The organism is Amycolatopsis sp. NPDC050768 (assembly GCF_040654155.1).
GTDB lineage: Bacteria > Actinomycetota > Actinomycetes > Mycobacteriales > Pseudonocardiaceae > Amycolatopsis.
The window spans coordinates 422229-510254 of record NZ_JBFAHL010000007.1 but is presented as its reverse complement, the minus strand read 5'-3'; the positions used below and the strand labels follow the sequence as shown (position 1 = coordinate 510254).

Genomic DNA, 88026 nt, shown 5'->3' with positions numbered 1-88026 from the left:
TTCGACGCGCGCTCGGTGCTCAGCCTCGCCGAAGACGCCTTCGAGGTCGGCCGCCACCTCGTCGGCGACCACGTGTCCGTGCTGCAGCAGGGCCGTTCCCTTAACCAGGTGCGGCCGGGCCAGGGCGCCGTGGTCCGCGTAGGCGCCGAACTCGTCGCCGCCTACCGCGCCGAAACAGGCGACCTGCACACCGTCGAAGCCCACTGCACGCACCTCGGCTGCCTGGTGACCTTCAACGACGCGGAACACACCTGGGACTGCCCGTGCCACGGCTCCCGCTTCGCGCCCGACGGCGCGGTCGTCCAGGGCCCCGCCGTCCGGCCGTTGCGCCGGCATCCGCGCTGAACCATCAGCACGCCCTTGGCCTGTTCGACGGCCCCTCCGATCGACTGGTACCGACGCATCGGTATCGCGCGCCACGGGCAACCACCCCGAAGCGTGATTTCGGGGGCCCCACCCGGGGTATCTGGCGGGAATGACGCGGCTGCGACGCAGCGTCCTCACCGCCCCGGGCATCCGGCGGGTGCGACGCGGGCACGGGTTCTCCTACCTCGATCCCGCCGGCGACCGGCTCGCCGAAGACGAGGCGCTGGAGCGGATCGAGGACCTGGTCATCCCGCCGGTGTGGCGTGACGCGTGGATCGCGCCGCAGCCGAACGGCCACATCCAGGCCGTCGGCACGGACGCCGCCGGTCGGCGGCAGTACCTGTACCACCCGCAGTGGCGCCGCGACCGCGACGAGGAGAAGCACGACCGGGTGCTGGCCATGGCGAAGCGGCTGCCCGGATGGCGGACCCAGGTCGAGGACGACCTGGCCGAACGCGGACTCACCGAACGCCGCGTGCTCGGCGCCGCGCTGCGGATGCTCGACCGGGGCATCTTCCACACCGGCGGCGAGGAGTACGCCCAGGAGAACGGCAGCCACGGCGTGGCCACCCTGCTGCGTGAGCACGCCTGTGTGCGCGAGGGTGCCTGCGTGTTCGAGTACCCGGCCAAAGGCGGCGCCGCGGTGATCCGCCAGGTCTCCGAAGCGCTCGGCAACACCCCGGCCGTGTGCCGGGTGTCCTATGTGGACCCCCGAGTGGTCGAAGCCTACCGCTGGTCACGGACGATCAGCCGAGCCCTTGAGCCGCGCCGCGAAAGCCGAGAGCGAGAACCCGCGCAGGGCGCTGCCCGCGCGGGCGACGCCGTTCACCGTCAGCGGCGGCGGAACGCCAGGATCGCGATTCCGTCGCGCAGCGCGCCGCCGCCACGGCCGGGCTGCCTGCGGTGCTCCGCCTGCTCGCCGAGCGGACCGTGCCGGCCGGCGGGCATGAAGCCGCCGCGGCGGGGTAACCAGCGGCCATGACGATGCTGTCCTCCCCCGTCCTGCCCGCCGCCCGGGGCCCGCTTTCCGCCACGGTCGCCGCGGCGCTGTCCGCTCCGCCGACTGGGCGGCCGTTGGTGCTCGACGCTCTCGCGGGCGCCCAGCCGTTCGGCAACGACCTGCAACTCGCGCTGCACCTCTGCTACGAACAGCACTACCAGGGAACGCCGGCGTCGACGAGACGTGGGAGTGGGATCCGGACCTGCTCCGGGCCCGCGCGGCACTGGAGCACCAGTTCCTGACCGGCCTCCAGGGCGCGGTACCCGGTGGCCACGACGTCGGCGCCGAGTTCGAGGCCCTGCTCGTCGAGCCGATCGACAGCTCCGGCGTTTCCCACTTCCTTCGCGACGAAGGAAAGTGGTGGCACGTGCGGGAGGTCTTCGCCCACCGCTCGATCTACCACCTCAAGGAAGGCGACCCCCACGCGTGGGTCATTCCGAGACTGTGCGGCCGGGCCAAGGCCGCACTCGTGGCAGTCGAGTTCGACGAGTTCGGCGGCGGCCGGGCGGAATCCGCCCATTCGCGCTTGTTCGCCGACCTCTTGCGCGGCGCCGAGCTGCCGGACGGCTACCTCGCTCTGCTGGAGCACGTGCCCGCACCGATGATCGCGATCGTCAACATGATGTCGCTGTTCGGTCTGCACCGGTCGCTGCGGGGCGCGCTCGTCGGTCATTTCGCCGCCACTGAGGTGACCACGGGACCGTCAGCGCACCGGATGGTGCAAGCGCTGACCCGCCTGGGTGCCGCCGAGGCGTGCAAGCTCTTCTACACCGAGCACATCGAGGCCGACGCCGTCCACGAGCAGGTGATGCGCCACGTCGTCGTCGGCGACCTGCTCACCCGGGATCCCGGGATCCCGGGCTCGCGGCCGACGTCGTGTTCGGCGTCCGGGCGACCAACCTCCTCGAAGCACGCCTCAGTGAGCACCTCCTGGCGTGCTGGCGCGCCGGGCGGTCCTCACTGCGTCAACCGTTGTCCCGAGTCCTCACCCGCTTGCGGTGGCTCGTGTCGCACAGCGGGAACCGCTTGCTGCGCCGGCACGTGCACACCGCGACGACGAAGTGGTCCGAGCGCACGACGTCCCCGTCCGGCGTCCCGGGAGCGTTGAAAAACCGATGGCCGCACCGAACAGCCGATTTCAGTGCCACAGCGGCAACGGGTAGTAACGCTCCTCAGCGGGGTCAGTCCGCCGAGCCCGTCTTACCGCGCCGCGACGATTGCTGCATCTATCGATCACCTGCAGGTGAAACATGCTTTCGACAAAAGATACCCATCAGTAAGAAGGCGAAATCACTGGAACCGCTTTCGTGATTTTTTCTCCCCATACCGCACGACGAAGAAATGTGTTTTCCATTTTCTCGCGTTTTCACGCAGAACCTTGCGGGTAGCCGAATCAAACGAAGTCACATTCCTGTTCGCCTTGGTTTCGGGGGCGGCGCGCGGGTTGTGCGGGACGAACTCGCTATCGCAAGAGTCAGGAGGAGCGGCCATGAAGGCAGGAACACGGATGGCGGTCGGAGTCGCGGCCGGTTATCTACTGGGGCGGACGAAGAAGGGGCGCCTCGCGTTGATGATCGCGGCCGCAGGGGCCACCGGCAAGGCCGGGGTGTCGCCGACGAAGCTCGTCCAAGGTGGTCTCAAGCAGCTGGGCTCGTCCGCGGAAATCGGCCAGCTGACGTCGCTGGCGCGTGACGAGTTGCTCTCCGCGGCGAAGGCCGCGGCGGTGACGGCCGCCAGCGGGAAGATCGAATCACTGAGCGAACGCCTCTCGGACGGCGGCGCGCTCACCCGCGGCAAGAAGTCCAAGGCCGACGACGAGCACGACGCCACGCCGGAAGACGAAGACGAAGCTGAAGTCGAGGACGAGGACGAAGACGAAGACCAGGAAGAGCCGGAGCCCGAGAAGCCCCAGCGCCGCCGTGCGGCGGCCCGCCGCTCGAGCGATGGCGACGAACGGCAGACACAGCGGCGTTCATCGAGCCGGCGGTCCACGCCGTCCGATGACGGCGACAAGAGTTCTGGCAGTACACGCACCGCCACCAAGCGCTCGCCCGTCCGCCGGGCGAGGAGGTGAACGCAGTGGTCACCAAAACGTTGAAGAAAACCACCGACAAGGCCACCAGCACAGCCGGCAAAGCGACCGGCACGGTCGCCGGCGCCGCGTCGAACGCGACCGGTGGCAACACGAGTGAGCTGACCGATGCCCTGCGCGGGCTGGGTCAAGCGGCCATGACCCGGGCGACGGGTTCCATCACGAAGCGGATCTCTTCGACGGCCGGGCGCCTGACCGACTTCGCCGAAGGCGGCGGCGGTGGCCTTCTCGAAGCGGCGACCGGTGGCAAGGGCAGCATCAAGGGCAAGGCGATGATGGGCGCCGCCAAGGGCGGCCTGTCCGGTATCGCGCAGAAGGTGAAGGACGCGTTCAGCGGCGGGGGCGGCCGTGGCAGCGGAAAGGGCAACAAGATCAAGCTCACCAACATCGTCGAGGAGATCGACATCGGTGCGCCGATCGACCTCGTGTACGACCAGTGGACCCGGTTCACCGACTTCCCGGCGTTCATGAAGAAGGTCAACAACGTCGAGCAGGTCAGCGAAGAGAAGACCGAGTGGAAGGCGCAGGTCCTCTGGTCGCACCGCACCTGGGAGGCGACCATCCTGGAGCAGGTGCCGTTCGAGCGGATCGTGTGGCGCTCCAAGGGCGCGAAGGGTCACGTTGACGGAGCGGTGACGTTCCACGAGCTCACGCCGGATCTCACCAAGGTCGTGCTGGTGCTCGCGTACCACCCGCAGGGGCTGTTCGAACGCACCGGCAACATCTGGCGGGCGCAGGGCCGCCGGGCGCGGCTGGAGCTCAAGCATTTCCGCCGCCACGTGATGACGGAAGACCTGCTGCACCCCGACGACATCGAGGGGTGGCACGGCGAGATCCACGACGGGCAGGTCGTCGAGCAGCAGGACGAGGGCGCCGACCGCGACGAGGCCGAGGACACCGGGCCCGAGCAGGACGAGGAGTCCGCCGACACCGGTTCCGAAGAGGACGAGGCCGCCGAGTCCGAGGAGGAGCCCGAAGAGGAAGAAGAGTCCGAAGAGGAGCCGGAGGAAGAGGAGCCGGAAGAGACCGAAGACACCGACGAAACCGAAGAGGCCGAAGAGACCGACGAGGCGGCCGAAGAAGAGCGGCCTCGTCGCGGCCGCGCTCGCGCCGGTGCCGGCGCCGGCAGAAGCCGAGGGAGCAGGCGATGACAACAGCAGTACAGCCCTCCGGTGGGGGCGGCGGCCTTGACCGGCCGTCCTCCAGCAGCCTCGCCGACGTGATCGACACGATCCTGGACAAGGGCCTCGTGATCGACGCGTACGTACGGGTGTCCTTGGTGGGCATCGAGCTGCTGACCATCGACGCCCGGATCGTGGTGGCCAGCGTCGACACCTACCTGCGGTTCGCGGAAGCGGTGAATCGGCTCGACATCTCGGGCACCGAGCAGAAGGGCCTGCCCGACCTCCTGGAGGACGTGACCTCCGGCGGCGCCAAGGCCAAGACGCGCGGTGCGCTCGAGGCAGCAGGCGACAAGCTGCGCGACATCCTCGGCGAAGACGAAGACGAGGAAGAACCCGTGAGCCGCGGCAGGAAGGGACGGTGAGGCGAGTGACCGCCGAAACCGGCACCGAGACGGAGACCGGAACCGAGACGGCGATCTACGTCTACGGCATCCTGCCCGCCGACGTCGAGATCGACGGCGACGCGCGTGGAGTGGGCGATCCGCCTTCCGCCGTGACCACAGTGCACAGTGGACCGATCGCCGCGCTGGTCAGCGAAATCCCCCAGGACACGCCGCTGGGCCGGCCGGAGGACCTTTCGGCGCACGCCGGGCTGCTGGACGCGGCGGCAGCCGAGGTCCCGGTGCTGCCGCTGCGCTTCGGCGCCGTGGTCGCGGACGAGCGAGCGGTGGTCGACGAGCTGCTCGACGCGAACCGCGATGACTTCACAGCAGCGCTGGAGGAGCTGGAGGGCAAAGCGGAGTACCTCGTCCGGGCGCGCTACGACGAGGGGGCCATCCTGCGGGAGATCCTGTCCGAGAACGACGGCATGGCGCAGCTCGCGGACGCGATCCGGGGCAAGCCACAGGATGCCACCCGCAACGAGCGCATGGCCCTGGGCGAGCAGATCACCCAGGCGATCGAGGCGAAGCGTGCGGTCGACACGCAACGGGTCGCCGACGCGCTGGCCGATTCGGTCGTGGAGCTCGCGCCGCGACAGCCGACTCACGATGAGGAGGCGGTGCACCTCGCGGTGCTGGCCGAGACCGACCGGCAGGGCGATCTGGAAGCCGTCATCGGCGAGCTGGCGAAGGACTGGGAAGGCCGCGTCGAGGTCCGCCTGCTCGGTCCGCTCGCTGCGTACGACTTCGTCGTCACGCGGATGCCGGAGTGACGCGGTGGGTCTGTTGTCAGGAATCGTCGGTCTGCCGCTGGCACCGGTCCGCGGGGTCCTCGCCCTGGGCGAGCTGATCCGGCGGCGGGTCGACGAAGAGCTGCACGACCCAGCGTCGGTCCGGCGCGAGCTGGAGGCCGTGGAGCAGGCGCGGGCCGCCGGCGAGATCTCGGCCGAAGAAGAAGCCGAAGCGCAGCAACAGGCATTGAGCCGGCTGACGGGCTCCCGGCCGAGCCGGCCCGTGCACCGAAGCGACGAGAGGAAAAGGTGAGGGCCGATGGCCACCGCAAAAAGTGAAGACCGGTCCCCGCCGACCCGGCGTCGATCGGGGCGCGACGGCATGGTCGCCTCGACAGCGGCCGCTTCGGCGGTGCGTCAGCTGGACGAGCTGATCACGAACGAACCCGTGGGCGTCACGTCGGTCGAGCCGCTCGAAGACGGCTGGGTCGTCGAGGTCGAAGTGATCGAAGAGCACCGCATCCCGTCGTCGGCCGACATCCTGGCGCTGTACGAGATCGAGCTGGACACCGAAGGCGACCTGCTCGCATTCCGCCGCACGCGGCGGTACGCGCGCGGCAAGTCCGGCACCGGCAATGAGGGGAGCTGAGATGGTATCGGGGCAACCGGTCAGCAGGTCCCAGGGCTCGCTCGGTGCTACCGGAAGCCAGCCCGCGAACCTCGGCGACATCCTCGAACGGGTGCTGGACAAGGGACTGGTCATCGCCGGGGACATCCAGGTCAACCTGCTCGACATCGAACTGCTGACGATCAAGCTGCGGCTGGTGATCGCTTCGCTCGAGACCGCCCGGGAGGTGGGCATCAACTGGTGGGAGAGCGATCCGTGGCTGACCGGTGACAACGGAAAGCTGCAAGACGAGAACCGGCAGCTTCGGGCGCGCGTCGCCGAGTTGGAGGCGGCGCCGGAATACATCGAGGCCGGCGGGGAAGACGATGAACGAGAGTGACGAGACGGGCGTGTGGCTGTACGCCGTGACGCCTGAAGTCGGGGCCGCCGCACTCGGCGGCCTGACCGGCGTCTCCGCCGAACGCCCGCGGGTCGTCACGGCGGGCAGGCTGGCCGCGGTGGTGGGCGATGTCCCGTTGGGCTCGTTCGGCGCGGAAGCCTTGCGTCGCAACCTGGAGGACCTCGACTGGCTGGCCGCGGTGGCGCGAGCGCACGACTCCGTGGTCGCGGCGCTCGTCGAGCAGGGGCCGGTGGCGCCCGTCCGCCTCGCGACGGTGTACCACGACGACGACTCCGTCCGGATCGCCGTCGAGGAGCGCTGCACCGATTTCGAGCGGACGCTCGAGCACGTCTCGGGCCGGGTCGAGTGGGGGGTGAAGGCATTCCTGCAGTCCGAACCGGAGCCCGCCGCGGCCGTGCCGGACGGCGAAGGCCCCGGATTTGCCTACCTGGCGCGGCGGCGCAGCGCGCTGGCGTCACAGGAAGAACGTCAGCAGCGGGCCGCGGACCAGGTGAGCCGACTCCACGCCGCGCTCTGCGAACTCGCGGCCGACGCCTGCACCCACCCCCCGCAGAGCCGGGCGCTGACCGACCAGGACGGGCCGATGATGCTCAACGGCGCGTACCTCGTCGACGACGCGGAAGCCGGGCGATTCGCCGAGGCGGTGGACTGGCGTGGCCGGGACAGCACCATGCTCACCGTGGAGCTGACCGGGCCATGGCCGCCGTATTCGTTCTCTACACCGGAGGAACCATGACTGTGCCGGTACGCGCCGGAAACCGCAACGTCGCCCTCATCGACCTGCTCGACCGCGTACTCGCGGGCGGTGTCGTGGTGAGCGGCGAAATCACCCTGTCCATCGCCGACGTCGATCTCGTGCACGTTTCCCTGCGGACCCTGATCACGTCGATCACAGCATTGCAGCAGCCCCATGGGTGACGACGAGCGGAAGAACCGGATCGACGCCGATCCCGAGACGGCGGAACGCAGCCTCGTCAGCCTGGTGCTGACGGTGGTGGAACTATTGCGCCAGCTCATGGAACGCCAGGCGCTGCGCCGCGTCGACCACGGCGATCTGGACGACGACAAGGTCGAGGAGATCGGCCAGACGCTGATGTACCTCGATCTGCGCATGGAAGAATTGTGCGATCACTTCGGGCTGGAGCGGCGGGAACTGAACATCGATCTCGGACCGCTGGGATCGCTGCTTTCCGAAGAATAGGGTTTCCCTCCTTTCGAGATCGAATGACCGGGTAACGACGCATTCCGTCTGGTGCTAACAGCGTGTTTGACCGGCCGCCGACCGGGTACGCAGCGGAAATACAACCTGCCCGGGTTGTCGCCGCTCGAAACGCCAGAGCCGAAACGGCAACAGCAGACTCGGGACCTACCCATCAACGTAACCGAATTTTGTCCACGAGAGGACGAGATCGATGAATACCGGCTTCAACATCCTGCAAAGTCTGCAGAGCGCATTCACGACGTTCGTGAACTACCTGCCCCAGCTGATCGGCGCGCTTCTCGTGCTACTGATCGGCTTCATCATCGCCAAACTGCTGGACAAGGCCATCACCAAGGGCCTGCAGAAGGCGAAGGTCGACGACCGGCTGAAGTCCGGTGGCGGCGCGAACTACGTGGAGAAACTCTCCCCGCGGGGCAGCCCGTCCAAGCTCGTCGGTCTGGTCGTGTTCTGGGTGATCATGCTGTTCGTGATCTCCTCGGCCATCGGGACGCTGGGGATTCCGGCGTTGACCGCGTTCATGAACCAGGTGCTGAGCTACCTGCCCAACGTCATCGCCGCGCTGCTGATCTTCATCGTCGCGGCCGCGGTCGCCGGCGCGGTCGGCGGGCTGCTGCACCGCACCATGGGCGACACCCCGACCGGGAAGATCGCCCGCACCCTCGCCCCGGCGATGATCATGGGGATCGCCGTTTTCATGATCCTGACTCAGCTGGGGATCTCCCCGGTGATCGTCACGATCACCTACGCCGCGCTGGTCGGCGCGGCGGCACTGGCCGCGGCACTGGCATTCGGCATCGGCGGCCGGGACGCCGCCGCGCACCTGGTCAATTCCGGGTACGAGAAGGCCAGGGATGAGAACGACCAGATCAAGTCCGAACCGGCGATCGGCAAACAGCGCGCCGCCCAGGACGCCGCCGACACCAAGCACAAAGCCGAGCAGCAGGCGGGTGCACCGCCTGTCCAGGCCCAGCCCAGGGCCACCACCGAGGGCGCTCACCGATCCTGACCCGAGCGACGAGGAATCGGCGCGGGCGCCGGAGAAGAGGAGCTGGTCTGATGAAGCCCGAACAGCGAGCCAAGTGGGCGAACGTCTGGGCTGACGACGGCGGCTTGCACCTGGTGCCCATCGAAGACGTGGTGTGGCACGACTTCTGCGACGACTGTCTCTGCGGGCCGAAGAGCGAACTGCACCACGCCAAGGCAGACGGTTCGGATATCTGGTACGTCATCCACCAAGCGATGGACGAGAGGCCATGATGGACGGCTGCGAAGACGACGCCACCGCCTCCGCCGCACCGCGCGGCCCGTTTCCCGGGCCAGCGGCGGGAGCGCGAACAAGTCGATTCCGCGGTGAGGGTTGGAGCCCGACCGTGGGGGTAGGCCCCTGTCATGACCGATAACTCACCATCAGCGATCAGGTACACCAGGACCCGGACTGCGACGGAGTCCCCGCCGCACCGGCTGATGTCCGCCCTCGAAGACGTCCAAGCGCTGGACGCACCCGCGGCCGCGGTGGCGAGGCCGGTGGACGAGTTCTTCAGCGGCCAGGCCGGCGAAGAGCTACGAGGCCGCCGGCTCGGCCATCCACTGCACCCAGTCGCGGTTACTCTCCCGATCGGCGCGTGGGCGTGCTCGTCGCTGCTCGACTTGGTGCCGGGCAACGACGAAGCTGCCCGTCGCCTCGTGGGCATCGGCTTGCTGGCGGCTCCGGCGGCCGCGGTTCTCGGTGCGGCCGATTACCACGTACTCGACGAGCGACAGCGCCGGGTCGGGTTCTGCCATCTCGTGCTCAACCTCGTCGCAACCGTGGTCTTCGCCGCCTCCTACCGCCGGCGTCGCCGCGGTGCGGCTGGGGGCAAGTTGCTCGGTGTACTCGGCCTGCTCGTCCTCGGTGTCGGTGGCGCGCTCGGCGGCCACCTCTCCTACGCCCAGGGCGCGGGGGTCTTCCGCTGGCAGCGCGCACAGAGTCAGACGGGCACGGCTCCGGTCACGGTGAATTCGAGGCGTCTGGCCACCGACACGGCCTGGTCGCCGAAGCGCTCGTAGAACCGAGCCAGCAGGGCAGCGTTGGCCGCCGCGGCGGCGCCGCCTGCCCAGTCCTGGCTCGTGATCAGGCCGAGCACTTGAGCATGCAGGTCGTCCACCGCCTGGTCGGCGTTGTCCAGCTCGGTGAACATGCCCGCGAACGGCGCCGCCATCATGTCCGCGAGCCGGTCGGCCATGCCCGCGGTGAGGTCGCCGAGGCGACGAAACTTCTCTTCCAGCTCGGCGGAGTCGAGGTGGTCCGGGTGCTGAAAGCGCGCGGTGCCGGCGATGTGCGCGGCGAGGTCACCCATGCGCTCGAGTTTGTCGGCGCAGTACACCGCGGCGAGCACGAGTCGCAGCTCGTGGGCGACCGGGGCCTGCAACGCCAACAGCGCCTCAGCGTGCTCTTCGCACTCGGCGCGCTGCAGATCCAGCTCGACGTCGCTGCCGAGCACCTGCTCGGCCAGCTCCAAGTTCGCGGTGAGCAACGCCGCCGTGGCCTGTCGCATCGCCTCCGAGCAGGCGACGCACATCGCCGTCATCTCGGCGCCGAGCCGAGCCAGCTCGTGATGAAATGCTTGTCGCATGGCCATCGAACCCAACCTCTCGCGCGCCTCCCGCCACCGCGTCAGCAAGCCCAGCCGGGCCCTGATCGACTCGTGACGCTGCGCCGCCGCCGGACCTCTGCAGTCGACGCCGGAGCAAACGAGTACCCGGAATGCAGCCGGATAAACGGTCGTGTGCCCCAGGCAGCGGCGCTACGGACCGCCGTGGCCCTTGTCGACCTCGGCGAACCGGCGCGGTGCGGCGCTCGCCCGGCTCGACGCCGCGACCACCGCACTGAGGTCCCTGCCGGAGATCAGGGCGACGTCGGCGTCCGCCGGATCGACCAGCTCCGGCGCGGCGAACACGACCGGGTTGCCCTGCGGCGGCCGCGGCACGATCGCCGGCCCCTTGACCGAGTACGTCTCGCCCTCGAAGTCGATGTAGTGCAAGCGATCGCGGTCCAGGTAGCGGCTCGTGGCCACGTCGCGGACCACCGCGTCGTCCTCCCACGAGTCCCACAGCGCGCGCACCACCCGCAGGCCGTCGGCGGCCTCGCGCAGCGCGGTATCCCCCGTCACCGCGGGGCGGCTCCAGGCGAGCGCGGCCGCCGGGTTCTCGGTGCTGCCCACGACCCAGCCCGCCCGGCCGTGGCCGATGTGGTCCAGCGCGGCGAGGGCGGACGACACGTGGAACGGTTCGGTGTAGGTCGTCGACACGACCGGCACGAGCCCCAGCTCACTCGTCACCTCGGCCAGGAACGCGGCGCGCTCCAGCGACCCGATACGGCCCGCCGGCGCCGGCGCGGGGCCGGGCAAAAGTGAAGGCGGCACAAAAGCCCGGGGGGTCCAGGATCCGGGAAGGAACCCCGCGTGACCGTGAGGGAACCGGGCACGGAATCCCGACGTCTCAGAACGGACGAGTGTTACATTACCGACACGGGATGTCACTCGGCTCGTCGGTGACTTCCGCTTGGCGAGCGGGACTGTGCGGAAGGAAGCTCTGTGGGGTTCGAGGTCGATGTCGAGAACATCAGCAACGCCGCGGCCAAGCTCGGCCAAGGGACGCCGCCGTCGCTGTCCGCGCCGGGGGCGCCGAACGTGGGTGGAACGGATCGGGCCGGTGGCTTCGCGGGCGACTACGAGGTCTGGCTGCTGACCCGGCAGGAAGATCTGGACGCGGCACAGCAGCAGGTCGACAGTCTGGTCGAAACGATCGGCAACGCCGCGAAGAGTTACGACAGCAGCGACGACGAAGCACGCGGCGTGTTCCTGAAAGCGCTGGACAGCGGTTTCGCACGGATCGACCGGTGACGGCGGTGTTCGACAAGATCCGTGAGCTCGCCGGCAAAGTGGAGAAAGGCAGCACGACCGAACTGGATGATCGGGCCCGGGCGTGCAGAGCCACCAAGGAATCGGTCGAGGACGCCAAATCGCTGGTGGAAAGCGTCCGTACGCAGTTGAGCGAGAGCTGGCACGGCGGGGCCGGGGAGTCGGCCCTTTCCTCGCTGGATGCCTTCAAGAAGAACCGCGAGGACCAGGCCGAGGACCTCGAAGAGTCGGCGAAATCGTTCGAAGTCGTGCGCGACGCGCTGGCGAAGGCGCAGTCCGACGCCAGGAGCAAACGCGAGGACGCCGAGAAATTGCAGGCGAAACTCGACAACGTGTGGAAGGACCTCTCGCACGGCAAGGGCAACATCGTGTTCGCCTGGGCCCAGGACAAGATCATCAAGGCCGAGGCCCTCGTGTTGCTCGCCGACCTGCAGCGGGTGGTCACGACCTACGACGCGGTCCTGCTCGCCGAGGGTTTGAAGCTGCGCAACAAAACGGGCCAGATCTGGGAGCTCGCCGGCTCCGAGAAGCGGAACCCGGCCGAGATCGCCGCGCTCATCCTGCGCGAGATCCCTGGCCTCGCCGCGCTCGTCGCGAAAAACCCGAAGCTCGATCTCGCCCTGCTCAAAGGTGATTGGGACACGATCATGCGCGACCCCGAGGTCGCGCAGAAGATCTATGACTACTTCGGCTTCAAGTACGTCGAGGGCGGCGATTTCTACACCACCGGCGAGCACTCGGTGCAGAGCTACCTCGGCTGGCACGACATCTACGACAAGATGGAGAAGCTCATCGGCGCGGACCTCGACCGCACCAGCGCCCAAGGCGACAACATGGAGTTCACCGACCCCAAAACCGGGAAGCAGTACCGGCTGGAACTGTGGAAGGGCAGCTACGGGTTCGGCGGCGCGTTCGGCGGCGAAGTCGGGTTCTACGCCCGCGACGCCCAGTCCCAGGACCCGTCCGGCTACTACTCGGCCGCGCAGGGAGACGACCAGATCAAGGTGACCCAGCAGATCTACGACAAGGAAAGCGGCAAGGTCTACTTCACCAACGACGGCCAGGGCGCCGACGGCAGCGACAAACGGCACTTCTGGAACCTGGCGATCCGCTCCGAGCCGGGCGTGCACCCCGACCAGCTGGGCCAGCGAGCCACGATCGAGGTTCGCGACACGGACATGCGCGACCGGATCTACAACGAGATGACGCGGTACGCCGCCGCGCACCCCGAAGAGAACCTCACCGTCACGAAGGTGTCCGACCACCCGCCCGTGCTCAGCTACGACTGGAAAAAGTGACCGGCGGGGTCACAACGAGGTCAGCGGCCTGAACTCCCAAGGCTCGTCGTCGTCCTCGCGGCCCCCGCGGCTCCCACGACCTTCGCGGCTCGGCCGTGCCGGAACCTCGCGGTCGGCGAGACCGGCGAACACCTCTGCGACGTCGATCATCCCGGCGACCTCGTCGGCGACGCCCTGTCCGTGCCGTTCGTCGATCTCTTCCAGCCCTTCGCGCAGCACGGCGACCGCGGCGTTCCTGGCTCGGGCGCGCAACGTGCGGGCCAGCTCTTCCGACGTCTCGCCGGCACGTCTCGACTCAGTCATGGGCACACACTATCCGGCCAGGGCGGGCGAAAAGGCGCATTTCGCGCGGCGGCCCATGCGACCCCGCGGCCGAACGATCAGAACACCAGAACCGGCTTGACGGTCTTCCCGGACGCGGCGTCGGCGGCAGCCTGGTTGATCTCCTCGAAGCGGTAGCGGCGCTGGATGCGTTCCAGCGGCAGCGCGCCGCGACGGTAGGCGTCCACGAGGATCGGGACGAACGTTTCCGGCTCGCTGTCGCCGAGGGTCACGCCGCGGATCGTGCGCCTCGGCGACAGCCTCGGGACGTCGAAGCTGCCGCGGCTGCCGGTGCGAGGCGCGCCCTGGAGAGCTGAGCGCCCGCGACGAGGAGTCGCGCACCGGCTCGCGCACAGCCGGAGCACCGCGGCTGTCAGGCGAGCCCGGCCGCTCCGTCGATCAGTGTCCTGGCGAGGGCTTCGGCGTCTTCGAACGGGCGGGGGTCGTTGAGCGAGGTCGCCAGGGCGCGAGCGCCCTCGAACAGCACGGCGAGGCGCCGCCCCAGGGTTTCCGGGTCGGGGGCGCCCGCCTCGGCGGCCGTGGCGATCAGGCGCGCGGCCAGTTCCCGCTTGTGGCGCTCGACCACCGCTGCGGCTTCCGGCATCGTGCCGGCCGCTTCGACGGCGGTGTTGTGCAAGGGGCAGCCGCGGACGACCGTGGCCGAAGCCGGGCCGGCCGGGCGTTCGGCGAACAGCGCCAGGAGACGCTCGCGGGCGCTGAGGTCGGTGCGCCCCAGGGCGGTCTCGGCGAGGAAGTCGTCGTCGGACTCGATCGACTGCACGTAGGCGCTGACCAGGGCCTCTTTGCTCGGGAAGTGCTGGTAGAGCGTCCGGGTCGACACGTGCGCCACGTCGGTCAGCTTCGCGATGCCCGTGGCGTGGATGCCGTCGCTCGTGAACAGCTCGGTCGCCGCGCGCAGGATGCGCTCGCGCGCCCCGCGGCCGCCCTTGGGGGCGTTGACCGTCGCCTCGATTGATGCCATGCCGCAAGTATAGCGATCGTTGTACTTCTTCGGCGAAGCCTGCTACGGTCAAGTACAACGATCGCTTTACTTCACTCTCCCGAAGAGGAGCCCGCAACCCATGTCCACACAGAAAATCGCCTCGGTTTCCCACGAGGTCGTCCGGTGGTCGATCGACACAGGAACATCCTTTGAGGACTTCAGGGATCGCTACGAAGCAGCCGTACCGGTGCTGGACCTCGATCGGATGGCGCGACACCGCGCCGAGCACGCGAGCTGGGACACCGTGCTCGCGGCGGCGACAGAGAACGCGCCGCATGGCTTCATGCGGTTCTGGAGCACCGACGTCGGAGGGCTCATGCAGCTCGCGGGCAATGCGGGATCCTGCGCTGCCTACCTGATGGGAAACCACACCATCGCGGAACGCATGTACCGGCACGACCCCGCGGTGATGCTCCACGCCCCGCTGCGAACGACGATCCATCAGGATCGGCAAGGGGTCACGCGGTTCTCCCTCGACCAGCCCAGCACCCTGTTCGCGAGCTTCGGGGTCCCGGAGATCGCGGCCGTCGGACGGGAACTGGACCGCAAGGTCGTCGATCTCCTCCGAGTGTTGGACGTTCCCGTTCTCCCGCAGATGTGACAAATGTCCACTCAGGACCATTTTGGTAGAGAGGTATTCATGCAGGACAAGGATATTTCCGTCGACAGCGTGCCGACGGCCGAGGAGACCGAGCTGGCCGGACTCGGAGTGGCGGCAGCGGCCGCCGCTATCCGGCAGGGCGACATCACGTCCGAGTCGTACTCGGCCGCGCTTCTGCGGCACGCTCGGAAGTACTCGGACCTCAATTCGTTCATCACCGTGGATGAATCCGCCTTGCTGACCGCGGCCGCGGAGGCGGACAAGGCCCGCGCCGCGGGTTCCAGCGCGCCGCTGCTCGGCGTCCCGCTCGGAGTGAAAGACAGCTACCTGACGCGTGGTCTCCCCACGACACTCGGGCTGGAAAGCCTGGGAAGTTTCACACCGGCCGAAGACGCCGATGTCGTGGGCGCGATCAAGGATGCCGGTGGCATCGTGTTCGGCAAGAACAACCTCGTCGAGATGTCCTTCGGGCTGACCGGGCACAACAGGCGCTACGGCCAGGTGAAGAACCCCTACGGCCACTACCGTGTTTCCGGCGGATCTTCGAGCGGCTCGGCAGCAGCCGTCGCGGCCCGGATCGTGCCCGCCGCGTTCGGGGGCGACACGGTCGGTTCGATCAGGGTGCCGGCGTCGCTGTGCGGTGTGGTGGGCTTCAAGCCGACCACGGGCCGATGGCCGCGCGGCGGGGTCGCCCCGATTTCGCACACGCTCGACACGCCGGGCGTCTTCGCCCGCACCGTCGAGGACTGCGCGCTGATCGACCGAATCGTCACCGGGGAGGCAGGCGCTCCCTCGTCCGATCGCGCCGATCTGAAAGGGGTGAGATTCGCTTACGCACCCAGCCACTACCTGCGGTTGATCGATCCGGAGACCGAAGCACAGTTCACGAGCGCACTGCACCGCCTGCGCGACGCCGGTGCCGAAGTCCGTGAAATCGACCTCGGCGACGACTTCTCCGCCCTGGCAGACCGGCTGACGTGGAACCTCTTCTTCCGCGAGGCGCACCAAGCCGTCTCCGAATTCCTACTGCGCAACAACTTCCCGGTCTCCTTCGAGGACGTCTTCACCGAGCTCAAGCCCGGCCTCAAAGAAGTGTGGAGTCACCTGGTCTTGCCGAGCGGCCAAGGATTCCTCCCTGAGGACGCCTACGAAACCACGCTTTCCGTCGACCGCCCGGAACTCCGGCGCCGGTTCGGCGAGGTGTTCACCCGGAGCGGGTTCGACGCCCTGATCTTTCCCACGACGCCCTGCCCCGCACCGCTGATCGACGATCGGCCGCGGTTCACGATCGCCGGTGAGGAGGTGGACGAGCTGGTTCTCGCGAGGAACACCGTCCCCACGAGCGGGGCGGGCTTGCCGGGCATCAGCATCCCCCTCGGGCTGACCGGAAACGGCCTGCCGCTGGGCATCGAGATCGACGGCGCCCACGGTCGTGACCGCGAGCTGCTAGACCTGGCCCGTCGGGCACAGGCCGTTTTCGGCACTGTGCCTGCACCCGCCTGAAGACGTCAGGAACAGCGCCACGCTACTCGGTGAAGAGATCACCGCTGAGGTACTTGAGTCCGGTGTCGACCGCGATGGTCACCACGCTGTGCCCGGGCCCGAGCTCCCGGGCGAGCGTGATCGCGCCCGAGACGTTCACCGCGGACGAAGTGCCGGCGAAAAGCCCTTCACACCTTGCCAGCCGCAACGCCAGACCGCGCGCCTCGTCTTCGTCGACGGCCCTCGCCTCATCGAAGACCGCCGAGGTGAGCAACGGCGGAATAATGCCCGTACCGATCCCTTCGACCCGGTGCGGACCACCGCGTCCCGCCGTGAGCATGGGCGAGCTCGCCGGTTCGAGGGCGACAAACCGCGTCGGAAGGTGATCAGCGCGAAACGCGGCATTGACCCCGGCCAGCATGCCGCCGGTCCCGACGCCGGCGCAGAAGGCGTCGACGGTCACGCCCCCGGCTCGTGCCTGCTCGAGGATTTCACGGCCCATCCGCTCGTAGCCCGCCAGAGCGTGCGTGTTGCGGAACTGATCCGTCCAGAAGGCGCCCTCTCGGGCGACGATGCGGTCAACCTCTTCACGCATCCGGTCGAACAGCGAAGGCGTGATCCGCCCACCCTCGCTCGGGACCACGGTCAGGTCGGCGCCGAACGCTCTCATGGTGCTCAGCTTCTCCGGCGCGAAGGCATCCGAAGTCACAATGGACAGCGGATACCCTTTGACAGCACAAATGAACGCCAGGGAAGAGCCCGTGCTGCCGCCGGTGTACTCCACAACACGCCGGCCGCGCTGAAGCACACCGGCGCGCTCGGCTCCTTCGATCATGGCCAGCGCCATCCGGTCCTTGTAACTTCCCGTGGGATTCCCACCTTCGAGCTTCACCAGAACCTGCGCCGCCTCGCCGGGCACGACGTGGCTCAGCCGCACCAGAGGGGTTCCTCCGATGGCGTCGAGCACTGACGAAGCGATCCCTGCTCGCATCATCGAACCCCTCTCCCGCCGTGCTCGCGCGCAGCGCGGGCTCTGCCCCTCCGATTGAACGCAGATCGTGGCGATCACCGAAACACGGCTCGGCCCTGAAGTCCACCACCGCCTCTTCACCCACCCACCGTCGCGCCCGGTGTGGGTGCAGACCAGGCCGACGCCGGCCTGCGCGGCCACGACGGCCAAGTCCGGGTCGTAGCCGCCCCAGGTGTCGTTGATCAGGTCCGCGCCGGCGGCGCAGGCTTCGCGCGCCAGGTGTCCACGCTGATGACGACGTCGGGGTGCTCGGCGCGCACGTTCGCGACGAAGTCGACGATCCGGCGGATCTCCTCGGCGGCGGTGACCCCTTCGCCGGGCGCCGCCTTCACCCCGCCGATGTCGACGATCTCGGCGCCCTCGGCCACGACCTGGCGCACGCGGTCGTACGCGGCCTGCTCGTTCCAGGTGGCGCCCTTGTCGTAGAAGGAGTCCGGGGTGCGGTTGACGATCGCCATGGTGAGGAACTCCTCGCCCGTGAACTCGTGCCGTCCCAGCCGGATCCCCGGCGCGCGGTCAGTGAGCGGTGGCGCGGACATCGGAACCCAGAGCGTGGACGAACCCGTCCGGCACCACGACGTCCTCGCGGCTGAGGTCGTGGACCGAGCGGTGGCCGAGGGCGAGCAGGGTGGAGTCGATGCCGTTGCGCAGGACGTCGAGCACGTTCTCGACGCCGGCCTGGCCGTTCGCGGCGAGGCCCCAGAGGTAGGCGCGGCCGATGAGCACGGCGCGGGCGCCGAGGGCGAGGGCCTTGACGACGTCGCTGCCGCGGCGGATGCCGCCGTCGAGCAGGACTTCCACGTCGGAGCCGACGGCGTCGGCGATCGCGGGCAGGGCGCGGATGGTGGCGGGGGTGCCGTCGAGGTTGTTGCCGCCGTGGTTGGACACGGAGATGGCGCTGACGCCGGCGTCGACGGCGCGGCGGGCCTCGTCGACGCGGATGACGCCCTTGAGCAGGAACGGGCCGTCCCACTGCTCGCGCAGCCAGCGCACGTCGTCCCACGTCGGCGGGGTGGTCTGCATCCACTGCCCGTACGCGCCGAAGAAGGTGGGCGCGGTGCCGCCGGGCGGGGTCATGTTGGGCACGGACAGGTCGGGCAGCCGGCGGGTGCGGGCGTAGCTGTAGAGCCAGCGCGGGTGCCGCAGGCTTTCCGGCGCGAACCGGAGCAGCTCGCGCGGAGTGAGCTTGTCCGGGATGTGGGGGCTGCCCCAGTCGCGGCTGTGGGAGAACGACCAGTCGAGGGTGAGGATGATGCCGACGGCTCCGGCCGTGCGGGCGCGGTCGAGCCGTTGGAGGATGTCGTCGCGCGTGCCCGTCCAGTAGACCTGGAAGTAGGTGTTCGGGTTGGCGGCGACGACCTCCTCGATCGGCTTGCTGCCGAACGACGACAGGCCCATCGACGTGCCGCGCGCGGCGGCGGCGCGGGCGACCGCGACCTCGCCGTCGGGGTGGACCGCCTGCACGCCGGTGGGCGAGATCACCACGGGCAGGGCGACGTCGCGGCCGAGCACTGTCGTGGCGAGCTCGCGCTGCGCGGAGTGCCCGGCGGTGCGCGGGGCGAAGCGCAGTTCGTCGAACGCGCCGAGGTTGTCGGCGAGGGTGAGGCCTTTTTCGGACCCGGCGAGGAGTGCCGAGTAGACGGAGCCGGGCAGGCGTTTTTTGGCCCTGCGCTGGGCTTCGGCGACGGATTCGAACCAGGTGCTGCTCATCGGTTTTCCTTGCGGTCGATGCGGAGAGGACGCCACGCGACGCGGGGACGCAGGGGCGCGGCCGTGCGGTGGGTGAGGCAGCCGGCCCAGACGCCGGCGCCGTAGGCGAGGTCGTCGGCGACCGCGGCGGCGCTGTAGCGCACCGGGTCGAGGTCGGGGCGGCGGGTGAGCCAGCTCGCGAGGGGCGGGCCGAGGAGCAGGGACGCGGCGGCCAGGCGGTGGCGACCGCCGGCGAGCAGCACGGCGACCAGGGCCGGCGCGGCGTACTGCGTGGTGTAGCGGCCGGCGCCGAGCCAGGTCTGGTGGACGGCGGTGGCCATCGCGCGGGTGACGCCGTCGGTGGGAATGTCGCCCTGCTGAAGGGTTTTGCGCATGCTCAGCACCGCCCCGGCGAATCCGGCGGCGGCGGCGAGTGGCTTCCTGGTGAGGAGGCCGGCGACCGTGAGTGTCGGCCAGGGGTGCAGGACGAGCGGTGCCATCGCGTCGGGATGCCGTTGGGTCAGCGGCGCGGCGGACGTGCCGTAGCGGAAGCGGCGCGACAGCAGTCCGCGCCAGGTGGTGGGTTCTTCGTGATCGACGAGGACGGACGGGTCGTAGCGCACGCGCAGGCCGGCGGCGTGCAGGCGCCAGACCAGGTCGACGTCCTCACCGACCCGCATCGCCGGGTCGAACACCGCCCCGCCCTGGGCCACCGCCTCGAGGGCGGAGCGGCGGGCCACGAGTGCGGCGGTCGGGACGTAGGACACCCGGGTCCCCGGCGCGACGCGCGCCTGCTGGTCGCCGAGGTCGAGGCTGCCGGCGGCGCGGGTGTAGCGGCCGGCCGTGGTGTCGGGCGCGAGAGGGCGGATCCGCGGCGCCACCGCGGCGAGCAGCGGGTCGGCGAAGTGGGCGGCGAGCCGGTCTGTCCATTCGGGACGGGGGACGCAGTCGCTGTCGAGAAAGGCGATGAGCTCGGTGGTGACGTGGTCGAGCGCGGTGTTGCGCGCGGCGGCGGGACCGCCGTTGGTGTCGCGGCGCACCAGCTTCGCGCCGTGCGCGGCCGCCACGGCCGCGATCGCGGCCGGGTCGGCGGAGGCGTCGTCGACGACCAGGACGGGGTGGGCTCCGTCGAGCCCGGCCAGGCACCGAGCGAGCTCGTCCGCGCGGTCGTGCACCGGGACGACAATGGTGAGGTCCGGCGGGTTCCGCGGAGGTGGCGGCACGGGGTGCGCGAGGCCGGCGTCGGTGAACCGGCGCGCCAGTGCACCGGTCGCCGGTGAGTCGACCGGGCCGTTTTCGAGGGTGCGCCAAGCTTTCTGCCCGGCGGCCGTCAGGCGCAGCACGCGGGCCGGGGAGCCGCCGAACCACAGGGCGCCGGTGAGCTGCTTGGTGCCGGGATCGAGGACGACACGGAAGCCGTGTGGCAAAGGCTCGGTCACAGGGCCAGCCCTCCGTCCACAGGTACGACCGAGCCCGTCATCCCGCTGCTGTCCGGACCGGCGAGGAACGCCAGCACCGCGGCGACTTCGTCCGGGTCCAGCAGCCGGTCCATCGGCTGCTGAGTGGCGAACGCGGCGGCCGCGGGCAGGTCGTAGAGCCGGGCGCTTTCGGCCAGGATCGGCGTGTCGGTGGAACCCGGGCTGACGGCGTTGGCGGTTACCCCGGTGTTGCCCAGTTCCACGCCGAGCGCGCGGACGAGCCCGGCGACACCGGCTTTGGCGGCGCAATACGCCGCGAGCATGGGCAGCCCCCGCGTCGCCGCGGCGGAGGCCACGGCCAGGAACCGGCCCGAGCGTGGCGCCGGGCGGCGCAGCAACGCCGGGATCGCGGCGCGCGCGAGGTTCACGACGCCCCGGAGGTCGATGTCGAGCACAGCGTCTTCCTGCTCCTCAGGAACTTCCCACAGCGGAACGCCACCGGCGATCACGCCCGCCGCCGCGATGACCGCGTCGAGGCCGCCCCAGCGTTCTTCGGCTTCGGAGACGGCGGAGGCCAGCGCGGCTCGGTCGCGAACGTCGGCGACGCGCGCCACGACGTTCGGGTGTTCGGCCACAGTGGACAGTTCAGCGAGAGTGCCCATCCTGTAGGGCAAAGCCGGATCGTCGGCGGCGAGGTCGACGGCCAGAACGGCCCAGCCGTCCGAAGCCAGCCGCCGGGTGGTCGCCGCGCCGATGCCGCGCGCGGCGCCGGTGACGAGGGCGACGCGGGGGCTCACGAGGCCACCACCGGAAGCCAGGCCGCGACGTGCGCGAGGAGCTGAGCGGTCAACGTATCCAGCAGCACGTGGCCTTCGGCCGCCGTGGCTCCGGTCGGGTCGCCGAGGACGCCGGTGTCCGTGATGGCCCGCACGCCTCCGGATCGCAGCAGCGGCAGCACTTCACTCAACGGACGCCGGTCCCCCGCGACGGCCCGCTCCATGCGCACCGCGGCCGGCCGCAAGACGAGCTGCAGAGCGGTCTCCGGAGCACCGGCGTGAGGCTCGCCGCTCCAGCGGGGCTGGAAGACGGAGACGTCGCGGGATTCCGACCTCAGCGTGGCGACGGCGCGGGCGACCGGTTCCGCGTTGCCGCCGTGCGCGGACACGAACAGGACCCGGCCGAACGTCTCCGTGGCCGACCGGCCCAGTTCGACCAGGAGCAGCTCGGTCGCGGCCTGCCCGATGGACAGCGTGCCGGCGAAACCGGCGTGTTCGCCGCTGGACCCGTACGCGACCGCGGGCGCGATCAGGACCTCGGGCCGCGCCGCCGCGAGCGCCTCGCACAGCGCGAGGGCGATGTCGGTATCGGTGGACAGCGGCAGGTGGGGACCGTGCTGCTCGGTCGCGCCGATCGGCACCGCGAGGACGGCGCCCGCCGCGGCGCGCCGCGCGACCTCCGGGAACGGCAAGTCGGACAGCTGCATCTCAGTGCCCGAACCCGGCCAGCGGGCTCTCGTCGCAGGCGCGCTCCGGCGGGCGCCGCAGGCCGATGGTGACCGGCACCGGGCCGGTGCGGCGCCGGGAGGGGGCGCCGCGGTGCGAGTGGTCCAGCGACGGCTTCGGCGCGCTGCCCGGCGCGACCCCGGCCAGCGCCAGTTCCCCCTGTCCCCGCACGCATTCCGGGTCGGGGCCGTCGAGCGGCAGGCCGGTGAAGAACTTCGCCGCCATGCAGCCGCCGCGGCAGGAGTCGTACGCGGAGCACGACGTGCACGCACCCCCGGTCTGGGGACTGCGGAGCTCGGCGAACAACTCCGAATCCCGCCACACGGGGGCGAACCCGCCGTCGGAGCGGATGTTGCCGGCGAGGAACGTGTCGTGGATGGCGAATGGGCAGGCGTAGACGTCGCCGACCGGGTCGACCAGGCACACCACACGCCCGGCGCCGCACAGGTTCAGCCCCGGCAGGCCGCCGTCGCCGTAGCCGGCGAGATGGAAGAACGAGTCGCCGGTGAGCACGTTGTCGCCGTTGGCGACGAGCCAGTCGTAGAGCTCGCGCTGCTGGGCGGCCGTCGGGTGCAGCTCGTCCCAGACGTCCGCGCCACGGCCCGAAGGACGCAGCCGGGTCAGGCGCAGCTGGGCACCGTGGCGATCGGCGATGGCCTTGAACGCATCCAGCTGCCCGGCGTTCTGCCGGGTGACCACAACGGACACCTTGAAGTCTGCGAAACCCGCGTCCCGCAAGCGTTCCATGGCCCGCACCGCGGTGCGGTACGAACCCGGGCCGCGCACGGCGTCGTTCACTTCCTCGGTGGCACCGTCGAGGGAGATCTGCACGTCGACGTAGTCGCTCGTGGCGAGCTTGCGCGCCACCTCGTCGGTGATCTTGATGCCGTTGGTGGAGAACTTCACGCCCACGTGGTGCTCGGTCGCGTAGTCGACGAGCTCCCAGAAGTCCGGGCGCACCGTCGGCTCACCGCCGCCGATGTTCACGTAGAAGACCTGCATCCGCTCGAACTCGTCGATCAGCGCCTTGCACTCGGCCGTACTCAGCTCGCGCGGATCCCGCCGCCCGGACGAGGACAGGCAGTGCACGCACGACAGGTTGCACGCGTAGGTCAGCTCCCACGTCAGGCAGATCGGCGCGTCGAGCCCGTACTGGAACTCCTCGACCAGCGACATCACACACTCCTCGGGCGGATCATCCGCGAAGCGGCCAGCGTGGCCAGCGCACCGCGATAACGGGGCAGCTCGGCCGGGGCCACGCCGGCTTCCGCGCAGGCCGCGCGGGCGGTCGCCTGCTCCGGCAGGGCTCGCACCACGGCCAGCAGCGTCGGGTTCTTCAGGAAGGACAGGCGGCGCGTGCCGAAGTGGTACAGCAGCGCGCCGAACCGCTCGGGCCGGACGGACACCTGGGCGTCGAGCTCCCAGGCGCCATCCAGCTCGAACGGCGCGGGGTCAGTAGACACCGCACATTCCGTCGATCGAGACCTCTTCGACCAGCAGGTCTTCGGCCACGTCCGTGGCCTCGACCTCGGCGGTGGTGTCGTCCATCAGGACCTCCTTCGATTTTCGTCACCTCGCGACGAATATCAGGGAGAGTAACGTCACCGCGTGACGAAAGACAAGACTCCCGACGAACGGTCACCCGATGAGCACTGACGCCCCCGCCCCTCGCGCCTCCCGCCGCGGCCGGCCGCCGGGCACGAGCGCCCGCGAGCTCGAGGTCATCGCCCTCAGGCTGTTCACCGAGCAGGGTTTCCACGAGACCACGGTCGAGGAGATCGCGTCCGCGGCCGGCGTCACCAAGCGCACGTTCTTCCGCTACTACGACACCAAAGCCGACGTGCTGTGGAACGAGTTCGACCACGAGGTGGCCACGATCCGGTCGCTGCTCGCCGCGGTGCCCGAAGACCTGACCGTCATGGAGGCCGTGCTCCGCGCCGTGCTCGAGGCCAACCACTACAGCGCCGAGGACGTGCCGGAGCTGCGCAAGCGCATGAGCCTGATCAGCACCATCCCCGACCTCGCCGCCAGCGCCACCATTCACTACGACGCCTGGGAACGCGCCGTCGCCGATTTCGTCGCCCGGCGCATCGGCCAGCCCACGGACTCCCTCTACCCGCTCACGGTCGGCCGTTCGGTGCTCGCCACCTGCCGCGCCGCCTACGAGCGCTGGTCCGCGCGCGCCGACGCCGACCTCACGGTGTACCTGGAGGCCGCGCTGAAAGCCCTGGCCGCCGGGTTCGCCGACCCCGTGCTGACCACCGAGCCCGATCCGCCGGCCGAGCGCGTGTGAGGCGTGCCGAATCCGGCCCGGCACCAGCGGAAACACCCCTATACTCAGCGCCTGTGATCGACGTCCGACCACCGGCGCCGGAACGAGCTCGGGCGTTCCTGGACGACCGGAGACCCCCGACACCCTGCCTCGTGATCGATCTCGACGCGGTGCGGGAAAGCCATGACCGGCTTCGCGAGGCGCTGCCCGACGCGCGGATGTACTACGCGGTGAAGGCGAACCCGGCGCCGGAGATCGTGCGGTTGCTCGTCCGGGCCGGCGCGGGCTTCGACGTCGCCGGCCGCGAGGAGATCGAGCTCTGCCTCGCCCAGGGCGCACGCCCCGAGCTGATCTCGTACGGCAACACCGTGAAGAAGGCCCGGGACATCGCGTTCGCGTTCCGGGCCGGGGTTCGCCGGTTCACGTTCGACAGCGCCGAGGACCTCGCCAACCTCGCCGAGCACGCGCCCGGGTCGACGGTGTCGTGCCGCGTCCTCGTGGACAGCTCCGGCTCGCAGACCCCGTTCGGGCAGAAGTTCGGCTGCGCCCCGGAGATGGCGGTGGACCTCCTCACGCGGGCCGCCGCCCTGGGGCTGGACCCGGAAGGCGTCGCGTTCCACGTCGGCTCGCAGCACCTCGACCCGCGGGCCTGGGAGGCCGGGGTCGCCACCGCCGCGAGGGTGACACGCGAGGTGGCGGCGCGCGGTGTTGCGTTGCGCGGCTTGAACATCGGCGGCGGGCTGCCGGGCCGGTACACGACCACGCCCCCGCCGCTCGCCGAGTACGCGGCGGCCATCCGGGCGTCGATCGCGCGGCACTTCCCCGTCGCGCCGGACCTCGCGTTCGAGCCCGGCCGGGCGGTGGTGGCCGACGCCGGGCTGATCCGCAGCGAGGTCGTGCTGGTGTCGCGCAAGTCCGTGACCGACGAAAAACGCTGGGTGTACCTGGACATCGGCCGGTACGGCGGGCTGGCCGAGACCGAGAACGAGGCCATCGCCTATCGCCTGGAGACCGCGCTCGACGGAACTCCCGACGGCCCGGTCGTCGTCGCCGGCCCCACGTGCGACGGCGACGACGTGCTCTACCTTCGCACTCCGTACCGCCTGCCGCTCGGGTTGACGGCCGGTGACCACGTGGACATCCTGAGCACAGGCGCCTACACGCAGAGCTACTCGTCGGTGTCGTTCAACGGGTTCCCGCCGTTGAAAACGTACTTCGTCGGCGGAGAACCCGAGGAGATCGGCGAGTTCGCCGGCCGGCACGTGCTCGCCGAGTTCTCGGGTGTGGCGGCCGAACTGCTCGACGACGTCGAATTCCTGTGCGACAGCTTGGCACGCGCGTTGCGCAAGGCCGGCGCGACCGTGCGGGAGGTGACGTCCACGCGGTTCGACCCGCAGGGGGTGACCGTGGTCGCGTTGCTGTCGGAATCGCACGCGTCGATCCACTCCTATCCCGAACGCGGGTCGGTGTTCGTCGACGTGTTCACGTGCGGGCGCCGCGCGGACCCCGAACTGGCTGTGCAGCTGTTGCAGGACATGCTCGGCGCGACGGCGGCCAGGACCAGCACCATCCACAGAGGACAGGACGCACGGTGAACATCACGGAATCGGTCGGCGCGGGCCTGACGCGGGCCTGGCAGGTCTCGGACGTGCTCGTCGACACCCGCACCGACTACCAGCACCTGGTGATCGGCAAGACCGCCCAGGGCATCTCGTTGTTCTGCGACGACGAGCGGCAGAGCACCGAGCTGAGCCAGCTCGTCTACCACGAGGCCCTGCTCGTGCCCGCGCTGCTGCTGGCCGCCCAGGTGAACCGGGTGCTGGTCGTCGGGTCGAGCGAAGGTGTGGTGTGCCGGCTCGCGGTGCAGGCGGGCGCGTCGGTCGTCGACCACGTGGACATCGACGCTCAGGCGGTGCGGCTGTGCGCGCAACACCTGCCCTACGGCTATTCGGCCGCCGAGCTGGCCGCCGCCGAGCGTGGCGACGGCGCGATCCGCGTGCACTACGCCGACGGCTGGGAATTCATCCGCGCCTCCACCGAGAAGTACGACATCGTGGTGGTCGACCTGCCCGACGAGCAGGACGGCACCGACGCGCAGCACAACCGCTTGTACGGCACGGATTTCCTGCGGCTGTGCCGGAACCTGCTCACCCCCGGCGGGGTGGTGGCATACCAGGCTGGCTGCCCGACGCTCTGGCGCAACTCGACGCTCGTGAAGTGCTGGCACCGGTTCACGGAGACGTTCCCCTCGCCGGTGTACTTCGGCTCGGACGAGCACGAGTGGGCGTTCCTCTTCGGCACCGAGCTCGACGCGCCGGTGGACACCATGGTGCGGCGCTGGGCGACCCTGCCGTACCGCCCGGAGACGATCGACGAGCCGACCCTGCGCGGATCCACGGTGCCGCCGCTCAGTCTCCGCCGCTGATCGGCTGGTGCTCCCTCGCGCGCGCCGTTGACGCTGGCCACGAAGTTCATGCGTGTTGACGGCTCGGTCAGACCCCCCGAAGAGCAGCCCCCCGTCCTGGTCGAGGCACGCGACGGCGTCCAGATCATCACCATCAACCAGCCCTCGCCCGCAACGACGCAGCCACTCGGGGAATCGCCGCCGCGGCCGGTTCGTGCGCCGCGAGAGTAGTAGCGACGAGTACTCACACCGGTAGGGTCACAACCTCAGGAAGTGCGGCCCGCGCCCTCCGTCATGGTGCGCCGCAAGCGTTCCCGCTCGCGCTCGTCCGCCACGTCGGTCCGAGGTGGGCGAGGGAGATGGCGGCGGCCCGCGGCCAGCACGAACCGGGGCCGGTGCAAGGTCGACAGGTCTTCGGTCGGGTCACCGGCCACCGCGATGAGGTCCGCGCTCAGCCCGGGAGCCAAGCGGCCGGTGACGGTGGACAGCCCGCAGACCGACGCGGCGACATCGGTGGCGCTCGCCAGGACGCCGCGGGGCGACATACCGGTTTCGGCCAGCAGGTCGAGGCCGTCGGCGTAGCGGTCGAAGTGGACGAGGGGGATGCCGGCGTCCGTGCCGGCCACGATGGTCGCGCCGAGGGCCACCAGCCGGCGGAGGTTGTCGAGCACGGTGTCGCGTTCGTCCCAGGGGCAGAAGTACTCCGCGGCGGTGCAGGCGGAGTTCATGGTGGGGCTCACGGCGATGCCGCCGGCGACGATGCGGGCCGCGATGGCCGGGTCGAAGCGGGTGCCGGTGCGGGTGACCCAGCCGCAGTGTTCGATGCAGTCGACGCCGGCCGTGACCGCGCGGTCGATGCCTTCCACGCCCAGGGCGTGGGTGGTCACCGGGAGGCCGAGTGCGTGGGCCTCGGTCACCAGCGCGGTGAGCTCCGCGGTGGTGTAGCGCGCTTCCGACGGGTGGCTGCCGGGGGTCATGAACCCGCCGGTGGTCATGACCTTGATCAGGTCGACCCCGTCCTGGGCGTGGCGTCGCACCCGCATGCGCAGCTGGGCGACGCCGTCCGCGGCGCCGCCCATGGACTCGGCGTGGCCGCCGGTCACGGTGATCGGCGCGTTCGCGGCGAGGATCCGGGGCGCCGCCTCGGGCAGGGTCGGCAGGAGGTCGCGGATCTCGGTGCCGAGGGTGCCGGGTGCGCCGAGGTCGCGGGCGGTGGTGACGCCGGCGTCCAGCAGCCGCCGGGCGTTGGCGATCATGCGGTGGCGCAGGGCGTCCTCGTCGTCCGGCCCGGCGAGGGTGACGGCGCCCGCGGCGGGGTCGAGGGACAGGTGTACGTGGCAGTCGATCAGGCCCGGCATCAGCGTCGTGTCGCCGAGATCGGTGGCGTCGTCGGCGCGCGGAGCCGAAGCACGTGGCCCGGCGTAGGTGATCAGCCCGTCCTCGACGCACACCGCGGCGTCCTCGATCAGGGGCGCCGCCGAGTCGGTCAGCAGCCGGGCGGCCGTGTAGATCCCGGTCATGCCGACCGCCGGTACTCCGCCAGCGCCGCGCAGAACTTCTCGACGTCTTCGCTGCTGTTGTAGTAGTGGAACGCGGCCCGCAGGATCGACCCGCGCGGCGACGTGACGATCCGCCGCTCGGCGAAGAACCGGCCCAGCGCGTCGGGATCGGCGTCGACCAAGGCGACCTGCGGCCCAGGGCGGGCGTCGGGCATCGGGAGGCTCAGCACCTCGCCGGCCTCGGTCAGCCGCGCGGTGGCCTCCTCGACGAGGCTCGCCACGTGCCGCCAGCGCGCCACCGGGTCCACCTCGGCCAGCACCTGGAGTCCGGCCTGCGCCGCGTACACCGCGGGAATGCCCGGGGTGCCGGACTCGAAGCGGCGCGCCGCGGCCGGTCCGTCGAGCGCCACCGGATCGAAGCCGAACGGGTCGGTCCGGCCGAACCAGCCGGTCATCGTCGGCCGCTGCTCGTCCTCGACGCCGGCCCGGGCGTACAGCGCGGCGACGCCGGGCAGCCCGAGCAGGTACTTCAGCGTGCCGGTCACCAAGTAGTCGCAGTCGATCTCGGCCACGTCGACCGGCACGACGCCCGTCGCCTGGTACGCGTCGACCAGCACTCGGGCACCGACTTCGCGGGCCAGCTTGGCGATCTCGTTGACCGGCTGCAGCGAACCGTTGGTGTAGAGCGCCAACGGGATCGACACCAGCCGCGTCCGCTCGTCGATCTGCGCGCGGTAAGCCTCGACCACGCCGCGCTCGCGCATCGACGCGTCGTCGACCCAGCGCATCTGCCCTTCGCCCGGGCGGCACGCGTGCAGCACCTGGCCGACGCTGGGGAACTCGGCGGCCATCGACACGACGACGTCTTCCTCGGCGAAGCGCAGCGCCCCGACAGCCTGGTACGCGGCGTGCGAAGCCGAAGGCACCAAAGCGATCTCGTCCGCGCTCGCGCCGAGGAACGCCGCGATCGACGTCCGCAGACGCTCCACTTCGGACATCCACGGTCCCCACGGCGCTCCCTGGTCGCGCAGCAGGTACGCGAACTCGGCCAGCGCGGCGGTCACCCTGGTGGCGATGGCGCCCTGGCTGCACGACGCGAGGTGCGTCGTGTCGACGAGACTGGGGAACTGCTCTCGGAACCGCTGCGGGTCCACGAGTCACCTCCGTGCGCAACTTGTGGTCTTGGTCAGTCACAGTGAACATGCGAAAGCCTGGCTGCGCAATACCCGGGATTGCCGGTTGACGGAGCAGGGGCCATCACCCACACTGATGCGAATTCATCACAGCTGAACACCTCGCCGTGTCCCCTCAGGAGCGCCCATGTCCGAACCCAAGGCCCCGGCCCGCCGCCGGCGGCACTGGTTACTGCTGCTGGTCCCGTTCGTCTGGTGCATCGCCGCCATCCCGCTGGCCAACCGGGTCCATTACCTGTTCGGCTCGATCCCCTTCCTGCTGGTGTGGATGACCCTCGGCGTGCTCGCCGGGTCCGCCGCCATCGGCGCCGTCTACGTCATCGATCGCCGCAACGGCGATCTGGATCGGTTCTAGGAGCACGCGATGGCCCTGATCCTGGCGTTGGTGATCGCGGTCGGCTCGATCGCGTGGGGCACGGTCGCCGCGGCCCGCGGCCGGAAGATGAACCTGCAGGAGTGGTCGGTCGGGAGCCGGCGCTTCGGCACCTGGCTGTTCTGGTTCCTGATGGTCGGCGAGACGTTCACGACCTTCGCGCTGCTGGGCGCGTCCCAAAGCGTGTTCAGCAACGGCGCACCCGGCTACTACGTGCTGGGCACCATGGTGCTCACCGCGGCCGTGGGCTACTGGGTGGTGCCGCGGATCTGGCGCGCGGGCAAGCAGCACGGTCTGGTCACCATGGGCGACTACTTCACGACCCGGTTCTCCGCGCCCTGGTTCGGCGGCCTGATCGCGGTGTTCGGCATCATCTCGCTGCTGCTCTACGCGCAGGTCCAGCTGACCGGCCTCAGCCTCATCCTGGGCAGCCTGTTCGGCGACAGCCTGCCGTCACTGGCCTACGTCGTCGCCGGCGGCGTGCTCGTGGCGGCGTTCGTGCTCGTCGGCGGGATGCGCAGCGCGGCGTTCACCGCGGTGGTCAAGGACGTGCTGCTCATCGCGGTGCTGCTGGTGATCGCGGTCGGCGCGGCGAGCGCGGCCGGGGCGAGCGGGCCGATCGGGGTGTTCGACGCCCTCAAGGACACCCAGCCGCACGCGGCCACGTTGCCCGGCATCAAGGGCACCGCGGCGACGAACACGTGGTGGTGGATGAGCTTCCTGCTGATCACGCCGCTCGGTTCGTTCGCACTGCCGCACATGTTCCAGGTGTCCTACACCGCCAAGGACGTGGCGACGATCCGGCGCAACCAGATGATCCAGCCGCTGTACTCGCTGTTCTACGTGCTGATCGTGTTGATCGCGCTGGCCGCGGTGCTGGCCCTGCCGAACCTGCCCGACAAGCAGGCCAACGCGTCGCTGCTGATCTTCGTCCACGACAACTTCCCGAGCTGGGTGATCGGGCTGCTCGGCGGCGCGGGCATCCTCGTCGCCCTCGTGCCGACCGCGGTGCTCGTGCTCACCGCCAGCAGCCTGTTCACTCGCAACGTGGTGGGCGGCATGTCGAAGAAGCTGGCCGGCTCGCTCACGATCTCCCGGGCCGGCGTGGTGGTGTTCACCGCGATCGTGGTGCTGCTCGTGGCGCAGAGCAGCTCGAAACTGCTCAGCATCATGACCAACGTGTACAGCGCCGTCGGGCAGCTGGCGCCCGCGCTGTTCCTCTCGATGCTGTGGCGGCGGGTCACCGCGGTCGGGCTGGCGGCCGGGGCGGTGTGCGGCGGGCTGATCGTCGGCGTGCCGCAGCTGAGTGCGCTTTTCGCGCACACGGTGCCGCCGGGCACCGTCATCGGCCTGCCCGCCCTGGTGGTCAACCTCGTCGTCACGGTGCTGGTGAGCCTGGTGACGCGACCACCGGCCGCGGCGGCGATCGACGCCGGGACCGGGGACAGCGCTCCTGCCGAGGACCGGGAGCCCGTCGGTGAGGCCGCGCTGCACTGATGAACGCTCCGGGCACCTTCCGGTCCCGGGCGTGCGCGCCCGGGACCGGACACACCGCGGCTCGACTGGCCGGCAGACGATAATGGCCGGATGACCATGACTCGGATCCGTGAGTTCCGCACCCTCCGGGGCTTGACCGTCCGCGAGCTGGCGGACCGGGCCTCGGTGTCCACCGGGCTGATCAGCCAGGTCGAACGCGGCGTCACCGACCCGAGCCTGGAGACGATGCGGCGGATCGCCGAGGTCCTCGAGGTGCCGCTGTTCAGCCTCTTCCAGGACGGCGAGCACGACACCGTCGCCGTCATCCGGCGCGAGAACCGGTACCGCATCTCGTCACCGCACCACGCGATCACCTACACCCGCGTCTCCCCCGGCGGCGCGAAGCTCGAGGTGCTCGAAGGCCAGCTGGAGCCGGGCTCGGTGTCGGCGGACACGCTGCGCTCCCACCCCTCGGAAGAGTGCGTCGTGGTGCTCACCGGCCGCCTCACGGTCGAGGTCGGCGACCAGGTGCACGTGCTGAAGACGGGCGACAGCTGCCACTTCGACTCGAACATCCCCCACCGCTTCCGCAACGACGGTCGGACGAGCGCGCGGTTCATGGTGAGCGTGACTCCGCCGAGCTACTGACGAGGGGCTCGCACGTGGAGATCGAACCGCTCGACCCGGCGGCGGCCGGCAGCTCGGTTCTCGAGGGCGTCCACGAGGTGGTCTCGGCCGCCGATCGGCTGGACAAGCCGGGCGCACCGCCGGTGACGTTCGACGCGGCCATCGGCCGGCTCGAGAATCCTCAGCCGAACCTGGGCCGCGCCCTGCGCTGGGTGGCACGCCGGGACGGGCGCGTCGCCGGACTCGCCGCCCTGTACTTTCCGGACGCCGAAAACAGCCATCTCGGCCTCCTGGAGCTGACCGTCCACCCCGAGGCCCGTCGCCGCCGCATCGGCACCGCCGTCCTCAGCGCGATCACGCCGGAACTGCGCGGACGCACGGTCCTGGAGTGCTGGAACGTCACCAAGGGCGGCGCCGGCGTCGCCTTCGGCACGGCGCTCGGCTTCGAGGTGGTCGACGAGACGGTGTTCCAGACGCTGTCGCTCGTCGGCGCCGATCGCTGCGCGTGGGAAGTCTCCCCGGCAGCCGGATATCGCTTGCACACCTGGCACGGCAGCGCGCCGGAGGAGCTGGTGACCTCCTACGCCGACGCGCGGCGCGCGATCGCGGACAGCCCGTTCGGCCGCTCGGCGTACCGGTTTCCGAGGTGGACCGCCGACCGCGTGCGCGAGTCCGAGGCCGACCGCCGCCGGCGCGGGATCGACCACCGGGTGGTCGCGGTGGTACACCGGGGTTCCGGGCGGGTCGTGGGCTTCACGGAACTGCAGCTGTACCCGCATCGCCGCGACCTCGGCTACCAAGGCGACACCGCCGTGCTGGCCGCGCACCGCGGGCGCGGACTCGGTTTCTGCGCGAAGGCGGCCATGCTGCGCCTGCTGCTCGCCGAGCGCCCCGACGTCGAACAGGTCGTCACGTCGACGGCGGCGGCGAACCCGTACATGGTCAACGTGAACGTGGCGCTCGGCTACCGGACCACGCGGGAAACGGTGATCCTCGCCCAGGACACCGAGAAGCTCGCGCGCCGTCGAGCTCAGAGATCGGTGGCCCGCGGATGGTGGGGTTCGTAGATCCCCACTTGACTGCCACCGGGGAGCCGGAAACCGCTCAATCGCCCCCACCGCTCTTCTTCGACCGGCGCGCACGTGACGCCGGCGGCAGCCAGATCGGCCAGCGTCGCATCCAGGTCGTCGCACATGAAGTACAGCTCGTGGGACGGCGGGCCGTCGCCGGGGTGGACGGCGAGTTCGGCCGGCGGGAGTTTGAAGATCAGCCAGCCGCCGCCGGCGTCGACGTGAGGGAAGGCGAGAACCTCGCGGAAGAAGGCGCGGTCCGCTTCGGCGTCGTGGCTGGAGACGATCACGTGGGCTCCGCTGATGGGCATGCGGTCACTGTCGCACACCCAGACGCCGGAAGCTGGACTCCGCAAACGATCAGTCCCGCCGGAAGCCCGCGATCATCTCGTCGTGGTCGAGCACGTCGTCGCCGTAGAGGTCCTGAAGCCAGTTCGTCTGGTAGATCGTGTCGAGGTAGCGCTCGCCGAGGTCCGGCGCGATGGCGACGGCGGTGAGGCCTTGCCCCTCGTGCTCGGGGAGCCAACGCATGGCGCCGCTTACGACGGTGCCGGTGGAGCCGCCGAAGAGGAACCCCCTGCGGGCCAGCCGGTGGCAGCTGCGGATGGTGTCGGCCTCCTCGACGGCGATCACCTCGTCCACATAGGACTCATCGAGCAGCGCCGGCCGGACACTCGTGCCGAGGCCGGGGATCATCCGGCGGCCCGGCGCGCCGCCGAAGGTCACCGAGCCGGCGCTGTCCACCGCGACGATGTGGACCGGTCGGGGCCATTCCCGGAAGAAGCGGGCGCAGCCCATGAGCGTGCCCGTGGTGCCCGCGCCGACGAACAGCACGTCGAGTTTCGGGAACTGGCGGGCGATCTCCGGCGCGGTGGTCCGGTAGTGCGCCTTCCAGTTTTCCGGGTTGGCGTACTGGTTGAGCCAGACGTAACGCTCGTCGGAGGCGCACAGCTCACGCACCAGCGCGAGCCGCGCACCCAGGAAACCGCCGTCGGCGGCGGGCTCCGCGATGATGTGCACGCGGCTGCCCAGCGCCTCCATCAGACGCCGGCTGGCCAGGTTGCAGCGCGAGTCGGTGACGCAGAGGAACCGGTAGCCCTTGCTGGCGGCGACCATGCTGAGCGCCACGCCGAGATTGCCCGACGACGACTCGACCAGGATCGAGTCCCGCGTCAGCAGTCCCTGCCACTCGGCGGCCTCCACCATCTCGGTCGCGGCCTTGAGCTTGATCGACCCGGCGAAGTTGAAACCCTCGCACTTGAGGAAGAGAGAATGCCCGAAGATCGACTCGAGATCGACGTACAGCTCTTCCTCGTTGAAGTCCGTGGGATCGGATATCACGGTCACGATGACCCCCTCCCTGGTTTGTCGTCAGCCGTAGCGGCGCAGTTCGTGGAAGAAGTCCGGGATGACGGTCAGCTCGCCGGCCCGGGTCACTTCGTCGTAGACGTACTTGCCCACCGCGAGGTCGAGGACCCCGAGCCCGAACGGCGAGAACACCACCGGCCGGTCGGCCGGCACGGAGACCCGTCCGGCCAGGACGTCGTCCAATGTGCCGTCGAGGAACTCGCGCCCGCCCGTGAGCTGCTCGGCCAGATGCGGCGACGTGCCGGCCTTCAGGCAGTGCTCGACGTCGTCGACGAAGTTCGCCGTGCTCAGCAGGAGCTCCGGCGCGAGATCGCGCAGAGAAACGTGCAGCACCACCGGATTGTGGTCGAACCACGACCGCTCGGACACGTGCGGCCGGCCCGCGACGGTGGCGAACACGATCAGGTCACTCGAGGAGATCAGCGACTCCGCCGACTCGTGGACCGTGATCCGCCCGCCGGTTCCCGATCGCTCGAGGTACCCGCGGAACCCCGCGCCGCTCTCGGCCGACAGGTCGTGCACGCCGATTTCGTCGAACTCCCAGCCGGTGCCGGCCAGGAAAGTGTGGACGTAGCGGGCGATGAGCCCCGTCCCGACGAACCCGACCCGCGTCGGCCGCGCCCGGCCCCGGCTGAGCGCCGCCGCGGCGCACGCCGCCAGAGCGGCGGTCCGCGTGGCGCTGATGATGGAGCTTTCCAGGCACGCGAACGGGTATCCGGTGTCGTGGTCGTTGAGGATCAGAACCGCCGACGCCCGCGGAATGCCGGACTCGATGTTCTCGGGGAAGCTCGAGATCCACTTCAGACCGTCCACTCGCACCTGTCCGCCGATCGAGGCCGGCAGCGCGATGATCCGGGACGCCGGGCGGTCGGGGAACCGCAGGAAGTACGACGGCGGGTTCACCGTGTCGCCCGCGCTGTGCAGCCGGTAGGTGGCCTCCACCAGTTCGACGATCTCCTGCTCGCGCCCCGCGAGCGTGCGCCGCACCTGGCCGCCGCCGATCACGGCGAACGGGGGCACCGCGTTCGGCCCGCCGGTTTCGGCGCGGGCCGGGGTGGGTCGGATCGCGGTCATCTCGCACCCGCTTCGGTACTCGGCGAGAGGTCGGCCCGCCGCACCGGATCGGCCAGCCCGACGAGCACCTCGCGGGACCCCTCGAAGGGCTCCCGGCTGTGCGCGGTCCGGATGTTGTCCACCAGCATCAGGTCCCCGGCCTGCCACGGCTCGCGCGCGGTGTTGGCCTCGTAGACGCGGTTGAGCAGCGCCACCACGTCCTCCCCGATCGGGTCACCGCCCCCGAAGCAGGTGTTGAACGGCAGCGCGTCGGCCCCGTACACGTCGATCAGGTACTCGCGAATCTCGGGATCCATGGTCCACTCGTTGAGGAACGCGACCTGGTTGAACCAGCAGCGCCGGCCGGTGACCGGGTGGTGCACCACCGCGCTGCGCCGCTGCCGGGTGCGCAACCCGCCGTCGGGCTGCCACTCGAACTCGATCGCGTTTGTCCGGCAGTAGTTCTCGATCTCCGCCCGGTCGTCGGTGCCGAACGACTCGGCGACCGTCGCGCCGATCTCGTCGTTGTAGCTGCGGGTGAGCAGCCAGCCCTCCTGCTCGAACCGGCGGACGAGGTCCGCGGGCAGCGCGTCGAGCACGGTCGGCGAGTCCGACACAGCCGTGGCGCCGCCTTCGGTGGGCGCGCCGAGGCAGGCGAACAGCAGCAGACCGGGAACCTCGAGCCGGTAGCTCAGCTCGTGGTGCATGCACATCGGCTGGTTCTGCGGCCACGCCGACGACGAGTACACCCCGGCCGAGTAGACCTCGCGCGACGCGAAGGCCTCGCGGTCTTTCATCAGTTCGGTGGCCAGGCGCTCGAACACGGCGGCGACGTCGGCGGCGTCGCTCAGCCCGAGGCCGCGGACGAGCACGGACCCGTGCTCGTCGACGGCGGCGCGCAGCGTGTCGCGGTGTTCGCTCGCCCAGCCCGGCGCACCGGTGCCCGGCTCGGCCGGCAGCAGCGGAACCCCGCCCGGGCTCAGCTGCACTTCGGCGAGCGACGCCGACGTTGAGGAAACCATGACTTGTCCTTTCGGCTCGAATTCACGTGACGAGCACCGGTTCGGCGGCCCGCAGCACGATCCGCGCGGTCTCGGCCGGGTTGGTGCGCGGGAAGTAGTGGCCGCCGCCGGCGATCGCACGCACCTCGACGTGCTCGGCCAGCAGCCGCCATTCGCCGTGGCGGTCGCGGAAGTCCACGGTGATCGGGTCGTCGTCCGCGGCGACGACGGTGACGGGCGTGGTCAGCTTCTCGGCCGGCGGGTTCGCCAGAGCGGAGGCGAGGTAGCTGTGCGCGGACACGCAGTCGTGCCGGAACGCCGCGCCGACCTGCTCGGCCCGCTGCGCGTCGAGCTCGCCGAGCGCGGGGTCGCCGCTGTCCGCGGCCAGCTCCGCGGCGATCGCGGAGTTGCTCAGCCGGCCCAGCTCGGTGATCGAGGCGCGCCGTTCGTCGGCGTCGCCCAGCAGCTGCGCGCCCAGGAACACCCGCCGCACGTCCACCCCGCGCCCGGCGAGCCGCCGGGCCGTCTCGAAGGCGAACGCGGCACCGGAGGAATGGCCCCACAACAGCACGCCCTTCGGCGCGAGGTGATCGATTTCCGCGACGACCTGGTCGACCACCCGCGCCATCGGCGCGAACGCCTCGCGATCGGCGGCCAGGTCGTGCCCGGGCAGCTCCACGGCGTACATCGCGAGCCCGCTCCCCTGCAGCTCCGAAGCCAGCGGCCGGAAGTTCACCGAGTTGCCCCCGGCGTGCGGGAAGCAGACGAGCACGGCGTCCGGTTCTCCGACCGGCTCGGTGAGCGGCTGCAGCAGCTCGACGGCCTCGGCGCGGGGCTGGTCGGTGAGCAGCGCGGCCTGGTCGGCGAGCACCGGGTGCCGGGTGATCTCGGCGAGCGACACCGCGCGATCCAGGGCGACGGCCAGCTTCACCGCCGAGAGCGACGTGCCGCCCCGGTCGAAGAAGTGGTCGCGCCGGCCGATCTTCTCCGGCGCGAGGCCGAGCACGCCGGCCCACGCGGCCGCCAGCCGCTGCTCGGCGGGTGTCGCCGGAGCGTCGTGGTCTTCTTCGGCGCCTTCGAGCTCCGTCGCCAGCGCGGTCAGCACCAACTTGTCGATCTTGCCGTTGGCGGTCAAGGGAAGCTGCTCCCGCCAATGGAACGCCGACGGGACCATGTAACCGGGCAGCGAGCCGCTCAACCGCGCGTGCAACGTCTCGCCGGGCAGCGCCTCGGCGGCCGAGTAGAACGCCACCAGGTGCTTGCCCTGGCCGTCCCGCTCGGCGACCACCACGGCGCCGTCGCCGACGCCGGGCACACGCAGCAGCGTGTTCTCGACCTCGCCGATCTCGATCCGGAAGCCGGAGATCTTCACCTGGCTGTCGCGGCGGCCCAGGAATTCCAGCCGGCCCCCGGGCATCCAGCGCCCGCGGTCCCCGCTGCGGTACAGGCGTTCGCCCGCCCGGTGCGGATCGGGCAGGAACGCCGCGAGGGTCCGCGCGAGGTCGTTCACGTACCCGCGCCCCACGCACACACCGGAGAACACGATCTCGCCTGGCGCGCCCAGCGGCACCGGCTGCAGGTGCTCGTCGACGACGTAGACGTGCACGTTGTTCACGGGCCGCCCGAGCGGGACCCGGCCGGCGTCCGGTGGCCGGTCCATGACCTCGTGGTTGGTGTCGTCGGAGGTCTCGGTGAGGCCGTAGGCGTTGACCAGCTTGACGTCCGGGTACGCCGCGAACCAGCGCTGCACCAGCTCCTTCTTCACTGCCTCGCCGGTCACCGACACGCACCGCAGGTCCGGCAGCGGGCGCGGATGACTCTCCACAAAGGACAGCACGGCTTCCAGGTAGGACGGCACGACCTGCGCCACCGCGACCCGGTCCCGCGCGAGCCGGTCGACGAACCGCTCGGCGTCGAGGATCACCTCCTGCTCGACGATCAACGTCCGCCCGCCGACGAGCAACGGCGCCAGCAGCTGCCACAACGAGATGTCGAAGCACTGGGGCGCGGTCTGCGCCACGACCTGTCCCTCGGCGATCCCCAGGTCGTCGATCTTGGCGTGCAGGTGGTTCAGCATCCCCGCGTGCTCGCACATCGCGCCCTTGGGCTCACCGGTGGAGCCGGAGGTGAAGTAGATGTAGGCGAGCTGGCGCGGCGTCACGTCGATCCCGAGATCGGTCGAGGACCGGTCCTCCGCGCAGGCCGCCTCGATGTGCAGCCGCACCGCGCCGGGCAGCAACTCCAGCGCGTGGTCGAGCGTCTCGCTGCTGCCGCGTTCGGTCAGCACCAGTTCGCAGCCGGCCCGCCGCAGCGTCTTCGCGATCCGCTCGGGCGGGAAGTGCGGTTCGACCGGCAGGTACACGCCACCGGCCTTGAACACGGCGAGCACAGCGGTGAGCCAGCCGAGGTTCCGCTCGGTCACCACCGCCACCACGCTCTCCCGGCGCAGGCCGCGGGCGAGCAGCGCCCGCGCGAGCCGGTTGGCCCGCTCGTTGAGCTCGCGGTAAGTCCACGCGTGCTCGCCGTGCACGGCCGCGATCGCGTCCGGGTGCCGCCGCACCCGTTGCTCGAACAGCTCGTGCGCGCGCAGGTCGGGCAAAGGCCGACTCGGTCCGGCGAGCCCGTCGAGCTGGAACCGCAGCTCGTCGGGTGCGAGCAGGCTCTGCGGCGCGTGCTCGGTGTCCGGGGCCGCTACCAGCCGCGCGAGCGCGGCGACGTGGTAGCCGGCGATCCGGGCCGCGGCGGCCGCGTCGAGCACGTCGGCGCGGTAACGCACGTCCAGACGCCTGCGGCGGTTCGCGAACCCGACGCGCAGCACCGTCGTCCCGGTGAGCTCACCGTCGCCGGCGGGGTCGAACACGGTCTCCGTGACCGGGCCGGGCACACCCAGGTCGCGCCGCAGCTCGTCCACCGGGAAATGCCGGTGCGCCAACAACTGCGACTCGGCCCGGTACGTCTCGGTCACCAGTTCCCGCCAGGTTTCCGGCTCCGTCGTCAGGCGGCACGGCACCGGCGCGCCGGCCGGCGTCGCATAGCCGGTCACGACCTCGCGTTCACCGGTCAGCGCGGCGAGCACCCTGGCGTGCGCGGCGAGCAGCACCGCGCTGCCCGGGATCCCCAGCTCCCGCGCCAGCCGGCGCACTCCCGCCGCCACCGGGGCGGGCAGCCGCACGGTCGTCGTCCCCACTCCCGCCCCCGAACCCGAGGTCCAGCGCGGCACGGTCGTGGCCCCTCCGGCCACGAGCACGTCGCGCCAGAACCGGAAGTCCGCTCTCGGTAGCTCTCCCATGTGTTCCCCTCCGCTCACCGTGGCCACGGGCTCGGCCGCCACGTTCCGTCGGCGATGATCGCCTTTCCGTTGTGTCCGTTGTGTCCGTCCGAGGCGCGGCGCCGCGGGCTGGGCCGCCGTTTTCCGTCGGTGACGCTGAAGTGCTCGATCGACTTGCCGTTGTGCCCTTCCCGTCGCCGGTGCCGGCCGGCCGCGACCCGACTGTCGGCTTCACGGCCGGGCCGGATCTCCCGGGCCGGGTTGCCCTCCCACCGGGTGTGCGGCGGTACGTCCTCGCCCTTCATCAGGAAGGAGTCGGCCGCGAGCACCGAACCCTCGCCCATCGTCACTCCGTAGTGGACCCACGCACCGACCCCGACGGTGCTGCGCGCGCCGACGACGATGCGGTCGGACTTGAAGGCACCGTCCTCCTGGGAATGGCATTGCACGTGCGAGCCGATGTTGAGGGTGACCTCGTCGCCGAACGTCACGAGGGTCTTCTCCGGCATCGCCGCGCCGTCGTCGAACACGCGCTTCCCGACCTTGACCCCGAGCATCCGCCAGGCCAGGTTCTTGAACGGGGTGCCATTGAGGGCCTGGACGTGCACTGTGGACGCCGCCGCCTTCCAGAACCGCTCGTGGCGCCAGAATCGGCGGTCGTAGATCGAGCAGTACAGCGGCCGCAACGGGTGGATCACGATGGACGCGCGTTCCACCAGTGTGAAGTACACGGAGCTGAACAGCAGCGCGGCGACCGAGGCCAGCGCCACCGCCGAAACCCCAAAGCGCGGGTAGAGCTCCGCCGAGGCCCAGCCGAGCAGCATGACCGCGAAGAAGTAGAACCAGCGCACCAGCAGGAACATCACGACGGTGCCGGCGTTGTGCCGGTTCTTCGCGGCGAGCCGGCGGCGGAACTCATCGCCGGTCCGCAGGTGGTCGAACTGGTGGTCGCGGGCCACCGTGCGGGGGATCTCGAAGCTCGGCGAGCCCAGCAGCCCCACGTTCTCGCGGACAGGGCCGTCAACGGGCACGAGGACCTTGGTCGCGAGCAGGCAGTTCTCCCCCGTCCGCCCCTGGGCGGGGTAGACGATCACGTTGCCGAGGAAGTTGTGCGCGCCGATGGCCGCCCGGGACACCTTGAAGGACGTGCTCGAATAGTCGGCGTTCACGATCGAAAGCCCGTCCGCCACCATCGTGCCGCTGCCGACGGAGCTCTGGAACGGCGTCTCGTGCTTGATCGCCGTGCCGAAGTTCGAACCGGTCTGCTCGACGTCGGGCATCCGGTAGCCGAGGTAGCGCAGGTAGTGCACGATCGCGGAGCTGTCGCCGAACACGGTCATGAAGAACTTGAGGTTGGTGATCAGCCGGATCGCCCGCAGGATCGAGTAGCGCAAGGTGTAAAGGCGGTAGACCTTGTCCGGTTTGAGCGCGAGGCTGAGCACGCGTGGGACGACGGCGATGAAGAGCAGCCCGAGCAGCGAGACGCCGAAGAAGATCACGGACGTGACCGCCAGCGCCTTGCCGTAGAACGCCCAGCTCCCGAAGGCGACCACGGGGGTCCCGAGCACCGTGTTGAGCCGCGGGACCTTGTCGATGAGCACGTCCACACCGCCGACCGCCAACGGGAGGTACACGAACAGCGTGGTCAGCAGCTGCGAGACACCGTAGGAAAACCGGCGCACCCGGCCGCACCGCGCGGGCCCGACCCCGCGGTAGTCCGCCTCCGCGCGCAGCGCCGGCGACCCGTGCCAGCGCTCACCGGCCGGCACCGCCTGCCCGGGGTGCAGCGACGACACGTGCCCCAGCTGGGAGCCGTCGTCCATCGACGTGCCGATGTCGAGCACCGACAGCTCACCCACGAACACGTCCTTGCCCAGCGTCACCGAACCGGTCTGGAGCACGCCGGATTCGGCCCGGTACCCGGTGAAGAACGAGTCCTTCCGGATCACCGAGCCCGCGCCGATCGTGAGCAGGTCGGTGCACACGGGCACGTTGCGCGAGAAGATCGCGACTCCCCGGCCGATCTTCGCGCCCAGTGCCTTCAGATACAGCACGTACAGCGGCGAGCCCAGGAACAGCAGTGCCACCGGATTCCGCTGCACCAGCGTCTTGACAAGCCAGAACCGGAAGTAGGCAAGCGACCACACACGAATCCGCTGCGGCTTCCACCGGCCGATGAGCACCCACTTCGCCACGACCGGCAGCAGGCACAGCCCGATCAGGCTCGCACCGCCGAACAGCACGAGCCGCACGTAGACCTCCAGCAGGTTCGCCGAGGCGTAGACCCACGAAGCACCGCGTACCACCAGGAGCGCGGCGAGATAGGAATAACCCAGGAAAGTCACGAACTGGAGCAGTCCGCAGAGGACGTACGCCACCGCGCCGGCGCGGGGGAGGTCAGCAACCTTTACCGGGTTCTGTTGTGTGCCCTGTTCCCGGGCCTGTGCTTCGGCCGCCGGCTCCGCCTCAGCGGGTTCGTCGACGGTGAGCGCGGTCGCGAGACTCCGCGCGGTCGGGTTGGCGTAGACGTCCTTCATCGACGCCGACGGCACGTCCGCCCGCTTGCGGAGCCGCGCGCAGAAATGCGCCATCACCAGCGAGTTCACGCCCAGGTCGTCGAAGAAGTGGCTCTCGGCCGACACCTGGTCGACCTTCGCCACGTCCGCGAGCACCTCGGCGTAGACGCGCTCCGTACGGTCGGGGGTGATGGCGTGCCTGCCACTACCCCGTCGAGATTCTGCCCGGTCCCCCGTCAGGAATTCGTCAGATTCCCCCAGGCTCCGGGCTTGGGTCTTCCCACCTGTATTCTCCCACCTCCACGTCCCCGACCGGCCGGACGTACCGGCATCGTCTCGAGGCCGTTCGCCACCCACTGTAATCCCCCTCCGCGTGCCGTCGACCCCAAAACGGTCCTTACGGGCACATTACGTCCCCGGGGCCGGAGTTCTCCCGAGAAAGTCTTCCGAGTTAGCGGAAAATTTCAGCGGCAACCGGGTCGGCCGGGCGATCTGGCGTGCGCTCTCCTTGATCCACCAGGGGGTTCGCACACGGTGCCGAGTTCGTCGCGTCGGGTTCAAGATCAGGACTGACCCGGCTGATCGGCCTTTCCGACCGGGCCGTTACAGCGATTCGAGATTTGTTTTTCAAGCAGTGACGCCGATTTGATCATTCACCGTCGTGAATTTGATCTTCACTGTCCGTAACCGGCCAGTCTGAGCGAGGAACAAACGGGGGATGAAATACTCCAACCCGCCTGAATCGCACTATTCGCGGTGTTGCACGAATGTGATCCCGGGGGCCGCCCGGGCATCCGGGTAACGCGTTGTGTCCGCCGTGGACACTGTCCTACGGGGTCAGCAGCACCACACGTCCGTGCACCTCGCCGCGTTCGAGGCGGCAATGGGTTTCCGCGGCGTCCGCGAGGGTGCGGTGCTCCACCCGGCGCGGACGCAAGCCGCCCGCGGCGAAGCGGGGGTTCAGGGCCGCGGCGGCCTCGGCGAGGTCGGCGGCCGTCGCGTTCGAGATGGCGAAGCCGAGGACCGAGCGGTCGTGCATGTACAGCTCACCGGCCGGCAGCACGGGGCGGCTGCGGGCGCCGGCCAGCAGCACAATGCGGCCCCGCCAGGCCAGCAGGCGCACCGCCGCCTCCAGGTCGTTGCGGCCGGAGGTGTCGACGAACAGGTCGACCGGCCCGGCGGACGCCAGCCTGTCGGACAACCGCTCGTCGCGGTAGTCGAACACCTCTGCGGCGCCCAGGTCACGGCAGCGGCCGAGGTCGGCAGCCGACGCGGTCGCGAAGACCCGGGCGCCCGCCGCGGCCGCCAGTTCGATCAGCGCGCCGCCGACGTTCCCGCCGCCGCCGGCGACCAGAACCGTCTCGCCGGGCAGCACGCGGCCGAAGGTGACCAGAGCCAGGTACGCGGTGGCGGCCGGATGCGCCATCGCGACGACGTCGAGCGGGTCGGCGCCCTCGGGCACGCGGTAGAGCCGGTCGGCGGGCACCACCGCGCGTTCGGCGGCCGCGCCCTGGCGCCCCGCGTGGCCGAGGCTGTTGCACCACACCCACTCACTGGCCCGGAATCCCCGGGCGTCCGCCGCGACGCGCCCGACGAGGTCCCGGCCGAGCACCAGCGGCAGCGGGACTTCCGTCACGTACAGCCCGGAGCGGACAAAGGTGTCGACCGGGTTCACCGACACCGCAACGACATCCACCGCGACATCACCCGGGCCGGCCACGGGCTCGGGCAGCTCGCCGAAGCGGATCTCCGCCACGCCACCGAGCCGTTCGACGTAGGCCGCACGCACTTTTTCTCCTCCTGAAGGGATTGGTACCGACGCGGGTCAAGACCGGGTCTCGAGCTCCACCGGCCCGGCGAAGTGGAACGCCGTGATGTCCAGCCGGTGGCGGAGGTAGAACCGGTGCGCGTGGGGGTTGGCGACGCCGGAGTCGAGCTCCAGCCGGACGCAGCCGCCGCGCCGGCCCAGCGTCTTCAGCTCGCCCATCAACCGGGCGCCGACCCCCCGCGAACGCGCGGCCTCGTCGGTGACCAGGTCGTCGACGAACAGGACGCGGCCCCGGCTGGTGACGAGCGTGCGGTACCCGGCCGCGGCCAGTGGCTGCCCGGCCGGCGAGTACGCGATCAGGTACCGCAGCCCCTGGTCGTGTCCTTCGGTCACGAGCTCTTCGAACAGTTCGCCGGACAACGCGGGCCGCAGCCGCAGCAGCAGTGGCAGCAGGTCCTTCCTCACCCGCGGATCGTCGGCCGGTCCCAGCTCCCGGAAAACCAGCTCGGCTTCGCCCATCGACGTGCAGCTCCTCGTTCTTCCAGCCCACCCGGCCCCCGGGTGGGGACGTCGCCGCGTCCGCGGGGCCCGGCCCGGCGCGGACGCGGCGACAAGCCGTCGAACCCGATCAGTCCCGGCCCGCGAGCTCGAGCTTGCGCGCCAGCAGAGCCGGGTTGGTGAACATGACCTCGTGCGAACCTTCGAGCGTCACCAGCCGGAACGTGCCGAGCCGGCGGGCGTTGGCCAGGTAGCCGTGCTCGGGGTCGCCTGGCGGAAGAGCCGAGTCCTCGCCGCACAGGACATAGCTGCGGGGAACGTCGGTCGACGCGTAGAACTTCGTGAGGTCCAGCTTCTCCACCGTCGGACCGAGCGGTTCCGGGGTGAGCATCTCGTAGGTCTCCCGAGCCCGGGCCAGGTCGGCGTCGCCGATGAACGCGTCGCGCCAGACCTCGAACGGCAGCATCACCGTGTTGTCGCTCGACTGCGCGGCCAGGATCGGGAACAGCTCCTGGTAGGCGGGCGGAGCGTTGTCCAGCACGCTCGTCCCGTTCGCGGGGACGAAGGCGTTCAGGAACACCAGCCGCCGCACCCGGTCGGGTACGCGCTCGACGACGCGGGCGATGACGCTCCCGCCCCAGCTGTGTCCCACGAGGACGAAGCCGGCGAGGTCGTGCCGGTCGACGTAGTCCGTGATCGAGGCCACGCAGTCGTCGTGGGTCACCTCCCGCGACGCTCCGGCGCCGTGGCCGGCGACAGTCGGGCTGTGCACCTCGTGCCCGAGCTCCTCCAGGCGCTCGGCCACCTCGGCCCACGACGATCCGTCGTGCCACGAACCGTGCACGAGAACAAAAACTGACACTCCGGCTCCTTCAGGGGAATGGGCGGCTACACGCCGGCTTCGGACGTGGCCTCGGCGAGGCCGTAGTTGCGCAGCCAGCCCTTGCGGACGTCGGCCTCCGGCACGTGGTCCACCGTGTACGCGGGCGACAGGAGCTCAGCCGCCTCGCTGACCGCGATCTTCACGGCGTGGTTGGTCGGCTGGCTGTCGCTGTGCTTCGACACCAGCCACGCGCGGATCCACTCGAAATCCGGATGTCCCGCGTCGAGGATCTCGGCGGTGCCCCGGAAGCGGAAACCCTTGCGGGCGATGAAATCCACCACGTTGACCTCGATCGCCGGCTGGTGGCGCAGGTTCTCCACGGTCTGCGGCGAAGCGATGTCCATGAAGATCAGGTGTTCGGGGTCGAGCACGCGCACCGAGCCCTTGGGCGAGACGTTGGGAGTCCCGTCAGGACGGACGGTCGCGACGAACATCAGTTTCGCGGCTTCGATGACGTCGGTCATTTCTTGGCTGATCGTGGGCACGGAAAACACCTCATTACGTATCTCTGGAGCCTGCCCGACACTTAACCGCGTGCCAGTGCGGCGGAGCTTGAAATTCTTCTGAGCAGAACCAGCAGGGGATCCCGGCGCCGATTTCCTGTCCGGTCGGCGCCGAGTTCGTCGGCTGCCTCCCGCCACGCTAGCCGGATTCCGGCGCCGGCACCTGGTCCACTTCCCCACCGGCTCCGTGGACCGGTTTGGCGCGCAACCGTTCTGCACACAAGAATTCCCGGTCACGACCGAGCGTCGCGAGGTTAGTGTCCTCGGTCAACACGACCTGGACCTGGTCGATCCAGGATGTGAACTCTCCAGGTGACCCGAAAGCCGACCGACAAGCCCAGCGAACGAAACCGGGAGATCGCAGTGACCGAGCGCATGAACTACTCCGCCGTCGCTCCGGAGGCGTACAAGTCGATGCTCGCCATGCAGAAGTACCTGGCGACGTCGTCGATCGACCACACCCTGCACGAACTCGTGAAGATCCGGGTGGCGCAGATCAACGGCTGCGCCTACTGCGTCGACGTCCACACGCGCGACGCCCGTAAACACGGCGAAGAGGAAAGCCGGATCTACGCACTTTCCGTCTGGCGCGAATCGCCGGAGTTCACCGACGAGGAACGCGCCGCGCTCGAACTCGCCGAAGCCATGACGCTCATCGCCGGCCGCGGTGTTCCCGCCGAGACCTGGGGGCTGGCGGGCAAGTTCTTCGACGAGCGGCAACTGGCCGACGTCGTGCTCGCCGTCATCACGATCAACGCGTTCACCCGGCTGGCCATCACCACCGGCATGGTCCCCGGCCGGTCCACGCCGGTCGTGTCGAAGTAGCCGGCCCCTCCGACTCCCCGAAGGAACCATGATGTCCACCTCCGCCGCCGGGCGAACCACCCTCCCCGGCACGAAAGCCAAAACGAGCGGGCAGCGAGCAGCACGCGCCGCCTTCTACGGCCTCCTCGTCGACTACTGGGAGATCATGCTCCCGGTGATCGCGCTGGGGCCGGCCATCGAGTACTTCCTCCCGTCCACGCTGCCACCCCAGACGAAGTCGACGCTCACGTTCCTCACGTTCGCCGCGGCGTTCCTGGGCCGGCCGATCGGCAGCGTGATCTTCGGCCACCTCGCCGACACCCTCGGCCGGCGCCGCACGACGGTCGTGTGTTCGGTCGGCATGGGGTTCGCGGTCCTGCTGGTGGCGTTCCTGCCGGGCTACGAATCCGTCGGCATGTGGGGTCTCGCCGGCGTCCTGCTGCTGCGGCTGCTCGGCGGGATCTTCATGGGTGGGCAGTACACCGGGGCCAACCCGCTGGCCATGGAGTCCGCGGAGAAGTCCCGGCGCGGGGTCGTGGGCGGGTTCATCGCGTCGGCCTGGCCGGTCTCCTACGTCGCGGTGTCGCTGCTGACGGCGGTGCTCGTGGTGGTGTTCCCGAGCGGCTCGGCGACGTCGGCGTACGCCACCTGGGGCTGGCGGATCCCGTTCCTGATCGGCGCGGTGATGGCGTTCGTCCTGTTCGCCTACGCGCGCAAGACCGCCGAGTCGCAGGCGTGGGCCGCCAACAAGGCCAAGGAGGAGCAGGCGGCGAAGACCCGGTCGCCGCTGCGGGAGCTGTTCCGCGGGGACAACCTGCGCAGCCTCGGGCAGGTTTTCCTGCTCATGACGGGGATCTGGTTCGCCATCCAGATGCTCACCGTCGCGCCGTCCGGCCTCCTGATCTCCTACCTGCACCTGCCCAGCCAGACCGTGATCTGGGGCATCCTGGCCGCCAACGTGGTGCTCTTCCCCTGCTACCTGCTCCTCGGCGCGTGGGGACAGCGGTTCGGCCGCCGCAGGACCTTGATCGTCTGCGGCGTCCTGACGGGAACCGTGTCCGTGGGCTGTGTGATCGGCATGCTGCGCACGCTGGGCACCGGCGGGCCGTTCTGGCTGGCGATGGTTTTTTTCACCATCGCCCTGTGCATCAGCGTCGCGCCGAACGCCGTGCTGATCCCGTACCTGTGCGAGCGGTTCCACGTCGGCGTGCGCGCCTCGGGCTACGGCATCGGGTTCACGCTCGCCGTGATCGTCCCCGGGCTGTACTCGTTCATGCTCATCGGGCTCGGAAAGGTCATCCGCTACGAGTACGGCGTGGTGGTCCTGCTGGCCATCGGCGCCGTGTGCACGGTGGCCGGCGCGGTGCTCGGTCCCGAGACCAAGGACGTCGACCTCGACACCCCGGCCGCGTGACGGCCTGACGCCGCCGGGCCGCCGACCACCCCGGTCGGCGGCCCGGCTGCGTGCTCAGGCCTCGGCGAGCTCTCGCGCGATGTCCTCGGCAGTGGCGGTGAGGTGGGCGACCCACTCGCGAAGACGGTCGCGCCGGTACCGGGCGGTGGGCATGGCGATCGAGATCGCCGCCGGGATCGAGCCCGGTGAACCGGCAATCGGGCAGCCGACGGCCGTCAGCCCGACCTCGGTGAGCTGGTCGTTGAGCGCGAAGCCCTGGCGCCGCACCTTCTTGAGGTCCCGCACCAGCGTTTCGACGTCGACGTCCGTCCCGGCGTACCGGGCGCGCACGTCGTCGGAGTCGAGCGCCGCCAGCACCACCCGCCCACCCGACGCGAGGTGAGCGGGGAGCATGCGCCCGGCCCGGTCCCCGACGCGCAGCACCTGGTCGCTCTCGGCCGTCGCCACGAACCGCGCCTGGTCGCCGACCACGACGATCAGGTTGCTGCTCTCCCGGGTCCGCTCGGTCAGGTTCTGCAGGTGCGGCAACGCGATCTGGCGGAGGTGGTCGACGGGTTCGATCACCGTCGGGCGCCGCAGCACCGAACCCGCGACGTAACGCCTATCCTCGTCCTGCTCGGCGAAGTCCCGGTAGACGAGCATGGCCAGCAGCCGGTGCGCGGTCGAACGGGCGACGCCGAGCCGTTCGGCCGCCTCGGTCAGCCGCAGGGGACCCTCCTGCTGAAGGATCGTCGCGAGGTGCAGCGCGTGGTCGACGGAATCGATCCCATAGGTCGGCTTGTTCTTCACATCAGAACTATAAGCACCGCACAGCAGAACTTGTCTAGCGTTGCCCGCATGACAGCGAAGGCGGAACACCGACCGGCCTCCCCGGTGACCCTGCGCGCCACCGCGGGACCAGGGCAGCCGGAACCCACCCCCGAGCTCCACGAGCTCTACCGCGGCTTCGAGCAGGAACTGCTGATCCCGCTGTGGGCGGAGATCGGCGACCTGATGCCGGCGAGCCCCCGGCCGCTCGCGCAGGCGCACCTGTGGCGCTGGGCGAACCTGCTCGGGCTGGCGGAGCGCTCGGGCGAGCTCGTGCCGGTCGGGCGCGGCGGCGAGCGCCGGGCGATCGCGCTGGCCAACCCCGGCCTGGGCGGGGCGCCGTACGCGACCCCGACGCTGTGGGCGGCGATCCAGTACCTCAAGCCCCGCGAAGACGCTCCGGTCCACCGCCACAGCCAGCACGCGTTCCGGTTCGTCCTGGAGGGCGAGGGCGTGTGGACGGTCGTCGACGGCGACCCGGTCGCGATGCGGCGCGGCGACTTCCTGCTCACGCCCGGCTGGCACTTCCACGGCCACCACAACCAGTCCGACGTCCCCATGGCGTGGCTCGACGGCCTCGACATCCCGTTCGCCCACCACACCGGATCGGCCTTCTTCGAGTTCGGCCCCGATCAGGTCGAGGACCGCTCCACTCCGGACCGCTCACGCGCCGAGCGGCTGTGGGCCCACCCCGGCCTGCGACCGGTGTCCCAGAACGGGCCGCGGGTGAGCTCCCCGATCGCCGCCTACCGGTGGGAGCACACCGACGCCGCGCTGCGCGACCAGCTCGACCTCGAGGCCGAGGGCCACCCCGGGGTGCTCGAGCCGGGCCACGCGGCCGTCCGCTTCACCAACCCGACGACCGGCGGCGACGTCCTGCCCACGATCCGCGCCGAGGTGCACCGCCTGCGCGCGGGCACCACCACCGCCGCGCGGCGCGAGGTCGGCTCCGCGGTGTGGCAGGTGTTCGAGGGCGAAGGCACCGTCGAGGTCGGTGCGCGCAGCTGGCGTGTCGGGCGCGGTGACCTGGTCGCGGCGCCGTCCTGGCAACCGCTGACGATCACCGCCGGAACCCGGCTCGACCTGTTCCGCTTCGCCGACACCCCGATCTTCGAACGGCTGCACGCCGACCGCGTCGAGGTGGAAGGAGCCCCGGCGTGAAGCTGACGACCCTGCGCACCCCGGCCGGCACCCGCGCCGCCCGCGTCGATTCCGGCGTGGCGATCGAGATCGACTCGCCCGACGTCGGCACCCTGCTCGCCGACCCCGCCTGGCGGGAGCGCGCGGCGGCGGCCGACGGACCGCGCCACGAGCTCTCCTCGGCCGACCTCGCGCCCGTGGTGCCGCGGCCCGGAAAGATCCTGTGCGTCGGGCTGAACTACCGCGGCCACATCCTCGAGATGGGCCGCGAGCTGCCTGAACACCCCACGCTGTTCGCCAAGTTCGCCGAGGCGCTGGTCGGTCCGGCCGACTCCGTCTCGCTCGACGAGGCCTCGGCGGCCGTGGACTGGGAGGCGGAGCTCGCGGTCGTGGTCGGCGCCCCCGTCCGGCGGGCCGGCGTCGCGGAAGCCGAAGCGGCGATCGCCGGTTTCGCCGTGCTCAACGACGTCACGATGCGGGACTGGCAGTACCGGACCGTGGAGTGGTTGCAGGGCAAGACCTTCGAGGCCACCACCCCGTTCGGCCCGTACCTCGTCACCCCGGACGAGCTGCCCGGCGGCGCCCGTCCCGCGCTCGATCTGCGGTGCACCGTCGACGGCGAGCTCGTGCAGGCCGCGAACACCGCGGACCTGGTGTTCGATCCCGTCGCGCTGGTCGCCTACGTCTCGACGATCCTCACGTTGCGCCCCGGCGACGTCATCGCGACCGGCACGCCCGGTGGCGTCGGGCACGCGCGCGACCCGAAGCGCTACCTGACCGACGGCTCCGTGCTCGTCACCGAGATCGAAGGCCTTGGCACGCAACGGAACACCGCGCGCCTCGGCACGTCGGGGCCGGCATGACCCCCGCACCGGATCCCCGGACCTGGGCCGACGCCGGCACCGGGCTTCTGCTCGCCGGGCTCGACACGTTGAGCGACGCCGAGCTGGACGAGCCGTGCGCGCTCCCCGATTGGACCCGTCGCCACCTGCTCGCCCACGTGGCGTCCAACGCGGAAGCGCTCGGGCGGCTGCTGAGCTGGGCGCGCACCGGAGTCGAAACCCCGATGTACGCCTCCCCCCGCGAACGCGCCGCCACCATCGAGTCCGGCGCCGCCCGCCCCGACCTCCGCCGCTGGGTCGCCGCCTCCGCCGCCGAACTCGCGGAGGCCGCCGACGCGATGCCCGCCACCGCGTGGGCCGCCGAGGTCGTCACGGCCCAGGGCCGGACCGTCGCCGCCGGCGAGACGTCGTGGATGCGGGCGCGCGAGACCTGCGTCCACGCAGTCGACCTCGGGACCGGCACGACGTTCGACGACCTTCCCGAGGGGTTCCTCGCGGTGCTGGTCGACGACATCGCCGCCTGGCGCTCGGCCCGGCCGGGACCCGCGATCCTGCTCACCACCCCGCGCACCGACCACGAGATCACCGGCGACGGCACGCCCGTGCCCGTCGACCTCCCGCTCGCGACGGCCGCCGCCTGGCTGGCCGGTCGCCACCGCGAGGCCGGTTTGCCCACCCTGCCGCACTGGCTGTGAGGAGACGACGATGACCGATTCGATCGTGACCACCGTTCCCGCCGTCGACGCCGTCGACGCCGTCGTCGTCGGGGGCGGCATCGGCGGGCTCGGCACCGCGCTGGCGCTGGCCCGCTCGGGGCGCGCGGTGCGCGTCCTGGAACAGGCGGCGGAGTTCGGCGAGGTCGGGGCCGGCCTGCAGATGGCCCCGAACGCGACGCGCGTCCTGCGCGACTGGGACCTGCTCGGCGAAGTCGTCGAACACGGCGTCCGCCCGCGGCGGCTCGTCATGCGCGACGCGCTCGACGGCAGCGAGCTCACCCACCTCGACCTCGCCGACGCCGAACGCCGCTACGGCGCGCCCTACGTCGTGATCCACCGCAGCGACCTGCACGCCATCCTCGTGCGGGCCTGCCGCGACGCCGGCGTCGACCTGGTCACCGGCGCGACCGTCACCGGCGTGGAGAACGGGCCGGACTCCGCGACAGCCGTCGGCAACCACCGTCGCGACACGGGCCACATCGTGATCGCGGCCGACGGCCTCCGGTCCGGTCTGCGCCGCCGGCTCAGCTCCGACGAACCCGTCAGCTCCGCCTACGTCGCCTACCGCGGCGCCGTCCCGCTCGCCGACCTCCCGGACACCGGCGGCCTTGCCCTCGAGGACGTCACCGTCCACGTCGGACCGGGTTGCCACCTCGTCCAATACCCTCTGCGCCGCGGCGAAATGCTCAATACCGTCGCCGTGTTCCGTTCCCCCAAGGCCCTCGCCGGAGAAGAGGACTGGGGCACGCCCGACGAGCTCGACACGGCGTTCGCGGCCACCTGTGAACCGGTCCGCGCCGGTCTGCCGCACCTGTGGCGGGACCGCTGGTGGCGCATGTACGACCGCCGGCCGATCGGCACCTGGGTCGACGGCCGCCTCGCCCTCACCGGCGACGCCGCCCACCCCATGCTCCAGTACCTCGCCCAGGGCGCCTGCCAGGCGCTCGAGGACGCCGCCGGTCTCGTCGAGCAAGCCGACAAGCACGACACCGGTTCCGGCACGGACTGGGACCCGGCCTTGCGCGACTACGCCGCGGCCCGGGCCGTGCGCACCGCGCGTGTCCAGCGCACCGCGCGCGACTGGGGCGATCTGTGGCATTGCGACGGCCTGTTCCGCGCCACCCGCAACGCCCTGCTGCGCGACCGGGCCGCGGACGACTACCGCTACGTGGACTGGCTCTACGGACACGGTGCGTAAGTGATCCGGGTCACTCGCGCGACGGTTCTGTCACGCCGGGACCCGGCTGTCCCGTCGTTCGGGTGCCCGCAAGACACACCGGGAGAACAAGACACCAGGAGAAGGGGAACCACCGTGCCGCAACGCATCGTGATGGGGAAGGTCGCGCCCGAGCCGTACAAGAAGGTGTTCGAGCTGTACACCTACGCCCAGGGCACGGTCGAGGCTTCCCTGCTGGAACTGATCAAGCTCCGGGCTTCGATGGTCAACGGCTGTGCCTTCTGCGTCGACATGCACAGCAAGGACGCGCTCAAGGCCGGCGAGTCCGCGCAGCGGCTGTTCGCGGTCTCGGTCTGGCCCGAGTCGCCGTTCTTCTCGCGGGAAGAACGCGCCGCCCTGGCGCTGACCGACGCGGTCACGAAGATCGGCGAAGACGGTGTGCCCGACGAGGTGTGGGACGAGGCGCGGGAGATCTGGTCGGAGAAGAAGGTGGCCGACCTGGTGATGGCGATCATCATGATCAACGCCTTCAACCGCATCGCGATCAGCACCCGCCAGGCCCCGACGCTGGACGCGTGAGCCCGGCGACCACGACACTCCGGGCGGCCAGCCGAACGCGGGCCGCCCGGGGCGCTGCTTCCCACGCCGGCCCCGCGGAGACGGACACCAGTGGTGCCGGCGCGGCTTTCGAAGCGCACCGGCCGGTGCTGCTCGGCGCCGCCTACCGGATCCTCGGCAGCCTCGACGACGCCGAGGACGTCGTCCAGGAGGCCTGGCTGCGGTGGTCCGAGGTCGACCACACGAGGGTCGAGGCACCGCGCCGTTTCCTGGTCAAGGTCGCGTCCCGGCTGGCGATCGACCGCCTGCGCCTGGCCCACGGCGGCGCGAGACCTACGTCGGCCCATGGCTGCCGGAACCGGTGAACACCCACGAGGGCGAGCCGCTGGGACCGGCCGACACGGCCGCGCAACGCGACACCCTCTCGCTGGCCACCCTCCGGCTCATGCACCGCCTCTCCGCGCCGGAGCGCGCGGTTTTCGTGCTGCGGGAAGCCTTCGAACTGCCGTACGAGGAGATCGGGCAGGTCCTCGGCCTTGGCGAGGCCCACGCCCGGCAGCTGCACCGGCGCGGCGCCTCGCACCTGGCGACCGGACGCGACCGCTTCACCCTCGACCCGGACGTGCACCGCAAACTCGTGGACCGGTTCCTCACCGCCGCCCGCACCGGCGACCGGGCCGCCCTGCAAGGCCTGCTCGCCCGGGACGTCACCCTCTGGGGCGACGGCGGCGGCAAGGTCCGCGCGGCCCTGCGGCCGGTGTCCGGGGCCGCGAAGGTCGGCCGGTTCGTCTTCGGCACGATCGGCAAGTACTCCGAGGTCGAGTTCCGCGCCGCCGACGTCAACGGCGAAGCCGCGCTGGTCGTCCGGCTCGGCTCGACGTGGCACGTCTGCTCCTTCGAGACCGCCGACGGCCTCATCACGGGAATACAGTGGATGTCCAACCCGGACAAACTCGGCCGGTTCACGCCGGGTGGGTGACCGGCGCCCGGATTTCGAGTGAACCATCGCTGCGTCCGTCCACCGTGGACACACCCCGACCAAAGCCCCGACGGTGAACTCATCACGGACTTCACCGGGCAGTGGAAAGAAGATATTGGGGCGCCGCAACCACAATAGCTTTCCGACCCGCGGCGATCGGCGAGACGATTCGCCTGGTCACGAGACGTGCGCAGCCTGGCAACGGTACCTAGACTGGGCCGTACCGGTCGGTGACACAACCTGGAACGAGTGACGACGCCGCGGCAAGCGTGAGGCAGTGGCCAGTCCACTGCAAGCCAGACCAGGCCCGGACGAACGGAAGCCGGTACGGGCCACGGGCTTGCCGTCGAGCGTCGGTGATGGACCAGAGGGGGTCCCCACCATGGGCGATGCGCATCGGTTCGAAGGGAAGGCGGCGAGCCCCGCCGGCGGCGCCGTTTTCGCGGCGTGGGAGCGGTTCGTCCAGGGCGAGGACCAAGTCCCCGGCGTCCGGCCGGTGGTGGCGATCTCCTGGCACCGGTGCCGGGAGCAATACCGCGTGGATCCGCACCTGACCGAGGCTCCGGTCGCCGTCGCCGAGCGTGCTCACAACCCCGAACACGATGTCGTCTTCGCCGAGCTGGGTTTCCGCGCCGCCTCCGTGGCCCATGAAATGGGGAGCCTGCCGGGCGTCGTCACCGTCACCGACGCGGCCGGCCGGATCCTGGGCGACTGGGGCGACCCGGCCACGCTCGCCCGAGCCACCGATCTCAACCTGGCGCCCTGGTTCTGCTGGTCCGAATGCGCGGCGGGCACGAACGGCATGGGCACGGCGCTCGAGGCGCACGGCCCGGTGCTGATCAGCGGTGCGGAGCATTGGTGCCAGGCGTTCCACAACTGGGTCGGCGCGGGCATCGCGGTGCGCGACGTGGTGACCGGGGAGCCGATCGGGGGTCTGAACCTCTCGTGCTGGCGCAGCCAGCTCCCCCCGTCGGCGGGCGGGTGGCTGGCGAACGCGGTCGCCAAGACCCAGAGCGCCTTGAAGCGGCGTGCCCGCGACAGCGGAGCCGAGCTGGTCGCGGTCTTCACCCAGGCGAGTGCCCGCTCCCGTACCCCGCTCGCCGCGGTCGACACCGCGGGCAAGGCGGTGATCGCGGACGACACGGCGAGCGTGCTCATGGGCGTCCCGGCGTCGACTCCGGCGATCGACGCGACGCTGCGCTGGAACCCCGGGCTCCCGGAGCTGATCGCAGCCGCTCGGCACGCCAGCAAGCAGGCCGCCCACAACCCCGACTGGGTCGGCTCGACGCAGATCTTCACCCACCTGGCCGACGAGCCGACCGCGATCAGCATCCGGCCCGTCTTCTCCTGCGCTCAGCTGATCGGGCATCTCGTTTCGTTCGGAATCTCCGACGGCGTGCAGCTGCCCCAGAGGGAGGCGTCCGCACGCCCTCGTGTGCGGCCGCGCCGGGTGGTCGGGATGCGGGACAGCCGGATGGTGCTGCTGCACCTGCCGGAAGTCTCCTTCGCGGAGTCGGAGGGTAACGACGTGTGGCTGTCCACCGCGCAGGGACGCTTGCGGGCCGCTTCGCAGAGCCTGGACAAGCTCGACACCGAACTGGCGGAGGCGGGCTTCCTGCGGGTGCACCGCAGATACGTGGTCAACCTCAGCCGCATCCGGGAGATCGAGCGCGGGCACAAGGGCGAGCTTCGGCTCGTCATGGACGACGGGGCGAACGCGATGGTGCCGGTCTCCCGCCGCAACGCTCCGGCCGTGCGCCGCGCGCTGGACCTCTGAGCTCCCGGCACCACCGCACCACCGCACCACTTCACCACCGCACCACCCGGAAGGATTCACCGGTGTCTGACAGCCCCGACGCCGTTGTCGGCGAGACGAACGACCGGAGCGCGGGCGGCCTCGGCCTCCCCGCCTCGGCCAACCTCGGCAACCGCCCGGCCGCGCCCACGAGCAACCGCGACTGGTGGCCGAACCGGCTCGACCTGGGCATCCTCCGGAAACACCCCGCCGCGGCCGGCCCCTTCGGGCGGGACTTCGACTACGCCGCCGAGTTCCGGACCCTCGACCTCGGCGCCCTGGCGAACGACGTCGACGAGGTGCTGACGACCTCGCAGGAGTGGTGGCCCGCCGACTTCGGCCACTACGGCCCGCTCGTGATCCGGATGGTCTGGCACTGTGCCGGGACGTACCGCATCGACGACGGCCGGGGCGGCGCGGCGACGGGCATGCAGCGCTTCGCCCCGCAGAACAGCTGGCCGGACAACCGCAACCTCGACAAGGCACGCCGGCTGCTCTGGCCGGTGAAGAAGAAGTACGGGCGCAAGATCTCCTGGGCCGACCTGATGGTCTTCGCCGGCAACCGCGCCCTGGAGACGATGGGCTTCGCCACCTTCGGCTTCGCCGGCGGCCGGGCGGACGTCTGGGAGTCCGACGACGACGTGTACTGGGGTCCCGAGCACGTCTGGCTGGGCGACGAGCGGCACGGCGGCGTCCGGGAGCTGGAGAACCCGCTCGCGGCCGCCCAGATGGGCCTGATCTACGTCAATCCGGAGGGGCCCCACACCGTCCCGGACCCGCTCACCGCCGCGCGCGACATCCGCGAGACGTTCCGCCGAATGGCGATGAACGACGAGGAGACCGTCGCGCTGATCGCGGGCGGGCACACGTTCGGCAAGACCCACGGTGCCGCCGAGCCGGACACCTACCTCGGCCCCGAACCCGAAAGCGCGGCCGTGGAGGAGCAGGGCCTGGGCTGGAGGAGCGGTTACGGCACCGGCAAAGGCGCGGACACCATCTCCAGCGGGCTCGAGGGCACGTGGACCCCCACCCCGACGAGGTGGGACAACAGCTTCTTCGAAACCCTGTTCGGCTACGAGTGGGACCTGGAGCTGAGCCCCGCCGGTCTGTGGCAGTGGATCCCGCGAGGCGGCGGCGGAACCGGCACCGTGCCCGACGCCCACGACCCGGAGAAAACGCACGCCCCGACGATCCTGACGACGGACCTGGCGCTGCGGACGGACCCGGTCTACGAGCCGATCGCCCGGCGTTTCCTGGAAAACCCGGACCTGCTCGCGGACGCGTTCGCCCGGGCGTGGTTCAAGCTGACGCACCTCGACCTGGGCCCGATCCAGCGCTACCTCGGGCCGCTGGTCCCGCGCGAGACCTTGCTCTGGCAAGACCCGATTCCCGCGGTGGACCACGAACTCGTCTCCGCGGCGGACATCACGGCGCTCAAGAGCGAGATCCTCGCCTCCGGGCTGTCGGTCTCCGAGCTCGTCTCCACGGCCTGGGCGTCGGCCTCGACGTTCCGCGTCAGCGACAAGCGGGGCGGGGCGAACGGGGCGCGCATCCGCCTCGAACCGCAGCGGAGCTGGCCGGTCAACGAGCCCGACCGGCTGGCACGGGTGCTGCGCTCCCTGGAGGAGATCCGGCAGTCGTTCACCGAATCCCGAAACGGGGCCAAGAAGATCTCGCTCGCCGACCTCGTCGTGCTCGGCGGGGCCGCCGCCGTCGAGCGGGCCGCCGGAAACGCGGGCCACGACGTCGAAGTCCCGTTCACCCCGGGCCGGATGGACGCGACGCAGGAGTGGACCGACGTGGAGTCCTTCGCCGCGCTCGAACCGGCTGCGGACGGGTTCCGCAACCACCGGGGCAACGGCGGCCGGCTCACGCCGGAGCACCAGCTCGTCGACCGGGCGAACCTGCTGAGCCTGAGCGCGCCGGAGATGACGGTTCTCGTGGGCGGTCTGCGGGTCCTCGGGGCGAACCACCGGCAGTCGCCGCTGGGCGTTTTCACGTCCCGGCCCGGGTCGCTGACCAACGACTTCTTCGTGAACCTCCTCGACGCGGGGGTGGCGTGGCAGCCGAGGCCGGGGTCCGGTTCGCTCGCGGACTGCTTCGAGGGCCGCGACCGGACCACCGGCGAGGTCAGGTGGACCGCGAGCCGCGTCGACCTCGTGTTCGGTTCGAACTCCGAGCTGCGGGCGCTCGCGGAGGTCTACGCGAGCGACGACGCGGGGGCGCACTTCGTGCGTGACTTCGTTGCGGCGTGGGACAAAGTCATGAATCTCGACCGGTACGACCTTCGGTCGTGATCGGGGCGCGTCCTCGGCCGGCCGAGTTTTTCACCGGGCGCCACCGGCCGCACCCGGGACGGGTTTCGGATGATCCGCCCCTTGCCCAACGGAGCCGAACCGGGTGCGAACGGTGGTCGATTCGAGGTGAACGGTGCGGGCCGGTCCACCCACCCCGCGTGCTTGTCGGCGTGTTTTCTCCGGCGTAGCGTGCCTATTGAGCACCGATTTTGAGTCGGACGTCGGACGACGCGGGAAAATTGATCGGATTTCGCAGAATTTCCGTGCGGAAATGCGCATCCCCGCGCCCGAGCACCTTCGATGCGACCGATGCGAAGTCGGCACGACGATCGGGATGAGGAAGGTGAAGGCCGATGACAACAGCGCCGGAGCGAACCGACTTGCTCAAAGAGCTCGGGCTGGACGTGCAGAACCACGCAACACTGGGTCGCGTGCTGGGCACCGGAAAGATCGGGCGGGCCAGCGAAGGATCGGATGGCCGTATGCAGGCCACCATTCGCATCAACGAGGACGAGCTGATGTGGGATCCCTCCATTCTCGTGATGCCCCACGGAGGGGATATCGACCTCGAACTCGTCAACGACGACAAGAACACCCACTGCGCGCTCCTGCCGAGCAATGGCGACCGGAAATTCATTTGGCTGGTGAATCATTCGCGTGGCCGGGCGACGCTCAACCTCGACGGCCCGGGCTACTACTGGTACAGCTCGCCCACCGGCAACGACGAGGGCCGGGGGCTGACCGGGGCCATCGTCGTCCTGGGCGACGCGCCGCCGGAGGCTCGTCTGGACCGACCCGACCAGCCGCAGCCGTAGGGAGGAGGAGACCATGACGACGTCTGAAGACTATGTCGACGCGGGTGAGGCCATCGACCAGGGAAACCTGAGTGGCAAGATGCCGGGCGGAGAGATCGCTCCGCCGGTGACGGCCGCGGTGACCTACGAGCGCATCCTCAACGCGCGCAACGAACCGCATAACTGGCTGACCTACTACGGCGCCTACGACGGGCAGCGCTACAGCCCGCTGGACCAGATCAACACGGAGAACGTCAAGCGGCTCGTCCCCGCGTGGGTGTTCCAGGCCGGGACGACCGGCCTGATCGCGGGCGCGTCGACCTACTCGTTCGAGGCCGCTCCCATCGTCGTCGACGGGATCATGTTCCTGACCGGCTGGGACGGCTGGATCTGGGCCCTGGACGCGAAAACGGGGGTGGAGATCTGGCGGTACAAGCACGCCGTGCCGTTCGACGTGTCGCTGTGCTGCGGGAACGTCAACCGCGGCTGCGCGGTGGCGCAGGGCAAGGTCTTCTTCGTCACGGCGAACGCCCGCCTCATCGCGCTCGACGCGACCAACGGGAAAATGGTCTGGGCCAAGACGTACGGCGACGTGCGGGCCGGTGAGAGCGCCACCGTCGCGCCGCTGATCGTGAAGAACATGGTCATCGTGGGCAGTTCCGGCGGCGAGTTCGGCGTGCGCGGTCACCTGGACGCGTTCGACCTCGAATCCGGCGAGCACCAGTGGCGCTGCTACATGGTGCCGAAGCCCGGAGAACCCGGCTCGGAGACCTGGCCCGCCGACGGCGAGGCCTGGGCGCGCGGCGGCGCGAACTGCTGGGTCACCAGCACGTTCGACCCCGAGACCAACCTGCTCTACGTGGGCACCGGCAACCCGGCTCCCGACTTCGACGGCGAGGTCCGGGAAGGCGACAACCTCTACACCGACAGCATCGTCGCCGTCGACGCGGACAGCGGGCAGATCCGCTGGCACCACCAGTGCACGCCGCACGACCTGTGGGACTACGACAGCATCGCCGAGAACATCCTGTTCGAGAAGGACGGCCGCAAGCTGCTCGGGCACTTCGACAAGAACGGCTACTTCTACGTCGTCGATCGCACCGATGGTGAGCTGGTGTCGGTCACGCCGTTCGTGGACCGCATCACGTGGGGCGCGGTCACGCGGGACGGCCGGGTCACCGCCAAGCTGTACCCGGAGAAGGAGGGCGAACCGGTTCACTTCTACCCGGGTCCGGCCGGCGCCAAGGAGTGGACGCACGCGTCCTACAGTCCGAAGACCGAGCTCTTCTACGTCCCGGTCCAGGACACGGGGGCCACGGCCACCCGGCGCCGCCGGGAGTTCAAGGAGAGCATCCCCTATTGGGGCGCCGGGGTTCAGGTGGACGCCGAGGACATGGCCGGATCGATCAGCGCGTTCGACGGCAACGGCGAGGAGAAGTGGCGCTGGCGCAACGAACTCCCGATGTGCGCCTCGACGCTGGCCACCGGTGGCGACCTGGTGTTCGCCGGCGAGGCCACCGGCGAGTTCAACGCGCTCGACGCGCGCTCCGGGGAGCTGCTCTGGCAGTTCCAGTGCGGAAGCGGCCACCACAGCAACCCGACCACATACACGGTCGAAGGGCGGCAGTACATCGCCGTGCCGGTCGGCTGGGGCGGGTGGGCCGAGGGGTTCCTCCCCGGCATGCTGGGTGCGGGGCACGGAAGCGCCCTGTTCGTCTTCGCTCTCCCGGAACCCGCGTGACGCTCGAGAAGAACCCGCCGAGAACCGGGCAAAGGAGGTGAGTCCATGGAGTCTCGACTCGATGTGTGGGAGACGCCCGAGTTCGACGAGATCGGAGTCGCGCCCGAGGTGACCATGTACATCGCTCAGCTGGACGACTAGAGGACGTGGGTGGCGCCGGGCTTCGGCCCGGCGCCCTCCGCCCGCTCGGACGACCACGGACGGAGTGCCGGGATGTGGCTGCGGGTGCTGGGCTCGGCTGCGGGAGGCGGCTCCCCGCAGTGGAACTGCGGCTGCCCGGTCTGCACCGCCGTCCGGTCCGGGACCGGGCACGCGCGCACCCAGTCCTCGGTCGCGGTGAGCGCCGAGGGCCGATCCTGGTTCCTGATCAACGCCTCCCCCGACGTCCGCACCCAGATCGAGGCGTTCCCAGGGCTGCGGCCACACGACGGTGATCGCGCGTCGCCGCTGGAAGCGGTGCTGCTCACCGATGCCGAACTGGACCACACCCTCGGCTTGCTGTTGCTGCGCGAGGCCCGCGGTCTGCGGCTGCACGCCACGCCGGCGGTGCATAAGACGTTGCGCGACGGCTCGGGGGTGCTCCGCACGCTCGAGCTCTACTGCCCGGTCGAATGGCGGGCGGTGGTCCCCGGGGCCGACGTGCCGCTGGCCGACGGGCTGTCGTGCCGCGCGTTCGACGTGCCCACCGCCAAGCGGGACCGGTTCGGACCCGGGGCGGACCACGGTCGTGTGGTGGGCTACCGGCTGACCGACGACCGCAGCGGAGGACGTCTGGTCTACCTGCCGGGGATGCAGGCGCTGACGCCGGAGCTGTGTGCGGAGATCGCGGGCTGCGAATGCCTGCTGATCGACGGAACCTGCTGGCGTGACGACGAACTGGTACGGCTCGGCCTGGCCGGCAAGACGTCGCGCGAGATGGGCCACCTGCCCCTCGACGGCCCGGACGGCACGCTGGCCCGGCTCCCGTCGCTGAACGTCGGGCGGGTGATCTTCGTGCACATGAACAACACCAATCCCATCCTGCTGGAAGACACGGCCGAGCGGCACCTCGTGGAGGCCGCCGGCATGGAGGTGGCCGTGGACGGACTCGAGGTCGAGGTGTAAAGCATGACAACGACAACCGGGACCACCGCCGCGACGACCGACGAGTTCGTCGAGACGTTGCGGGCCCACTCGCGCCGGTACCACGACCAGCACCCGTTCCACGTCCGCATGAACGCCGGCCGGCTGAGCCGCGGACAGATCCGGGGCTGGGTGGCCAACCGGTTCTACTACCAGGAGAACATCCCCCGCAAAGACGCGGCGATCCTCTCCGGCTGTCCCGACCTGGAAGTCCGCCGCCGGTGGATCCGCCGGATCGTCGACCACGACGGCCGCCACCCCGGGGAGGGCGGCATCGAGGCGTGGCTGCGCCTCGGCGAGGCCGCCGGCCTCACCCGCGAGGAAGTCCTGGACCACCGGCACCTGGTCCCGGGGGTGCGGTTCGCGGTCGACGCCTACGTGAACTTCACCCGGACCCGCCCGTGGGTGGAGGCGGTCGCGTCGTCGCTGACCGAGCTGTTCGCCCCCGACCTGATGGCGGAGCGGCTGGCCGCGTTCGAGCGGTGGTACCCGTGGATCGACCCCGAGGGCCTCGCCTACTTCCGCGCCCGCCTCGAGCAGGCTCCGCGCGACTGCGAGCACGCCCTCGAAGTGGTCACCGCACACTGCCGGTCCGCCGAGTCCCAGGCCCGCGCCGTCGACGCGCTGTCGTTCAAGTGCGATGTCCTGTGGAGCCTGATGGACGCGATCGATCGAACCTACCCGGAGTGAGCCCCATGGACTCGACGACCCGCAGCGAAGTGTCCACATCGGACCGACCACGACTGGCGCGCCACGTCCGGTTGGCGTTCAACCCCGCCCGCCGGCAGCACGTCCTGCAGCTGCCCGAGACCGTGGTGGTGCTGAACCGCAGCGGCGCGGCCATCCTCGAGCTGTGCGACGGGCAGCGCACCGTGGCCGAGATCGTGGCCGAGCTGGGTGAGCGGTACGAGAACGTCCCCGAGGACGAGGTGCAGCGGTTCCTGACCCGGCTCGTCGCCCGGCGCTGTGTGGAGCCGGCCGATGGATAACCCCTTCGGACTGCTGGCCGAGCTGACCTACCGCTGCCCGCTGGCCTGCTCGTACTGCTCCAACCCGCTGAACCTGGCCGACTACACCGACGAGCTGACCACCGACGAGTGGCGGCGGGTGCTGCTCGAAGCCCGGGACCTCGGGGTTCTGCAGTGTCACCTGTCCGGCGGGGAACCGCTGCTGCGGCGCGACCTGGTGGAGATCGTGGCGGAAGCCCACGAGCTCGGCCTCTACACCAACCTCGTGACCAGCGCCCTCGGGCTCTCGCGGCCGAGAGCGGAGCAGCTGCGGGCAGCCGGTCTGGACCACGTGCAGATCAGCGTCCAGGCCGATGAACCCGCGGTGTCCGACCGCATCGCCGGGACCCCGTCCTTCGGGCGCAAGATCGAGGCCATGGGCGTGGTCAAGGAGCTGGGGTGGCCGCTCACCGTGAACGTGGTGCTGCACCGGCAGAACATCGACCGCGTCGCCGACGTGCTCGGGCTGGCCGAGCAGGTGGGCGCCGATCGGGTGGAGCTGGCCAACACCCAGTACTACGGCTGGGCGTTGCGCAACCGGGCCGCACTGCTGCCGACCCGGGACCAGCTCGACGCGGCCGAGCTCGTCGTGCGGGCCGCCCGCGAGCGGCTGCGGGACCGCATGGACGTCATCTACGTCCTGCCCGACTACTACAGCCGCTACCCGAAGCCGTGCATGGGCGGATGGGCGTCCCGGCAGCTGACCGTGACACCGAACGGCGACGTCCTGCCATGCCCGGCCGCCCAGTCCCTGCCGTTGCCGCGGGCGAACGTGCGGGAGGACCCGTTGGAGCGGATCTGGGCCGAGGCCCCGGTGATGACCGCGTTCCGGGGGACGGACTGGATGCCGGATCCCTGCCGCAGCTGCGATCGGCGGGAGCTCGACTTCGGCGGGTGCCGCTGCCAGGCGTTCCAGCTCACGGGCGACGCGGCACGCACCGACCCGGTCTGCCACCTCTCGCCCGACCACCATCTCGTGGCCCGGGTGGTCGAGACCGCGAACGCCGATTCGCGGACCGATCTTCCGTTGATCCCCCGTCCGCACCGCGCCGGGCATTCCAGCGTGTGACGCTCAATCCGTTTCGATCGGTGCTCCGCCGAACACGGCGAAGCTGACGGCCCAGTAGGCGATGTAGAGCGCGAGCAGCACGAACCCGTGCCAGCGCTTGAGCCGGCGAGTGTAGAGGAAGTACGCCGCGAGCGCGGTCATGCCGACGAGGACCGGGAGGTGCCAGGAGAGCACGTTCTCGTCGACGTCGATGCTGCCGCCGGCGAGCAGGACAATGCCGAGCTTCGCGGTCACGCCGAAGACCACGCTGCCGATGACGTTCCCGACACCGAGCTCGGGCGCGCCTTTGCGGGTGGGTTCGACGGTCAGGAAAATGTCCTCGAGGGTGAGCACGAGCGTGGCGATCGTCGCACCGAAGAGGGCACCCTGGATGTGGTAGTCCTCCAGGATGCCCTTGGTGCCGTAGCTGGTGATGGCGGCGCCGGCGACGAGGCCCACCAGCGCGAGCACGGCCAGTGCGATCGCGACCCAGCCGGGGATCGGGCGCTCTTTGTTGAAGGGCATCGTCACGACGAACGGGGGCTTGTCGGTGGGCACGTCGAAGGGGTCTTGCGTCGAGGTGCTTGGGGTTGTGCTTCCGGTGGAGCCCGCCCCGACCTCCAGCTTCTCGAGGATCTCCGCATTGCGGAAGACCGGCGTGCTCCGCTTGAGCTCCCGGGTGGCCACGTACCCGATGAAGAGCACGAACAGCAGCACGAGCACCACGCCGTAGATCGGGGTGAGAGGCGCGAAGACGATGAAGGGAATCAGCACGAGCGGCGCGGCGGCGAACAACGCGAGGTACGGGCGCGGAATGTTCACCTTCGTCGGCGAAACGATCGCGGCGAGGGCCAGCACTATTCCGATCATCGAGATCGCCGTGCCGAATACGGTCCCGAGAGCGACGTCACCGAGATCTTCGACGTTCAGCGCCACTCCGAGCGCGACGTCGTCGAATTCGATTCCGGTGAAGACGATCGCGAGCAAGAACACGGAGACGCGCAGGCCGGCCGCCGCACCGACGACGTAGGTGATCAGCTTCTCCGCGCTGTAGATCAGCAACGCCGCACCGGCGACGAAAATGAGTATCGACATAGTACCGGCAGTCCTTTCCGAAGGGGCCGAAAAGGTCAGTGCTCGGGTCGACCGACAGCCGGTCACTGCCCCAGGCATCCGATCGTCGCAGGTCGCCGTCGATTCGGCTACGCTGACTCACCCACGTGAAATTGTGGCGAACAATTTGCCCGTTCAGCGGTGGAATTCGCCGGTTTCCCCTGTGGCAGCGCGCATTGTCGGCGGTGCCGCCAGGACAAGCGTTCGCGGGTGGCAGGATGCGGCCCATGCGAGTGACACGCTACGACGCGGCCCAGGAGGTTCGGGGGCGGGTGGACACGAACACCGTGGCCCGGCTGGACGAGGTCGGCGGGCTCGCCGAGGTGCTCGCCGCGCTCGGGCAGTTGCGCCGCGAAGACCCGACCGCGCGGATGCTGTGCACGCTCGACGATGTCGACCAGTGCTTGCACACGAGCGTGCACGCGACGGAAGACGATCGGCTCTGGTTCGACGACGGCACCGACGACGAGGACCCTGCCGTGCGGCGGAAGGTGGACGACGCGCGGGTGGCGCACGTCGCCGCCGCCCTCGAGGATCCCGGGTCGAGGGTGGAGTGGGAGCAACTGCCGGGGCAGCGCGTGGGCGGCAAGGTCGACGTCGCGGCGCTCGGTCGCGGTGAACCGGAAGCCGGACGGGTTCCTGGACGACGTCGTGCTCGTGCAGCGGGGCCGGTGGGCCGCGACGACCTGGTCATCGCGGGGATCCCGAACGGCTACGGGCCTCCGCCCCGTCGACCGAGGAGGCGCGGGCGGTCGTCGCCGATCTGACGCACCTCTACGGCGCGCCCGGCGTGGCCGCGTGGGACGAGCTGGCCGGACTGCTGCCCGAGCGCCGCCTGCTGCTGCTCGGCTACACGGAGAACTTCCCCGATATGGTCGGCTAGCTCGTCTGAACCGCCGCACGCGCTCGGGCCCGTGGGCGAACCGTGAAGCCGCTCGGCTTGAGCGTCAACGACTCGGCGATCTTCAGCTCGTACGCCGGATCAGCCTCGAAGTCGTAGCGCTGCAACACCATTCCCAACGCGAGCACCGCCTCGTGCAGCGCGAACTGCCGGCCGATGCACGCGCGTTCCCCCGTGCCGAAGGGTTTGTAGGCCTGCGCCGGGCGTTTCTTCACCGCGGCCGGCTCGAAGCGGTCCGGGTCGAACTTCTCCGGGTCCGGTCCCCACACCGCCGGGTCGCGGTGGACCAGCGGCAGGGGCACGATCACCCAGTCGCCCTTGCGCATCCGGTACTTCCCGCCGAGCAGCACGTCTTCGCGGGCCTCGCGTGAGTAGCCGGGAGCGGTCGGCCACAGCCGCATGGCCTCGTCGAGCACGCGGCGCACGTAACGCAGCTTCGCGACGTCGCTGAACCCCGGCTCTCGATCGCCCCACACCGCGTCGACCTCGGCGCGCGCCTTCGCCAGCACGTCGGGGTTGCGCGTGAAGTAGTACAGCGCGAACGACAGCGCGCCGGAGGTCGTCTCGTGGCCCGCGACGACGAACGTGATGGCCTGGTTGCGGATGTTCACCGGGTCGAGGCGCTCGCCCGTCATCGGGTGGCCTTCGGTGAGCATGAGGCCGAGCAGGTCGCGGCTCTCGCCACCTTCGCGGCGCCGGGCCTCGATGACCTCGTCGACGAGGTTGTTCATCGTCGCGATGTCGGCCTGGTTCTGCGCGGGCGACCCGGCGAACGCGCGTCGCACGAACGGGAGCTTCACGTTCTGCAGCTGTGCGAACCTCAGCGCGCGGATCATCGCCGTGACGAACGGGTGCGGCTCGGCGCGCTCGAACGAGCCGAACCGGTAACCGAAGCCGGCGCGCCCGATCGTCTCCAAGGTCAGACGGGTCATGTCGGCGGCGACGTCGACCGGGCCGCTCGCGCGGTCCCACGCGTGCGTGAGCTCGTGCGCGACCTCCAGCATCACCGGGTGGTAGCGGCGCATGGCCTCGGCGGAGAACGCCGGCTGCAGGATGTCGTGGGCCAGCCGCCAGTTCGGTTCGTGCGTGTGGGCGGTGAACAGCCCGTCGCCCGCCACCGCGCGCAGGTTCTCGATGCCGAGGCCGACGTGCTTGCCGAACTTCGTCTCGTCGTTGAGCTGTGTGACCACGTCGACGCCGCCGGCGAAGACGATCTCGAAGCCGAAGATCTTGCGCGTGAATATGGGCCCGACCTGCTGCCCGACGCGCAGGGTGTCCTGCAGCGGCGTGCGCGGGTTCGACCCGAGCAAGTCGCCGATCACCGGCAGTCGGCCCGGCCGGTGCGGAATCCCGGTGGTGTCCACGTTCGCTCCCCTATTGAACCCAGATCCAATAACGCCACGATCCCCCGCTACTGAACCCGTGTCAAGTAAGCTCGCGTGATGCGGACACGGCTGAGCACGCAGCAGCGGCGCGAGCAGCTCCTGGGCATCGGCGCCGGGCTGTTCGCGAACCGGCCGTACGAGAACGTGTGGATCGAGGAGGTCGCCGAGATCGCGCAGGTCTCGCGCGGCCTGCTGTACCACTACTTCCCCACGAAGAAGGACTTCTTCGCCGAGATCGTCCGCCGGCAGCGCGACCAGCTCCTGGCGATGAGCGAGCCCGACCCGGCGCTGCCGGTCAGCGAGCAGCTGAGCGCCGGACTGGACGTCTACCTCGAGTTCGCCCGCACGCACCCCGACGGCTACCGCATCGTGCACCGCTCCGCCGGCGACGCCGACCGCGAAATCAGGGAGATCCGCGAAGCCGGGATGGCCGCGAACACCGAACGCATCCTGGCCGCGCTCGCCCTCCTGAGGCCGGTCACCGAGACCACGCGGCTGGCCGTGCGCGGCTGGCTGGCCTTCGTCTCCACGCTGATCCTCGACTGGCTGGACCAGCCGAAGGTCACCCACGAGGAGCTGCGCGACATCTGCGTCCGGACACTCTTCGCGGCGGTCGACGTCACCGTGTGACGCTCGCGGTCAGTCCACAGTGGTCATGATCTCGTTCACCGGGTAGACCGGCCGTTCGCCCCGCACCACGCGCGCCACGTCGGCCAGCGCTTTCGCTTTGATCTCAGCGAAGGACTCCTCGGCACAAACCCGCGGAACGGGTCAGACCTCCTTCTGCTGACCGGTCAGGGTGATGTGGCCTTCAGCGCGGATCCGCTCGATCATGTGCGGGTAGTGCAGCTCGAACGCGGGGCGCTCGGACCGGATCCGGGGCAGCTCGGTGAAGTTGTGCCGCGGCGGCGGGCAGGACGTGGCCCATTCGAGGGAGTTGCCGTAGCCCCACGGGTCGTCGACCGTGACGATCTCGCCGTAGCGGTAGCTCTTGAACACGTTCCACAGGAACGGCAGCATCGAGGCGCCGAGGAGGTACGCGCTGATCGTCGACACGGTGTTGAGCACGGTGAAGCCGTCCGTGGACAGGTAGTCGGCGTAGCGGCGGGGCATGCCTTCGGCGCCGAGCCAGTGCTGGACCAGGAACGTGCCGTGGAAGCCGATGAACGTCGTCCAGAAGTGCCACTTGCCGAGCTTCTCGTCCATCATCCGGCCAGTGATCTTCGGGAACCAGAAGTAGATGCCGGCGAAGGTCGCGAACACGATCGTGCCGTAGAGGACGTAGTGGAAGTGCGCCACCACGAAATAGCTGTCCGACACGTGGAAGTCGATCGGCGGCGCGGCCAGCATCACGCCGGTGAGGCCGCCGAAGAGGAACGTGACGATGAAGCCCATCGAGAAGATCATCGGCGTCTCGAAGGACAGCTGGCCCTTCCACATCGTGCCGATCCAGTTGAAGAACTTCACTCCCGTGGGCACGGCGATGAGGAACGTCATGAAGGAGAAGAACGGCAGCAGCACCGCACCCGTCGCATACATGTGGTGCGCCCACACCGCGGCCGAGAGCGCCGAGATGGCGATGGTCGCGAAGATCAGGCCACGGTAGCCGAAGATCGGTTTCCGGCTGAACACCGGGAAGATCTCCGACACGATCCCGAAGAACGGCAGCGCGACGATGTACACCTCGGGATGGCCGAAGAACCAGAACAGGTGCTGCCACAGGATCACCCCGCCGTTGGCCGGGTCGAACACGTGCGCACCCAGGTGCCGGTCCGCCAGCAGCCCGAGCAACGCGGAGGTGAGGATCGGGAACGCGACCAGGATCAGGATGCTCGTGATGAGGATGTTCCAGGTGAAGATCGGCATCCGGAACATCGTCATGCCCGGCGCGCGCAGGCAGACCACCGTGGTGACCATGTTGACGGCGCCGAGGATGGTGCCAAGGCCACCCACCACCAGCCCGGAGATCCACAGGTCGGCACCGACCCCCGGCGAGTGGATCGCGTCCGACAGCGGCGTGTAGGCGAACCAGCCGAAGTCGGCCGCGCCACCGGGGGTCAGGAATCCGGAAAGGACGATCAGGCTCCCGAAGAGGAAAAGCCAGTAGGAGAAGGCGTTCAGCCGCGGGAACGCGACGTCGGGCGAGCCGATCTGCAGCGGCAGCACGAAGTTGGCGAACCCGAACACGACCGGCGTGGCGTAGAGCAGCAGCATCACCGTGCCGTGCATCGTGAAGAGCTGGTTGTACTGCTCCTGCGACAGGAACTGCAGCCCCGGGCGGGCCAGCTCCGTGCGCATCAGCATCGCCATCGCGCCGCCGATGAGGAAAAACCCCATCGAGGTCACGAGGTACATGACGCCGAGCTGCTTGTGGTCCGTCGTGCGCAGCAACCGGACGACCAGCGAACCCCGGGGCGCGTCGCGGCGCGGGTGCGCGCGGACCGTCACGGGAACGGGGGCCACGCGGGCGGGCGAATCAGTGCTCATGACAGGCTCCTGACCAGATCGTGGACCGACACGCGTTGTCCCGTGAAGAACGGCGTGTCGAGGCGGACGTGCATGCGGGCCTCGGTCGCGCGGAACTCGCGCATCAGATCGACGATCCGGTCCAGGCGATCCGCTTCCAGCGCGAGAATCCACTCGTAGTCGCCGAGGCCGAAGGCGGCGAGGGTGTTCGACAGGACGTCGGGGTAGTCGTGGGCCGCGGCCCCGTGGTCGGCGAGCATCCGGCGCCGTTCCGCCGCGGGCAGCAGGTACCACTCGTACGAGCGCACGAACGGGTACACGCAAGCGAACCGCGCCGGCGCCTTCGCCTCCAAGTAGGCCGGCAGGTGGCCGGGGTTGAACTCCGCGTCGCGGTGGGTCCCGGCCGAGCTCCAGACCGGCCGGGACGCGGCGCCCCACGTGGTCCTGCGCAACGCGAGGTAGGCCTCCTGCAGCGCCTCAGGGGAAGCCGCGTGCCACCAGATCATCCAGTCGGCGTCCGCGCGCATCCCGGACAGCAGGTAGACGCCTCGGACCGTGGCATCGCCGGCCAGCGCCTGCTCCACCTCCTGCGAGACGGCCGCGTGGTCACACCCCGACGCCGCCGGCCCGGCCGCGAAGACCGACCACATCGTGTAGGCCTGCTGGGGTTCGCGGGCGTTCATCGCGGCAGGACGGTGAACGCGACCGTCAGCACGAAGACCAGCGCGCACACCACCACCAGCGCCAAGGCGAACGGCCGCGGCCCGACGCCGGGCGGCCCGGCCACCTCGCGGCTCGGCTCTGGCATGAACTCGTCCATCACCACTCCTTTACGCACGCCTGACCGCCCGGATGGATAGTACGCTGATAATTAGCACACTAATCAACGGGGCGAGACATACCTCACGACCCTTTTTTGCCACCGAGCGTGAGCGGGCGACCCCGGTACGCCTTCATGCGTGGCAGGTGATGCGCCGGCGCCGGGCGGCTGGTGCTGTTCGCGGCAACGGCAGCGAGCGAAGGAGTCAGCCATGTCCGACGTCGAGGTCAAGCGCAAGGAGAAGCTGTCGCGCGAGGACGCCGCCCAGCGGCTCGCCGCGCTCGCCGCCGCACTGGCGGAAGGCGGCAAGGTGGAGCTCGCGCTCGGGGCCAGCACCGTGAAGGTCCACGTGCCCGACGAGGTGGAGATCGAGGTCGAGATCGAAATCGACGGCAGCGAGGTGGAGCTGGAAGTGGAGCTGAAGTGGGCGACCGGGAAACCCGCCCGTGCGGTGGCCACCAGGCGGACCGGCCGGCGATCCGCCGCGGCCGCGAAATGACTCCCGCGGCCGGCCGACACCGGTATCGGTGCCGGGCAGCCGTACCGGGTCGATACCGGCCAGCCGGTACGGACGCTACCGGCTGGCTGGTATCGACGTATTCCCGGCAGCACCGGGCCCGCAACGGCCGCTGGCGGCAATGTGCGCGGGCGGCGCCGCTGCGACGCTTGGCTTCATGAAATCGAACGAGCGGTCCGGGCGCTCCGAGCCCGAGGACCTCACCACGGTGACCGGGCATACCGGCACGTCGTACCTGTGCCCGGATCTGTCCGCGGTGGACCAGCACATCACCTTGCTGTACCAGGAAATCGAGCGCACTCCGCCCTCGAGCCGCCCCGAGGTCGAGCGGACCGTCTGGGCCGACATCGACCTCCTGCTCGACCGCCGGAAGTGGCTCGAGGTGACCACCCTTACCGCGGCGGGGTGACCTGACGGTCACCGTTGCCCTTCAGCTGACCGGCGGACCCGCCTCCGTCGTCTCGCCGGATCAGCCCGCCAGGCGCGGGAAGAGCACCTCCGCGTTGCCGCGGTCGATCGCGGCGGCCTCGCCTTCGGCGAAACGCGGGTACTGCTCCAGGTACCGGTTGTAAGTAGGAGCCGGCCCGTTCAGGAGCGAACGGCCAGTCGCTGCCATAAAGGACGTGCCCCGGTTCGGCGAACTCCAGCAGCGCCGGCAGCGCGCTGGGACTGGCCGAGAGGGCCGTGTCGAAGTAGAACCGCTTGAGTTCACGGATCACGTCGTCGGCGTCGCGTGTGGTGTCCACGACGGTCGACGTCAGCCCGGAGAACCGGTAGGCGGCGTACGGCAGGAACCCGCCGCCGTGCGAGAGGATCACGCGGACGTTCGGGAATCGGCCGAGCATGCCCGTGAGCACCAGGTTGAGCGCGGCTCGCGTGGTGTCGAAGACATAGTCCGCCAACGGCGCCGGCGTGCCGGCCAGCAGCGGCATCGGCGGCTGCGCCGGGTGGACGAACACGACGGCTCGCCGCCGGTCCAATTCCGTCCACAGCGGCGCAAAATCGGGGTCGCCGAGGTAGCGACCATCCACATTGGACATCAGCGCGACGCCGTCGCCACGCAGGGTGTCCAAGGCGTGCACGGCTTCCGCGACGGCCCCGCCGACGTCTGGCAACGGGATGCTGGCGAAGTGCCCGAAGCGGTCCGGGCGATCCTTGACGAGCTCGGCGCAGTACTCGTTCACCGCGCGAGACAGGGTGCGCGCCTCGGCATCGTCACCGAAGTGCGTGCCGGGCGCCGTGACGGACAGGACACCCGTGGCGATGCCCTGGCGATCCATCATCGCGACGGCGTCGCCGGCGCTCCAGCCGGGGATCGCCCAGCCACCGGAGTCGAGACCGCGCCCGGCGAGCACCTCCGCCACAGAGCGGCGGGACGACGTGCTGGTGGACGTCGATGCGGGCGGTCATGGCCTCACCTCTGTTAGCTTGCTAAGTATATTTGTTTAGTAAGCTAACAACCATGACGCCGAAGGACAAGCGTGTGATCGACGACGTGGAGGCCCTGGCCCAGGCCGCCGACCGGCTGTTCTACGCCATGCGCCGCTCCCGCACGGCCATCGGCAACCGCGCCGCCGGCGGCCTGTCGCTGGCCCAGCTCGCCCTGCTCGATCCCCTGGCCGAGGACGCCAACGCCGGCGGGCTGCCCGTCAGCCGGCTCGCCGCGGGCGCCGAAGTCAGCGTCCCGACCGCGACCCGCATGCTCCAGCAGCTCGAGGCCAAGGGCCTGATCACCCGGCACCGCTCCCCGGACGACGAGCGGAAGGTCCTCATCCGCCTCACCGCCGAAGGTTCGCACCGCCTCCTGACCCTGCGCACCGAGCTGCGCGCCCGGCAGTTCGAGGCGCTGTCGCGGTATTCGGCGCGCGAGCGGCGCGAACTGACCGCACAGCTGCACGGGCTGGCCGACGTCATCGGCGGGAGTATGGCCGATCCGTCGCGCTGAGCCGGTTGGGTGAAGACCACGAGGTGGGTTGGATGGAGCGCATGTCTGCCACTCCCGAGGTCACCAACGACTACGACAGTTTCGCCGAGGCTTACACGGCCGAGAACGAGACCAGCCTCATCAACGCCTACTACGCGCGGCCGGCGATCCTGGACTTGGCCGGGGACGTGGCCGGCCGGCGGATCCTCGACGCGGGCTGCGGGTCGGGCCCCGTGCTGGCCGCGCTGCGCGATCGCGGCGCCGACGTGACCGGCTTCGACGCCAGCGTCAAGATGATCGAGCTCGCCCGGCACCGGCTCGGCGCCGACGCGGACCTGCGGGTCTCCGACCTGAGCAAGCCGCTGCCGTATCCCGACTCGGAGTTCGACGACGTCATCGTGGCCTTGGTGCTGCACTACCTGGAGGACTGGTCCGCTCCCCTGGCCGAGCTGCGGCGCGTGCTGAAACCCGGCGGCCGCCTGATCCTGGCCGTCAACCACCCGATCATTCTCAAGCTGGTCCGCCCCGAGTCGAGCTACTTCGCGATCACCCAGTGGTCGGAGGAGTACGACTTCGCCGGCCAGAAGGCCACGCTCACGTACTGGCACCGGCCCCTGCACGCGATGACCGACGCCTTCACCGCGGCCGGCTTCCGGACGACCGTGATCAGTGAGCCGTACCCGGCGCCGGGCGCGCGCGAGCGGTTCCCCGAGGAGTTCGGGGACAAGCACGCGTTCTTGTGCTTCCTGTTCTTCGTCCTCGAGGCCGGCTGACTCACGAGCCGGGTGCCTTGTACTCGGCGAGGACCTCGTCCAGCGAGCCGCGCGCGCGGACGCGGCCCTCGTCCAGCCAGAGGGCCGTGGTGCACAGCTCGCGCAGCAGGTCGTCGGCATGGGAGGCGAACACCAGCGCGCCGGAGCGACGGGCGAGGTCGACCAGGCGGCCGCGAGCTTTGGCCAGGAAGGCCGCGTCGATCGCACCGAGGCCCTCGTCGAGGATGAGGATCTCGGGGTCGATGGTGGTCACCACGCCGAGCGCGAGCCGGACGCGCATGCCGGCGGAGTAGGTGCGCAGCGGCAGGTGGAGGTAGTCGCCGAGCTCAGTGAACTCCGCGATGTCGTCGAGCCGGCGCTCCATCTGCCTGCGGCTCATGCCGAGGAACAGCCCGCGGATCAGGATGTTCTCGCGGCCGGAGACCTCGGGGTCCAGGCCCACGCCGAGGTCGAACACCGGCGCGATCCGGCCGACGACGCGCGCGCTGCCGCGGGTCGGCTCGTAGATGCCCGACAGCAACCGCAGCAGCGTGGACTTGCCGGCGCCGTTGTGCCCGACCAGGCCGACGCGATCGCCGTCGCGCAGGGACAGCGTGATGTCCCGCAGCGCCTCGATGACCGGGACCTTCGCGCCGGTACCGATCTTGCCGCCGACCTTGCCGAGCACCTGCTTCTTCAGCGAGCGCGTCTTGGCGTCGAAGATCGGGAAGTCGACGGAGGCACCCGTCACCTCGATGCTCACCATGCCGCCGCTCCTCCTCGTCTCGAATGAGAATGGAAGTTATCATTCGCATTTGGGCGCCGACCGCGCGCCCCGGGGTGCGAGGTAACGTGCGGCCGGTGAGTCAGCGATCCGTCGAGCAGGGCTTCCGCCCGCCCCAGCAAGCTCGCAGCCGGGAGTCCCTGCAGAAGGTGCTGGCCGCGGCCGAGCACGTGCTCGCCGACGGGGGCATCGAGGAGTTCACCGTCGGCGCGGTCGCCGACCGGGCGGGGCTGTCGGTGGGGGCGATCTACCGCCGGTTCTCGGGCAAGGACCAGCTGCTCTACGCGGTGAAGGACGAGCTGCTCGGCCGCCTGGAGACCACCGTCGGCGACGCGCTCCGCTCGCCGGCGCCCGAGCTTCGCGGGACCGTCACCGCCTTCACCGAGGCCCTGGCGCAGACGTTCACCCGCCACGGCCGCGTCTTTCCCGAGCTCCTCGACGCTCAGCGCACCGAGGGCCGCGACCGCGGCCTCGAGGCGCTGGCCGCGATCCAGCGGACGTTCGTCGACGCCGCCGAACCCTGCCTTGCCGAGATCCGCCGCCCGGACCGCGCACTCGCCCTCCGGATGGCCGCGCGGACGATCATCGGCTCGTGCGTCCACCGCGCCGCCTCCGGCCGCTTCTGGCCGGACGACTTGACCTGGCGCACGTGGGCGACGGAGACGGCCGAGATCGCATTGGCTTACCTGACGTCGCCGGGAAATCCGGAGCCCGGCCGCGGTGAGTGAGTCCATTGCGGACATCACCGTCTCGGGCCGGCGACTGCGACCCGGCCCGGTTTTCGACACGTATTGGCGGTTTGCCGCCGCCCGCCAGGAGGTCTACTTCGCGCGGTTGCGGAACAGCGAGCGCGCGGCGAGTGATCCGATCCTCGCCGCCCACCGGTTCACGAACTGCTACCGCGCGGCGGACCGGGTGAGCCAGTTCGCCATCCACGACGTGGGCTATCAGGGCCCGCAAGAGGCGCGCGACGTGGTCTTCCGGATGGTGCTGTTCAAATTCTTCAACAAGATCGACACCTGGCGGCTTCTGGAGGCCGAGCTCGGACCGGTCACGTGGGCGTCGTGGCGGCCGGCGGCGGCGCGCGCGGTCCTCGACGCGGCCTGGCACGCCGGGCGCACGCTCTACTCCCCCGCCTACATCATCCCGCCGCCCCGGCTGGGCGGGACCCGCAAGCACCACGACCACCTGCTGCTCGCCGAGACCATGATCCGCGACGGCCTGGCCGAGAAGCTCCAGGACGCCCACGGCCTGGCGCGAGTGTTCGCGTTGCTGCGCGCCTATCCGGGCCTGGGGGATTTTCTGGCCTTCCAGTTCGCCATCGACCTCAATTACACGTGCGTGCTGGACTTCTCCGAGAACGACTTCGTCGTCGCCGGCCCGGGCGCGCGCGACGGCATCAGGAAATGCTTCGGCCCCGGCGCCCGCGGTATCGAAGACGCGGTGATCGCGTACATGACCGACACGCAGGAAGCCCATTTCACCCGGCTCGGACTGCGCTTCCCCTCCCTGGGTGGACGCCGCCTGCACCTCATCGACTGCCAGAACCTGTTCTGCGAAGTCGACAAATATGCCCGCGTCGCGCACCCGGACATCGCCGGCATCTCCGGGCGAACCCGGATCAAGCAGCAGTACCGCCGAAGCTGTGAACCGATGCCGGCGCCGTGGTTTCCCCCGAAGTGGGGCATCACTGCGGCCGTACGGGCGCAAGCTTCCGCCACGGTCGTCCCGAGATAGATTGCCCGCCATGACCGCCTGGCCGCCCGCCCCGATCAGAACCGAGCGGCTCGTGCTCCGTCAGTCCGAGGCGCCCGACCGCGCGACGATCATCGAGTTGTTCGCCTCGCCCGAGGTCTCGACCTTCCTCGGTGGCCCGCGCTCGCGGGACGAACTGGAGCGCACCGCGCCCGAAGTGCCCGGGCGGCGCTTCGGTTTCTTCGTCGTCGAGCTCGACGCGGCGATGATCGGCATGATCACGCTCGACCGGCGCGACGCGACGCGTCCGGGCCGGCTCCGGCCAGGCGCCGAGGCAACCGAGATCGGCTACCTGTTCCTGCCGCGGGCCTGGGGGTTCGGGTACGCCGCCGAGGCGGGTGCGGCGGTACTCGGCTGGTTCGCCGGGGCGCTGCCCGGCGAGCCGGTGGTGCTCTGCACCCAGACCGCCAACGAGCGCTCGATGCGGCTCGCGGCGAAGCTGGGGTTCACCGAGGTGGAGAAGTTCGAGGAGTTCGGCGCCGAACAGTGGTTCGGGGTGTGGAATTCGGCCGCCGAGTCCGGTTGAGTCCGCTGGTCGCCCCGGCCGATCAAGTGACCGTTCTTACCCCGAAAGCCGCCGACTCGGGTCCGCGCGGCGGCGTAACGTGATCATGGCCGGACGCCGCGCTCGGCCACTGTGGACAGACGGCATCGACTGCTGACAAGGGGAGCTCTCAGCCATGAAGCGCACAGACCTGCACCATCGCGAGAATCCGGACACCACGGGATCCCCGGCGCGGCTGACCCGCCGGTCCTTCGCGGGCATCGCCGCGCTGAGCGCCACCGGGCTCGCGCTCGCCGCACCGGGTTCGGCGAGCGCCGCCACGCGGCCCGCGCCGCGGCGGTCCGTCGTGCTCGTCCACGGCGCCTACGCCGACGGGTCGTGCTGGGCCGACGTGATCCAGCGCCTGCAAGCCGCCGGCATCACGGTCACGTCGGTGCAGAACCCGTTGACCTCGCTGGCCGACGATGTTGCCGCGACCCGGCGCGAGCTCGACCTGCAGAGCGGGCGGACCGTCCTGGTGGGCCACTCCTACGGCGGTTCGGTGATCAGCCAGGCCGGTGAGCACCCCGCCGTCGACTCGCTCGTCTACCTGTCCGCGCGGGCACCGATGGCCGGCGAAGACTACCCAGCGCTCACCGCGCGGTTCCCGGCCGCGCCGGCCGGCGCGGGTCTCGTGTACCAGAACGGTTTCGGCCACCTGACCGAAGACGCGTTCCTCAACGACTTCGCCAACGGCGTCCCCACCGCCAGGGCGCGGGTCCTCTACGCCGCGCAGGGCCGCGTCGCGCAGGATCTCTTCTCGACCAAAACCACCGCCGCCGCCTGGGAAACCAAGCCGAGCAGCTACGTGATCACCACCGCCGACCGCACGACCTCGCCCGAGCTCCAGCGTTTCGTCGCCGCCCGGATGAAGGCGCGCACGACGGTGATCAACTCGGGGCACCTGTCCTTCATCACGCACCCCGACACCGTCACCCGCGTCATCCTCGAGGCCGTGCACCGGGCCTGAACCTACGAGCGCTCGGCCGCGGCGCTCAGCGAGTCGGCGGCGGTCAGGAGGGACGCGCCGAGGGGCACCCCGTCCTTCAGAAGGGCCTCGCCGAGCACGGACAGCTGGGTCATCCGGTGGCCCGCGCGCCACGCTTCAGCCCGTACCGCATCACCGGCACCGCGGCCGCGGCCAGCACGGCCGGGGCACGCGGCTCGGTTGGACTCACCGCACAGCCTGGACCGCGCTCGCGATGAGCCGCAGCACGTCGTCGGGGTGGGACACCATCGCGACGTGGTTCGACGCGACCTCGACGGTCGTGGCCTTCATGCGCGCGGCGAACAGGCGCTGGGCCTCGGGCGGGATCGCCTGGTCGCCGTCGGCCACCAGGAACCACGCCGGGTGCGACTTCCACGCCGGGACGCCCATCACCTCGTCGAGGGCCGACAAGGCCAGCGGCTGCTGCACGGCGAACATGACCCGGGCCTTGACCGGGTCGACGTCGGCGGCGAAGTGGTTCACGAAGTCGTCCTCGGGCAGCCACGCGAAGCCCTGCTTGTCGACGTCGAGGTGCGCCAGCGCCGGGGTCACCGGCCCCTGCGCCAGCAGCTTGCCGATCGTCTCGCCCTCGTCCAGGCCGAACGCCGCGACGTAGACCAAGCCGACGACGTTCGGCGCGTCCGTCCCCAGAGCGGTGACGATCTGACCGCCGTACGAATGCCCGGCGACGACAGTCGGACCGTCCTGGCGGGCCAGCACCTGGCGCAGCCGCGCGACGTCGCCGGCCAGCGAGGTCTCCGGGAACTGCGGTGCGGTGACCCGGTAGCCGTCGGCCTGCAAGCGCTCGATCACCGCGCTCCAGCAGGAACCGTCGGCCCACGCGCCGTGGACGAGGACGATGTTCGGTCGCTGAGCCATGCTGGTTCCTCCCCGGGCAGCTGTTTCAGAGCCCTTGGAGACTGGCGTGGCGGGCGCCGTCGCCTCATCACCCTTCGCGAGTGAACCCTCGCGCGGGCCTAGCCACGCGGCCAGCACGTGGGCCACGACCACCGCGACGATCACCAGCGGCATCACGGCCAGCCCGTCGGACGAGAGCAGGAGCGTGGCGAGCAGGACGGACGTCAAAGGCAGCCGCAGCATGACCACGCACATCGCGCCGATCCCCATCGCCACCCCGGCGACGAGCGGCAGGCCAGGCAGGTGCGACAGCGCGATGCCGCCGGCCGCGCCGAGGAACATCGACGGGAAGATGGGCCCGCCGCGGAACGCCGACAGCGTCACGCCGTACGCGAGTCCCTTGCAGGCCAGCAGGAGCAGCAACGTCGGGACCGCGTACGCCGCGCTGTTCTCCAGGAGCGTCGGCAGCGCCGTCTCGCCGGAGAACAGGACGTCCGACAGGCTTCCGCCCGCGGCGGTGTAGGCGATCGCGAGGCCGGCGATCACGAGACCCGCCACGGGAGTCAGCAGCAGGACGTGGTTTTCGACGCGCGAGTGCAGCAGCAGCGACAGTCGGCGGATACCCGTGCCCAGCACCGCCGCGGCCGCGCCGATGCCGAGCGCCCAGCCGAACTGCGCGACGTCGGGGTGGGTGAACGGCGGCAGCTCGGGCAACGCCAGCGACGCCGGGCCCAGGCCGGTCAGCGAGTCGAGGCCGATGAAGAGCAACGTGCCGATCCCGGCGGCCAGCAGCCCCGGCAGCAGCACCAGCCCCATGGTCGCGCCGGCCAGCCCCGACGCCTCCATCAGCAGGAACGCGCCCAGGATCGGCGACCCGAGCAGCGCGCTGATGGCGGCGAAGCTCCCGGTCGCCGCCACCACCGCACCGACCTGCTTCGGCGCGTGCGGACGCGCGAGCCGGACCGCGCACACCCCGAGCCCGGCACCGAGCGCGATCAGCGGCGCCTCGGGCCCGAGGACGGCCCCCAGCCCGAGCGTCGCCAGCGCGGCGAGCAGCACGCCCGGCAGCTGGCTCGGCGTGGGCTGCTGGCCCGGCGTGAACCCGAAGACGGGCGAATGGCCGCCCCCACCGGGCAGATACCGCACCGCGACCGCGACCAGCAGACCACACAGAACCAACGGCGGCACCGGCCACCACAACGGCGGCCCGGCGAACCCGAGCGCGCGCGGCAGATCGGTGTAAACCCACTCTTGAAGCGCGCCGACCAGCTGGAGGAAGAAGTAGGCCGCGGCGGAGATGGGCACCCCGATGATCGCGGCGAGCACCAACAGGCGCAGGTAGGCGGGTGAGCGGAGCCGCGCTGCGAGGTCCGGCTGGCCAGCCTGGCCTCGTTGGCCCGGCCGCTCCGGCTGGCGCGGCTGGTCCGGCCCGTCCGCGGCGCCGCCGGCCGGCGTAGGTGTGGCGGTGTCCGCCATGCTCCGCCCTCCTCGTCGTCGGCCCTGCCGCGTCGGCGCGTCCCTCGAGCCGACGTAGGAGGACGACGCCACGGTGCCCGCTGCCGGCCCGCGAGACATCGCCCGTCCCAGGTGAGCCGGATCGTGTTTCGCCGCGTTGGGCCCAGGTCGGGCCGGAGAACGATGGCCGCGAGGTCGCAGTGCGTGGCGGTGATGACCGGCCGGACGGCCGCCGAAAACTACCCGGCGTTCGCGCGCCGAGCCGTGCTGAACCGGCGCTGGTACGCCGCCGGGCTGATCGACAGTTTCCGCGCGAACACCCGGCGCAGGGCTTCATAGCTGGGGAAACCGGCGAGGGTCGCCGCCTGGGTCGCGGTGTGGCCTTGGTCCAGCAGGGCCCGGGCCAGGTCGAAGCGGATGTTCTCCACGTAGCGGGCCGGGGTGGTGGACAGTTCGTCGTGGAAGAGGCGCGTGAGCTGGCGGGTGCTGACGTTGAGGTGCTTCGCGAGGTCGCCGAGCGAGTGCCTGGCGCCGGGGTTGGCCGTGACCAGGTCGGTGATCGTGCGCAGGGCCGGGGAGCGCGGCGGTGGGCCCTGCAGGGGGGCGGAGAACTGCGACTGCCCGCCCGAGCGCTGCAGGTACACGACCAGGGAACGGGCGACGTCGCGCGTCAGGTCGGGGCCGTGGTCCTCCTCGACGAGGGCGAGGGCCAGGTCGATGCCGGCGGTGACGCCGGCGGAGGTGTAGGTGGTGCCGTCGCGGACGTAGATGGCGTCGGGCTCGACGCGGCACGTCGGGCAGCGGGCTGCGAGCTCGTGGGTGACCTTCCAGTGCGTGGTCGCGCGCTTGCCGTCGAGCAGGCCGGCGGCGGCGAGGATGAACGCGCCCGTGCAGATCGAGGCGACGCGGCGGGCGCCGGCGGCCGGCACGCGGGCGGCTTCCGCCAGGTCGCACGGCACGGGCGTGCGCGGGTAGAGGTCGGACCCGGCCACCAGGTAGGTGTCCGGCGCGGGCTCGGAACACACGGGGCCCTCGACCGCGACCTTGAACCCGAGGTTCGACACCACGTCCTCGCCCGTCGGCGAGACGAGCACGATCCGGTAGTCGGCACCGAGCCGCGTGGCCTCCTTGAACACCTCCGCCGGGCCCGCGACGTCCAGCAGGGTCACCCCGTCGAAGACCAGGATCGCCACGACGCGCGCAGGGGAACCCGGCCGGGCGTTCGTGGAGGCGGAAGACGGGCGCACAGGGCATTGGTAGCACACCGTCACCACAAAAGTGCACCGGCCGAGTTTAGTTACAACTCTTGACCGTAATGGAACCACTCGCTACGTTCCCTTCTTCACAGGCCCGACCGAGAACAGGTCCGGCACGGGCTGCAGGCCCTCTGGCAACGAAGCCGCAGGAAGGTGAGTCGAACCATGGTGGAGACGTACGTGCTGGTTCCGGGCGCGTGGCACGGCGCGTGGTCGTGGCGGCCGGTCGCCCAGCGGTTGCGTGCCGCGGGGCACAACGTGGTCGCACTGACGCTGCCGGGCCTCGCGGACGGCGACGATCCCCGTCGTTTCACCCTCGAGGACACAGTGGACTTCCTCGTCGATTTCCTCGACGGCCACGACCTGACCGACGTCACGCTGGTCGCCCACAGCTGGGGTGGTTACCCCGTTTTCGGTGCGGCCCACCGGGTTCCGCACCGGGTGCGCCGCCTGGTCTTCCACAGCGCGTTCGTGCCGGAGAACGGCGTGCCGCTCGTGGAGGACGTCCCGCCGGGGCACGCCGCGCTCTTCCGGCAGCTCGCGCAGGAGTCGGGCGACCATTCCGTGGTCCTCCCCTACCCGGTGTGGCAGAGCGCCTTCGCCCAGGACACGCCCGAACCGGCGCAGAAGCTGATCTACGAGCTGCTCGTGCCCCACCCGATGCGCTATTTCGAACAGCCCTTGCACGCCCCCGCGCTGTCGATGCTCGGCCTGCCAGTCAGCTACCTGGCCGGCGAATGCGACCTGGCCATGCCCCCGGGCGACTACGCTTGGTGCCCGCGGTTCCCCGCCCGGCTCGGGGTCGAGCCGATCACCGTTCCGGGTGACCACGAGGCGTTCCTGACCCGCCCCGACGCGTTCGTGTCGGCACTCCTGCACTCACACACCGTCGACGGCTGAACCGCGCGTCCCGATCTGAGTGGTTCCTGGCCGGACAAAGGCGGCACGACGGGTGCCGCGATCGGCACCATGGAGACGGAGACAATCCGTCGAGAAAAGAACGGAAGCGCAGCAGTCATGTCAGAGATCATCGCGGGTGTGGAGGTCCCCGAGACGGCGGCGGTCGTCGAGGCGTCGCGTCTCATCCAGGAAACGACCAACCCCCTCATCTACCACCACTCCCGCCGGGTTTACTTCTTCAGCCAGTTCCACGCGCAGCGGCTCGGGGTGAAACCGGATCCGGAACTGCTCTACCTGGCCGCGATGTTCCACGACACCGGGCTCATCACGCCGTTTTCCGACGTGGAGCAGCGGTTCGAGGTCGACGGCGCCGACCACGGGCGCAAGTTCTTACTGGACCGGGGTTTCTCGCCCACGGCCGCGGACACCGTGTGGACGGCCATCGCCCTGCACACCACGCCGGGAATTCCGGGGCGCATGGGCCCGGAAATCGCCACGACCCACCTCGGCGTGCTGACCGACGTGCTCGGTTTCGGTTTCGACGGTCTGGACCTGGCCCAGGTCGAGGAAATCCTCGCCTTCCACCCGCGCGGCGATTTCAAGAACGATTTCCTGCGCACCTTCGTCGACGCGCTGAAGCACCGCCCGGAAACCACCAACGGAACGGTGAACTCCGACATCCTGGAGCACTTCATCCCCGATTTCTCCCGCACGACCACCGTCGAGCGCATCACCGGCTCGCCATGGTCGAGCTGACCCGGCCACCTAAATGGACGACCGACACAGCCTGAGCCGGGGCGCCTCCTTCGCCCTGCTCGTCTTCGCCAACGTGCTCCTGATGGCGTCGACGAGCGCGCCCTCCCCGATCTACCCGGTGTACCTGCAGCGGTGGGGCTTTTCGGTGACGATCCTGACGGTCGTTTTCGCCGTGTACGTCGCCGGGCTGGTCGGCGCGCTGCTGACGGTCGGTTCGCTGAGCGACCACGTCGGGCGCCGGCCGGTCCTGGTGGCGTCGCTCCTGGTGGCCGCGGCCGGCACGGCGATCTTCTGGGCGGCCGGCGGGGTCGGCGCACTCGTGACCGCCCGGATCGTGCAGGGCCTCGCCACCGGGATGGCGACGGGCGCGCTGGCCGCCGGGCTGGTCGAGCTCTCCCCCGCGGATCGCCCGCACCGCGGGCCGATGATGACCGCCGTGGGGACGAGCTTCGGGCTCGCCGCCGGCGGCGGTGTGACGGGCCTGCTCGTGCAGGCCGGCCCGTACCCCGACGCGGTGGTCTTCCCGGTGCTCACCGTGGCGTTCATGGCCGTCGCCGCGCTGGTCTTCGCCATCCCCGAGACCGCCGGCCCACGGCCTGGCGTGCTGACGTCGCTGCGCCCGCGCGTCCGCGTGCCGCGCGAGACGCGCGGGGCGTTCTTCGGCGCGGTGCCCGCCATCGTCGCGGGGTGGTCACTGACCGGGCTGTTCCTCGCGCTCGCCCCGTCGCTGGTGACCGAGGTCCTGCACGTGCGGTTCGGCGCCGCGGGCGGCCTCGCCATCGCGGTGCTGTTCCTCGCCAACAGCGCGGGCGGCCTGTGGGCGGCTCGGCACACCGCGCGAATCGCGACCCTGATGGGCGCGGTCCTGCTGGTCGTGGGCGCGGCGGTGCTGGCAGGCGCCCTGGGTTTCGGCTCCGCGGCCGGCTTCCTCGGCGGGTCGGTGATCGCCGGGCTGGGCGTCGGCCTGACGTTTACCGGGACGCTGCGCGGCATCAGCGCGGCCACCACCACGAAGACACGGTCGGAAGTGTTCTCGGCCGCCTACGTCGTCAGCTACGCGGCGCTGAGCCTCCCGTCGCTGGCGGCCGGGCTGGTGGAGCCGTCCTGGGGGCTGGAGACGACGGGCTACGTGTACCTCGCGTTCGTCGGGGTGCTGTCCGTGAGCGCGGCCGTGCAGTCCTCTTCGGCCCGGCGCGTCGCTGAACTCGTTGCATCCCAACACCACTGAGTGACTGTCCTGAAAGGACCCGACATGCAAGCCATCACCGCCCAGGACCGAAGCGCGGGCGTCGGCGGCCTCAAGCTCGCCGAGGTGCCCCACCCGCACGCCGCCGAGAACGACGTCATCGTGCGCGTCCACGCCGCCGGCTTCACCCCGGGCGAGCTCGAGTGGCCCGGCACCTGGACCGACCGCGCCGGCCGCGACCGCACGCCCAGCGTGCCCGGGCACGAGCTGTCCGGCGTCGTCACCGAGCTGGGTTACGGCACCACCGGCCTGAGCGTCGGGCAGCGCGTGTTCGGCCTCACCGACTGGCTGCGCGACGGTTCCCTGGCCGAGTACACCGCCGTCGAGGCCCGCAACCTCGCGCCGCTTCCCGCGGACATCGACCACACCGTGGCCGCCGCGCTGCCGATCTCGGGGCTGACGGCGTGGCAGGCCCTGTTCGACCACGCTTCGCTGTCCACCGGTCAGACCGTGCTGATCCACGGCGCCGCCGGCGGTGTCGGGTCCATCGCGGTGCAGCTCGCCCACGAGGTGGGGGCCCAGGTGCTCGGCACCGGCCGGCCCGCCGACCGCGACTTCGTGCTCGGCCTCGGCGCGCACTCCTTTGTGGACACCGACTCCTTCGAGTCCGCCGGCCCGGCCGACGTGATCCTCGACGTGATCGGCGGCGAGGTGCTCGAACGCTCGACGAAGCTGGTGCGCCCCGGCGGCACCGTCGTGACCATCGCCGCGCCGCCCGAGGTGCAGCCGGCCGACGGACGCGCCGTTTTCTTCGTGGTGGAACCGGATCGTGCGCGCCTGGCGGACCTGGCTCAGCGAGTCCGCGACGGACGGCTGAAGCCGATCGTCGGCGGCGTGCGCCCGCTCGCGGAGACGGCGGAGGCGTTCGCGCGGCGCCAGCGGACTCCGGGCAAGACGATCATCCAGGTGGCCAAGTGATCAACCCGCGTGTCGCCGGCGGCCTGCTGCTCACCGCGGTGGCGGTCGCCGGCTGCTCGCCCGCTGCCGAGTCCCAGCCTGCCGCTCCGGTTTCGGCTCCGGTCTCTGCTTCCGGTCATCCTGCCGAGACGCTGACGCCGCTTCTCGCCCAGGCCCTGCCGAACATCCCGGGCAAGACGTTGACCTCGTCGATCGTCTCGTTCCCGCCGTCCGCCGGCGCGGCGCCCCACCGCCACGGCGACGCTTTCGTCTACGCCTACGTACTCGAAGGCACGATCCGCAGTCAGCTCGAAGGCCAGCCCGCCCACACCTACCACCAGGGTGAAAACTGGACCGAACAACCGGGCGCGCACCACGTCGCCACGGACAACGTCAGCGCCACCGAACCGGCGAAGCTGCTGGTGGTGTTCGTGGCGACGACGGGGGAACAGCTGAAGGTGGACGACCCGCACGGCTGAGCCGCGGGGAACCCGGTCTGACTCGACAACCTCACCGCTTCGCGACCAGCGATCAAGAAGCGGTGAGGTTGTCGAGCATCAAGGACAGGGTGAAGTCGAACCGGTCGTGACCGGACCCGGACGTCAGTTCGGCCGCGTGGCGCCGGGTGCGGGGAAACCGTTCGGCCGGTAGAGCACCGAGCCGCTCGACGAGGTCCTCCCGGCTGAGCACCCAGTCGTCGTCCTTGTTCTTCCGGCGCTGGTGGACCAGCGACCGCTCCCAGGCGTACGCGGTGACATACAACGTGAGTGAATCCAGTGCCCACGCCGCGGTCTGCGCGGGGACACCGCCGGCCAGCAAGAGACCCAGGATGCCCTCGCTGACACGCAGGGTTTCCAGGTGCGTGGGGACCAGGGCGAGCGCCGCGCGGGAGACGCCGGGGTACTTGAGGTACTGGTCGCGCATCTGGGCGTAGACGTCGTGGATCTGCTGCCGCCACGTGGCGGGGTCCGGCTCGGGCAAGGAGATTTCCGAACAGAGCCGGCCGATGAGCAGGTCGTCGAGGTCGGTCTTCGTGGTGATGTGGGCGTAGAGCGACGACGGGCCGGTTTCCAGCACTGCGGTGACGCGGCGGATGGTCAGCGCGTCGTAGCCCTCGGTGGCGACGACCTGCAACGCGGCGTCCGTGATGCGCTCGGCGGTGATGGGCGGCTTGCGGGAAGCGGAGGGCTCGGAGCGCTGAGCACGGCGGGAGGCGGCGGGCATGTGCGCCACCCTACCTTGACACGAACTTAGTTCGTCATTTAGAACTTAGTTCGTGACTGCTGAACTTAGTTCGTCGACCGCGCCACGAACGGCGCAGCTCCCCCTCCGCCAGGCCTGGCTGGTGCTGGTCGTCGTGGTCGTCGCCGAGCTCATGGACCTCGTCGACACGAGCGTCGCCAACCTGGCCGGGCCGTCGATCCGCGCGGACCTCGGCGGTGGGCCGATGACGCTGCAATGGGTGCTCTCGGCCTACACCGCGGCGTTCGCGCTCGGCCTCATCACCTCGGGCCGCCTCGGTGACCTGCTCGGCCGCCGGCGGCTGTTCCTGCTGGGCATGGCCGGCTTCACCGTCTCGTCGCTGGCCTGCGGCCTCGCGCCCAGCGCCGGGTTCCTCATCGCCGCCCGCGTGTTCCAGGGCTTGTTCGGCTCCGTGATGATCCCGCAGGGTCTCGCGCTGGTGAAGATCGTCTTCCCGCCCGAGCACCTGCGCAGGGCGCTCATGCCGTTCGGCCCGATCATGGGCCTGGCCACGGTCGCCGGCCCGGTCCTGGCCGGCTGGCTGCTGCACCTGGACCTCTTCGGCAGCGAATGGCGCTCGATCTTCCTCATCAACGTCCCGTTCGGCGTCCTCGCCGGCGCGCTCGCCGGTTGGGTCCTCCCCCGTCACAGCGGCGAAGACCGCACCGCGCGCCTCGACCTGCGTGGCGTCAGCCTGCTCACCGCCGGTTCGGCGCTGCTGATCGTGCCGCTCATCCAGGGCCGCGACCTCGGCTGGCCCGCGTGGACGTACGTGATGATCGCCGCCGGGCTGGTGGCCTTCGGGCTGTTCGTCGCGTCCGAACACCGCAGCGCGCACCCGGTCATCGCGCCGTCGCTGTTCCGCAAGCGCAGCTTCGTGGTGGGTCTGCTGATCGTCGGCGGGTTCTACGCCGCGCTCAGCGCGTTCGTCCTGGTGCTCAACCTGCTGCTGCAGTCCGGCATGAACTGGTCACCGCTGCAGACCGGCTTCGCCCTGATCCCGTGGGCGGTCGGCACCGCGGTCGCCACGTTGTTGTCCGGTGCGGTCCTCGCCGGCAAGCTCGGCCGCTTCAACCTCGACCTGGGACTGGCCGTCGCGGTCGCCGGCCTGCTCGGTCTCTGGTGGTCGATCGCCCACTGGGGCGCCGCCATCACCGTGTGGCAGCTGGCCCCGGCCCTGCTCGTGACCGGGCTCGGTTCCGGGCTGC

96 protein-coding genes and 4 pseudogenes (1 of these 100 cut by a window edge) are annotated in these 88026 nt (G+C 70.4%); 62 read left to right on the top strand and 38 right to left on the bottom strand.

Features of this window, described 5'->3' with window-relative positions:
- The 3 genes and pseudogenes from AB0H62_RS23660 to AB0H62_RS23650 all read left to right on the top strand — a co-directional run.
- Positions 1-345 (top strand): Rieske 2Fe-2S domain-containing protein (locus AB0H62_RS23660; protein ID WP_360588167.1); only part of this gene is annotated, 345 nt, incomplete at its 5' end.
- 130 nt (positions 346-475) lie between these two features.
- Positions 476-1129, top strand: a pseudogene (locus AB0H62_RS23655) (DNA topoisomerase IB); the annotation flags it as partial.
- A 215-nt stretch (positions 1130-1344) separates the two neighbouring features.
- A pseudogene (locus AB0H62_RS23650) lies at positions 1345-2341 on the top strand (iron-containing redox enzyme family protein); the annotation flags it as partial.
- Here the strand turns inward: AB0H62_RS23650 and AB0H62_RS23645 are convergent.
- Positions 2332-2514, bottom strand: a complete 183-nt coding sequence (locus tag AB0H62_RS23645; protein WP_360588180.1) for a CDGSH iron-sulfur domain-containing protein — start codon at positions 2512-2514, stop codon at positions 2332-2334. The pseudogene AB0H62_RS23650 and the gene AB0H62_RS23645 overlap by 10 nt on opposite strands.
- 341 nt (positions 2515-2855) lie before the next feature.
- On the opposite strand from AB0H62_RS23645, the gene AB0H62_RS23640 reads away from it, so the two are divergent.
- From AB0H62_RS23640 to AB0H62_RS23580, 13 genes are all read left to right on the top strand, one after another.
- Entirely contained in the window at positions 2856-3440 is a 585-nt protein-coding gene (locus tag AB0H62_RS23640; RefSeq protein WP_360588165.1) for a hypothetical protein, read from the top strand.
- Positions 3441-3445: 5 nt separating this feature from the next.
- Positions 3446-4609, top strand: coding sequence for an SRPBCC family protein (locus AB0H62_RS23635; protein ID WP_360588163.1), 1164 nt, complete (start codon positions 3446-3448; stop codon positions 4607-4609).
- A complete protein-coding gene (gene gvpJ / locus AB0H62_RS23630; protein ID WP_220239678.1) occupies positions 4606-5004 on the top strand; it encodes a gas vesicle protein GvpJ in 399 nt (132 codons plus the stop codon). The genes AB0H62_RS23635 and gvpJ overlap by 4 nt, the downstream gene beginning before the upstream one ends.
- A gap of 5 nt (positions 5005-5009) precedes the next feature.
- Entirely contained in the window at positions 5010-5795 is a 786-nt protein-coding gene (locus tag AB0H62_RS23625) for a GvpL/GvpF family gas vesicle protein (RefSeq protein ID WP_360588160.1), read from the top strand.
- A gap of 4 nt (positions 5796-5799) precedes the next feature.
- Positions 5800-6066 (top strand): gas vesicle protein GvpG, encoded by a 267-nt coding sequence (locus AB0H62_RS23620; RefSeq protein WP_360588158.1) that lies wholly within the window; start codon positions 5800-5802, stop codon positions 6064-6066.
- Positions 6067-6072: 6 nt separating this feature from the next.
- Positions 6073-6402 carry a gas vesicle protein GvpO gene (gvpO, locus tag AB0H62_RS23615; protein WP_220239675.1) on the top strand — a complete coding sequence of 110 codons (330 nt, stop codon included), beginning with the start codon at positions 6073-6075 and terminating at the stop codon, positions 6400-6402.
- A gap of 1 nt (position 6403) precedes the next feature.
- Positions 6404-6760, top strand: coding sequence for a gas vesicle protein (locus AB0H62_RS23610; RefSeq protein WP_220247619.1), 357 nt, complete (start codon positions 6404-6406; stop codon positions 6758-6760).
- The gene (locus AB0H62_RS23605) at positions 6747-7517 is read left to right on the top strand and encodes a GvpL/GvpF family gas vesicle protein (protein ID WP_220239674.1); all 771 of its coding nucleotides are present in this window, start codon (positions 6747-6749) and stop codon (positions 7515-7517) included. Before AB0H62_RS23610 ends, AB0H62_RS23605 begins: the two co-directional genes overlap by 14 nt.
- Positions 7514-7699: a gas vesicle protein gene (locus AB0H62_RS23600; RefSeq protein WP_360588155.1), complete on the top strand. Its 186-nt coding sequence runs from the start codon at positions 7514-7516 to the stop codon at positions 7697-7699. The genes AB0H62_RS23605 and AB0H62_RS23600 overlap by 4 nt, the downstream gene beginning before the upstream one ends.
- A complete protein-coding gene (locus tag AB0H62_RS23595) occupies positions 7692-7982 on the top strand; it encodes a gas vesicle protein K (protein WP_360588153.1) in 291 nt (96 codons plus the stop codon). Before AB0H62_RS23600 ends, AB0H62_RS23595 begins: the two co-directional genes overlap by 8 nt.
- A 211-nt stretch (positions 7983-8193) precedes the next feature.
- The gene (locus tag AB0H62_RS23590; protein WP_220239671.1) at positions 8194-9009 is read left to right on the top strand and encodes a hypothetical protein; all 816 of its coding nucleotides are present in this window, start codon (positions 8194-8196) and stop codon (positions 9007-9009) included.
- A 50-nt stretch (positions 9010-9059) separates the two neighbouring features.
- Positions 9060-9260 carry a hypothetical protein gene (locus AB0H62_RS23585; protein WP_220239670.1) on the top strand — a complete coding sequence of 67 codons (201 nt, stop codon included), beginning with the start codon at positions 9060-9062 and terminating at the stop codon, positions 9258-9260.
- A gap of 207 nt (positions 9261-9467) precedes the next feature.
- Positions 9468-10049 carry a DUF2231 domain-containing protein gene (locus tag AB0H62_RS23580; protein WP_255637869.1) on the top strand — a complete coding sequence of 194 codons (582 nt, stop codon included), beginning with the start codon at positions 9468-9470 and terminating at the stop codon, positions 10047-10049.
- Here the strand turns inward: AB0H62_RS23580 and AB0H62_RS23575 are convergent.
- Together AB0H62_RS23575 and AB0H62_RS23570 are read right to left on the bottom strand one after the other, a co-directional pair.
- Positions 9971-10621, bottom strand: coding sequence for a PhoU domain-containing protein (locus AB0H62_RS23575; protein ID WP_255637867.1), 651 nt, complete (start codon positions 10619-10621; stop codon positions 9971-9973). The two genes, AB0H62_RS23580 and AB0H62_RS23575, sit on opposite strands and share 79 nt — an antisense overlap.
- 165 nt (positions 10622-10786) lie before the next feature.
- Positions 10787-11389: an LLM class flavin-dependent oxidoreductase gene (locus AB0H62_RS23570; protein WP_220239669.1), complete on the bottom strand. Its 603-nt coding sequence runs from the start codon at positions 11387-11389 to the stop codon at positions 10787-10789.
- A 186-nt stretch (positions 11390-11575) separates the two neighbouring features.
- On the opposite strand from AB0H62_RS23570, the gene AB0H62_RS23565 reads away from it, so the two are divergent.
- Together AB0H62_RS23565 and AB0H62_RS23560 are read left to right on the top strand one after the other, a co-directional pair.
- The gene (locus AB0H62_RS23565; protein ID WP_220239668.1) at positions 11576-11884 is read left to right on the top strand and encodes a hypothetical protein; all 309 of its coding nucleotides are present in this window, start codon (positions 11576-11578) and stop codon (positions 11882-11884) included.
- Positions 11881-13200: a DUF4474 domain-containing protein gene (locus tag AB0H62_RS23560; protein WP_360588149.1), complete on the top strand. Its 1320-nt coding sequence runs from the start codon at positions 11881-11883 to the stop codon at positions 13198-13200. Before AB0H62_RS23565 ends, AB0H62_RS23560 begins: the two co-directional genes overlap by 4 nt.
- Before the next feature lie 9 nt (positions 13201-13209).
- Here the strand turns inward: AB0H62_RS23560 and AB0H62_RS23555 are convergent, their stop codons facing one another.
- The 3 genes from AB0H62_RS23555 to AB0H62_RS23545 form a co-directional block, all read right to left on the bottom strand.
- On the bottom strand, positions 13210-13503 hold the full coding sequence (locus AB0H62_RS23555; protein WP_220239666.1) for a hypothetical protein: 294 nt from the start codon (positions 13501-13503) through the stop codon (positions 13210-13212).
- Positions 13504-13580: 77 nt separating this feature from the next.
- Positions 13581-13754 (bottom strand): hypothetical protein, encoded by a 174-nt coding sequence (locus tag AB0H62_RS23550; RefSeq protein ID WP_220239665.1) that lies wholly within the window; start codon positions 13752-13754, stop codon positions 13581-13583.
- Positions 13755-13894: 140 nt separating this feature from the next.
- Positions 13895-14503 carry a TetR/AcrR family transcriptional regulator gene (locus tag AB0H62_RS23545; RefSeq protein ID WP_220239664.1) on the bottom strand — a complete coding sequence of 203 codons (609 nt, stop codon included), beginning with the start codon at positions 14501-14503 and terminating at the stop codon, positions 13895-13897.
- 19 nt (positions 14504-14522) lie between these two features.
- On the opposite strand from AB0H62_RS23545, the gene AB0H62_RS23540 reads away from it, so the two are divergent.
- Together AB0H62_RS23540 and AB0H62_RS23535 are read left to right on the top strand one after the other, a co-directional pair.
- On the top strand, positions 14523-15125 hold the full coding sequence (locus AB0H62_RS23540) for a DUF302 domain-containing protein (RefSeq protein WP_360588146.1): 603 nt from the start codon (positions 14523-14525) through the stop codon (positions 15123-15125).
- 39 nt (positions 15126-15164) lie between these two features.
- Positions 15165-16628, top strand: a complete 1464-nt coding sequence (locus AB0H62_RS23535) for an amidase family protein (RefSeq protein WP_360588144.1) — start codon at positions 15165-15167, stop codon at positions 16626-16628.
- 22 nt (positions 16629-16650) lie between these two features.
- Here AB0H62_RS23535 and AB0H62_RS23530 read toward each other — a convergent pair whose 3' ends face one another.
- The 9 genes and pseudogenes from AB0H62_RS23530 to mftA all read right to left on the bottom strand — a co-directional run bounded on the left by AB0H62_RS23530 (position 16651) and on the right by mftA (position 23794).
- Positions 16651-17574: a cysteine synthase family protein gene (locus tag AB0H62_RS23530; protein WP_360588178.1), complete on the bottom strand. Its 924-nt coding sequence runs from the start codon at positions 17572-17574 to the stop codon at positions 16651-16653.
- A gap of 162 nt (positions 17575-17736) precedes the next feature.
- Positions 17737-18095 (bottom strand): annotated as a pseudogene (locus AB0H62_RS23525) (dihydropteroate synthase); the annotation flags it as partial.
- 58 nt (positions 18096-18153) lie between these two features.
- Entirely contained in the window at positions 18154-19347 is a 1194-nt protein-coding gene (mftD, locus tag AB0H62_RS23520; protein WP_360588142.1) for a pre-mycofactocin synthase MftD, read from the bottom strand.
- Positions 19344-20765: a mycofactocin biosynthesis glycosyltransferase MftF gene (mftF, locus tag AB0H62_RS23515; RefSeq protein WP_360588140.1), complete on the bottom strand. Its 1422-nt coding sequence runs from the start codon at positions 20763-20765 to the stop codon at positions 19344-19346. Before mftF ends, mftD begins: the two co-directional genes overlap by 4 nt.
- Positions 20762-21541, bottom strand: coding sequence for a mycofactocin-coupled SDR family oxidoreductase (locus tag AB0H62_RS23510; protein WP_360588138.1), 780 nt, complete (start codon positions 21539-21541; stop codon positions 20762-20764). The genes mftF and AB0H62_RS23510 overlap by 4 nt, the downstream gene beginning before the upstream one ends.
- Positions 21538-22227, bottom strand: a complete 690-nt coding sequence (gene mftE, locus AB0H62_RS23505) for a mycofactocin biosynthesis peptidyl-dipeptidase MftE (protein ID WP_220239657.1) — start codon at positions 22225-22227, stop codon at positions 21538-21540. The genes AB0H62_RS23510 and mftE overlap by 4 nt, the downstream gene beginning before the upstream one ends.
- A gap of 1 nt (position 22228) precedes the next feature.
- The gene (mftC, locus tag AB0H62_RS23500) at positions 22229-23422 is read right to left on the bottom strand and encodes a mycofactocin radical SAM maturase (protein ID WP_220239656.1); all 1194 of its coding nucleotides are present in this window, start codon (positions 23420-23422) and stop codon (positions 22229-22231) included.
- The gene (gene mftB, locus AB0H62_RS23495; RefSeq protein ID WP_220239655.1) at positions 23422-23709 is read right to left on the bottom strand and encodes a mycofactocin biosynthesis chaperone MftB; all 288 of its coding nucleotides are present in this window, start codon (positions 23707-23709) and stop codon (positions 23422-23424) included. Before mftB ends, mftC begins: the two co-directional genes overlap by 1 nt.
- Positions 23699-23794 (bottom strand): mycofactocin precursor MftA, encoded by a 96-nt coding sequence (gene mftA, locus AB0H62_RS23490; RefSeq protein WP_220239654.1) that lies wholly within the window; start codon positions 23792-23794, stop codon positions 23699-23701. The genes mftB and mftA overlap by 11 nt, the downstream gene beginning before the upstream one ends.
- A 97-nt stretch (positions 23795-23891) precedes the next feature.
- Here mftA and mftR point away from each other — a divergent pair, with 97 nt between their 5' ends.
- The 4 genes and pseudogenes from mftR to AB0H62_RS23470 all read left to right on the top strand — a co-directional run bounded on the left by mftR (position 23892) and on the right by AB0H62_RS23470 (position 26943).
- Entirely contained in the window at positions 23892-24539 is a 648-nt protein-coding gene (mftR, locus tag AB0H62_RS23485) for a mycofactocin system transcriptional regulator (protein ID WP_360588134.1), read from the top strand.
- A pseudogene (locus tag AB0H62_RS23480) lies at positions 24536-25660 on the top strand (type III PLP-dependent enzyme); the annotation flags it as partial. The gene mftR and the pseudogene AB0H62_RS23480, both read left to right, overlap by 4 nt.
- 60 nt (positions 25661-25720) lie before the next feature.
- On the top strand, positions 25721-26113 hold the full coding sequence (gene speD, locus AB0H62_RS23475; RefSeq protein WP_354866797.1) for an adenosylmethionine decarboxylase: 393 nt from the start codon (positions 25721-25723) through the stop codon (positions 26111-26113).
- Positions 26110-26943 (top strand): spermidine synthase, encoded by an 834-nt coding sequence (locus AB0H62_RS23470; protein WP_360588132.1) that lies wholly within the window; start codon positions 26110-26112, stop codon positions 26941-26943. Before speD ends, AB0H62_RS23470 begins: the two co-directional genes overlap by 4 nt.
- Positions 26944-27188: 245 nt before the next feature.
- Here AB0H62_RS23470 and AB0H62_RS23465 read toward each other — a convergent pair whose 3' ends face one another.
- Positions 27189-28442 carry an amidohydrolase family protein gene (locus tag AB0H62_RS23465; RefSeq protein WP_360588130.1) on the bottom strand — a complete coding sequence of 418 codons (1254 nt, stop codon included), beginning with the start codon at positions 28440-28442 and terminating at the stop codon, positions 27189-27191.
- Positions 28439-29575 (bottom strand): aminotransferase class V-fold PLP-dependent enzyme, encoded by a 1137-nt coding sequence (locus tag AB0H62_RS23460; RefSeq protein ID WP_360588128.1) that lies wholly within the window; start codon positions 29573-29575, stop codon positions 28439-28441. The genes AB0H62_RS23465 and AB0H62_RS23460 overlap by 4 nt, the downstream gene beginning before the upstream one ends.
- 166 nt (positions 29576-29741) lie before the next feature.
- Between AB0H62_RS23460 and AB0H62_RS23455 the strand changes: the two genes are divergently transcribed.
- The 4 genes from AB0H62_RS23455 to AB0H62_RS23440 all read left to right on the top strand — a co-directional run bounded on the left by AB0H62_RS23455 (position 29742) and on the right by AB0H62_RS23440 (position 33157).
- Positions 29742-29969, top strand: a complete 228-nt coding sequence (locus AB0H62_RS23455; protein ID WP_220239648.1) for a DUF3311 domain-containing protein — start codon at positions 29742-29744, stop codon at positions 29967-29969.
- A gap of 9 nt (positions 29970-29978) precedes the next feature.
- Positions 29979-31484, top strand: a complete 1506-nt coding sequence (locus AB0H62_RS23450) for a sodium:solute symporter family protein (RefSeq protein ID WP_360588126.1) — start codon at positions 29979-29981, stop codon at positions 31482-31484.
- Positions 31485-31574: 90 nt separating this feature from the next.
- Positions 31575-32111 carry an XRE family transcriptional regulator gene (locus AB0H62_RS23445; RefSeq protein WP_220239646.1) on the top strand — a complete coding sequence of 179 codons (537 nt, stop codon included), beginning with the start codon at positions 31575-31577 and terminating at the stop codon, positions 32109-32111.
- Positions 32112-32125: 14 nt separating this feature from the next.
- Positions 32126-33157: a GNAT family N-acetyltransferase gene (locus tag AB0H62_RS23440; RefSeq protein ID WP_360588123.1), complete on the top strand. Its 1032-nt coding sequence runs from the start codon at positions 32126-32128 to the stop codon at positions 33155-33157.
- Here the strand turns inward: AB0H62_RS23440 and AB0H62_RS23435 are convergent.
- From AB0H62_RS23435 to AB0H62_RS23390, 10 genes are all read right to left on the bottom strand, one after another.
- A complete protein-coding gene (locus AB0H62_RS23435) occupies positions 33121-33471 on the bottom strand; it encodes an extradiol dioxygenase (protein ID WP_255637863.1) in 351 nt (116 codons plus the stop codon). The genes AB0H62_RS23440 and AB0H62_RS23435 overlap by 37 nt on opposite strands.
- Positions 33472-33520: 49 nt before the next feature.
- Positions 33521-34507, bottom strand: coding sequence for a 2,3-diaminopropionate biosynthesis protein SbnA (gene sbnA, locus AB0H62_RS23430; protein WP_220239644.1), 987 nt, complete (start codon positions 34505-34507; stop codon positions 33521-33523).
- A 24-nt stretch (positions 34508-34531) separates the two neighbouring features.
- Complete coding sequence (gene sbnB / locus AB0H62_RS23425; RefSeq protein WP_360588120.1) at positions 34532-35602, bottom strand: 2,3-diaminopropionate biosynthesis protein SbnB; 1071 nt, start codon at positions 35600-35602, stop codon at positions 34532-34534.
- Positions 35599-36603, bottom strand: a complete 1005-nt coding sequence (locus AB0H62_RS23420; RefSeq protein ID WP_360588118.1) for a TauD/TfdA family dioxygenase — start codon at positions 36601-36603, stop codon at positions 35599-35601. Before AB0H62_RS23420 ends, sbnB begins: the two co-directional genes overlap by 4 nt.
- 22 nt (positions 36604-36625) lie before the next feature.
- A complete protein-coding gene (locus tag AB0H62_RS23415; RefSeq protein WP_360588116.1) occupies positions 36626-39871 on the bottom strand; it encodes an amino acid adenylation domain-containing protein in 3246 nt (1081 codons plus the stop codon).
- Positions 39872-39885: 14 nt separating this feature from the next.
- The gene (locus tag AB0H62_RS23410) at positions 39886-42558 is read right to left on the bottom strand and encodes a Pls/PosA family non-ribosomal peptide synthetase (RefSeq protein ID WP_220247616.1); all 2673 of its coding nucleotides are present in this window, start codon (positions 42556-42558) and stop codon (positions 39886-39888) included.
- Positions 42559-43195: 637 nt separating this feature from the next.
- Complete coding sequence (locus tag AB0H62_RS23405) at positions 43196-44155, bottom strand: zinc-binding dehydrogenase (RefSeq protein WP_360588114.1); 960 nt, start codon at positions 44153-44155, stop codon at positions 43196-43198.
- Positions 44156-44191: 36 nt separating this feature from the next.
- On the bottom strand, positions 44192-44653 hold the full coding sequence (locus tag AB0H62_RS23400; RefSeq protein WP_220239639.1) for a GNAT family N-acetyltransferase: 462 nt from the start codon (positions 44651-44653) through the stop codon (positions 44192-44194).
- A 109-nt stretch (positions 44654-44762) separates the two neighbouring features.
- A complete protein-coding gene (locus AB0H62_RS23395) occupies positions 44763-45494 on the bottom strand; it encodes an alpha/beta fold hydrolase (protein WP_360588112.1) in 732 nt (243 codons plus the stop codon).
- A gap of 26 nt (positions 45495-45520) precedes the next feature.
- Positions 45521-46000, bottom strand: a complete 480-nt coding sequence (locus AB0H62_RS23390) for a pyridoxamine 5'-phosphate oxidase family protein (RefSeq protein ID WP_220239637.1) — start codon at positions 45998-46000, stop codon at positions 45521-45523.
- A 381-nt stretch (positions 46001-46381) separates the two neighbouring features.
- On the opposite strand from AB0H62_RS23390, the gene AB0H62_RS23385 reads away from it, so the two are divergent.
- Together AB0H62_RS23385 and AB0H62_RS23380 are read left to right on the top strand one after the other, a co-directional pair.
- Positions 46382-46843, top strand: coding sequence for a carboxymuconolactone decarboxylase family protein (locus AB0H62_RS23385; protein WP_255637859.1), 462 nt, complete (start codon positions 46382-46384; stop codon positions 46841-46843).
- Between the two features lie 31 nt (positions 46844-46874).
- Positions 46875-48236, top strand: coding sequence for an MFS transporter (locus AB0H62_RS23380; protein ID WP_360588110.1), 1362 nt, complete (start codon positions 46875-46877; stop codon positions 48234-48236).
- A 54-nt stretch (positions 48237-48290) separates the two neighbouring features.
- Here AB0H62_RS23380 and AB0H62_RS23375 read toward each other — a convergent pair whose 3' ends face one another.
- Positions 48291-49025, bottom strand: a complete 735-nt coding sequence (locus tag AB0H62_RS23375) for an IclR family transcriptional regulator (protein WP_220239635.1) — start codon at positions 49023-49025, stop codon at positions 48291-48293.
- Between the two features lie 48 nt (positions 49026-49073).
- On the opposite strand from AB0H62_RS23375, the gene AB0H62_RS23370 reads away from it, so the two are divergent.
- From AB0H62_RS23370 to pqqE, 16 genes are all read left to right on the top strand, one after another.
- Positions 49074-50204, top strand: coding sequence for a cupin domain-containing protein (locus tag AB0H62_RS23370; RefSeq protein ID WP_360588107.1), 1131 nt, complete (start codon positions 49074-49076; stop codon positions 50202-50204).
- Positions 50201-51046, top strand: a complete 846-nt coding sequence (locus AB0H62_RS23365; protein ID WP_360588105.1) for a fumarylacetoacetate hydrolase family protein — start codon at positions 50201-50203, stop codon at positions 51044-51046. Before AB0H62_RS23370 ends, AB0H62_RS23365 begins: the two co-directional genes overlap by 4 nt.
- Positions 51043-51720, top strand: a complete 678-nt coding sequence (locus AB0H62_RS23360; protein ID WP_220239632.1) for a maleylpyruvate isomerase family mycothiol-dependent enzyme — start codon at positions 51043-51045, stop codon at positions 51718-51720. The genes AB0H62_RS23365 and AB0H62_RS23360 overlap by 4 nt, the downstream gene beginning before the upstream one ends.
- Positions 51721-51730: 10 nt before the next feature.
- Complete coding sequence (locus AB0H62_RS23355; RefSeq protein WP_360588103.1) at positions 51731-52939, top strand: FAD-dependent monooxygenase; 1209 nt, start codon at positions 51731-51733, stop codon at positions 52937-52939.
- Positions 52940-53053: 114 nt separating this feature from the next.
- Positions 53054-53497: a carboxymuconolactone decarboxylase family protein gene (locus tag AB0H62_RS23350; protein ID WP_360588101.1), complete on the top strand. Its 444-nt coding sequence runs from the start codon at positions 53054-53056 to the stop codon at positions 53495-53497.
- Positions 53494-53841: a sigma factor gene (locus tag AB0H62_RS23345; RefSeq protein ID WP_360588099.1), complete on the top strand. Its 348-nt coding sequence runs from the start codon at positions 53494-53496 to the stop codon at positions 53839-53841. The genes AB0H62_RS23350 and AB0H62_RS23345 overlap by 4 nt, the downstream gene beginning before the upstream one ends.
- Positions 53838-54455, top strand: a complete 618-nt coding sequence (locus tag AB0H62_RS23340) for a sigma factor-like helix-turn-helix DNA-binding protein (RefSeq protein ID WP_360588097.1) — start codon at positions 53838-53840, stop codon at positions 54453-54455. Before AB0H62_RS23345 ends, AB0H62_RS23340 begins: the two co-directional genes overlap by 4 nt.
- Before the next feature lie 382 nt (positions 54456-54837).
- The gene (locus AB0H62_RS23335) at positions 54838-56232 is read left to right on the top strand and encodes a LytTR family transcriptional regulator DNA-binding domain-containing protein (RefSeq protein ID WP_360588095.1); all 1395 of its coding nucleotides are present in this window, start codon (positions 54838-54840) and stop codon (positions 56230-56232) included.
- A gap of 62 nt (positions 56233-56294) precedes the next feature.
- Positions 56295-58547, top strand: a complete 2253-nt coding sequence (gene katG, locus AB0H62_RS23330; RefSeq protein WP_360588093.1) for a catalase/peroxidase HPI — start codon at positions 56295-56297, stop codon at positions 58545-58547.
- 353 nt (positions 58548-58900) lie between these two features.
- Positions 58901-59362 carry an MSMEG_3727 family PQQ-associated protein gene (locus AB0H62_RS23325; RefSeq protein WP_220239627.1) on the top strand — a complete coding sequence of 154 codons (462 nt, stop codon included), beginning with the start codon at positions 58901-58903 and terminating at the stop codon, positions 59360-59362.
- 13 nt (positions 59363-59375) lie between these two features.
- Positions 59376-61082 (top strand): PQQ-dependent dehydrogenase, methanol/ethanol family, encoded by a 1707-nt coding sequence (locus AB0H62_RS23320; protein ID WP_360588090.1) that lies wholly within the window; start codon positions 59376-59378, stop codon positions 61080-61082.
- Between the two features lie 45 nt (positions 61083-61127).
- A complete protein-coding gene (pqqA, locus tag AB0H62_RS23315; RefSeq protein ID WP_220239625.1) occupies positions 61128-61223 on the top strand; it encodes a pyrroloquinoline quinone precursor peptide PqqA in 96 nt (31 codons plus the stop codon).
- 72 nt (positions 61224-61295) lie between these two features.
- On the top strand, positions 61296-62186 hold the full coding sequence (pqqB, locus tag AB0H62_RS23310; protein ID WP_360588088.1) for a pyrroloquinoline quinone biosynthesis protein PqqB: 891 nt from the start codon (positions 61296-61298) through the stop codon (positions 62184-62186).
- Between the two features lie 3 nt (positions 62187-62189).
- Entirely contained in the window at positions 62190-62894 is a 705-nt protein-coding gene (pqqC, locus tag AB0H62_RS23305) for a pyrroloquinoline-quinone synthase PqqC (protein ID WP_220239624.1), read from the top strand.
- 5 nt (positions 62895-62899) lie between these two features.
- Positions 62900-63193 carry a pyrroloquinoline quinone biosynthesis peptide chaperone PqqD gene (pqqD, locus tag AB0H62_RS23300; RefSeq protein ID WP_220239623.1) on the top strand — a complete coding sequence of 98 codons (294 nt, stop codon included), beginning with the start codon at positions 62900-62902 and terminating at the stop codon, positions 63191-63193.
- Positions 63186-64280, top strand: a complete 1095-nt coding sequence (pqqE, locus tag AB0H62_RS23295) for a pyrroloquinoline quinone biosynthesis protein PqqE (protein WP_220239622.1) — start codon at positions 63186-63188, stop codon at positions 64278-64280. The genes pqqD and pqqE overlap by 8 nt, the downstream gene beginning before the upstream one ends.
- Before the next feature lie 3 nt (positions 64281-64283).
- Here the strand turns inward: pqqE and AB0H62_RS23290 are convergent, their stop codons facing one another.
- On the bottom strand, positions 64284-65354 hold the full coding sequence (locus AB0H62_RS23290) for a sodium:proton exchanger (protein WP_360588085.1): 1071 nt from the start codon (positions 65352-65354) through the stop codon (positions 64284-64286).
- A gap of 245 nt (positions 65355-65599) precedes the next feature.
- On the opposite strand from AB0H62_RS23290, the gene AB0H62_RS23285 reads away from it, so the two are divergent.
- Positions 65600-66139 (top strand): hypothetical protein, encoded by a 540-nt coding sequence (locus AB0H62_RS23285; protein ID WP_360588083.1) that lies wholly within the window; start codon positions 65600-65602, stop codon positions 66137-66139.
- A 112-nt stretch (positions 66140-66251) separates the two neighbouring features.
- Here the strand turns inward: AB0H62_RS23285 and AB0H62_RS23280 are convergent, their stop codons facing one another.
- On the bottom strand, positions 66252-67637 hold the full coding sequence (locus AB0H62_RS23280) for a cytochrome P450 (protein WP_266118405.1): 1386 nt from the start codon (positions 67635-67637) through the stop codon (positions 66252-66254).
- 78 nt (positions 67638-67715) lie between these two features.
- Between AB0H62_RS23280 and AB0H62_RS23275 the strand changes: the two genes are divergently transcribed.
- A complete protein-coding gene (locus AB0H62_RS23275) occupies positions 67716-68288 on the top strand; it encodes a TetR/AcrR family transcriptional regulator (RefSeq protein ID WP_220239619.1) in 573 nt (190 codons plus the stop codon).
- Between the two features lie 141 nt (positions 68289-68429).
- Here the strand turns inward: AB0H62_RS23275 and ctaD are convergent, their stop codons facing one another.
- From ctaD to AB0H62_RS23260, 3 genes are read right to left on the bottom strand one after another with little or no spacing between them, the layout of a single operon-like run.
- Positions 68430-70145, bottom strand: a complete 1716-nt coding sequence (gene ctaD, locus AB0H62_RS23270) for a cytochrome c oxidase subunit I (protein ID WP_360588080.1) — start codon at positions 70143-70145, stop codon at positions 68430-68432.
- Positions 70142-70807 (bottom strand): hydrogen peroxide-dependent heme synthase, encoded by a 666-nt coding sequence (gene hemQ, locus AB0H62_RS23265; protein WP_360588078.1) that lies wholly within the window; start codon positions 70805-70807, stop codon positions 70142-70144. Before hemQ ends, ctaD begins: the two co-directional genes overlap by 4 nt.
- Complete coding sequence (locus AB0H62_RS23260; protein WP_220239617.1) at positions 70804-70944, bottom strand: hypothetical protein; 141 nt, start codon at positions 70942-70944, stop codon at positions 70804-70806. The genes hemQ and AB0H62_RS23260 overlap by 4 nt, the downstream gene beginning before the upstream one ends.
- Before the next feature lie 211 nt (positions 70945-71155).
- Between AB0H62_RS23260 and AB0H62_RS23255 the strand changes: the two genes are divergently transcribed.
- Entirely contained in the window at positions 71156-71443 is a 288-nt protein-coding gene (locus tag AB0H62_RS23255) for an amphi-Trp domain-containing protein (RefSeq protein ID WP_220239616.1), read from the top strand.
- 175 nt (positions 71444-71618) lie between these two features.
- Positions 71619-71870 carry a hypothetical protein gene (locus tag AB0H62_RS23250; protein ID WP_360588075.1) on the top strand — a complete coding sequence of 84 codons (252 nt, stop codon included), beginning with the start codon at positions 71619-71621 and terminating at the stop codon, positions 71868-71870.
- Here AB0H62_RS23250 and AB0H62_RS23245 read toward each other — a convergent pair.
- Complete coding sequence (locus tag AB0H62_RS23245; protein ID WP_360588073.1) at positions 71854-72825, bottom strand: amidohydrolase family protein; 972 nt, start codon at positions 72823-72825, stop codon at positions 71854-71856. The genes AB0H62_RS23250 and AB0H62_RS23245 overlap by 17 nt on opposite strands.
- Before the next feature lie 98 nt (positions 72826-72923).
- Here AB0H62_RS23245 and AB0H62_RS23240 point away from each other — a divergent pair, with 98 nt between their 5' ends.
- Both AB0H62_RS23240 and AB0H62_RS23235 read left to right on the top strand, forming a co-directional pair.
- On the top strand, positions 72924-73406 hold the full coding sequence (locus tag AB0H62_RS23240) for a MarR family transcriptional regulator (protein ID WP_360588070.1): 483 nt from the start codon (positions 72924-72926) through the stop codon (positions 73404-73406).
- Positions 73407-73447: 41 nt separating this feature from the next.
- A complete protein-coding gene (locus AB0H62_RS23235) occupies positions 73448-74158 on the top strand; it encodes a class I SAM-dependent methyltransferase (RefSeq protein ID WP_360588175.1) in 711 nt (236 codons plus the stop codon).
- A gap of 1 nt (position 74159) precedes the next feature.
- Here the strand turns inward: AB0H62_RS23235 and AB0H62_RS23230 are convergent, their stop codons facing one another.
- Positions 74160-74903 (bottom strand): ABC transporter ATP-binding protein, encoded by a 744-nt coding sequence (locus tag AB0H62_RS23230; RefSeq protein WP_360588068.1) that lies wholly within the window; start codon positions 74901-74903, stop codon positions 74160-74162.
- 95 nt (positions 74904-74998) lie between these two features.
- Here AB0H62_RS23230 and AB0H62_RS23225 point away from each other — a divergent pair, with 95 nt between their 5' ends.
- The 4 genes from AB0H62_RS23225 to AB0H62_RS23210 all read left to right on the top strand — a co-directional run bounded on the left by AB0H62_RS23225 (position 74999) and on the right by AB0H62_RS23210 (position 78190).
- Positions 74999-75649 (top strand): TetR/AcrR family transcriptional regulator, encoded by a 651-nt coding sequence (locus AB0H62_RS23225; RefSeq protein ID WP_220239612.1) that lies wholly within the window; start codon positions 74999-75001, stop codon positions 75647-75649.
- Positions 75642-76658 carry a nucleotide kinase domain-containing protein gene (locus AB0H62_RS23220; protein ID WP_220239611.1) on the top strand — a complete coding sequence of 339 codons (1017 nt, stop codon included), beginning with the start codon at positions 75642-75644 and terminating at the stop codon, positions 76656-76658. The genes AB0H62_RS23225 and AB0H62_RS23220 overlap by 8 nt, the downstream gene beginning before the upstream one ends.
- Positions 76659-76668: 10 nt before the next feature.
- Positions 76669-77202 (top strand): GNAT family N-acetyltransferase, encoded by a 534-nt coding sequence (locus AB0H62_RS23215; protein WP_220239610.1) that lies wholly within the window; start codon positions 76669-76671, stop codon positions 77200-77202.
- A gap of 154 nt (positions 77203-77356) precedes the next feature.
- A complete protein-coding gene (locus AB0H62_RS23210; RefSeq protein WP_360588065.1) occupies positions 77357-78190 on the top strand; it encodes an alpha/beta hydrolase in 834 nt (277 codons plus the stop codon).
- A 204-nt stretch (positions 78191-78394) separates the two neighbouring features.
- On the opposite strand, the gene AB0H62_RS23205 is transcribed toward AB0H62_RS23210, so the two are convergent.
- Together AB0H62_RS23205 and AB0H62_RS23200 are read right to left on the bottom strand one after the other, a co-directional pair.
- Positions 78395-80542: an alpha/beta fold hydrolase gene (locus AB0H62_RS23205; protein ID WP_220239608.1), complete on the bottom strand. Its 2148-nt coding sequence runs from the start codon at positions 80540-80542 to the stop codon at positions 78395-78397.
- 218 nt (positions 80543-80760) lie between these two features.
- Entirely contained in the window at positions 80761-81768 is a 1008-nt protein-coding gene (locus tag AB0H62_RS23200; protein ID WP_360588063.1) for a GlxA family transcriptional regulator, read from the bottom strand.
- A 174-nt stretch (positions 81769-81942) separates the two neighbouring features.
- Here AB0H62_RS23200 and AB0H62_RS23195 point away from each other — a divergent pair, with 174 nt between their 5' ends.
- From AB0H62_RS23195 to AB0H62_RS23175, 5 genes are all read left to right on the top strand, one after another.
- Positions 81943-82677 carry an alpha/beta fold hydrolase gene (locus AB0H62_RS23195; protein ID WP_255637850.1) on the top strand — a complete coding sequence of 245 codons (735 nt, stop codon included), beginning with the start codon at positions 81943-81945 and terminating at the stop codon, positions 82675-82677.
- Positions 82678-82794: 117 nt separating this feature from the next.
- Positions 82795-83433, top strand: coding sequence for an HD domain-containing protein (locus AB0H62_RS23190; RefSeq protein WP_220239606.1), 639 nt, complete (start codon positions 82795-82797; stop codon positions 83431-83433).
- Positions 83434-83446: 13 nt separating this feature from the next.
- A complete protein-coding gene (locus AB0H62_RS23185; protein ID WP_220239605.1) occupies positions 83447-84661 on the top strand; it encodes an MFS transporter in 1215 nt (404 codons plus the stop codon).
- Positions 84662-84685: 24 nt separating this feature from the next.
- Positions 84686-85597 (top strand): NADP-dependent oxidoreductase, encoded by a 912-nt coding sequence (locus AB0H62_RS23180; RefSeq protein ID WP_360588060.1) that lies wholly within the window; start codon positions 84686-84688, stop codon positions 85595-85597.
- Positions 85594-86055 carry a cupin domain-containing protein gene (locus AB0H62_RS23175; RefSeq protein ID WP_360588058.1) on the top strand — a complete coding sequence of 154 codons (462 nt, stop codon included), beginning with the start codon at positions 85594-85596 and terminating at the stop codon, positions 86053-86055. Before AB0H62_RS23180 ends, AB0H62_RS23175 begins: the two co-directional genes overlap by 4 nt.
- 52 nt (positions 86056-86107) lie before the next feature.
- Here the strand turns inward: AB0H62_RS23175 and AB0H62_RS23170 are convergent, their stop codons facing one another.
- Positions 86108-86800: a TetR/AcrR family transcriptional regulator C-terminal domain-containing protein gene (locus AB0H62_RS23170; protein ID WP_220239602.1), complete on the bottom strand. Its 693-nt coding sequence runs from the start codon at positions 86798-86800 to the stop codon at positions 86108-86110.
- Between the two features lie 52 nt (positions 86801-86852).
- Here AB0H62_RS23170 and AB0H62_RS23165 point away from each other — a divergent pair, with 52 nt between their 5' ends.
- Positions 86853-88026, top strand: partial view of an MFS transporter gene (locus tag AB0H62_RS23165; RefSeq protein ID WP_255637849.1) — the 5' portion only. 263 nt of this gene lie beyond the right edge of the window; only the first 1174 of its 1437 coding nucleotides appear in the window; the start codon lies at positions 86853-86855; its stop codon lies off the right edge, out of view.

Bases quoted from the DNA above. Each gene is read 5' to 3' on its own strand.
- pqqE (WP_220239622.1), top strand. From the start codon at position 63,186: ATGGATAACCCCTTCGGACTGCTGGCCGAGCTGACCTACCGCTGCCCG.
- AB0H62_RS23400 (WP_220239639.1), bottom strand. From the start codon at position 44,653: ATGGGCGAAGCCGAGCTGGTTTTCCGGGAGCTGGGACCGGCCGACGAT.
- AB0H62_RS23195 (WP_255637850.1), top strand. From the start codon at position 81,943: ATGGTGGAGACGTACGTGCTGGTTCCGGGCGCGTGGCACGGCGCGTGG.
- pqqA (WP_220239625.1), top strand. From the start codon at position 61,128: ATGGAGTCTCGACTCGATGTGTGGGAGACGCCCGAGTTCGACGAGATC.
- AB0H62_RS23230 (WP_360588068.1), bottom strand. From the start codon at position 74,903: ATGGTGAGCATCGAGGTGACGGGTGCCTCCGTCGACTTCCCGATCTTC.
- pqqC (WP_220239624.1), top strand. From the start codon at position 62,190: ATGACAACGACAACCGGGACCACCGCCGCGACGACCGACGAGTTCGTC.
- AB0H62_RS23595 (WP_360588153.1), top strand. From the start codon at position 7,692: ATGGGTGACGACGAGCGGAAGAACCGGATCGACGCCGATCCCGAGACG.
- AB0H62_RS23585 (WP_220239670.1), top strand. From the start codon at position 9,060: ATGAAGCCCGAACAGCGAGCCAAGTGGGCGAACGTCTGGGCTGACGAC.
- AB0H62_RS23435 (WP_255637863.1), bottom strand. From the start codon at position 33,471: ATGCCCATCAGCGGAGCCCACGTGATCGTCTCCAGCCACGACGCCGAA.
- AB0H62_RS23415 (WP_360588116.1), bottom strand. From the start codon at position 39,871: ATGGGAGAGCTACCGAGAGCGGACTTCCGGTTCTGGCGCGACGTGCTC.
- pqqB (WP_360588088.1), top strand. From the start codon at position 61,296: ATGTGGCTGCGGGTGCTGGGCTCGGCTGCGGGAGGCGGCTCCCCGCAG.
- AB0H62_RS23640 (WP_360588165.1), top strand. From the start codon at position 2,856: ATGAAGGCAGGAACACGGATGGCGGTCGGAGTCGCGGCCGGTTATCTA.
- mftC (WP_220239656.1), bottom strand. From the start codon at position 23,422: ATGTCGCTGGTCGAGGAGTTCCAGTACGGGCTCGACGCGCCGATCTGC.
- mftR (WP_360588134.1), top strand. From the start codon at position 23,892: ATGAGCACTGACGCCCCCGCCCCTCGCGCCTCCCGCCGCGGCCGGCCG.
- AB0H62_RS23275 (WP_220239619.1), top strand. From the start codon at position 67,716: ATGCGGACACGGCTGAGCACGCAGCAGCGGCGCGAGCAGCTCCTGGGC.
- AB0H62_RS23205 (WP_220239608.1), bottom strand. From the start codon at position 80,542: ATGGCGGACACCGCCACACCTACGCCGGCCGGCGGCGCCGCGGACGGG.
- AB0H62_RS23190 (WP_220239606.1), top strand. From the start codon at position 82,795: ATGTCAGAGATCATCGCGGGTGTGGAGGTCCCCGAGACGGCGGCGGTC.
- AB0H62_RS23610 (WP_220247619.1), top strand. From the start codon at position 6,404: ATGGTATCGGGGCAACCGGTCAGCAGGTCCCAGGGCTCGCTCGGTGCT.
- AB0H62_RS23255 (WP_220239616.1), top strand. From the start codon at position 71,156: ATGTCCGACGTCGAGGTCAAGCGCAAGGAGAAGCTGTCGCGCGAGGAC.
- AB0H62_RS23210 (WP_360588065.1), top strand. From the start codon at position 77,357: ATGAAGCGCACAGACCTGCACCATCGCGAGAATCCGGACACCACGGGA.
- AB0H62_RS23465 (WP_360588130.1), bottom strand. From the start codon at position 28,442: ATGACCGGGATCTACACGGCCGCCCGGCTGCTGACCGACTCGGCGGCG.
- AB0H62_RS23580 (WP_255637869.1), top strand. From the start codon at position 9,468: ATGTCCGCCCTCGAAGACGTCCAAGCGCTGGACGCACCCGCGGCCGCG.
- AB0H62_RS23535 (WP_360588144.1), top strand. From the start codon at position 15,165: ATGCAGGACAAGGATATTTCCGTCGACAGCGTGCCGACGGCCGAGGAG.
- AB0H62_RS23555 (WP_220239666.1), bottom strand. From the start codon at position 13,503: ATGACTGAGTCGAGACGTGCCGGCGAGACGTCGGAAGAGCTGGCCCGC.
- mftE (WP_220239657.1), bottom strand. From the start codon at position 22,227: ATGCAGCTGTCCGACTTGCCGTTCCCGGAGGTCGCGCGGCGCGCCGCG.
- AB0H62_RS23235 (WP_360588175.1), top strand. From the start codon at position 73,448: ATGTCTGCCACTCCCGAGGTCACCAACGACTACGACAGTTTCGCCGAG.
- AB0H62_RS23380 (WP_360588110.1), top strand. From the start codon at position 46,875: ATGTCCACCTCCGCCGCCGGGCGAACCACCCTCCCCGGCACGAAAGCC.
- pqqD (WP_220239623.1), top strand. From the start codon at position 62,900: ATGGACTCGACGACCCGCAGCGAAGTGTCCACATCGGACCGACCACGA.
- AB0H62_RS23450 (WP_360588126.1), top strand. From the start codon at position 29,979: ATGGCCCTGATCCTGGCGTTGGTGATCGCGGTCGGCTCGATCGCGTGG.
- sbnB (WP_360588120.1), bottom strand. From the start codon at position 35,602: ATGACCGCGATCCGACCCACCCCGGCCCGCGCCGAAACCGGCGGGCCG.
- AB0H62_RS23325 (WP_220239627.1), top strand. From the start codon at position 58,901: ATGACAACAGCGCCGGAGCGAACCGACTTGCTCAAAGAGCTCGGGCTG.
- AB0H62_RS23370 (WP_360588107.1), top strand. From the start codon at position 49,074: ATGACAGCGAAGGCGGAACACCGACCGGCCTCCCCGGTGACCCTGCGC.
- AB0H62_RS23575 (WP_255637867.1), bottom strand. From the start codon at position 10,621: ATGGCCATGCGACAAGCATTTCATCACGAGCTGGCTCGGCTCGGCGCC.
- AB0H62_RS23445 (WP_220239646.1), top strand. From the start codon at position 31,575: ATGACCATGACTCGGATCCGTGAGTTCCGCACCCTCCGGGGCTTGACC.
- AB0H62_RS23170 (WP_220239602.1), bottom strand. From the start codon at position 86,800: ATGCCCGCCGCCTCCCGCCGTGCTCAGCGCTCCGAGCCCTCCGCTTCC.
- AB0H62_RS23545 (WP_220239664.1), bottom strand. From the start codon at position 14,503: ATGGCATCAATCGAGGCGACGGTCAACGCCCCCAAGGGCGGCCGCGGG.
- ctaD (WP_360588080.1), bottom strand. From the start codon at position 70,145: ATGAGCACTGATTCGCCCGCCCGCGTGGCCCCCGTTCCCGTGACGGTC.
- gvpJ (WP_220239678.1), top strand. From the start codon at position 4,606: ATGACAACAGCAGTACAGCCCTCCGGTGGGGGCGGCGGCCTTGACCGG.
- AB0H62_RS23215 (WP_220239610.1), top strand. From the start codon at position 76,669: ATGACCGCCTGGCCGCCCGCCCCGATCAGAACCGAGCGGCTCGTGCTC.
- mftD (WP_360588142.1), bottom strand. From the start codon at position 19,347: ATGAGCAGCACCTGGTTCGAATCCGTCGCCGAAGCCCAGCGCAGGGCC.
- AB0H62_RS23180 (WP_360588060.1), top strand. From the start codon at position 84,686: ATGCAAGCCATCACCGCCCAGGACCGAAGCGCGGGCGTCGGCGGCCTC.
- AB0H62_RS23605 (WP_220239674.1), top strand. From the start codon at position 6,747: ATGAACGAGAGTGACGAGACGGGCGTGTGGCTGTACGCCGTGACGCCT.
- AB0H62_RS23290 (WP_360588085.1), bottom strand. From the start codon at position 65,354: ATGTCGATACTCATTTTCGTCGCCGGTGCGGCGTTGCTGATCTACAGC.
- AB0H62_RS23320 (WP_360588090.1), top strand. From the start codon at position 59,376: ATGACGACGTCTGAAGACTATGTCGACGCGGGTGAGGCCATCGACCAG.
- AB0H62_RS23240 (WP_360588070.1), top strand. From the start codon at position 72,924: ATGACGCCGAAGGACAAGCGTGTGATCGACGACGTGGAGGCCCTGGCC.
- AB0H62_RS23600 (WP_360588155.1), top strand. From the start codon at position 7,514: ATGACTGTGCCGGTACGCGCCGGAAACCGCAACGTCGCCCTCATCGAC.
- AB0H62_RS23590 (WP_220239671.1), top strand. From the start codon at position 8,194: ATGAATACCGGCTTCAACATCCTGCAAAGTCTGCAGAGCGCATTCACG.
- AB0H62_RS23335 (WP_360588095.1), top strand. From the start codon at position 54,838: ATGGGCGATGCGCATCGGTTCGAAGGGAAGGCGGCGAGCCCCGCCGGC.
- AB0H62_RS23250 (WP_360588075.1), top strand. From the start codon at position 71,619: ATGAAATCGAACGAGCGGTCCGGGCGCTCCGAGCCCGAGGACCTCACC.
- hemQ (WP_360588078.1), bottom strand. From the start codon at position 70,807: ATGAACGCCCGCGAACCCCAGCAGGCCTACACGATGTGGTCGGTCTTC.
- AB0H62_RS23355 (WP_360588103.1), top strand. From the start codon at position 51,731: ATGACCGATTCGATCGTGACCACCGTTCCCGCCGTCGACGCCGTCGAC.
- AB0H62_RS23260 (WP_220239617.1), bottom strand. From the start codon at position 70,944: ATGGACGAGTTCATGCCAGAGCCGAGCCGCGAGGTGGCCGGGCCGCCC.
- AB0H62_RS23185 (WP_220239605.1), top strand. From the start codon at position 83,447: ATGGACGACCGACACAGCCTGAGCCGGGGCGCCTCCTTCGCCCTGCTC.
- AB0H62_RS23455 (WP_220239648.1), top strand. From the start codon at position 29,742: ATGTCCGAACCCAAGGCCCCGGCCCGCCGCCGGCGGCACTGGTTACTG.
- AB0H62_RS23420 (WP_360588118.1), bottom strand. From the start codon at position 36,603: ATGGTTTCCTCAACGTCGGCGTCGCTCGCCGAAGTGCAGCTGAGCCCG.
- gvpO (WP_220239675.1), top strand. From the start codon at position 6,073: ATGGCCACCGCAAAAAGTGAAGACCGGTCCCCGCCGACCCGGCGTCGA.
- mftA (WP_220239654.1), bottom strand. From the start codon at position 23,794: ATGGACGACACCACCGCCGAGGTCGAGGCCACGGACGTGGCCGAAGAC.
- AB0H62_RS23285 (WP_360588083.1), top strand. From the start codon at position 65,600: ATGCGAGTGACACGCTACGACGCGGCCCAGGAGGTTCGGGGGCGGGTG.
- AB0H62_RS23360 (WP_220239632.1), top strand. From the start codon at position 51,043: ATGACCCCCGCACCGGATCCCCGGACCTGGGCCGACGCCGGCACCGGG.